The sequence below is a fragment of the Sphingopyxis sp. P8 genome, from assembly GCF_020622175.1.
GTDB classification, from domain to species: Bacteria; Pseudomonadota; Alphaproteobacteria; order Sphingomonadales; family Sphingomonadaceae; genus Sphingopyxis; species Sphingopyxis jiangsuensis.
Genome location: NZ_JACNMK010000002.1, coordinates 1 through 113,281 on the forward strand (window position 1 = coordinate 1; position 113,281 = coordinate 113,281).

Below are 113,281 nucleotides of genomic sequence, written 5' to 3' on the forward strand. Positions count from 1 at the left end.
ATACCGGCCAGCGGCCCCTGAAAGCGCCGCAATCTAGGCCTGACAGAAGACCGCACTCGATCACCAGTTCAAAAGGTCAGAAACCCTCTTGCATCACGGGCGGCAACCACAGAAGTCCTGACCCTAGCTGCTCACTCCGCCCAAAGTTCGAGCAGATGCCGCGCAATCGCCAATGGCGGCGGCACCATGAAAGGTGCACCCATATCGCCCGCGAGGGCCGCGCGCACCTCGGCGCGATCGACCCACATCGCCGCCTCAATCTCGGTCGTGTCGAGCGTCAGCGCGGCATCCTCTGCCGTCGCACGGCAGCCGATCATCAGCGACGAGGGGAAGGGCCAGGGCTGGCTGGCGACATAGGTCACGTCGCGCACGCGGATTCCCGCCTCTTCCCATAGCTCGCGCGCTACCGCCTCCTCGATCGATTCGCCCGGCTCGAGAAATCCGGCGAGCGCAGAAAAGAAACCGGGAGGAAAGCCGGGTTGCCGCCCGACGAGCACGCGCCCGTCATGCTCGGCGAGCATAATCACCACCGGATCGACGCGCGGGAAATGTTCGGCGCCGCACGCGTCGCACCGCCGCCCCCAGCCGCCGCGAAACAGTGTCGAGGGGGCGCCACAAACGGCGCAGAAACGGTGCCGCGCATGCCAGTCGACAAGGCTGCGCGCGCCGCCGTAAAGCGCCAGTTCTTCGCCCGAGAGCAGCGGGATGAGCCGCATCACGGTGCGCGACCGCGCATCGATCCGGGTACCGGAAGGCGCTTCGCGCACGAAACGCGGCGTGCCGTCTTCGTCGATCCCGAGCAGCATCAGGGCATGCCCGTCCGCGGAATCGAGCGGCTCCCAAACCAGCCCGCCGCCCTCGCCAGCCGCAAAGTCGATACCGTCGAGCCGCAGGCATAGCGCGCGCGGGTGCGCGACCGCTGCGGAAAACGCGTCGGGATCGACGCGCACCTGGTCGGCGCGGTCGAGCCGGTTCCCCGTAAAGCCGAGCGGCCGCAACATCAGGCCATCACATCCTTGAAAAAGGCCGGACCGAAGCCGCTCTGGAACGGCAGCGCCTCGGCAGGCATATATTGGGCATAGCCGCCCGCGCGATAACCGCGCTTGCGATCGACGAAGCCGATCGTTCCGGCAGCGCCGCCCCATCCGAAAATGCCTTCACCCGTCGGCGAGCTGGCGAGCGAAACACGCCCACCCGCGCCAAAGCCTTCGCCGGCGACAAAGCTGCCCCTTGTGTCGGCGCCTTCGGGGAGCAGGTTCGACATCGCGAGCCGGGCGGTTTCGGGTGACATGATGCGTACGCCGCCGGTCGCGCCTTCGCCAAGGAGCATCGCGAGGAATCGGTCGTAATCGCGCGCGCTCGACACCAGTCCGCCCCCGCCATAGGGCATCGGCGGCGGGTCGAGGTAGATCGAGCTTCGGGCCGGATCGATCGGCAGCAGCACACCGCCGAGCGGCGCATAGTTGGTCGTCAACCGGCCGACATCCGCTTCGGCGACGCGAAATCCCGTGCTTTTCATGCCGAGCGGATCGAATATCCGTTGCTTCAGAAAGGCATCGAACGGCTGACCCGATGCAACCTCGATGACCCGTCCCATCAGGTCGAGCCCGATCGAATAGCTCCAACGGGTTCCAGGCTCATAGACAAGCGGCAGGGTCGCGAGCCGGTCGGCAAAGGCCGTCAGGCTCGGCGCGGGCGTTATCGGCGGAAAGCCCGGAATCGGGAGCCGACTCACCTGCCCCCCGACTAGCCCCGCCTTGTTATAGGCGTCGCGCAGCGGTCCCTTCTGGATGATATTATAGCCCAGCCCCGCCGTGTGGGTGAGGAGGTGGCGCACCGTGATCAGCGTCTTCGCCGGCCGGAGATCGGCAAGCGATCCGTCGGGCGTATTCTGCACCTTCATGTTGGCGAACGCGGGCAAAAGATCGGCGATCGGCTGGTCGAGCCGCAACTTGCCTTCGTCGACCAGCAGCATTGCGGCGATTCCGGTGATGGGCTTGGTCATCGAATAGAGGCGCCACACCGTATCCGGGCCTACCGGCGTGGCCGAGTCCATCGCCTGCGTCCCCGCGCCAAAGAAGGTCGCGGCCTCCTGCCCCTTGCCGATAGCGGCGAGCGTCCCGGCAAGCTCGCGCCGGGCGACGAACCCATTGATGAAAGTGTGCGTCGCGGGATAGGCAGCCGCATCGGAACGCCAGGCAAGCGCAACGCCCGGAAGCATCGCCGCGCCGCCGCCGAACACCAATCCTCCCAACAGCGCGCGGCGCGAAACCATCATGTTCATCCATCACTCTCCCGCATTCGGTCGACCAGCTTGCGATAGAGCGTCGGCAGTCCTGCCGCGTCAAGCTCCGCAATCGGCCACCATTCGCCTTCCGCTGCGGCATCGGGGCTTTCGCGCGCGACAAGTTTCAGCGTCAGGTCGAAATGGGTGAAGCTGTGGCGCACTTCGGCAATAGCCGACTCGCGCGGCGGGGCGTCGGTCCATTCGCTCCCCGGCAAGGCGCGCATCCCGCCGAGCATTGCGCGCGGGGCACGACGCTCGAGCCAGACGTTATCGTCCGACCGTATCCAGTGAGCGACACCATGACGGTGCGGCTTGGCTTTTCTGGGAGGCTTGACCGGCAGGCGTACCGCATCGCTGGTTCCTCGCACCCGGCAATCGTCGGCAATCGGGCAATGCGCGCAATCGGGTGCCCGCGGCGTGCAAATGCGGGCACCGAGATCCATCAGCGCCTGAGCGAAATCGCCCGGCCGCGCCGCAGGAACAAACGGAGCGAGCGCCGCGCGGATTGCGCGCTTCGCTGCCGGAAGCGGCACCTCGATGCGCCGGTGGCGCGCGACTACCCGCTCAATGTTGGCATCGACGACCACGGCAGGGCGACCGAAGGCGATAGCAGCGACAGCGGCAGCGGTATAATCGCCAATTCCCGGCAGCGCGCGCAGCCCGGCCTCGTCATCGGGAAAGTGCCCGCCGTGATCGGCGACGACAGCGCGCGCGCAGGCGAGCAAGTTGCGCGCGCGGGCATAATAGCCGAGCCCCGCCCACGCTGCCATGACGTCGGCATCATCCGCCGCGGCAAGGTCGGCGAGCGTCGGCCAGAGCGCGGTGAAACCCGTAAAATATCCGGTGACGGCGGCAACGGTCGTCTGTTGCAGCATGATTTCGGCAAGCCACACGCGATAGGGGTCGGGCACGGCGCGGCTCCCCGGCGGGACGCGCCACGGCAGCGTGCGCGCCTCGCGGTCGTACCAGTCGAGCAGGCGGTTCGCGAAATCACCCGTAGCGGCGGTAGTTGTTGTGGATGGCTGGACGCTCACCCCCCGCCTATGGCATGGCGGCAGCCATGGCGAAAGACGCGGGCAAGGACAAAACGGTCGGAAAGGCCAAGGGAACGACGAAGGCCGGAAAGCCCGCCGCGCGTGCCTATGAGCGTCCGCGCGGCGGCGCCGCGCGCGCGATTTCGGACCTCGTCCCCGAAATCGGCCGCACTGCTTTTCGCAAATTCGGTTTCATCCAGAGCTCGGTCGTCAGCCGCTGGCGCGAAATCGTCGGCGACCGGCTGGCCGACGTCACCCAGCCCGCGATGATCCGCTTTCCCGCCGGGCAAAAGGCGGGCGGCACGCTGCACCTGACGATCAGCGGCGCGCACGCTCCGATGCTCCAGCATGTCGCGCCCGACATCATCGCCGTGGTCAACCGCTTCTTCGGCTATGCCGCGATTGCGCAGGTGCGGATGACGCATGGCGAGGTCGCCCCCGCGGCGCCTGTGCGCGAGCCTGCCATTCTCAAACCGGTCCCCGCCGAACTCGGCGACAGCCTGCGCGACATCGGCGATCCCGAACTGCGCACTGTGCTCGAGCGCATGGCCGCAGGTCTGGCGTCGACACCCAAACTGCCCAAAATTGGTTGAAAGGTTAGTGAATCGATGACCGCCAGAACGCACCGTATTGCGCGTCGCGCGGCACTCGCGCTTTTTTCCGGCGGCGCTCTCGCCCTCCTCACCGCCGTCACCCCTGCCAAGCCGCTAAACTGGTCGGCGACCGTATCGGTGAGCCCGATCGGCGCGCATATCGTCGGAAACCCCGCCGCGAAGGTACGGCTGGTCGAATATCTAAGCTATACATGCGGCACCTGCGGCGAATTCGAACGCGCCGGAGGCGCGCCGCTCAAGGCACAATATGTCGACCCCGGACTCGTTGCGGTCGAGTATCGCAACTTTGTGCGCGACCCGGTCGACATGACTGCCGCGCTGCTCGGGCGGTGCGGCGGCCCGAAGGCGTTTGCCGGCAATCACCGCGCCATCCTCGCCGCGCAACCCGATTGGCTCGCAAAAGTCCAGAAGGCGACTGATGCGCAGGTACAGAGCTGGTATCAAGGCAGCGTCAGCGCGCGAGCGCGCAAGATATCGGCCGACACCGGTCTGCGCGCGCTGATCGCGGCGCGCGGATTGAGCCCCGCGCAAATCGACGCCTGCCTCGACAGTGAAGTGGCGCAGGCCGAACTCGCCGGAATGACCAATGTCGGCCGAAACGCCGACCATGTCCACGGAACGCCTACCTTTTTCATTAACGGGCGCGAAGCGGGGGTGGTCGACTGGCCAAGCCTCAAAACGCGGCTCGACGCCGCGCTCAATGGCTCCTAAAAGCTCAATCAAAGACAACTTCCGGAGAAATACCGACCATGACCCCTTCGCTGCGCATCGCCCTGCTGTCCTCGCTCGGTGCCCTCGCCCTCGCCGGTTGCGGCGACAGCAAGACCGATCCCGCCAAGGAGCAGGACGTCATCGCCAAGATCGCAGCGCCCGAGGGCAAGAGCTGGTCCGAGGTCGTGAGCTTCGACGCTGATGGCAGCGCTGTCATGGGCAACCCCGAAGCGCCGATCAAGATTCAGGAATATGGCGCCTTCACCTGCGGCCACTGCGCCAGTTTCGCCCAGGAATCGCACGAGGAATTGAAGCGCGATTTCATCGACACCGGCCGCGTGTCGTTCAAGCTGACGCCTTTCATGCTCCATCCGATCGACGCGGTCGCGGGCGCGATCGTCAAATGCGCGGGACCCGAGCGCTATTTCCCGCTCGCCGATGCGACCTTCCTCGAACATGAGAATTTCATCGCCGGCGCACAGGCCGCGCCGGCGCAGCAGATCGAGAGCGCGATGGGGTTGCCCCCCGCGGAGCGGTTCAACGCAATGGCAGCAGCATGGAAGATCGACCAATTCTATCAGGCGCGCGGCGTTCCCGCGGACACGGTGAAGCAGTGTCTCGCCAACGTCGAAAATGTGACCGCGATCGAAAAGGGCACGAACGACGGCCAGAAAAAATATAATATCACCGGAACGCCGACCTTCATCATCAACGGGCAGGTCGCCGAAGGCATCACGACGTGGGGCCCGATGCGCGACCGGCTGCGCACGATGGGCGCGCGCTGATCAGAAATTACCGCCAATCCGGCCGTTCAACCCCCCTTGCGACTCCCCAGCCCGCGCGGCATGACGGAGCCAAGGGGGATTTGTGACGCAAAGGTTGCACGGCCTGCGATTCGGTAATCGGCACGAGGTGGCTTCGTGCAGATAAAGCGGCTGCGCCTCACCGGTTTCAAAAGTTTCGTCGAACCCACCGAACTGCGCATCGAGCCCGGACTGACCGGCGTCGTCGGGCCGAACGGCTGCGGCAAGTCGAACCTGCTCGAAGCGATCCGCTGGGTGATGGGCGAATCGTCGCCCAAATCGATGCGCGGCGGCGGGATGGAAGATGTCATCTTCGCGGGCACCTCGACGCGGCCCGCGCGCGATTTTGCCGAAGTCGCGATTCATTGCGACACCGAAGGCGCGGTCGTCGCAGGGCTTGCCGATGCGAGCGACGGGCATGAGCTGGAAATCATCCGCCGCATCGAACGCGGCGCGGGCAGCGCCTATCGCGCCAATGGCCGCGACGTCCGCGCCAAGGATGTCGCGCTGATCTTTGCCGACGCCGCGACCGGCGCGCACAGCCCCGCACTCGTCAGCCAGGGCAAGATCGCGAACGTCATCGCCGCCAAACCCGCCGACCGCCGCGCGATGCTGGAGGAGGCAGCGGGGATCGCCGGACTTCACGTCCGCCGTAAGGACGCCGAGCAAAAGCTGCGCGCGACCGAAACCAATTTGAACCGCCTGTCCGAAATCGTCGCCGACATGGAGGTGCGCGCCAACGCGCTGCGCCGCCAGGCGCGCGCCGCCGAACGCTATAAGCGGCTGTCGGACGAAATTCGCGTCGCCGAAGGGCGGTTGATCTATGCGCGCTGGCGCGATGCCGCCGCCGCGGCAGACCAGGCGCGGCGCGATGCCGATGCGGCGGAAGCGGCCGTCAAGGCTGCGCAGGCCGAGCTCGAAACCATTACCGCCGCGCAAACCGCTGTTGCCACACGCGTCGCCGAGGCACGCCGCGAGGCACAGGCGCAGCGCGATGCGCTTGCCGAAGCGAGCGCGGCGCAGGCACGACTCCAGGGCGAAGAGCGCGCCGCGCGGCAGCGGCTCGACGATCTCGCTGCGCAACAAGAGCGGCTTGCCGCCGACCGCGAGCGCGAGGGGGGCCTTGCGCGCGAGGCGCACGCCGCACTGACCGCGCTCGATGCCGAGGGGCGCACGCTCGCAAAGGAAGTTGCGAACCAAACGACGGGCAAGGCGGCGCTGGTCGAAGCCGACCAAGCCGCGCAGGCGCGGCTACGCGATGCCGAGGTCGCGCTCGCGCAGGCGCGCGCCAAGGCGGCGAGCGAAGCCGCCGACCGCCGCATCGCCGTGTCGGCGCGCGACAGCGCAGCCACAGCGCTACGACGGCTCGAAGAGGACAAGCGCCGCGTCGACGCCGAGGTCGCGGTGCTTGGCGACAGCGATGCGCTCGCAGCGCGGCTCGACGAGAGCCGGACCGCCGCCGCCGCATCGGAACAGGCGATCGCAGACGCCGAGCGCGCGCTCGACGAGGCTGAGGCCGACCGCACGGCCTGTGCGGCCGACGCCGGCGAAATCGAAGCCGCGCTCGCCGAAGCGCGCGCGGCGCTCGCCTCGCTCGACGGCGAAGCGGCGACGCTTGAGCGCGCACTCGCGGCGGCGCGCAGCGACGCGAACCGTATCCTCGACCAGATCCGCGTCGCGCCCGGTTACGAGACCGCGCTCGCGGCGGCGCTGGGCGACGATCTCGATGCGGGAACCGAACGCGATGCGGCGCGCAGTTGGCTCGGCGCTGAGCGCGCCGATGGCGAACCTGCGCTCCCCGCCGGGACCGAGGCACTCGCCGCGCACGTCACCGCACCGCCGACGCTTGCGCGCCGCCTCGCACAGGTTGCGGTGGCCGATAAAGACAGTGGCCAACCGCTTGCTGTGGGGCAGCGGCTTGTCACGGCCGACGGCATGATGCGGCGCTGGGACGGCTTCGTCTCGCGCGGCGATGGCGCGACCGCGAGCGAGCGGCTGATGCGCCAGAACCGCCTCGACGCGCTCGCCGCACAGCGCCCGCAGGTCGAGCTGGGAGTGCAGGAACTGCGCGACCGCCGCGACCGGACTGCGGTGCGCCTCGCCGGGCTGGTCGAGGCCGTGGCAGCCGCGCGCAAGCGGCTCGCGCAGGCCGACGAGGAACGCCGCGCCGCGCTGCGCGCTGCCGATCAGGCGCAAGCCGCGCTCGACCGTCACCGCGATGCGGCGGCGCTGTTCGACCGGCGGATTGGCGAACTATCGGCGGCGCTGGACGAGGCGAAGGCAGCGCTCGCCACGCAAGAGGCAGCGCTTGCCGCGCTCCCCGACGACAGCCTCGCGCGCGCCGCGCTCGACGCAGAGGAGCGCGCCGCCGACCGCGCGCGCGCCGACGCGGCGAACGCACGCGATGCGCTCGCAGCGCATGAACGCACGGTCAGCACACTGAGCGAGCGGCAAGCTGTCGTCGCCGCCGAGATCAAGAGCTGGAAGGCGCGGGCGGGCGAGGCGGCGCGGCGTGTCACCGACATGGACAAACGCGCCGACGCACTGGGCGCGGAGGCTGCGAAGCTTGCCGATATCCCCGGCCAGCTCGCACAGCAACGCGCTGAAGCCGAAGCCCGGCAGGCGACGCTGCGCGAGCAGCTTGCCGAGGTCGAGGCGCAGGAGCGCACCGCCGAAGCCGCGCTGCGCGAGGCCGAAACAGCGCTGTCGGCGATCCGCGAGCGCGTCGCCACCGCGCGCGAGGCGCGCGCGGGCGCCGTCGCGCGCTCCGAAAATGCCGAGATGCGGCGGATCGAAATGGGGCGCCTGTCGGGCGAGCGCTTCGAATGCCCGCCGCCCCTGCTTCCGCAAAAAGCAGGGTTCGACAGCGCGTCCGTCGGCGATGCCGCCGCCGAATCGGCCGCGCACGATCGGCTGATTGCAGACCGCGAGCGGTTGGGTCCGGTCAATCTGGTTGCCGCCGACGAGCTTGCCGAGCTCGATACCGAGCGCGAAAAGAGCGCCGCCGAGATCGAGGAGCTGCAACAGGCGGTCAATCGGCTGCGCGGATCGATCGGCAACCTCAACCGCGAGGGCCGCGTCCGCCTGCTCGCCGCCTTCGAAGCGGTGAACGGACATTTCCAGCGCCTGTTCACAACCTTGTTCAACGGCGGCCAGGCACATCTCGAGCTTGTCGATTCGGACGACCCGCTCGAGGCGGGCCTCGAAATCATGGCGCAGCCGCCGGGCAAGCGGCTCGGCACGCTCACCTTGCTGTCGGGCGGCGAACAGGCGCTGACTGCGGTCGCGCTGATATTCGGCCTGTTCCTCACCAACCCCGCCCCGATCTGCGTCCTCGACGAGGTCGACGCACCGCTCGACGACGCGAATATCGAGCGTTTCTGCGATCTGCTCGACCGGATGACGCGCGAAACGAAAACGCGCTATCTGATCGTGACGCACAATGCGGTGACGATGGCGCGGATGCACCGTCTGTTCGGGGTAACGATGATCGAGCGCGGCGTCAGCCGTCTCGTCTCGGTCGATCTGGGCAGCGCCGAGGAATTGCTCGCCGCCGAATAGGCCTCAGGGCGCGCTGCCAACCACGAGCATCGCCGCGAAGACGAGCAACCCCGCAAAGCGGTTGCTGCGGAACTTGGCGAGCGCGTCCTCCCCGCTTTTCGGGTCGAGCGTCACCACCTGCCCCGCAAAATGGAGTGTCGCGGGGACGAGCGCGACGAAGACGAGCGGGTCGGGCCGGACCGACCACAGCGCCCCCGCCCAGCAACCTATCGCCGTCGCATAGCACAGCGCGACGCCGCCGCGGACCCGTCCGCCAAGCGCGCGCGCGCTCGATTTGACGCCGACGAGCATGTCGTCCTCGATATCCTGCAGCGCATAGATGGTATCATATCCGATCACCCAGGCGATGCAGCCCGCATAGAGCAACGGCAGCGCAAGCCCCTGCGCGCCGCCGACCGCGACCCAGCCGACGAGCGCGCCCCAGCTGAACACAAGCCCGAGCCACGCCTGCGGCCACCAGGTGATCCGCTTCATGAACGGATAGGCGGCGACGAGAATCAGGCTCGCGAGGGCGACGATCTGCGCCTTGAGCGGGAGCTGCAGAAGCACGACGAGTCCGACGAGTGCCAATATCGCCGTCCAGATGGCGGCAGCGCGCACCGACACGGCGCCGCTCGCGACCGGCCGCGACGCCGTTCGCGCGACTTTCGCATCAAGATTGCGATCGACGATATCATTATAGACGCACCCCGCGCCGCGCATTGCGATTGCGCCGACGAGCATCCACAGGAGTAGCGGCCAATACGGACGTGCACCGCCCGCAAGCGCGATCCCGAAGGCGCAGGGCCAGAAAAGCAGCCACCAGCCGATCGGACGGTCGAACCGCGCGAGCAGCGCATAGGGACGAAGCGCGGCGGGAAGGAGCGCGACAAGTCCCTTGAGCTGGCTGTCGGGAGGATGGGCTGCAGTCATCGGCCTGCGGGCGATAGCAGCAGCCGTGCCTGCAATAAATGGTCGATTCGCCGATCGGTTCGATCAGTCGCAGGTCGACGGCGTCACGCCGTTGGACGGATATATCTGCGACAAGTCGCGCCCTTCGCGAATATTGAACGCAGCGGTCGACCGGATTGTCCGCGGCCCCATCCAGCTTCCATAGGCAAGCGGCTTGTACTGATAGACGATTTCGACGAACATCACGGCCGATCCCAATGGCGCGGTCACTTCGCGGGAAGGCGGACCCATTCCGGGAAAATCGGTTCCGGTCTCTCCGTCGCCCTCCTTGCCAAATGAGGACTCGACGCCCAGATTGCCGTAGCAACGCTGCCAGTGGATCCACTGGCCACCGTCGCTGTTGCGTTCGAGGCTCGACAGGATGATGCGCCCGCGCGCACCAAGATCGAGACCGCTGCCTTGCTGTTCGGCACCCGTGAAAACTTCATTCACGTCGACTTCGCGGACGCGCGGCAACGACAGGTTGCTGCCGACGGCGATACGCGATGCGTTGTCGGCCGCGCTCAGGCCGATCTGGCTGATCCGCGTATGCGAAAGCGTGAGCCACGCCATTTCCATCCCACCGATCCCCAGAAGGACGAGCAGCGGGATGCAGAATGCCATTTCGATCATGACGGTCGCGCGCCGGTCGCGAAGCAGCCGCACGCGGCGCATGGCGCGAGCCGCCGCGATGCGGCAGCGGCGAGACGAAAGTTTCATCATTTGCATATGACCTCGCTTGTCGACGAGTCGGCGGCATAAGGCTGGTTGCGAAGGACGGTCGACGACGTCAGCGTCATCTCCTGCGGCTGGCCAAGCATGTTCCACACCGGCAATACCCGGTCGAAGGTCATCGACACGCGATAGAGCACGACGTCGTCGGCGCCACCGTTGCCGCTGGCACCGCGGTCGGCTTCCCAGCTGCCGGAGCTGTTCAGATCCTCGAAGCATTCGCCCGGATCCCAGACGCCATTGCCATTATTGTCGCTCAGCGGCTCAGGCTTGCCGACATCGCTGAAACTTTCATAGGCAAGGCGTTCAAATTCGACGTCGGCGTGACCGAAAACCTCGAGCACCCGCGCCTCGACGCGCGCGTCGAGCGCCGTCTGGTCGTCGGCATAGCTTTCGAGCGTCGACAGGCGTGCTGCCTGACTGACAGCCCCCTGGAGCACCTGCTTGGCATAGAGCTGCCAGCAATAGTCGAAGACGCCCATCAGGAGCAGCAGGAACACCGGTGCCGTCAGGGCGAACTCGATCAACGCGGTCCCGCGCTTGTTGCGGCGAAGGCGGCGGATGAAAGACAGGCGCCGGGTCATTGCGACAGCCTCAACTTGGAAATTTCGCGCGCAATTGCCTGGAAGTTATCGTTGAGCTGTTGGGCATTATTGGCCTGATATGCCTTGCCCGGGGTCGCGCAATTTTGGAGCCTTGTGGTCAACGAGGTCCCGAAGCTGACGACCCAGACAGTGATATTCTTTGCCTTTGCGCGCTCGCAAAGCTGGCTGAAGCGGTTGTTGTGGCGATTGACGGCATCGCTGTCGCTTGTGGCGCCGATGCGCGCGATGACCTGTTCGAGCCCCTGATGCGAATAGTTGGACCGCGGCGTATTCATGTCGCCGTCGGTCATATAGAGAATGTGGCGCGCGATAGGACGGTTGTTGGGCGCCGTGGCGTTTTCGCTGGCGAAAAGCCCTGTCGGCGAGATCATCCGTGCACCCCAGACCATCCCCGAATCATGATAGGTATAGCCGTGCGCCTTCAACTGCCCGATATAGTCGACGAACACTGACCGGTCGGCCGCTTTGAGCGGCGTGAGCTTCATGACCGGCACGGGGCAGGCCCCAAGGTCACCCTTGACCGCCTTGTCCTCGAAACTGTCGACATGGCTCGTGCTGCTCGATGTCGTCGTCGCCGATGAACTTCGGCTGTAGGCAAAATCGGGCAGAAACAGCTTCCATTTGGTCGCGTCGTCTGACGTCGGGACCATGTCGATATCCATGTCATAGGCGCTGCTCGGCGCCGTTGTCGAAGAATTGAAGGCTGTCGTTTGCCGCTCCATCACGCAGCCGTCCCAATTGGCTGTAACATCAACGCCCTTGGTCCCCGTGTCGAGCGTCAGCGCTCCTCCGGACTTGACCGCAGAAACATCGACATCGACCCGGTTCTGGTAGGTGAAGTATGAGAACACCATCACGGGCGGCTCTTTGAGCGTTCCCGGCGTTGAGCGCACATACTCCATCGTCCGCGACTGCAACTGGCATTTGTTGCTTGCCCAATTGTACCGATATTGTTTGTACCGATAGGCTTGGTTTTCGTCGAAGTTCGTAATGCGATTCTGCTCGCCGTCGATATATTGTCCGGTCTGCGTCGACGTCGCGGACCCCGAAGGTGAGGCCGGATCGTCGGGTGGAGGCGTGAGCGCGGAACAGGCTGCGCTGTTGTTCGCATAGCTTTTCCCGCCCTCGTTCGACCATCCGGTAATCGCGCTTACGGGGCCATTTGCAGGGGAGCCATAGGTGGTCGTCCCGCCATTATAGCCGGGAGTGAATGTGGGGACGCGCGACGGAATTGTAACCTTGTCCGACAACCAGCTGGGGTCAGCCGAGTAAAGGACCGATCCGACGTTGACCGTAGCGCTGTAGGGAACAACGCCGAATCGCAGGCGGCCGTCACCGAGCTCAGCCGTGGTCAGCGTGTCAAAAAAGTCGATCGACGCTTCTTTCAGCGCCTCGAGCCGCGAAACCGAGTCGCCCGAATTGACCGTGTCCATCGACCCCGTCACGTCGAGCACGAGCATGACGTCGGCATTCGAGATTTCGAGCTTGGCGGCGCAATTGGCCGTCAGGTCGAAATTTTCGAAACCAAATACATGCATCATCGACGTCGGAAGACGGGCGGTCGCCGTTCCGACGACGTCGGAGGTTCCTTGCGGCTGCGATTCAAAGGTCACGCCCTCGCTGCCATAGACGCTCGCGGGATAGTTGAAGTCGAACATCTTGGCCGCTTCGGCCTTGGCGTCTTCGGTATAGGTCGATGCGCCCATGTAGCGGCGACCCGCGAGCACACCCGCGTCGCAAGCCTGTTGCAGGCGCAATTGCGCCATATAGGCGCGGCCGATGTCGATGCCCGATCCGACGATGCCGACCACAGGTACGATAGCCGCCGCAGTCAGCATCATGGCGTTGCCGCCCGAATCGCGAACCAGTTTCGCTGTCCCTTGCCGCAAGCGGCTGATCCAGGTCCCTCGCATGGTCTAACACCCCTCTTGGGCCAGACGCGCGCCCCACTAGATGCGTGACTGGTATCCGGCACGTAGGGAGAAACTGCTTACCAAAATGCTAATCGGCGAGCGCGAGAACCGCGCAAATCCGCGATTCTGCTTCGATTTGGGACAAGGCCGATCAGTCCATAGCGGTTGATGCACAAAATAGCGCAAGCTGCTATCGGACCTCCATGCCCGCCACTCCCGCATGGCCGCCCGCCAGCACACCCCGCCTGTTCATGGATTCGCCGTTGGCGCCTATGGCCACGCCGGTCGTCGAAGGGGCCGCGGCCCATTATCTGCTGAACGTCATGCGGATGAAGCCGGGCGATCCCATATTGCTGTTCGACAATCGCAGCGGCGAATGGCTCGGTACTGTCGCCGAAGCCGCAAAACGCGCGCTTACTATCCGGATCGAACGGCAGGTGCGCGCAATCGAAGCCGTCCCTGACCTGTGGCTCTGCTTCGCCCCGGTCAAGAAGGCGCGGCTCGACTGGATTATCGAAAAGGCAACCGAGCTCGGCGTCGCACGCCTGCAACCCGTGGTTACCGAACGCACGATCGTCGAGCGGGTCAAGCGCGAACGGATCGCGGCGCAGATTGTCGAGGCCTGCGAACAATGCGGCCGCACAGCCCTTCCCGAACTTGCCGATCCGGTAAAGCTTCCCGCGCTCCTGAAGCACTGGCCTGCCGATCGCGCACTGCTTTTCGCCGACGAGGCAGGCGGGGTCGCGATCGCCGACCTCGACGCACCAGCCCCCGCCGCGATTCTGACCGGGCCGGAGGGTGGCTTCACCGACCGCGAGCGCGACGCCCTGCTGTCGACTGCCGCCACCCGCCGATTGTCGCTGGGCCCGCGGACCCTGCGCGCCGAAACCGCTGCGATTGCGGCGATAAGCCTGTGGATGGCACAGTACGGCGACTGGAACGGAGCCCCCGAGCCGCTTCGTTAGCATGAAACAGGCATGTTCGCGCGAAAGCGCGCTCATGATAGGTCGGGCTAGGGCGATGTCGGTTGCGCGGGGGCGAGCGGTGCCGGCAAAAGTCCCCCCCTGGGGCGGGGCCTTTGCAGGCGACACCCTTTTCGCAGCCACCGCGCCGCTGGCCCCGACACCCGCGATGGCGATCGCCTTCACCGTCACCGTCAACCGATCACCAACGGCCCCGATTGAATTTTATACCGAACCGTCTAAATGCGCGAAATGAGCACGCGCACCGTTTCGGACAGCAACGATCCTATCATCGAGAATCGCGACCAGCTCGCGGCCCCCATGGCAAAGGGCGAAAAGCCCCGCGAACAATGGCGCATCGGCACCGAGCATGAAAAATTCGTCTATCGGGTCAGCGATCACCGCGCGCCCGGCTATGACGAGCCCGGCGGCATCCACGATCTGTTGATGGCGCTTACCCGCTTCGGCTGGGAGCCGGTAGTCGAGGGCGGCAAGGTCATCGCACTGTCGGGCAGCGACGGCACGGTCAGCCTCGAACCGGCGGGCCAGCTCGAACTGTCGGGGGCACCGCTCGAAAATCTCCACCAGACCTGCGCCGAAACCGGTCGCCATCTGAAGCAGGTGAAAGAAGTTGGCGCCGAGCTTGGCCTCGGCTTCCTCGGGCTCGGCATGTGGCCCGACAAGGCGCGCGCCGACCTGCCGATCATGCCCAAGGGGCGCTACAAGATCATGCTCGCCCATATGCCGCGCGTCGGCAGTCTTGGACTCGACATGATGCTGCGCACCTGCACTATCCAGACCAACCTCGACTATGCAAGCGAGGCGGACATGGCGCAGAAATTTCGCGTCAGCCTGGCCCTGCAGCCGCTCGCGACCGCGCTCTTTGCCTCCTCGCCCTTCACCGAGGGCAAACCCAACGGATTCATGTCGTATCGCAGCCACATCTGGACCGACACCGACCCTGCCCGCACCGGGATGCTCCCCTTCGTGTTCGAGGAAGGCTTCGGCTATGACCGCTATGTCGACTATATGCTCGACGTGCCGATGTATTTCGTCTTCCGCGACGGCAAATATATCGATGCTGCGGGGCAAAGTTTTCGCGATTTCCTGAAGGGCGAGCTTCCCGCGCTGCCCGGCGAGCTGCCGCGACAATCCGACTGGACCGATCATCTGTCGACGGCGTTCCCCGAGGTGCGGCTCAAAAGCTTCCTCGAAATGCGCGGCGCCGATGGGGGACCGTGGAACCGCATTTGCGCGCTTCCCGCGCTGTGGGTGGGCTTGCTCTACGATCAGGGCGCACTCGATGCCGCGTGGGATCTGGTCAAGGGGTGGAGCATCGAGGAACAGCAGGCACTGCGCGACGCGGTCCCGCGCGAGGGACTATGCGCCCCCGCGCCGGGTGGCGGAACGCTGGGCGATCTCGCCCACCGCGTACTCGACATCGCCGCCGCCGGCCTTGCCGCGCGCGGCGAGGTCAACTCGATGGGCGATAATGAGGTCGGCTTCCTCGAGCCGCTTCGCCGGATTGCCAAGACGGGCAATTCGCCCGCGCACGACCTGCTCGATCGCTTCGACGGCGAATGGGCGGGCGATCTATCGCGCATCTACGACGAGCTCAGCTTCTGACGGGCGTAACCATTCGCCAAAGTGCAGCAATTTCGCAACACTGTTGACATGAATGTCGACCGGGAACGCGCGAGCGGTTGACGCTGCCCGTTTCGGCGGCCACGCATTGCGCGTTTTTTTACCTCTCCCACCGTCCCATCTTTGTCAGGAAGCTTGCCATGCGCCACTTTCCTTCCGCTATCGCTATATCCGTCGCCCTCGCCTCTGCCGGCTGGGTAGCCCCTGCCGTCGCGCAGGACGCACCTGCCGTTGATCAGGGCGGGCTTGGCGAGATCATCGTCACCGCGCAGCGCCGTGAGGAAAATCTGCAGGACGTGCCGATTTCGATCACGACCGTGTCGGGCGACAAGCTCGACGCGATCGGGGCCGGCGGACAGGATGTGCGCGCGCTTTCGGCCCGCGTCCCCAGCCTCGTCGTCGAATCCTCGTTTGGCCGCACTTTCCCGCGCTTTTACATCCGCGGGCTCGGCAACACCGATTTCGACTTCAACGCATCGCAGCCAGTCAGCCTCGTCTATGACGATGTTGTCCTCGAAAACCCGATCCTGAAAGGCTTTCCGGTGTTCGACGTCGACCGCGTCGAAGTGCTGCGCGGGCCGCAGGGCACCCTCTTCGGCCGCAACACGCCGGCAGGGATCGTGAAGTTCGACTCGGCCAAGCCGACCGACTATCTCAGCGGCTACGGCCGCGTCTCCTATGGTCGATTCAACGCGGTCAACGCGCAGGGCGCGGTCAGCGGCCCGCTCGGCGACAAGGTCGATGTCCGCCTGTCGGCGCTCTATCAGCGTCAGGACGATTATGTCGACAATGTGCTCCCCGGTGGCACCCAGGAAAACGCGCTTGAGGGCTTCGACGAATTTGCGCTCCGTTTTCAGGGGCTCGTCAAGCCGACCGACAATCTCGACATCTTGCTGACGGGCCAGCTTCGCCGCCTCAACGGCACTGCGCGCGTGTTCCGCGCCAATGTCTTCACGCGGGGCGAAAAGGGGCTCAACGAAAATTTCGATCGCTTCCGCGTATCAACCGACGGCCAGAACGAACAGCGCGTGCGCACCGGCAACGCCTCGGCACGCATCACATGGGATCTCGGCCCCGTTTCGCTGATCTCGGTCTCCAGCCTGTGGAAGGGCCACGCCACCTCAGTCGGCGACGTCGACGGCGGCTTTGGCGCCAACTTCCTGCCACCGAACCTCTATGGTCCCGGCGAAATCCCCTTCACTGCCGAGACGCGCGACAGCGTTCCGCACCTGTCGCAATTCACGCAGGAGATCCGGATCGCGAGCAACGGCAACACGCCGGTGAGCTATCAGGCCGGCTTCTTCTATTTCGACGAAGACCTCGACATCGTCAGTGAAAATTATTCGACGCTCGGCGATCCGCTCAATGCGCCCGGCGGCGTCAACATTGTCGTCAGCCAGATGCAGCGCAGCAAGGCCTATGGCCTGTTCGGCTCGCTGACTTGGCAGGCGACCGATCAGCTCAGCATCACCGGCGGCATCCGCTACAATGACGACAAGCGGCGGTACGAGGTCGTGCGCAGCCACGATTCGCAATTCCCGGTCTTCCTGCAGAATCCGCTCGGGACGGTGAACCGCCGCGTCAGCGACAACAATGTGACGTGGGACGCGAATGTTACCTATGCAGCGACCGACGACATCAACCTTTATGCGCGCGTCGCGCGCGGCTATCGCGCGCCGAGCATCCAGGGTCGCATCCTCTTCCCGCCCGCGACCGCTACGCCGCTCGAATCGGGCGTGACGATCGGCGATTCGGAAACGATCACCTCCTATGAAGCCGGGCTCAAGTCGACGCTGCTCGACGGCCGCGCGCGCTTCAACCTGTCGGGCTTTCTCTATGACCTCAACGATGCGCAGCTCACCGCAGTCGGCGGCGGGGTCAATGCGAACCGCCTGATCAACGCGAAGAATGTCCGCGGCTATGGCATCGAGGCCGACCTCGAACTTGCTCCCGTAGACGGCATGCTGCTGACGGCGGGGCTCAGCTACAACCATACCGAGATTCGCGATCCGAACCTGACCACCGCCGCATGTGGTGCGACGCGCGTCGACACCTTCCCCAATGTGTCGCTGTGCACGATCCTCGACCCGATCGTCACGCCCGCCGCGCCTTTCGCGCCTGCGATCGTCAACATCGACGGCAACAGCCTGCCGCAGGCGCCGCGCTGGATCGCGAACTGGACCGCCAAATATGGCGTGCCGATGGGCGACGGCGAGCTCTATGTCTTCACCGACTGGTCCTATCGTTCGAAGATCAACTTCTTCCTCTACGAATCGGTCGAGTTTCAGGACGGCCACCAGCTCGAGGGCGGCGTACGCGTCGGGTACAAGACCGACAGCTTCGACGTTGCGGCCTTTGTCCGCAACCTGACGAACGATAAGTCTGCGGTCGGGGCGATCGACTTCAACAACCTGACCGGCTTCGTCAACGAGCCCCGTATCTGGGGCGTCGAGGCGGGCTTCAAATTCTGATGATCTGATTGTCGGGCGGGCGCTCGCGGGCGCCCGCCTGCATCAGGCGACCGGTCCGACGCGAGGATCGGGTTTCAGCGTTACCAGCGGGCGTGAACGGCCCGACAGCCGCGCGACGAGGCGCGGCAGCGGCGCGTGCTTCTGCGCCCAGTTCCAATAGGCGACATAGGCGGGATCGGCGAGGAGATGCTTCTCCTCTGTCTTTGCGCGCCAATAATAGACGCCCGAGACGCAGCCGAGCAGGATCACGTTGCGCGCCGCCTCGACCCAGCCGCCCGCGGTGACGAGAAAGGGCAGCGACCCGATCCACCAGGTCAGATTCTTGGACACATAGGCAGGGTGGCGCGTGAGGGCATAAGGCCCGTGCGTGATGATCCCGCGATGCGTGAGGTTCGAAAAGCGGATGCCGAAGGCCATCGTCGCCCAGCTATAGACTGCGGTCAGCGCGGCGAGGACGACCGCCCACACCATGAGCAGCGTCTCGTGCCCCGCCAGCCAATGCCCCCAATCGGCACCGCTTACCTGATAGTCAAGCGGCCCACCGTTCATCAGGATGAAGGGCGGATAGCAGACGAGCGCCGCGACCCACGCCATGCCATAGGGATTGGCGGTGCGGATGTGCGAATCGAGCGGCTTCAGCGTCAAGATATAGCCGACCGTCGCGATGTGGACGTCGACGAGATAGAGGAGGTTGATCGTCCAGATCCCCGTCAGATAGGGGTTGGCGAGCACCTCGGTCATAGGCACCGTGACCAGCGCCGAAAAATTGCCGGGCACGATCGACAACATGAAGGCCGTGAAAAAGCCCTTCACCGCCCATGCACGCAGATGGTGGCCGATCGCGCGAGTATCGACCGGCTGTCCAGGCGCGATCAGCCAGCGCCCAAAGGCGTAGCAGCCGTCGCGCGGCTCGATCGCGCGGCGGTCGAGCCACAGCATATAGGGCACCGAAACGAGCAGCAGCCACGGAGCGGCGTACGTCAGAAGGTCCATCGCAAAGGCGTAATTGCCCGTCCAATAATAGCGCATCGTCGCATAGATGAGCGCGATGAGCCCCCAAGTCGCCCAGAGTCCGGCCAATTTCGTGAGACTGATGTCGAGCGTTTCGCGCCACGGTCGTCGCCGCGACCAGTCGATTCCGGTCGACGGGTTGCGGTGCACCTTGTCGACGAAAACCGACCACAGCACCATCGGGATACCGCAAGCCAGCACGCTCGCAAGCGCCGACGCGGGACCGCTGAGCGGGCCGCGGTCTGCCCAGTCGACGCCGAACACTGCGGCAACCTGAGGCGCATAGCGGGCAAGCAACAAATAGGTGAACAGACCGGCAAGCCCCGCAAAACCGACTCCGGCGCTCACCGCCGACTGCGGACGGCGCGCGGGCAGTTCGGCCGAATCGGCGTCGGCCGAAGGGGCAAGAGTGGTGATCTGGTTCACCGCGCCGACCTAGCCAAAAATGGTAAGCAAGCCGTCAATGATGTTCGGCGATTCGCGGCTATTGTCACTTCGAATGTCAGTATTTTTTCCGGTTTGACACCGTTCACCCCATCACGGTTTCGATTCGCCGCGAGTCGGGGGTCAAAGATTCGCCTGCCGCGATTTGGGCTGTTAGGTCGCTGTCCTGTCGGGGCGGAGGGCTCCATCAAAAAATAAGACGGGGTCGTAGCTTGTCTTCGAAATCGACGGGTCTGCGCCAGTGGCGCCAGCGCTTTTCCGCGCTATTTCAGGACCATGAAATATTTGTTCGTACGCGGGGGCACGTTCGTTTTCTGCGTGTCAGTGCGCTTTGGCAGAAACGCGTCGCGTTGATCGGCGGCCTTGTGCTGGTGGCATGGGCCGGCATTACCGCTGCCGTGTTCATCAACCAGCTGCTCACCGCGAACGAGCGTGCAGAGGTTGCGGCGCAGCAGGCCGCTGCCGCCGCCTCGGAAGCACGCATCGCCCAATATCGCGACCGGGTGGGCGAAATTGCCGCCGACCTTGACGAGCGCCAGGCGCAGCTCGAGGATTGGCAACGCAGTTATTTCGGCGCCGACGCCGTGCCGGGCGAGGCTGGCGAGGCGGCTCCGCAAGCCGATGCCGCGCAACCCGCGGTCGAAACGAGCGCGATCGATCCGCGCCTGCCCCCCGAAGCCCAGATTCTCGCGCGCATCGCGGCGCGGCAGGAAGCGCTGTCGGCGCGTTTGCTCGCGGCGGTAAACGAGCGCGCGGCCAAGGCCGAAACCGCCGTCGCGGCGCTCGGCCTCGACCCCAAGACGCTTGTTCGCAACGCCGCGAGCGGTCGCGGTGGTCCGTTCATTCCGGTGCGCGACCGCGACGCGCGCGGAAAGGCGCTCGGCCCGGCATTTGCCGCGCTCGAAGGCGCGCTGTTTCGCATGGAAGTGCTTGAACGCACGCTCGTCGCCGCCCCGTCGGGCAATCCGGCAAATGTGCTGATGATGTCGTCGGGCTTCGGACATCGCCGTGACCCCTTCACCGGCGCGAGCGCGATGCACGCCGGACTCGATTTCCGCGGCCCCGTCGGCACGCCGATCCTCGCCGCCGCCCCCGGCCGCGTCAGCTTCGTCGGCCGCAAGGCCGGCTATGGCAATGTGATCGAGGTCGATCACGGCCAGGGCATGATGACCCGCTACGCCCACTTGTCGGGTTTCACGACCAAGGTCGGGACGCAGGTCACCGCGGGCCAGCAGATCGCCAAAATGGGCTCGACCGGCCGTTCGACCGGCAGCCACTTGCATTTCGAAGTCCGTCTTAACGGCGTCGCGGTCAATCCGCGCCGCTTTCTGGAGGCCAAAGCCGATGTTCTCGAAGTCAAAAACGACGCCCGACAACGTGTCGGCGCCCTCGCAGCCCACCGCGGTGCCCGCTAAGATGGCGACCGGCGCGCGTCACACGACATTTTCGATTCTGGGGTCGGACGTCGTCGTTACCGGCAATGTCGCCGCGAGCGTCGACCTGCACGTCGACGGCAAGATCGAAGGCGACCTTAAGTGCGCCAATCTGGTGCAGGGCGAATCGAGCGAGATCAAGGGCGCGGTCGTCGCCGACACCGCGAAGGTCGCCGGACTGATCGACGGGTCGATCGAAGCGAAGACGCTGATCGTCCATGCCACCGCGCGCATCACCGGCGACGTGACGTACGAGAATATCACCATCGAAAATGGCGGCAAGGTCGACGGCAAGCTCAGCCACCGCCGCGCCGGCGCCGCGGGCTTCGCCAAATCGCCGCCACCGCTTGAGGTTGTGGAGAACAAGTCGGCGACGCTCGGGGCTTGAGGGCGCTGTAAGCCGGCAATTCGCTCCATCGGTCATCCCCGCGAAAGCGGGGGGCCCGGAGCGAGCTTGAGTTGACCCCGCCGCGGCTTCCCGCTTTGGCGGGAATGCAGGAGCGCTTTATCTGCGCGACGAGGCGATGGGCTCGGTGGGACAGGCGGTGCCGCCCGCGCGGCTCAAGGCGACAGGGAACCAATCCGACGCCGCACGTCCGCATATTCTGTCGGTTTAGAGCAAGCGCCTATTCGGCTTCGTCGACGGCGGGCTTGCCGATCTCCGTGACGAGCAGCTTGTCGATCTTGCGCCCGTCCATATCGACGATCTCGAACTTCCAGCCGCGGTCGACGAAGCTTTCGCCTTCCTTGGGCAAATGCTTGAGGATCGCGAGCGCGTGGCCTGCGGCGGTCGCATAGTCGCGGTCATCGTCGAGTTCGATCCCCAGCCGGTCGGCCATCTGGTCGGCGGGCATCGACCCCGCGATGAGCAGGCTGCCATCGTCGCGCTCGACCACAAATGGTTCGCTGCCGATGTCCTGATCCGACGCAAACTCGCCCGCGATCGCCGACAACAGGTCGGCGGGGGTCACAATGCCTTCGAAATGGCCATATTCGTCGTGGACGAGCAGCATCGGCACATCGGCGGCGCGCAGATTTTCGAGCGCGTCCATCGCGTCGACCTGGTCGTGGATGATCTTTGCGGGGCGGGTCAGCCGGTCCAGGTCGATCGATTCGCTGCGGAACAGCGCAGTCGCAATGTCGCGCGCCTGTACGACACCGACAATATCGTCGACCGAGCCGCGCGCGACCGGAAGCCGCGTGTGCGGGCTGGCGAGCAATTTGGCGCGCACCGCGTCGGCGTCGGCACCGACATCGATCCAGTCGACTTCGGTGCGCGGCGTCATCACCTCGCGCACCGGGCGGTCGGCGAGGCGCACGACGCCCGAAATGATCGCGCGCTCGCTTTCCTCGATCACCCCCGATTTCGACGCTTCGGCGACGATCAGGTGAAGCTCTTCGGCGGTCACGCGATCTTCCGATTCGCGGTTGAGGCGCAGCAGCCGAAAGACGAGCGCCGAACTGTTGTCGAGCAGCCAGACGAGCGGCGCCGCGATGCGCGACAGCCATTGCATCGGGAGCGCCATGACAATCGCGATACGTTCGGGCGCGCGCAGCGCGAACTGCTTGGGAACCAGCTCGCCCGCGATCAGCGAGAAATAGGTGGTGATGACGATGACGGTGGCAAACCCTGCGGTCAGCGCAGTGTCGGGATCGAGCCCGAACCAGCGTTCCAGCCGCTCGCCAACCGGCCCACCCAGGCTCGCGCCCGAATAGGCGCCCGCGAGAATGCCGATCAAGGTAATCCCGACCTGCACCGTCGAGAGGAAGCGTCCCGGATCCGCCCCAAGCTCACGCGCGATCCGCGCACCGCTGCTGCCGCGTTTTTCCGCCGCCTGCAGCCGCGGCCCGCGCGCCGACACGATCGCGAGTTCGGACATGGCGAACAGGCCGTTGAGGAGGATCAGCACCGCGATGATCGCGACGTCGGACCAGGGAAAAGGGGTCATCGGGCGGCCCGTCGGCGTTTCGGCGCCCGGCCCCTGTCAGCTTCGGTCATCGCGCTCCTATAGGCGAAGTCGACCGCGATGCAAAACCACCAATCGACAGCGCCCGTCAGCCAAGGTTCAGCCTTGTTTTGGAACCAGTTGCCCGCGCAGTATGTTATCGGATTGTCATGACGCGGGTGCAGGACCGATCCCGCCGTCAGAAAAGGGAGCGACAAGATGAAAAGCAGTATGATCAAGCTCACGATGATTGCCGCAGCCAGCGGCCTGACGCTCGCCGGTTGCGTCACCGATCCCGAAACCGGGCAAAAGCGCATTTCCAACACCGCGATCGGCGGTATCGGCGGCGCACTGGGCGGCTATCTGCTCGGCGACCTGATCGGCGGGCGCAGCGACCGGACCGAAAAGATCGTCGGCGCGGGCATCGGCGCAGTCGCGGGTGCGGGCGTCGGCTATTATATGGACCAGCAGGAAAAGAAGCTGCGCGAACGCACGGCAGGCACCGGCATCGACGTCGATCGTCAGGGCGACGAGCTTGTCCTGAACATGCCGGGCGACGTCACCTTCGATTACAACAGCGCGGTCGTGAAGGGCCAGTTCCGCGGCGCGCTCGACAATGTTGCCTCGACCCTCGCCGAATTCCCCAGCACCTATATCGACGTCTATGGCCACACCGATTCGACCGGCAGCGACGCCTATAACCAGGGATTGTCCGAACGCCGCGCGGCATCGGTCGCCGACTATCTGGCGGGCCGCGGCATCCAGCGCGCGCGCATGGCGACGATCGGCTATGGCGAAACCCAGCTCAAATGCACGCCCGAGCGGACCGAGGCCGATTATCAGTGCAACCGCCGCGTCGAAATCCGCATCGCGCCGGTGACGCAGAACGACGTCAACGCCGCCCGATAATCAAAAAGCAAATCCCTCCCCTTCAGGGGGAGGGTGGTGAGACCTGGCAGCTGGCTGCCTCGTCGCAGCGGGTGGGGGCCATCGGCCTTGCATAAGGCCGATGGCCCCGACCCCCAACCCCTCCCCCGAGGGGAGGGGCTTGATGGTCACCCCAGACTCGGAAAACTTGCCTTCAACCCGTCGATCACGAATTGCGCGGCGAGCGCGGCGAGCAAGACGCCGAGCAGCCGCGTAATCACCGCCTCGCCCTTGTTGCCGATCAGCCGCATCAGCGGTCCGGCAGCGAGCAGCGCAGCGAGCGTCAGCAGGAGGACGAGCAGGAGCGCGCCGAAGATCACCATCGATGCTTCGATCCCGCTGTTCTGGGCGACGAGAAGCATCACCGATGCAATCGACCCCGGCCCCGCGAGCATCGGCATCGCCATCGGAAAGACCGAGACGTCCTCGATCTCTGGCGTCGCGATGACCTTTTCGGCACGTTGCTCGCGGCGTTCGGTCCGCTTTTCGAAGACCATGTCGATCGCGATGATGAACAGCATGATGCCGCCCGCGATACGGAAACTGTCGAGGTCGATGTGAAGGAAGGCGAGCAGCGCCTCGCCGAACATCGCGAAAAAGATCAGGATGGCGCCCGCGATCAAGGTCGCGCGAATCGCCATCGACCGTCGCTGCGCCGCGCTCGCGCCGCTCGTCAGGCTGGCATAGATGGGCGCGCAGCCCGGCGGGTCGATCACGACGAAGAGCGTGACGAAGGCCGAGATGAAAAGGTCGATCACGGCTGCTTCGGCGCCGCCACATTATCGTCGATGACCGTTTCCATTGCGCTGCCGGTCCATAGCCGCACCGTCACGCGCCGCGCCATGTCGGCGGAAACGGTCGAGGTCCAGCTGAGCGTCTGGTCGGGCGACAGGCCGACCGCCATGTCGGCGCCTTCGCCCGCGGTCGTAATCGCTGCGTCGGAGCGCGAGCCGCACACCGCCTGCTTCGTCTCGATGAACTCGGGCGCCGGACGCGGACTTGCCAGCGTGTCGCCATGGTCGAGCACCCAGCGCGTCTCGCCACTCTTCGGATCGCGCAGCCAGACGGTCGTGAAATAGCCGTTCGCCGGACCCTTCTGCCACGCCCCCGTCGTCGCCGCGGCATTGCCGTCGCAGCTGACGTAAACGGCGTGCGGCTGCCATTTGACCGCCTCGGCGGGGTCCTTTTGCGTCTTGAGCCAGTCGCGCGCCCGGACGCGCTGCGGCACGAACATCGCGGCATCGGGGTGCGAGGTTTCGCGGAACGCCGTCCATTGCCCCTTTTCCTGCGCGAGCCGCGCAAAGGCGAGTTCGGCGGCGACGAAGCCGCTCGGATTGGCGGCAAGCGGGCGGCGGTAGAGGTCGCCTTGCGGCGCGCATCCCGCAAGCAGAGCGAACGCCGTCGTCGCCAGAGCCCATCGACGCATCACAAACCCTCCGGATCGGCAAGCCCCGCGCGGCGATGCGCGGCGACGAGCGTGTTGCGGAGCAGGCAGGCGATGGTCATCGGCCCGACACCGCCGGGGACCGGCGTGATCGCGTCGGCCACGACCGACACCTCTGCATAATCGACATCGCCGACAAGCCGTCCCTTCGCTTCGCCCGCCGCGGGCGGCAGGCGGTTGATGCCGACGTCGATCACGACGGCGCCCGGCTTGATCCAGTCGCCCTTGACCATTTCGGCGCGCCCGACCGCCGCGACCACAATGTCGGCGCGGCGCACGCGTTCCGGAAGATCGCGCGTCCGGCTGTGCGCCATCGTCACCGTGCAATTGGCGCCGAGCAGAAGCTGCGCCATCGGCTTGCCGACGAGGATCGAGCGGCCAACGACGATCGCCTCCTTGCCCGAGAGGTCGCCGAGCCGGTCCTCGAGCAGCAGCAGGCAGCCATAGGGGGTGCAGGGCACCATGCCGGGAATCCCCAGCGCGAGCCGCCCGGCGCTCACCGGCGTCAGGCCGTCGACATCCTTGTCGGGGTCGATCGTCGCGACCGCGCGCTGCTCGTCGAGATGAGCGGGGAGCGGCAGTTGCAGCAGGATACCGTCGACGGCATCGTCGGCGTTGAGCGTCGCGAGCAGCGCCTCGACCGCGTCCTGCGTCGCGCTGGCTGGCAGGCGATGCTCGAAGCTCGCCATGCCGGCGGCGAGCGTCGCCTTGCCCTTCGACCCGACATAGACCGCGCTCGCCGGATCGTCGCCGACAAGCACGACCGCCAGCCCCGGGACGCGCCCGGTCGCGGCGCGAAAGGCGGGGACGGCCTCGGCGATCCGCGCGCGCAGCCCCGCGGCAAAGGCCTTGCCGTCGATCACGTGCGCGGCAGTCGCGACGTCACCCGCCATCGTCAGGCGAGCCCCGCCTGCATGCCAAGCTGGTAGAGGTAGTTCATCACCGGCCCCTGCAGGATGATGAGCAGGATCAGCACGACCATCGGCGTCAGGTCGATGCCGCCGAAATCGGGCATGATCCGCCGGAAGGGACGATAGAGCGGCTCGGTAATCCGGTCGAGCACGTGCCAGAGCTGGCCGACGAAATCATTGTGGGTGTTGATGACATTGAAGGCGATCAGCCACGACATCACCGCCTGGACGATGATGATCCACCAAAGGATGTTGAGCAGAATCGCCAGGATCTGGAGGAACATGAGATACAAGGATGGTCTCCGGCCGAATGGTCGATAGCCCGCTTCTTAGCGGTGAATGAGCGTGCCCGCACCCCTTGCGGTGAAAATTTCGAGCAGCATCGCGTGCGGGATGCGCCCGTCGAGGATGACCGCGGCGTCGACCCCGGCGTCGACGGCGGCGACGCAGGTGTCGACCTTGGGTATCATGCCGCCGGTGATCGTGCCGTCGCCCTTGAGCGCATCGACACCCGCGCGGTCGAGATCGGTGAGCAGCGCGCCGCCCTTGTCGAGCACGCCCGCGACATCGGTGAGCAGGAAGAATCGCCGCGCGCCCAAGGCGCCAGCTATCGCGCCCGCCATCGTGTCGGCGTTGATATTATAGGTCGCGCCATCGGCGCCGAGCGCGACGGGCGCGACGACGGGGATGAAATTGTCGTTCGCCAGATTCTTGAGGATCGTCGGGTCGACCGCGACAGGCTCGCCAACAAAACCCAGGTCGACGTGGCGCTCGATCCCCGAATTGGGGTCGGCCTCGGTGCGCTTGACCTTTTCAGCGAGGACGAGGTTGGCATCCTTGCCCGAAATGCCGACCGCACGGCCGCCGAGCCCCGCGATCCAGCCGACGATTTCCTTGTTGATCTTGCCGGCGAGCACCATTTCGGCGACCTCCGCGGTCGGGGCGTCGGTAACGCGCAGCCCGCCGACGAAGGTCGATTCGATCCCGAGCTGTTTGAGCATCGCGCCGATCTGCGGCCCGCCGCCATGGACGACGACGGGATTGATGCCGACGGCCTTCAAAAGCACGACATCCTCGGCAAAGTCGCGCTGCGCCTCGGGGTCGCCCATAGCGTGGCCGCCATATTTGATCACGAAAGTCTCGCCGGCGTAGCGCTGCAGATAGGGCAGCGCCTCGACGAGCGTTTCGGCCTTGGCGAGCAGGTCGGGCATTTTCGAAGGATCGGTCACGGTCATCATCCGGGGTTCCTGGTGTCAAGGCTGCGGCCGAGGGCGACAAGGCCGGTAATCACGAACGGAATCACCGTGATCGACAGCGCGACCTTTGCCAGCATCTGTCCGCCCATCAGGTTGGCGATCGGGAAGACGCCGTAAAAGGCGATCGTCACGAACAGCAGCGTGTCGACGATCTGGCTGAGCGCGCTCGCAATCGCACCGCGGATCGCGAGCCAGGTCGAGGTTCCGGCACTGTCGGTGCGGCCGCGAAGCTTGGAGAAGATCGTGACGTTGAGGAATTGCGACGTACCATAGGCGACGATCCCGGCGGCCATCAGACGCGGGCTTTGGCCGAGTATCATGTCGAACGAGGCCAGCCTTTCGGGCTGCATCTCTGGGGAAGCCGGAAGCGCGAGCACGAGCGCGGTCAGCAGGATCGACAGGATGAGCGGGACGAACCCCCAGAGCACGATGCGGTTCGCGGTCGGCTGGCCGTGGAGTTCGGACACGCTGCTCGACAGCGCAACGAGCATCAGGAAGGGAAAGATTCCTGCCTCGACCGCGAGCCAGTCGCCGAGCGCGACCTGCTTGTTGCCAAGCACGCCCGCAAGCACGACCATCCCGCCATAGACGATCGCAAACAGGAAGAGCGAAGGAGAAAGCGTGCGCGGCAGCGCCGCCGAAGTGGTGTCGGTCATGCCGCCCGATAGTCGCTTTTTCGAGCGCTGGAAAGATGCGGGGTCAATCGGGCGGGTTGTGCCGCGCCAGGAAGCTTTCGATCGCGGCAAGCAGCGTCGACCGGTCGGCCTCGCGCGAAAAATAATGGTCCGCGAGCGGGATGGACACGAACTCGACAGCTTTGCCTTGCCGGCGCATCGCAGCGTACATTTTTTCCGACTGGATATGGTCGACGGTGACGTCTTTCTTGCCGTGAACGAGCAGAAGCGGCGTCTTGATCCGGTCGATGGCGTTGATCGGCGACACCGCGGCAAAATCGGGCGTCATCTTCTGCCACTGGCTGCGATAGAGGCGTTCGCGCATATGTCCGCCGAAATCATTGACCTCGCGCCGCAGATTGGCGACCCCGGCGATCGAGATGGCGCAGCGATACTGGTCGGGATCCTTGGCGATTCCCCACATCGCCGCATAGCCGCCATAGGATGCGCCGACGATGCACACGCGCCTGGCGTCCGCGAGCCCTTCCTTGACGGCCCAGCGCACCCCGTCGCTGATGTCGTCCTGCATCGCAAAGCCCATCTGCCCCTGCCCCGCCAGCTCAAAAGCCGTACCGTAGCCGGTCGAACCACGAAAATTGGGCTGCAGGACGCCATAGCCACGCTCGGCAAGGAACTGCACCCAATAATCATAAGCGAGTTCGTCATGGGCCCACGGGCCACCGTGCGGCATGACGATGAACGGCAGGTCTGCTGCCTCGCGGCGGCGGGGAAGCGTCAATACCGCCTCGATTTCCAGCCCGTCGCGTGCCCGGTAACGTATCATTTTCGACCGCGACAGACGCTTGGTCCCGATCGCTTCATTGACTTCGGCAAGCGGCGTCAATTGTCTTGCCGCGGCGTCGTACAGAAACAGCAGCCCCGGATTGTCGGCTGTTCCGAAATGCACCAGCATTTTCTTGAGGTCGAAGCTGTAGCTGATAATCCGCACCTTCGACGCGGGCGAAGCCGCCTCTAACCACGCCTGATGGCTCGCCATCTCCTCGTCGATCCAGTGCGTCGGCCGGTCGCGGTCACTGGTGCGAACGCCAAGCAGCCTCATCCTGTCGGGCGACAAGACCACGCCTTCGACATTGGCGTCGGCCGCAGCATAGACAGTCCGGATATCGGCACCCGTCGCCAGATCGACCTCGATCAGCGCCGCGCGGCCATTTTCCGCCTCTCTGATGACATGGCCGCGATCGCTGCGCGGGCCAAAGAAATAAGGGATCGTCAACCCCTCGTCATCGCGAAGCCGGGCGCGCTCGATCGCCTTGAACCCGCCTTCGCCGCCCGCGCGGTAGAGCAGCGCCGTCTTGGTCGAATCGTCGTGATAATTGATCCCGTAACGGACATTGCCGAAATTGTCCGCGCCCCAGTGGACCACGCTCGAGCGCCCGCGCTCGACGACGCGCTTCTTGCCCGTCGCGACGTCGACGCGATAGACGGTCGGCCAGAAATCGGGTGTATTGCTATAAACCGAGTTCTGGCCGGCAGCCAGAATCTCCGTGCTGCCGTCCGACGGCACCCAAAGCACGTCGGCGCCATTCTGTCCGTTCAGCTCCCAAAGAAGCTTCGTCAGTTTCCCGGTCTTGCGGCCAAGGCCGACGAGCCGCGAAATATACCAATTCTCCCCCTCGACGGGACGCAACGCGTAGGTCGACAGGATGATGTCGTCGTTGCCGACCCATTGCAGCCAGCCGATCTCGGTCTGGTCGGGGACCTGGACCGTCACATTCTTGCTGATGTCGTCGGAGAGCGGAACGATGACGATGCGCTGCTCGCCCCCGACAGCGAACAATCCCGCCAAATGCGTGCCGTCCGGCGAAAGCGTAGCCTTTTCGACAAAGGGCAGTCGCGCGAACGCAGCGACCGGTAATGGACCGGCATCGGACCGCGCCGCCGGTGTCGCGGTCGCAGTGGAATCATTTTCGGCATCATGAGCCGACGCCAAGGCCGGACCAGCCAATAACGACAGCGCAATCAACAAACGCAGCATGGCACCCCCAAAGCGCCGACTTTCCATAGAATATTTGTCTTGCCTAGCCCTCTTGCTCCGTCGCCAAACACGTTTAGACAGGCGCATTATCTTTGCGGGGGACGCACGAAAATATGGAACGCCTGATCGGTTTGCTCGGCATCGTCGCATTGCTCGCGATCGCCGTGGCTTTTTCGTCGAACCGGCGCTGGATCCGCCTGCGCGTCGTCGTTCCCGCCTTTCTGTTACAAGCCGGATTCGCGCTGCTCGTCCTCGGAACGCCATGGGGGCGCAATGTCATCCAGGCGATGTCGAACGGCGTAACCAACCTGCTCGGCTATGCCAAGGCGGGCACCGATTTCATCTTCGGGCCGCTCGCTTCGCCCGAAATGGGCGCGAACAGCTTTGCGATCGCGGCGCTGCCGGTGATCATCTTCTTCGCCTCGCTCATCTCTATCCTCTATTATCTCGGCATCATGCAGCTGGTGATCAAATGGGTCGGCGGCGCGATCCAGAAGATTACGGGGATCACCAAGGTCGAAAGCCTGGGCGCGGCGGCGAATATCTTTGTCGGCCAGTCCGAAAGCCCGCTCGTCATCCGCCCCTATCTCGCCGGCCTCACGCCCTCGCAGCTTTTCACGATCATGAGCGTCGGCATGGCGGGCGTCGCGGGGACGATCCTGGGCGCCTATGCCAGCATGATCGGCGCGCACCTGCTGCCCTATCTGCTCGCCGCGAGTTTCATGTCGGCGCCGGGCGGCATCCTGATGGCCAAGATCATGATGCCCGACGATCCCAAGGACCTCGGCGTCGAGCCCGTGATCATGCCCGAGGCAAGCCATGACGAGGAAAAACCCGCGAACATCATCATGGCCGCGGCGCAAGGCGCGCAGACCGGCGTCAAGCTGGCGGTGGCGGTCGGCGCGATGGTGCTCGCCTTCGTCGCGCTCGTCGCGCTCGCCAACGGTCTGCTCGCGGGGGTCGGCAGTTGGTTCGGCTATCCCGACCTGTCGTTCCAGGCCGTGATCGGGGCGATCTTCCGCCCCGTCATGTGGCTGATGGGCGTGCCGTGGGAAGAAAGCGCAATTGTCGGCGGGCTTTTCGGGACCAAGGTGGTGCTCAACGAATTTGTCGCCTTCATCGACCTGGGGCAGGTCCAGCAGGGACTTTCGCCCGCGGGAATTGCTATCGCGACCTTCGCGCTGTGCGGCTTCGCCAACTTCAGCTCGATCGCGATCCAGATGGCCGTGACCGGGGGCCTCGCACCGAACCAGCGGCCGATGATCGCGAAGCTGGGGCTGAAGGCGCTGCTGGCGGGCAGCATGTCGAACCTGATGTCGGCTGCGCTCGCGGGATTGATGCTGGGGCTTGTCTAGGGTCGGGCCCCAGGGTCAGGACACTAGGGGCGAGCGGGCGCCTTGCACCGGCGTTCGAGCCCCACCCCTTTCAGGAAACCGCGCCGAACCGTCCCGGCATAGACTGCGACGGCATAGCGCTTGCGCTCGGCATTGGCACCGGTGATCTCGCCAATCAGGCCGCCGAAGGGAATGAACGAACCCGCCACCGTGCCCGCGACACGGCCCGCCGTTTGCTCGCGCTTTTTCGCGCGGCTTTTTTCGACCTGGGCGTTGACGTCAGGACCGAGGACGGCGTCGAGTTCCTCGATCTCGCGAATGATCGCCGAACAACGCGCCAGCCCGTCGAGCGAATAGGGATCGTCCTGAATGGCGAGCAGCTTGGGCGGCACTTCCTTGCCGTCGAAGGGCTCGGTCACCGAATTGGCGGTGTCCTTGATAACCGGGTCTTCGGGTGCGCCTTGTTGCGCGGCGGCCGGAAGGGCCAGCGCAAACGCTGCGATGCAACCGCTGAAGGCAATCAAGATGCGCATGGCCGGTCTCCGTGGCTGGAGATATGATCTTACGCCTCACAGTCCGCGATACAAGGGTGGCGCGTCACCGCGTCGGAACGGGCGCCTCGCCGGTCCAGTCGTAAAAGCCGCGCCCGGCCTTTCGGCCGACCCAGCCCGCCTCGACATATTGGACAAGCAGCGGCGCGGGGCGGAATTTGGGGTCGCCGGTGCCGCTGTGCAGAACCCGGATGATTTCGAGGCAGGTGTCGAGCCCGATGAAGTCGGCAAGCGTCAGCGGCCCCATCGGATGATTGAGACCGAGGCGGCAGCCGGTGTCGATATCCTGCATCGTCGCGACGCCTTCACCCAGCGCGAATACCGCTTCGTTGATCATCGGCATCAGCACGCGGTTGACGATGAAGCCCGGCGCGTCGTTCGCATGGACGATCTCCTTGCCGAGCCCGCGCCCGAACGCCTCGACCGCGGCGAGCGTTTCGTCGCTCGTCGCGAGGCCGCGGATCAGCTCGATGAGCCCCATCACCGGGACGGGGTTGAAGAAATGCACCCCGATGAAGCGCGCCGCATGGGGCGCTGCCTGCGCGAGGCGGGTGATGGGAATCGAGCTGGTGTTCGAGGCGAGTATCGCGCTGTCCGACAGATGCTGCCCGACACTCGCAAAGATCGCGCGCTTGACTTCCTCGCGCTCGGTCGCCGCCTCGATGACGAGGCCGGCAGGGGCAAAGGCGGCATGGTCGGCCACCGGCGTGATGCGCGCGAGCAGCGCCTCGGCGGCCGCCCCGGTCATTTTTTCCTTTGCGACGAGGCGGTCCAGCGCCTTGGCGATCCCCGCCTTGCCCGCTTCGGCGCGCGCAAGGTCGATGTCGGAGAGCAGCACGTCATGTCCGGCGCCCGCCGATACCTGCGCAATCCCCGCGCCCATTTGCCCCGCACCGATGACGCCGACGATCATTTTGCCCTCCGGAAATATATGCCCATCCACGTCATCCCGGCGCAGGCCGCGATGACGAAACGAAAGGCTGCCCTAGGTGATCGTTCGCCCTCGTCAAGGGGCCGAACGGAACTCGGTCGCCTCGGCAAGGATCAGCGCGAAGGCGGGATCGACATCGTCCCAGCTCGCAAGCGGCGTCCAGCCGCCCGCGCGGAGCAGCAGGCTGGCGTCGCGCGGACCGTATTTGTGGCTGTTCTCGCTGTGAATCGTTTCGTCCTTCGCCATCGCATAGCGGCGCCCGTCGACGCCGAATTCGACGTCGCAATCGGCGACAAGGTGCATTTCGATCCGCGCATGGACGTCATTCCAGACCGCGCGGTGCGAGAAATTCTCGACCGGGATGTCGCCGCCCAGCTCGCGGTTGATGCGTTCGAGCAGATTGAGGTTGAACGCCGCGGTGACCCCGGCCGGGTCGTCATAGGCGCGTTCGAGCAATGCGACATCCTTGATGCGGTCGACCCCGATCAGCATCAGCGCGCCGTCGCCAAGCGTAGCGCGCCAGTTGCGCAGCAGGTCGACCGCGGTGCGCGCGACCATATTGCCGATCGTGCTGCCGGGAAAGAAGCCGAGCTTGGGCAGCGGACAAATCTCGCGCGGCAGTTCGACGCGCTGGGTGAAATCGGCCTCGACCGCATAGACGGGGAGACCGGGGAAGCGGGACGCGAGCCCGGCCGCGCTGTCGCGCAGGAAATCGCCCGAAATGTCGACGGGAACATAGGCCGAGGGCGCAATGGCTTCGAGCAGCAGCGGCGTCTTGGTCGAGCTGCCCGAGCCGAGTTCGACGACGGCACGCCCCGCACCGATCGCCTCGGCAAGTTCGGCCGCGTGGCGGCGCAGCAATTCGGTCTCGCTGCGCGTCGGATAATATTCGGGAAGCGCGGTGATATCCTCGAACAGCGCCGAGCCGGTGGTGTCGTAGAACCAGCGCGCGGGGATCGCCTTTGGCCGTTGCGACAGGCCCGCATGCACGTCGGCGCGAAAGGCGACGTCGACCCCTGCATCGTCGGCCGATACCTGGCGGAGATTGCGCACGACGCCCATGTCACAGATCCTTTGCGAGCCGCAGGCCGGTGAACTGCCAGCGCTGGTGAGGGTAGAAGAAGTTGCGATAGGTCGCGCGCATATGGCCGCGCGGGGTCGCGCAGCTGCCGCCGCGGAGCACGAACTGGCCGCTCATGAACTTGCCATTATATTCGCCGACCGCGCCCGGCGCGGCGCGAAAGCCCGGAAAGGGGCGATAGGCGCTGCCCGTCCATTCCCACACGCTGCCGAACATTTGTTGCAGCCCGGTGTCGCCCGCAGCCGCAGCCGGTTGCACTGGCGCGGCGTCGTCGAGTTGGTCACCGTCCAGCGGGTCGAGTGCCGCCGCCGCGGCTTCCCATTCAAATTCGGTCGGCAGCCGCGCGCCCGCCCAGCTTGCGAAGGCATCGGCCTCGAAAAAGCTGATATGCGTCGCCGGCGCCGCGGGATCGATGTCGCGCCAGCCCGACAGCGTGAAATACTGGCCGTCGCGCCAATAGGCGGGGGCATCGACCGCTTCGGACTGCACCCACGCCCAGCCGTCGCTGAGCCAGAGCGACGGCGTTTCATAGCCGCCGTCGTCGATGAACTGCTGCCACTCGCCGTTGGTCACGGGGCGGCTCGCGAGCGCGTGCGGCGTCAGAAGCGCCTCGTGGCGCGGGCCTTCGCAGTCGAAGGCAAAGCCGTCGCCGCCATGGCCGAGGGAGATGACGCCTGCCTCGCCCTCGATCCATTTCATGGCGGAAAACTGCGTAACTTCACACGCAATCGGCGTTTCCCCCATCGCCGGACCGAGCGGATTTTGCGCGAAGAGATGCTTGATGTCGGCGAGCAGCAATTCCTGATGCTGCTGTTCGTGGTGGATACCGAGCTCGACGAGCGCGAGCGCCGCGGGTGACAGGCCCGGAAGCGCGCGGCCCAGCGCCGCATCGACATGCGCGCGCCATTCGCGCACCGCGTCGAGCGACGGGCGCGTCAAAAGCCCGCGGTGCGGGCGCGCGTGGCGCGGCCCCTCGGCCTCATAATAGCTGTTGAAGAGATAGGGAAAGCGCTCGTCGAAGAGGCGATAGCCCGCGACATGATCGCGAAGGACAAAGGTTTCGAAAAACCATGTCGTGTGCGCGAGGTGCCATTTGGCGGGCGAGGCGTCGTCCATCGACTGCGCGCTCGCATCGGCGTCGGACAAGGGCGCCACGAGGTTGAGCGACAGCCGCCGCGTCGTGGCAAGCCGCCGCGCCAACGCCCCGTATTCGAGCGCTGTTCGGGACTTTGCATCGGTCTTGCTGGCCATGGTCGAATAATCCCCCGAGGAGCGATTCGGTTTCGTTACGCGGCCCGACTATGGTTACACGGCATTCCGATGTCTAGAACAAACAAAGAACATTTAGCGCGTCGCGCCGGGCTTCCACAAAATGTCGCCGCTTCCTGCGGCGTTGACGTGCCGCGCCATCACGAAAAGATGGTCGGACAGGCGGTTGAGATAGGTGAGCGCAGCCGGGTTGAGCGTGCGACTTTCGGCAGCGGCGACCGCGGCGCGTTCGGCACGCCGGGCGGCCGCGCGCGCGACATGCAGCCGCGCCGCAGCCTCGCTTCCGCCCGGCAGGATAAAGCTTTTGAGCGGTTCGAGCGCGCCGTTCATCGCGTCGATCTCCTCTTCGAGCCGCGCGATCTGGCTGTCGACGATCCGCAGCGCCATGTCGTGCGGACCGAAGCCCAGCACGGGATCGGGCGGCGTTGCAAGATCGGCGCCGAGGTCGAACATCTCGTTCTGGATACGCACCAGCTTCGCGTGATGCCCGCCGTCGGACGTCAGCGCGGCGGCGGCAAGGCCGATCAGGCTGTTCGCTTCGTCGACGTCGCCGATTGCCGCCATCAACGCCGCCGATTTGGCGATGCGCGACCCGTCGGCGAGCCCGGTCGTCCCGTCGTCGCCGGTGCGCGTGTATATCTTGTTGAGCTTGACCACGCGGTCGCTTGGCTCAGCTGCTCGCGGCTGTAACGCCGATGATGACGAGCAGGATGATCGTGATCGCCTGCCATTTGACGCGCGCCATCATCATGCGATTTTGCGCGACCTGATTTTCGTGGACGGTGCCGTCCATCGCGGCGCGATGCCCCTGTGCGAAATGGAAGAGTCCGCGCGCGAGCGCGAAGAGGACGAGGCCGGCCGCGACAACGACCGCGAGGACGAGCAGGATTTGCATGCCCCCTATCTAGGGCATTTGCAGCGAATATCCAGTGGGAAGCCGTGCGGCGAGAATATCGGCGGCGAGCGCGATGCCGTCGGCGCCGCCGTCGCGCAGCGATGCGAGCGATGCCGCCGCGTCGCGCTTGGCGAGCCTTTTGCCGTCGGGACCGATAATCAAGCCATGGTGACGATAGACAGGCGTCGGAAGCCCGAACAGCGCCTGGAGCAGCCGGTGGACGTCGGTCGAGGCGACAAGGTCGGCGCCGCGGACGACATGCGTGACGCCCATTGCGGCATCGTCGAGCGTGCTCGCGAGGTGATAGCTCGCGGGCGCGTCCTTGCGCGCGAGGACGATATCGCCGTGCGCGCACGGATCGGCGCGGCGCATCCCCTGCCCCTCCTCTTCCCAAGCAAGGTCGCCCGCGACCGCTGCGGCATGCGCCATGTCGAGCCGCCAGCAATGCGGCTCGTCGGCGAGGCGCAGTTCGCGCGCGTGCGCGCCGAGCATCCGGCAGGTGCCGGGATAGACAGCCCCGGCGGGGCCATGCGGCGCCGCGACGCTCGCGGCGATGTCGGCGCGCGTGCAGAAACAGGGGTAAACGAGCCGGCGCGCGCGCAAATCGTCGAGCGCCGCGGCATAATCGCCGAGCTGCGCCGATTGGCGCAGCGGCGCCCCGTCCCAGTCGATCCCGAGCCAGGCGAGGTCGCGCAGCCCCGCCTCGACATATTCCTCGCGCGAGCGCGCGCCGTCGATGTCATCGATGCGGAGGCGGAAAATCCCGCCCGCACGGCGCGCCGCATCATGCGCGATCAGCGCGCTATAGGCGTGGCCCAAATGCAGCTCACCGGTCGGGCTGGGCGCGAAACGCGTCAGCATGAGTCGCCGCCCGACTCCAGATACTGTGGCATCAACGCCACAATCATTCCATATGTTGAGGCAGATGCCCCCTTGACGCGCGAGTCAGATACGTCATGTAATGATGCTGTCACTCGGGAACGGCAGTGGCGCGCCATCCCGCGCAGCATAGGGGGCAGCGTCCAAAAGCCATGTTCCATCCCGATCTCGCCCGGCATCCCGATTCCTGTCCGGCCCTCGTTCTCAACGCCGACTATACGCCGCTCAGCTATTATCCCTTGAGCCTGTGGCCGTGGCAGACGGCGGTCAAGGCGGTTTTCCTCGACCGCGTCACCATCGTCGAAAATTACGAGCGCGAAATCCATTCGCCGACGCGCACGATGCCGATCCCCAGCGTGATCGCGCTGCGCCAATATGTGAAGCCGTCGCAGCATCCGGCGTTCACGCGCTTCAACCTGTTCCTGCGCGACCGTTTCGCGTGCCAATATTGCGGGTCGGGCAGGGACCTGACCTTCGACCATGTCGTCCCGCGCCGCCTCGGCGGCCGCACGACGTGGGAAAATGTCACCACCGCCTGCGCGCCGTGCAACCTCAAGAAAGGCGGGCGCACCCCGGCGCAGGCGCATATGCCGATCTATCGCCAGCCGTGGCGCCCGACGAGCTGGCAGCTGCAGGACAATGGCCGCGCCTTTCCGCCGGGTTACCTCCACGAAAGCTGGATCGACTGGCTCTATTGGGATGTCGAACTGGAGGGGTAGCAGGCCGCGCGATATAATGGACCAAAGCGCGATGCCGGCGCATAATCGAGGCCGTGAGAAAGCCGCCAGGCGCGCACAAAAGCTGCGCGCATAGCTATGCGCCGCTTGACCCTGTGCCTTCGCAGGTGCAGCAAAGACGCATTATGGGCCCACCTATCCAGATTTCGCAGAATCCCGACATTCGTTATCTCGGGCGAATCCTCGGCGACGTCATTCGCGCCTATGGCGGCGACAAGCTGTTCCGTCAGACCGAATATATCCGTTCGTCGAGCGTCGACCGGCATCGCGGCATCGCGGGGGCCGAGGCGATCGACCCGGGGCTCGATGCACTCAGCCTCGACGACACCATCGCTTTCGTCCGCGGCTTCATGCTTTTTTCGATGCTCGCCAATCTTGCCGAGGACCGGCAGGGCGTCGCTGCCGAGCCCGAGGCGACCGTCGCCGCCGCGCTCGACAAGCTGAAGGCCGACGGGATCGACAGCGAAGCGGTCGCCGCGCTGCTCGGCGCCGGGTTGATCGCGCCGGTGCTCACCGCGCATCCGACCGAGGTGCGCCGCAAGTCGATGCTCGACCACAAGAACCGTATTGCCGAGCTGATGCGGATGCGCGACGCAGGCGCCGACGAGACGCCCGAAGGCGATGTGATCGAGGATGCGATCCGGCGGCAGGTCGTGCTGTTGTGGCAGACGCGCCCGCTGCGCACCGAAAAATTGTTCGTCGCCGACGAGATCGACAATGCGCTGACCTATTTGCGCGACGTCTTCCTGCCGGTCGTGCCGAAGCTTTATGCGCGCTGGGAAAAGGAGCTGGGGCAGCGCCCCGCGAGCTTCCTGCGCGTCGGAAGCTGGATCGGCGGCGACCGCGACGGCAATCCCTTTGTCACCGCCGAGACACTGAAGCTCGCGACGAGCCGCAATGCCGCAGCGGTGATCGGCCATTATATCGACGCGGTCCACGCGCTCGGCGCCGAGCTGTCGGTATCGGCGAGCCTCGCGCCCGTCCCCGACGCGGTGATCGCGCTCGCCGAAGCGAGCGGCGACACTGCGCCGAGCCGCAGCGACGAGCCCTATCGGCGTGCGATTTCGGGCATCTACGCGCGGCTGTGCGCGACCTATTCCGCGATCGTCGGCAAGGCGCCGCCGCGGCCGTCGGCGCTCGCGGGCGATGCCTATGCCGCGCCGGGCGATTTCCGCCGCGACCTCGTCACCATCGCGAACGGCCTGTCGGCGAGCGGCGAAGGCCAGCTCGGCGGCATCGGCGCACTCGGGCGGCTTATCCGTGCGGTCGAGGTCTTCGGATTCCACCTCGCGACGCTCGACATGCGGCAGAACAGCGCGGTCCACGAACGCGTGCTCGCCGAACTGCTCAAGGTCGCGGGGGTGTGCGACGATTATCTGGCGCTGGACGAAGCGGCGCGCGTCGCGCTGCTCACCGCCGAGCTGCAGAGCGACCGGCCGCTCGCCGCGCAATGGCACGAATGGAGCGAGGAGACCGCGGGCGAACTCGCGATCGTCCACGCCGCCGCCGAAGTACGCGCGCGGCTGGGCCAGGATGCGATCTGCCAGTGGATCATCTCGATGGCGCAGGATCTGTCCGACCTGCTCGAGGTGCATGTCCTCGCACGCGAAGGCGGGCTGTGGCGGAGCGGCACCGACGCCGGCGCGGGCAACCTGATGGTCGTGCCCTTGTTCGAGACGATCGACGATTTGAGCCGCGCGCCCGACATCATGCGCCGCTATTTCGCGATGCCCGAGGTCGGCCCGCAGGTCGGGGTGCGCGGGCATCAGGAAGTGATGATCGGCTATTCCGATTCGAACAAGGACGGCGGCTATTTCACCTCGACCTGGGGGCTGCATCAGGCGTCGCAGGCGCTGACCCCGGTGTTCGAGGAAGCCGACACCGCGATGCAGCTTTTCCACGGCCGCGGCGGCGCGGTCGGGCGCGGCGGCGGCAGCGCCTTTGCCGCGATCCGCGCGCAGCCCGCGGGCACGGTGCAGGGACGCATCCGCATCACCGAACAGGGCGAGGTTATCGCCGCCAAATATGGCACCGTCGACAGCGCCGCGACAAACCTGGAGGCGATGGTGTCGGCGAGCCTGCTCGCGAGCCTCGAGCCCGAGAGTCTTGGCGGCGATGCGAGCGAGACCTTTACGGCCGCGATGGACGCTTTGTCGGACACCGCCTTTGCCGCCTATCGCGACCTTGTTTATGGCACCCCGGCGTTCAAGGATTTCTTCCGCGCGATGACGCCGATCGCCGAGATCGCGACGCTCAAGATCGGATCGCGCCCGTCGAGCCGCAAGAAGAGCACGGCAATCGAGGATCTGCGCGCTATCCCCTGGGTGTTCAGCTGGGCGCAGGCGCGCACGATGCTGCCCGGCTGGTACGGCACGGGCGAGGCGTTCGCGGCGTTCGACGATCAGGCGCTGCTTGCCGACATGGCGCAAAGCTCGCCCTTCTTTGCCGCGCTGCTCGGAAACATGGAGATGGTGCTCGCCAAGTCCGACATGGGTATCGCGGCGCGCTATGCCGAGCTCGCGGGCGAGGTCGACGGACATGATGCGATCTTCGCGCGCATCCGCGACGGCTGGCACCGCGCGCACGACGGGCTGCTCAAGATCACCGGCCAGTCGCGGCTGCTCGAAAAGAACCCGGCGCTCGAAGCGTCGATCCGGCTACGACTTCCCTATATCGAACCGCTCAACCTTTTGCAGATCGAGCTGATGAAGCGTCACCGCGCGGGCGAAACCGACCCGCGCATCGCCGAGGGCATCCAGCTGACGATCAACGCGATCGCGACGGCGCTGCGGAACAGCGGGTAGAGAATTCCTCTTCCGTCATCCCGGCGAAGGTGTGTGGGCGCTCCGGCTATTTCGAGATGATCCGCACCTCGCCCTTTGACGCCGCGCCGTCGGGGCGGAAGTCGATGGTGAAGGCGTCGCCATCCTCGTCGGTGCCCGACAGGCTGTTGCCGCTGCGCGTCACGGTCTTGCCCTTTTTGGCGAATTCGGCGGCCATCCAGTCGGCCGCGACCGCAGGCGTCGCCGGCGAGGTGAAGCCGAGCGTCACCGTCGCCTTTGCACCGTCCTTCCGGTCGCGGGCGTTGACGTCGACCTTGGTCACCTTGCTGTCGGGGTAGAGCGAAACGCCGTCGATATCGAAATCGCCCTCGACATCGAGGTCGACGAAATCGGGTATATCGATGTTGATCGCAACCTTGTCGCCGCCGATGCGAACCTTGCCGCCGTCCTTGCCCGAGGTGATCTCGACATTGCCGCCATCGCCGCCCGCGTTGATAGAGACGTCGGGGATGTCGCCCTTTGCTTCGGATTTCTCCTCCTGCCCGCACGCGGCGAGGAGGAGCGTCGGGACAATCAGATAGGCGAAACGCATGACGGGTCTCCTTGGTGAGTTAGTTAAATAATACACCAAGGAGCGAGGGAGTCAATTGCGCCGCACACCGTCATTGCGAACCCGGCAACGCCGGGTGAAGCAATCTACAGCGGGCAGCGCGACAATCGGTTGGCTGGAGATTGCTTCGCTTCGCTCGCAATGACGTGATCGCCTCAGGCGTCTATGCTCGTCCGCACATCGCCATGCACGAGTCCGCCGTCGACGGTGATCGTGTCGCCGACGACGTAATCGCCCGCCTTTGACGCGAGGAAGATGGCCGCGCCGGCCATGTCCTCGGGCACACCGATGCGCTTCGTCGGGATCGCTTTCGCGACCGCATCGCCATGGTCGCGCGCGGCCTTATTCATGTCCGACTGGAAGGCGCCGGGGGCGATGGCGGTGACGAGGATATGATCCTGCACGAGCCGCGCCGCCATGCGCTTGGTCAGATAGAGGATCGCCGCCTTCGACGCATGATAGCTGTACGTCTCCCACGGATTGAGGCGCATGCCGTCGATCGAACCGATGTTGATGACCTTTGCCGGACGATCGTGGGTACCGCCCGCCTTGAGCAATCCGTGGAGCGCCTGCGTCAGGAAGAAGGGCGATTTGACATTGATGTCCATCACCTTGTCCCAGCCCGCTTCGGGAAAGCCCTCGAACGGCTCGCCCCAGGCCGCGCCGGCGTTGTTGACGAGGATGTCGAGGCGTTCCTCGCGCGCTTCGAGTTCCTTGGCGAGCGCGCGGCAGCCTTCGACGGTCGACAGATCGACGGGCAGGCCTATGACCTTGCCCGGATAGCGCGTTTCGAAATCCGCGACGGCTTCCTCAATCTGCGCGGTCTTGCGCGCCGAGATGTAAACGCGCGCAGCGCCCGCGGCGAGATAACCCTCGACGATCATCTTGCCGATCCCGCGCGAGCCGCCGGTGACGAGTGCGATGCGGCCGTCGAGGCCGAACATGTCCTGGAGGTTCATTGTGGCTTCTCCTCTGTAGCCCCTTCCCTTCAGGGGAGGGGTTGGGGCGGGGCTTCGCGGGGTTGCGCAGACTTCGATGCCTACCCCGCTGCGACTAGGGAACAAGTTCCCAAGTCTCACTGCCCCTCCCCTGAAGGGGAAGGGCTTTCGGTCGCTCAGTAGCCGTTCATCCGCGCGACCTGGTCGATGTGATAATGCACGTCGCCCATATATTCGGCGAGCGCGCGGTCGCGTTTCATATAGAGGCCGATGTCATATTCGTCGGTCATGCCGATGCCGCCGTGCATCTGGACGCCCTCGCGGACGGCAAGGTTCGCGGCGCGACCGGCCTTGGCCTTGGCGACCGAGACCATCAGCCTTGCGCCCTCGCTGCCCTCGTCGAGCAGTTGCTGCGCCTTCATGACGGTCGCGCGCGCGACTTCCATCTCGCCATAAAGATGCGCGGCGCGGTGCTGGAGGCCCTGGAACTCGCCGATCAGCTTGCCGAACTGCTTGCGCTCCTTGAGGTAGGTGACGGTCATGTCCATCGCGCCCTGCCCGACGCCCACCATTTCGGCGGCGGCGCCGGTGCGCGTCGCGGCGAGCAAGGCGTCGAGGATGTCGCCGCCCGCATCGACCTCGCCGATGACCGCGTCGGCATCGACTTCGACGCCGTCGAGGGTGACGTGGCTCGCGAGGCTGGAGTCGACGAGGCGGCGCGGGTCGGCGGTCATGCCCTTGGCATCCTTGGGCACCGCGAACAGCGTGATGCCGCCGTCGGTCTTCGCCGCGACGATGCTCATGTCGGCGACATGGCCGTGGAGGACGAAGCTCTTCTTGCCGTTGAGGCGGAAGCCGTTGCCGCTGCGCGTCGCGGTCGTCGCGATGCGGTCGGGACGGTGCTTGGCGCCCTCGTCGATCGCGAGCGCAACGATCGCCTCGCCGCCCGCAATCGCGGGAAGCCAGCGGCCCGCCTGCGTGCCGCCTGCCTTGGCGAGCGCGGCGACTGCGCCGACGCTGGTCGAAAGGAAGGGCGAGGGGGTGAGGTTGCGGCCGATTTCCTCGAGCACGATACCCGCCTCCAAATGCCCCATGCCGAGGCCGCCATGCTCCTCGGGAACGAGCATGCCCGGCAGGCCCATTTCGGTGAACTGCGCCCAGAGGTCGCGCGAGAAGCCGGTGGCGTCGGAACTGTCGCGGAGCTTGCGAAGGTGCGACACCGGTGCCTGTTCGGCCACGAAAGGCGCAACGCTGTCCTTGAGCATCGCCTGGTCGTCATTGTGATAGAGCGGCATGTCTTGTCTCCTAAGCCCCTCCCCTTCAGGGGAGGGGTTGGGGTGGGGGCTGTCGATGTAGCGCAAGGCCGATGGACCCCACCCGCTGCGACTAGGGAGCAAGCCCCCCAGTCTCGCTGCCCTCCCCTGAAGGAGAGGGCTTGATTCCTTCTACGCCCCCGGCAGGTCGAGGATACGCTTGGCGATGACGTTGAGCATGACCTCGCTCGTCCCGCCCTCGATCGAATTGGCCTTGGTGCGCAGCCAGGACCGCGCACGCGCGCCGCCCTTGCTTTCGTCGCTGTCCCATTCGAGCGCATCGGCGCCGCCGCCTGCCATGACGAGTTCGTGGCGGCGCTTGTTGAGCTCGGTCCCCACATATTTCATCATGTTCGAACTGGCGGGATGCGCGCGGCCGGTTTTCCACATGTCCATGAAGCGCTCGCCCATCGCGCGATAGGCGAAGACGTCGGTGTCGAACGCCGCCATTTCGGCGCGCAGGATCGGGTCGTCGAGTTCGCCATTGGCGTTAAGCCCGAGCGATTTGGCGAACAGCGCGCCGACGCTGATCATGTCGCCGCCCGCGCCGCCGCCCGAGATCATCTCGCGCTCGTGGCCGAGCAGATATTTGGCGACGTCCCAGCCGCGATTGACCTCGCCGACGAACTGGTCCTTCGGCACCTTCACATCGTCGAAGAAGGTTTCGCAGAACGGGCTGTTGCCCGAAATCAGCAGGATCGGCTTGGTCGACACGCCTTCGCTTTCCATGTCGAAAAGCATGAAGGTGATGCCCTGATATTTGTTCGTCTTGTCGGTGCGGACGAGGCAGAAGATCCAGTCGGCCTTGTCGGCATAGCTCGTCCAGATTTTCGAGCCGTTGACGACCCAATGGTCGCCCCCCACTGGATCGGAAACTTCTTCGCCAAAGGTCTGCAGGGAGACGAGGTCGCTCCCCGCGCCGGGCTCCGAATAGCCTTGGCACCAGCGGATTTCGCCGCGCGCAATCTGGCCCAGATAATGGACCTTCTGTTCCTCGGTGCCGAATTTGAGGAGCGCGGGGCCGAGCATCCAGATGCCGAAGCTTTGCAGCGGCGGACGCGCCTTGATCCGCGCCATTTCCTGTTTGAATACCTTCGTCTGTTCGGGGGTGAGCCCCGCGCCGCCATAGGCCGTCGGCCAGTCGGGGACGGTATAGCCCTTTTCGACGCAGCGCTCGAGCCACTGCTTTTGCGCCGCGTTCTTGAACTCGAACTTGCGTCCGCCCCAGCAGATGTCATCCTCGTCGCGAACCGGTTCGCGCATTTCGGGGGGGCAATTGGCTTCCAGCCAGGCGCGCACTTCGGCGCGGAAAGCGTCAAGATCGCTCATCGCAAAGGCTCCTCTTCCTTTCGCCAGACTAAGGCGTCACCGCCACTTTACGCAAGCGTCAACTTGGCCCGAGTCGCGGCCGTTACGGCGCCGTAACGTCAATTCGCGGGGCGTTGACGCGCCCCGCTTCGCCCCTAAGCTAGGTGGCAAAAGAAAACGGGAGAGCAGGTCCATGCGATTCGCAGGCAAGGTCGCCGTCGTCACCGGCGCGGCATCGGGTATCGGCAAGGCCGCGGTGCTGAAGCTCGCGGGCGAAGGCGCGCATGTCTTCGCCGCCGACATCGACGAAGCGGGTGGCCGTGCGCTCGCCGAAACGTCGAACGGCAAGATCGAGTTCGTCCGCTGCGACGTCATGGTCCCCTCGGACATCGAGGCGCTGATGAACGCCGCCGCGGCGAAGGCGGGCGGGATCGATATCGTCTTCAACAATGCCGCCGCGGGCGGCGACCGCGCGCCGATCGACGAAATCACGCCCGAGGGCTGGGATGCGACGATGAACCTCGTGCTCAAGTCGGTGGCGATGGGCATCCGCTATGCGAGCCCGCACATGAAGGGGCGCAAGGGCGCAGCAATCATCAACACGGCGAGCGTTGCGGCGCTCGGCGCCGGCTATTCGCCGACCGCCTATGCAGTGGCAAAAGCGGGCGTACTCCACCTGACCAAGGTCGCCGCGACCGATCTTGCTCAATATGGTATCCGCGTGAACGCGATCTGCCCCGGCTTCATCAACACCAATATCTTTACTGCATCGCTCGACGTGCCCGGCGCGATGAAGGACCAGGCCGATGCGGTGATCGCCGAGATGAGCGCGAACGCGCAGCCGGTCGCGCGCGGCGGCCAGCCCGACGATATCGCCAACGCCGTCGCCTATCTAGCGAGCGAGGAATCCTCCTTCATGACCGGTACGCACATGCTCGTCGACGGCGGGCTGACGATCGGCCAGCGCCATGCGTGGGACAAGGAAACGCCGGGCATGTTCGACGCGCTGATCGCGATGGAGGAAGCGGCGAAGGCCGGGGCGCCCGCGTGAACGCCGCCGCGCCGCGCGTCCCCGTTGCCGAGCGCCTGCCGGTGCGGCTGAAGGTGATGCACGGGCTCGGCAGCCTTGCCTATGGCGTCAAGGAGAATGGCTTTTCGACCTTCCTCCTGCTGTTCTACAATCAGGTGATCGGGCTCGACGCGAGCCTTGTCGGCGCGGCGATCATGGTCGCACTGATTTTCGACGCCTTTGTCGATCCCGTCATCGGCGAACTCACCGACCGGACGCGCAGCCGCTGGGGCCGGCGCCTGCCGTGGCTCTATGCCGCACCGCTGCCGCTCGCCATCGCGTGGATGCTGCTGTGGAGCCCGCCCGAAATGAGCGACGCGGCAACCGTCGCCTGGCTCATCGCGCTGGCGATCGTCGTGCGCACGCTCGTGTCGATGTGCGAGGTGCCGTCGGTCGCGATCGTCCCCGAACTCACCGCCGATTATGACGAGCGCACGCTGGTGATGCGCTATCGCTTCCTGTTCGGATGGGGCGGCGGGCTGGTCATCCTCATCCTTGCCTACGGCGTCTTTTTCGGCGGCGAGAAGGGGCTCGTCGATCCGGCGGGCTATTTCCCTTATGCGCTCACCGGCGCGCTGATCATGCTTGGTGCGGTGGTGCTGTCGGCGCTCGGCCAGCACAAGCGTATCGCGGTGTCGAACCGCGATCAGGTCGTGCCGAAGGCCAGCCTGTCGCACATTGTCCGCGACATGCGCGCGACCTTGTCGAACCGCGCCTTTCTGTGGCTGGTGTTCGCGGCGCTGTTCGGCTTCGTCAATCAGGGCGTGACCTTTTCGCTGACCAACTATCTGCTCGGCTTCTTCTGGCAGCTCGATCAGGGCGAACTCGTCGCTTATGTGCTGCTGCTGTTCGGGACGATGATCGCAGCCTTCCTGCTCGTCGCGCCTCTCGCGGCGCGGCTGGGCAAGCGCGACGCGGCGATCCTTGCGGGTGCGATAGCGCTGACGCTGAACAGCGGCCTTTACCTCTCCTATATCCAAGGCATCTTTCCCGGCCTGCCCGGCAAGCCGAGCATCGCCGCGATGTTCGCCTTTGTCTTTTTCGGGAACACATTTTCGATCATCCTGATGATCCTGTCGTCGTCGATGATGGCCGATGTCGTCGAGGCGTCGCAGAGCGAGACCGGGCGACGCTCCGAAGGGCTGTTCTTTGCCGGATATTTCTTCATGCAGAAATGCGCGACGGGGATCGGCATCGGGGTCGCGGGGTTGATCCTCTCGCTCGCCGGTTTTCCGGCGGCGGCGCGGCCGGGCGAAGTCGGCGACGCTGTGCTCGATAATCTGGCGCTCGGCTATATGCTCGCGACCCTGCTGATCGGTGTCACCGGGCTGCTCGTGATGCGGCGTTTCCCGATTTCGCGCGCCGACCACGAGGCGCGGATCGCGCTGCTCGACGATGCTGCGCGCGCCGAACCCGACGCGACCGCCGCGCATCCGTAACGGAAAATGTCGGCGCCGAACGGCCTGGCGTTATTTTCGGGCGGCAGGGGTTGGCAAAGGGGGGCGAATCGGTCCAAAAGCTTACGTGAACGTAAAGGGAAAGGAAGCGACGATGGATTTCGACCTCACCGAACGGCAGAAGCATTGGCAGGGCCGTGTGCGCGAATTCATCGAGCGCAAGGTTCGCCCCGCGGTGCCGACCTATTATGAACAGGATGCCCAGGGCGACCGCTGGAAGGTGATCCAGGTCGTCGAGGATCTGAAGGCCGAAGCGAAGGCGGCGGGCATCTGGAATCTGTTCATGCCGCCGCGCAGCGCCGCGCACCACCATGTCGACGAGACGTTCGAGTTCGAGGGCCCGGGTCTCACCAACCTCGAATATGCGCTGTGCGCAGAGGAAATGGGGCGCATCGGCTTTGCGAGCGAAGTGTTCAACTGCTCGGCGCCCGACACCGGCAATATGGAAGTGTTCCACCGCTATGGCACGCGCGCGCAGAAGGACAAATATCTGAAGCCGCTGATGGAGGGCGAGATCCGCTCGGCCTTCCTGATGACCGAGCCGCAGGTCGCCTCGTCCGACGCGACCAATATCGAGACGCGGATCGAGCGCGACGGCGACGATTATGTCATCAACGGCACCAAATGGTGGTCGTCGGGCGCGGGCGATCCGCGCTGCAAGGTCGCGATCGTGATGGGCAAGACCGATTTCGGCGCCAAGCGCCACCAGCAGCAGTCGATGCTGGTCGTGCCGCTCGACGCGCCGGGGATTACCATCAAGCGCCACCTGCCCGTCTTTGGTTATGACGACGCGCCGCACGGCCATATGGAAATCGAACTCAAGGACGTGCGCGTCAATGCCGAGGAAGCAATGCTGCTCGGCGAAGGGCGCGGGTTCGAGATCGCCCAAGGCCGCCTCGGCCCGGGCCGCATCCACCATTGCATGCGCACGATCGGCGTCGCCGAAGAGGCGCTCGCGAAAATGTGCAAGCGGCTGCAATCGCGCGTCGCCTTTGGCAAGACGATCGCCGAACACAGCATCTGGGAACAGCGCATCGCGCGTGCGCGCATCGACATCGAGATGACGCGCCTGCTCTGCCTGAAGGCCGCCGACATGATGGACAGGATCGGCAACAAGGCCGCCGCCGCCGAAATCGCGGCGATCAAGGTGCAGGCGCCCAATATGGCGCTGCAAATCATCGACGATGCGATCCAGGCGCATGGCGCGGGTGGCGTCAGCGAGGATTTCGGCCTCGCCAAGGCCTATGCCCACCAGCGCACGCTGCGCATCGCCGACGGCCCCGACGAGGTCCACGCGCGCGCGATCGCCCGCATCGAATTTGCGAAGCATTCGCCCGCGGCCGACCCCGGTTTCTCGTCGGGCGACATCGGGGTTTCGCGGTAAGATCGCAGATTGACGCAGAAATATCGTCATTGCGAGCCCGGCTTTCGCCGGGGTCGCAATGACGGGAATGGTTAAGCGGGTTTAGCTCCGCGCAAATGGGAAAGGTTGCAGTTCCACATGACCAAAGCCGCAATCCTGATCGAACCCGGCAAGCCGCTGTCGGTCGAAGACATTGTCGTCGACAAGCCCGGCCCGCACGAGGTCCGCATCCGCACCGCCGCCTGCGGCCTCTGTCATTCGGACCTGCATTTCATCGACGGCGCCTACCCCCACCCCCTGCCCGCGATCCCCGGCCATGAGGCGGCAGGGATAGTCGAGGCAGTGGGAAGCGAGGTGCGGACGGTGAAGCCCGGCGACGCCGTCGTCACCTGCCTGTCCGCCTTTTGTGGGCACTGCGAATTTTGCGTCACCGGGCGCATGTCGCTGTGCATGGGCGGCGACACGCGGCGTCCCGCAGGCGCGAGCCCGCGCATCACGCGGCCCGACGGATCGCCGGTCAATCAGATGCTCAACCTGTCGGCCTTTGCCGAGGTGATGCTCGTCCACGAACATGCCTGCGTCGCGATCGACCCCGACATGCCGCTCGACCGCGCGGCGGTGATCGGCTGCGCGGTGACGACGGGCGCGGGAACGATCTTCAACGCGTGCAAGGTGACGCCGGGCGAGACCGTCGCGGTCGTCGGCTGCGGTGGTGTCGGCCTCGCGACGATCAACGCCGCAAAGATCGCGGGCGCGGGGCGGATCATCGCCGCCGACCCGGTTCCCGAAAAGCGCGAACTCGCCAGAAAGCTGGGCGCGACCGACGTGGTCGATGCCCTCGCCGACGATGCCGCGAAGCAGATCGTGGAACTCACCAAAGGCGGCGTTGACCACGCCATCGAAGCCGTTGGCCGCCCCGCCTCGGCCAGCCTCGCGGTTGCCTCGCTGCGCCGCGGCGGCACCGCGACGATCCTCGGCATGATGCCGCTCACCGAAAGGGTCGGCCTGAGCGCGATGGACCTGCTTTCCGGCAAGAAATTGCAGGGTGCGATCATGGGCGGCAACCGCTTCCCTGTCGACATCCCGCGGCTCGTCGATTTCTACCTGCGCGGGCTGCTCGACCTCGACAGCATCGTCGCCGAGACGATCCCGCTCGAGAAGATCAACGAGGGCTTCGACAAGATGAAGAAAGGCGACGCCGCACGGTCGGTGATCGTGTTCGACCAGTGAGCGGGCTGGCGCGGCAACATTCCTCCCCGTCGAAGATGGGGAGGGGGACCGGCCGCAGGCCGGTGGAGGGGCGGCGAGCGCAGCTCGCCGACTTCGTCGGCGGCCCCTCCACCATGCTTCGCATGGTCCCCCTCCCCACGCTTCGCGCAGGGAGGATCATATGACGCTCGACGCCCAAAAGGCTTTTAGCGGCACCGTCGCGCCAGAGGGTGCCGACCGCCTCGACGAGGCGAAGCTGACCGCGTGGATGGAAGCCAATGTCGAGGGCTTCAAAGGCCCGTTGACGCAGCGCAAGTTCGCGGGCGGCCAGTCGAATCCGACGTACAAGATTTCGGCTCCGTCGGGCGATTATGTGCTCCGCCGCAAGCCATTCGGCAAGTTGCTCCCCTCGGCGCATGCCGTCGACCGCGAATATAAGGTGCAGGCGGGGCTCCATAGGATGGGCTTTCCCGTCGCGCGCCAATATGGGCTGTGCACCGACGAGGATGTCGTCGGCAGCTGGTTCTATGTGATGGCCATGGTCGACGGACACACCATCTGGGACGGTGCGATGCCGAGCTCGACCCCCGAAAACCGCCGCGCCACCTATGAGGCGATGATCGACACGCTCGCCGCGCTCCACAATGTCGACGTCGAGGCGGCGGGCCTTGCCGACTATGGCAAGCCCGGCAATTATTTCGGGCGCCAGGTCGAACGCTGGACCAAACAATATAAGCTCGCCGAAACCGAAACGATGGACGAGATGGAACAGCTCATCGCGTTCCTGCCCGCCAGCTTGCCCGAACAGACGCGCACCAGCGTCGTCCACGGCGACTATCGCATCGACAATATGATCTTTGCGCACGACCGGCCGGAGGTGGTCGCGGTGCTCGACTGGGAGCTGTCGACATTGGGCGATCCGCTCGCCGATTTCACCTATGTCGCAATGGCATGGGTGACCGAAAATGGAGGGCGGTCGGGGGTGATGGACGTCGACCGCGCGAGCCTCGGCATTCCTGAACTTGACGAAATGGTCGAGCGCTATTGCGCGGCGACGGGACGCGACGGCGTTCCCGACATGAACTGGTATTTCGCCTATAATTTCTTCCGCCTCGCGGGGATCATCCAGGGCATCAAGAAGCGGGTGATCGACGGCACCGCCTCGTCGCAGCATGCGAAGGACATGTCCGAACGCGTCCGCCCGCTCGCCGAGCGGGCTTGGGAATTTGCACGAAAGGCAGGAGCATGAGCCTGTTCGACATGCGCGGCGAAGTCGCGCTGATCACCGGGTCGTCGCGCGGCATCGGCAAGGCGACCGCCGAGGCGATGGCCGAGCAGGGCGCGAAGGTCGTGATTTCGAGCCGCAAGCAGGAAGCGTGCGATGCGACCGCGGCAGAGTTCAACGCGCGCTTTGGCGAAGGCACGGCGATTGCGGTCGCCGCGAACATCTCGTCGAAAGATGCCCTACAGAATCTGGTGAACGAAACGCGCGCCGCCTTCGGCAAGATCACCGCGCTGGTCTGCAACGCCGCGTCCAATCCCTATTATGGCCCCGGCCTCGGCATCGCCGACGAGCAGTTTCGCAAGATCATGGACAATAATATCCTGTCCAACCACTGGCTGATTTCGATGGTCGCGCCCGAAATGCTCGAACGCGGCGCGGGGTCGATCACGATCGTCAGCTCGATCGGCGGGCTCAAGGGATCGCCGATCATCGGTGCCTATTGCATTTCCAAGGCCGCCGACATGCAGATGGCGCGCAATTATTCGGTCGAATTCGGCCCGCAGGGTGTGCGCGTCAATTGCATCGCGCCGGGCTTGATCCGCACCGACATGGCGCGCGCCCTGTGGGAGAATCCGGAAAATCTGAAGCGGTCGACCGCCGCCTCGACGCTCAAGCGCATCGGCGAGCCGCACGAGATCGCGGGCGCCGCGGTCTTCCTTGCCAGCAAGGCGGGCGCATTCACCACCGGCCAGACCATCGTGTGCGATGGCGGGGCGACAATTTCGGGAGGCGCATGATGGGCGCATTGGACGGCAAGATCGCGATCATCACCGGCGCCGGTTCGGGAATCGGCCGCGCGAGCGCGCTGCGCTTCGCCGCCGAGGGTGCGAAGCTCGTGCTCGGCGACAAGACGGCGGCGGTGCATGAAACGGCGCAGGCGGTGACGGAGGCTGGCGGGACGGTCGTGGCGCTCGAAATCGATGCGGGCGTCGAGGCCGATGTCGCCAAGCTCGTGGCGACCGCCAGGGACAGCTATGGCGGGCTCGACATCGCCTTTGCCAACGCCGGGATCATCGGCGACATGGGCGGGATTTTCGAATTCGATCCCGCCGCCTGGGCCGAGACTTTGCGCGTCAACCTGATCGGCCCCGCGCTGATGGTGAAGCATGCCGGGAAAGCGATGGTCGATCAGGGGCGTGGCGGCGCGATCGTGCTGACCGCGAGCGTTGCGGGGCTCAACTCGGGCGCCGGCCCCGCGGCCTATTCGGCGTCGAAGGCGGGCGTCGTCAATCTCGCCAAGACCGCCGCACAGCAGCTCACCACCAGCGGCGTGCGCGTCAACGCCATCTGTCCCGGACTGACCGAAACGGGGATGACCAAACCGACGTTCGATTATGCCAAGGACAAGGGCGTCACGCACAAGCTGGGCCAATTGAACCCGCTCAAGCGCGCGGCGCAGCCCGAGGAGCTCGCCAATGTCGCGCTTTTCCTCGCGAGCGACCAGGCAAGCTATGTCAACGGGCAAGCGATCGCGGTTGACGGCGGGCTGTCGAGCTCGCACCCCGTGACGCGGCAACTGCTTGGCCAGACGTCGCATTGACAGGAGTATCATGACCCAAGGCTTCGACCCCGCGCGGCTCGACCGCATCCCGGCTTTCCTCGCCGCCAAATATGTCGACTCCGGCCGCCTGCCACACGCCGCGACCTTGGTATCGCGGCGCGGCGAGATCGCGCATCTGTCGTGCATCGGCGACGCGCGGCCGGGCGCGGCGCTGAAGGAGGATGCGATTTTCCGTATCGCCAGCATGACCAAGCCAATCACCAGCATCGCCTTCATGATGCTACTCGAAGAAGGCAAGGTGGCGTTGTCGGACCCGCTGGTCAAATTTTGCCCCGAATTCAAGAACACCGGGGTTTTCGTCGCGGGGGGCGGCAATATCCCCTTTGTCACGCGCCCGCCCGCAGCGCCGATCCGCATGCTCGACCTGCTGCGCCACACGTCGGGGCTGACCTATGGCTTTCAGGAGCGCACCCCGGTCGACGCCGCCTATCGCAAGGCGCGGATCGACGATTTCGACGCCCATTATACGATGGACAGTTTCATCGCGGAGCTCGCGAAATTTCCGCTCCAGTTCGACCCGGGCGCGCACTGGAATTACTCGATGGCGACCGACGTGCTCGGCGCGGTGATCGAGCGGATCGAGGGCAAGCCCTTTGCCGACGTGCTCCACGAGCGCATCTTTGCGCCGCTCGGCATGGTCGACACGGGGTTTCAGGTTCCCGCCGAACAGCAGCATCGGCTGACCGATTGCTATGCTTTCGACCCCAAGGAAAAGAAGCAGCTGTTCGATAGCAGCGACCGAAGTCGCTGGGCAAAGTCACGCAGCTTTCATTCGGGTGGCGGCGGGCTCGTCTCGACGCTCCACGACTATCACCGCTTCTGCCTGATGCTGCTTCGCGGGGGCAAGCTGGGAGATACCAGGATCATCGGCCGCAAGACGCTCGACCTGATGACCGCGAACCATCTGCCGGGCGGCGGCGACCTGACGCAGCACAGCGTCGGCGTCTTTTCCGAGGACGAAAATGCCGGCATCGGTTTCGGGCTCGGCTTTGCGACGACGATCGACCCCGCGCGCGCGGGCCTGCCCGCGTCGGTCGGCGATTTTTATTGGGGCGGCATGTTCTCGACCGGTTTCTTCGTCGATCCGGTCGAGGAGATCTGCATGGTCTTCATGACGCAGCTGATGCCCTCTTCCACCTATCCCGTGCGGCGCGAGGTCAAGACCCTCGTCCACGCCGCGCTCGATGACTGAAATGACAACCCCTCTCTCCGCTCGTGTCGAGCGAAGTCGAGACACCGCCAGGGTGTGTGCCAACGATAGGCATATCGACGTCGCTCGACGCGAACGGGGTCAAGACCAAGGAGCCTGAAATGTCCGACGAAACCCCCGTGTCCGTCACGATGGAGAAGGACGGCGACATCGCCGTCATCATCGTCAACAATCCGCCCGTCAACGCGCTGAGCTGGCACGTCCGCCAAGGGCTGGAAGATAATATCAAGGCGGCGATCGCCGACGACGGCGTGAAAGCGATCGTCCTGCGCTGCGACGGCGGCACCTTTATCGCGGGCGCCGACATCAGCGAGTTTGGCAAACCGCCGCGCGGTCCCGATTTCAACGCGGTGCTCAACAGCATCGAAGCGGCGCCGAAGCCGGTGGTCGCGGCGATCCACGGCACCGCGCTCGGCGGCGGGCTGGAGACGGCGCTCGTCTGCCACTATCGCGTCGCAGTGCCCTCGGCGAAGCTCGGCGTTCCCGAGGTCAAACTCGGCTTGCTCCCCGGTGCGGGCGGTACGCAGCGCCTGCCGCGCGTCGTCGGTGTTGAGGCGGCCGCCGAAATGACCTCGACCGGCAACCCTGTCCCCGCCCCCAAGGCGAAGGAGATGGGTCTCGTCGACGAACTCGCGGGCGAGGACAGCCTTGCCGCCGACGCGATCGCTTTTGCCCGCGCCAAGATCGCCGACGGCCCCCGCCCGACGCGCGAGCGTGCGGTGTTCGGCGATGTGGGCGCGATCGAGGAGCTCAAGAAAAAGAACGCCCGGCGCTGGCGCGGGTTCGAGGCGCCCTACGCCAACCTCGCCTGCGTCGAGGCGGCAACGCGCCTGCCTTTTGACGAGGGCCTCGCCTATGAGCGCGAGCAGTTCATGAAGCTGATGTTCGGCAGCCAGTCGGCGGCGCAGCGCCACATCTTCTTCGCCGAACGCCAGGCAGCGAAGATCGACGGCCTGCCCAAGGACACCAAGCTGCGCGACGTCAAAAAGGTCGGCATTATCGGCGCCGGGACGATGGGCGGCGGCATCATGATGAACTTCCTGCAAAAGGGCATCCCCTGCACCATCGTCGAGATGCAGCAGGAAGCGCTCGACCGCGGGCTGGGCGTGGTGCGCAAAAATTATGACGCCAGCGCCGCCAAGGGCCGTTTCAAGCCCGAACAGGTCGATCAGATGATGGGGCTTATCACCCCGACGCTCAACCTTGAGGATCTCGCCGACTGCGATCTGATCATTGAGGCGGTCTATGAGAATATGGACGTCAAGAAGGAGATTTTCGCCAAGCTCGACAAGATTGCGAAGCCCGGCGCGATCCTCGCGTCGAACACATCCTATCTCGACATCGACGAAATCGCGACCGCGACGAGCCGCCCCGGCGACGTGCTCGGCATGCACTTTTTCTCGCCCGCCAATGTGATGAAGCTGCTCGAGGTCGTGCGCGGCGACAAGACCGCGCCCGACGCGCTCGCGACCGCGATGGCGATCGGCAAGAAGATCGGCAAGGTCGCGGTGGTCGCGGGCGTGTGCGACGGCTTTATCGGCAACCGCATGCTCAAACCCCGCCAGCTGGAAGCGATGAAGCTGCTGATGGAAGGCGCCACCCCGGCGCAGGTCGACAAGGTGCATGTCGAATTCGGCATGCCGATGGGCCCGTTCCAGATGAGCGACCTTGCCGGCGTCGACATCGGCTGGCACCGCGACCCCAATCGCATCGAAAGCATCCGCGACGCGCTGTGCGCCGAGGGCCGTTGGGGCCAGAAGAAACAGGCGGGCTTTTACGATTATGACGAGAAGCGCCAGCCGTCGGAAAGCGCGCGCGTAGCCGAGATCATCGAGGAGTTCCGCAGCAAGGCAGGCGTCGAGAAGCGCGAGATTACCGATCAGGAAATCATCGAGCGCACGCTCTATCCGATGGTCAACGAAGGCGCGCTGATCCTGGCAGAAGGCAAGGCACAGCGCGCAAGCGACATCGATGTCGTGTGGATCTATGGCTATGGCTGGCCCGTCTATCGCGGCGGCCCGATGTTCTGGGCAGGGCTCGAAGGCACCGACAAGATCGTCGCGGCGCTGGAAAAGCACGGCTTCGAGGTCGCGCCGCTGCTGAAGGAAAAGGCGGAAGCGAAATCGGGCTTCTAAAAGCCCCGATGCGCTGACATGAAAGGCCGCCTGATCCCGGTGGGGCAGGCGGCCTTTTATTTGTCATCCGATGATCGTTATCCCGGACTTGATCCGGGGCCCCACTTCTTCGAGGCCGGGGCAATGGACCCCGGGTCAAGCCCGGAGTGACGAACGGAGGGGCGGGCCTTATCCCTGCAGGGTCTTGATGATCGCAGAAAAGTCGCGCCCTTCCTTGTCGGATTCGACAAAGGCTTCATAAAGGTCGCGCGCGCGGCTGCCCATCGGCACATCGGCGTCGACGCTCGCCGCGGCTTCCATCGCGAGGCGCAAATCCTTGAGCATAAGCGCGGCGGCGAAGCCGCCTTTATAATCGTTGTCGGCAGGCGTCGTCGGCCCGACACCCGGAAGCGGCGCATAGCTTGTAAGCGACCAGCATTGCCCCGACGACACGCTGGCGATGTCGAAGAATTTCTGCGGATTGAGCCCGAGCTTCTGCGCGAGCGCGAGCGTTTCGCAAGTCGCAATCATCGAGGCGCCAAGCAGCATATTGTTGCAGATTTTCGCCGCCTGCCCCGCGCCCGCATCGCCCGCATGGATCACCGCCTTGCCCATCTTCGCGAGGATCGGCTCGGCGCGTGCAAAGCCCTCTTCGGTGCCGCCGACCATGAAGGTCAGCGTCCCCGCGTTGGCGGCGGCGATTCCGCCCGACACCGGCGCGTCGACCGCGACGAGGCCCTTGGCGGTTGCGGCTTCGATGTTCGAGCGTGCGGTCGCTACGTCGATCGTCGAGCAGTCGAGGAGCAGCGTGCCCGGCCCGGCGTTGGGATAGACATCGCCTTCATAGACGCCTGCGACATGTTTGCCCGCAGGCAGCATTGTGACGACGGCTTCGGCGCCGGTCACCGCTTCGGCGGCGGAGGCGGCGCGGGTGCAGCCCGCCTCGACCGCGCGGGCCAGCGCCTCTTCGCTGAGGTCGAAAGCTCGGACCTCATGCCCCGCGTTCGCGAGATTTGCGGCCATGCCCCCGCCCATGTTGCCGAGTCCGATAAATGCGATTCTCATGTTCACTCCAATCAGACGAATAAGATCACAAGACCAAGAAAGATCATGACAAGTCCGAATATCAGCATCAGGACCGGTTGTGCGTAGGCCATGCCACGGTCCCAGCGGTTGCGCGGCAGTGGATCGGCATCGGCCAGCTTCAGAATCGCTGCTTCGACAATGTTTATGCGTTCTTCCCGGCGATGCCTCCAACCGGAAACGCCGAGCCACACGAATAGCAGCCCGACGAATAGCAACCCAACGCCTTTGAGGATTATCGACCCTTCCACACGCCCTCGCGTTTCTCGATAAACGCCGCCATGCCCTCGGCCTTGTCCTCGGTCGCGGCGAGGATCTGGAACAGGCGGCGTTCGTAGATCAGCCCCTGGTCGAGCGTCGTTTCGAAAGCGGCGTTGACCATGTCCTTGTTCACCATCGCGGCCATCGGCGGCATCGACGCGATCGTCGTCGCGGTCTTCACCGCTTCGTCGACCAGCGCCGCATGTTCGACGACGCGCGCGACGAGGCCCGAGCGTTCGGCCTCTTCGGCGTCCATCATCCGGCCGGTGAGACACATTTCCATCGCCTTCGCCTTGCCGACCGCGCGCGTCAGCCGCTGCGATCCGCCCATGCCCGGCGCGACGCCGAGCTTGATTTCGGGCTGGCCGAATTTGGCCTTGTCGCTGGCGATGATGAAGTCGGCCATCATCGCAAGCTCGCAGCCGCCGCCGAGCGCAAAGCCGTTCACCGCCGCGATCCACGGCTTGCGCACCTTCTTCACAAAGTCGCTCGTCCATTTCGAGAAAAAATCCTCGAGATAGAAATCGGCCGCAGGCTTGTCGGCCATTTCCTTGATGTCGGCGCCGGCGGCGAAGGCCTTGTCGCCCGATCCGGTGAGCACCGCGCAGCGCTGGCTGTCGTCGGCCTCGAACGCGGCGAAGGCGGTGATCAGCTCGTCGAGCACCTGGCTGTTGAGCGCGTTGAGCGCCTGCGTGCGGTTGAGCGTGACGAGCGTCACCGCGCCGCGCTGCTCGACGAGGAGGGTTTCATAGGTCATTCGTATATCTCCATGATCGTCATGCCGGACTTGATCCGGTATCCATTCCGACGCCGCGTGAATGGACCCCGGATCCAGTCCGGGGTGACGAAGTTAAATGAGCGGGGTCCATTTCTCGTTTTCGGGCAGCGGCGCAAAAATCGCGTCGATCCAGTCTTCGGTGACGGTCTCGGGCGTGGCCGGATCCCATTTCGGGCTGTTGTCCTTGTCGACGATCAGCGCGCGCACGCCTTCGAGGAAATCGTGCATCGCGACGACGCGCGCGCCGATCGCATATTCCTGCGCCATTTCGGCGGCGAAGTCGGGCATCGCCGCGCCTTCCTTGAGCTGCCGCAATGCAACCTTGCACGTCTGCGGCGATTTGGTGCCGAGCGTGTCGCGTTCCTTCTCTGCCCACTCCGAGCCGTCGGCTTCGAGCGCGGCGAGAATGTCCTCATATCGGTCGCTCGCGAACAGGCGGTTGATCTTGTCGAGATGGTCCATCACCGCCGCGTGCGGCGCGGTCGCCGACAGTTCGCCCAAAATGCCGCCGATGCGGTCGGGATGCGCGGCGATGCGCGCCTTTGCCTCGGCGAGTTTTTCGGACGGCAGGTAGTGCGTCGCAAGGCCGAGCGCCAGACACTCGGCCCCGTCGAGCCGCGCACCGGTGAGCGCGAGATACTGACCAACGCGCCCTTCGAGCCGCGGCAGATACCAGCCGCCGCCGACATCGGGGAACAGGCCGATCCCCGTTTCGGGCATGGCGAAGCGTGTATGTTCGGTCGCGACGCGATATTTCGCCGGCTGCGAAATGCCCACGCCGCCGCCCATGGTGATGCCGTCCATGAAGGCGACGACGGGCTTGGCATAGGTGAAGAGCAGGTGGTTGAGCCGATATTCGGTGTGGAAGAAGGCGCGCGCCTCCGTGCCGTCCTTCGCGCCGCTTTCCGCGAGCATGCGAATGTCGCCGCCTGCGCAGAAGCCACGGCCTTCGCTATGTTCGATGATGACCGCTTCGATAGCCTCGTCGGTCCGCCATGCGACGAGCGCGTCGATCATCGCCTTGCACATCGCGAGGTTGAGCGCGTGAATCGCGCGCGGACGATTGAGCGCAATACGGCCAATGCGGCCGTCGGTCGAGATCAGAACATCTTCGGTCATTGGCGCAGCAGGTCCCTTCCGACGATCATCCGCATCACCTGGTTCGTTCCTTCGAGGATCGAATGGACGCGCAGGTCGCGCCAGAAACGCTCGATCGGATAATCGCGCAGATAGCCGTAGCCGCCGAACAACTGGAGCGCGTCATTGACGATCTTGCTGCCGCTGTCGGTCGCGAGCCGCTTCGCCATCGCCGAAAAGCGCGTCTTGTCGGGCGCGTTCGCGCTGACCTTGGCCGCGGCGAGATAGAGCAGCGCGCGGGCGGCTTCGAGCTCGGTCGCCATGTCGGCGAGCATGAACTGGGTGTTCTGGAAATCGGCAATCGGCTGGCCGAACTGCTGGCGATCCTTCACATAGGCAAGCGCCTCGTCGAGGCAGCGCTGCGCCCCGCCGAGCGAGCAAGCGCCGATATTGAGACGGCCGCCGTCGAGCCCCGCCATCGCAAAACGGAAGCCGTCGCCTTCGGCGCCGACGCGGTTCTCGACGGGCACATGCACGTTGTCGAACATCACCTGCGCGGTCGGCGAGGCATTCCAGCCGAGCTTGCGCTCCTTGGCGCCGAAGCTGACACCGGGCATGTCCTTTTCGATGACGAGGCACGAAATCCCCTTCGGCCCCGGTTGCCCTGTCCGCACCATCGTCACATAGATATCGTTGACTCCAGCGCCCGAGATGAACTGCTTGGTGCCATTGACGACATAATGGTCGCCTTCGAGCTTCGCGGTCGTCTTGAGCGCCGCGGCGTCGGAACCCGAGCCCGGCTCGGTGAGGCAATAGCTCGCCATCTGGTCCATCGTGACGAGCGAAGGCAGGAATTTCGCCTTCACCGCATCGCCGCCGAAGCGGTCGATCATCCAGCTCGCCATATTATGGATCGAGATGAAGGCGCTCGTCGCGGGGCAGCCATAGGACATTGCCTCCATGATCAGCGCGGCTTCGAGCCGGCCAAGCCCGATGCCGCCCGATTCCTCGCTGACATAGATGGAAGCAAAGCCGAGCTCGGCCGCCGCCTTGATCGTGTCGCGCGGGAAATGCGCCTTTTCGTCCCATTCAGCGGCATGCGGCGTGATCGCATCGGCGGTGAACTTGCGCGCCATATCCTGAATGGCGAGCTGGTCGTCGGTGAGCTGGAACTGATCGGTCATGCGGTCTTCTCTAAAATGGCCTCGGCCTCGATTTCGACTTTCCATTCGGGGCGCAGCAGTCCCGCGACGACGACCATCGTCGCTGCGGGCCGCAAGTTCCCGAACATCGCGCCATGCGCGCGGCCGACGAGGTCGGCGTCGGCCGCGTCGGTAATATACATGCGGGTACGCACGACGTCGGCGGGCGAGCCGCCGAGCGTTGCAAGCGCATTGGCGATGATCTCCAGACAGCGCGCCGCCTGCACCCCCGCGTCACCGACGGTCGACGAGCCGTCGGGCTCGATCGGCGCGGTGCCCGCGACCTCGCCGACACGAACCGCGCGGCTAAAGCCGTAGAGCGGTTCGAACGGCGAAGCCGACGCGAGACGATTGCGCTCCAATGTCGGTGCGGCGCCGTCAGCCACAGCTGACCTGCGTGACCTTTGACGCGTCGTCGTACATGATGTTCAGCCGGTCTTCGCGGTAATCCATCGTCATCGCCGAGCGCGGCGGACCCCAGCGCAGGGTGCGCGCGCCGCTGGCCCTGAGCGCCGCGGCACCGAGTTCGGCCGATACCGATTGCCCGACATAGCTTTGCACGGCATCGGCATTGCAGACCATGTCGGCGGGGGGCGGTGGCCCCATATCGCCGCCGCCGCCATAAGCCCCCGCGCAAGCGGTGAGCGGCAGTACTGCGGCAATTGCGATCCAGCGAATATCCATCCCTCTATCTCCCTTTCTTCCGAGTCTGCCGCTCAGGCGGCGCAGCGGGTATAGCGCAGCGCTTCGCCCGTCGCACCCTCGCCATGGTCGCGGCGCACAAGCGTCCGCCCGCCATCGCGAAGGTCGAGTTCGACGCGCTGCCGCCACGTCTCGCCCTCTCCGCTGAAACTGTAATCAGCGACAAGACGGTCCGCCGCGCTTTCGCGAATGCGCGCGAGTTCGCCGTGCGATTCATAGAAGCGCAGACTGGCGGCATCGATCGTGAGTGCGGTGAGGTCGGTGCCCTTGCGCGCCGTGCAGTGCGCGACATCGAGCGCCCAGCGTCCACGGATCGCGCGCGGGATCGCATTCGCGCCCCCGACATCGGCGCCGCTGCCTTCCGCCGGCTTTTCGGTCGGGGCAGGCGCGGCCGGTTCCGGCGCCTCTACAGGCTCCGGACGCTCGGCCTTTTGCAGCGGGCCGAAATCTGCTGTCGCCTCGGGACCCGACTCCTCATCCTTGCCGCTGCTGCACGCCGCGAGCAGCAGCACAGCCAGAGGTGTTATCCATCGCTTCATCGTCCTTCTCCTTCGGCAGGAGAAATGGTCGAGCGCCGCACAGGGTTGCCCCGTCAGCCCATCGTCGGGATGACGAAGGCGTTGCCGCCATCGGGCGAGCCGTCGGGCCAGCGCGCGGTGATCGTCTTGACCTTGGTCCAGAATTTGACGCCTTCCATGCCGTGCTGGTTGGTGTCGCCGAACGCCGAGCGCTTCCAGCCACCGAAGGTGTGATAGGCGACGGGGACCGGGATCGGCACGTTGATGCCGACCATGCCGACATTGACCCGCGCGGCAAATTCGCGCGCGGCATGGCCGTTGCGGGTGAAGATGGCGACGCCATTGCCGTACTGATGCTTCGAGGGCAGTTCGAGCGCGGTTTCGAAATCGGGCGCGCGGACAATCTGCAGCACGGGCCCGAATATTTCCTCCTTGTAGCTTTCCATATCGGGGGTGACGTGGTCGAACAGCGTCGGGCCGACGAAGAAGCCGTCCTCATGCCCCTGAAGCGTGAAGCCGCGTCCATCGATGACCAGCTCGGCGCCCTCGTCGGCGCATTTCTGGATCCAGCCTTCGACCTTCTGCTTGTGCGCCGCCGTGACCACGGGGCCGTAATGCGCCTCGGCATCGGTCGACACGCCGACGCGCAGCGCCTCGATCGCGGGGACGAGCTTTTCGCGCAGGCGCGTCGCCGTATCCTCACCGACCGGAACGACGACAGGGAGCGCCATGCAGCGTTCGCCCGCCGAGCCGAAGGCGGCGCCGGTGAGGTCGTTCACCACCTGGTCGAGGTCGGCGTCGGGCATGACGATACCGTGATTCTTCGCGCCGCCCATCGCCTGGACACGCTTGCCGTTCGAAACGCCGCGGTTGTAGACATAATGGGCGATGTCCGACGATCCGACGAAGCTGATCGCGCCGATGTCGGGATGGTCGAGGATCGCATCGACCATCTCCTTGTCGCCGTGCACGGTCTGGAAAATCCCCTCGGGCATCCCGGCTTCGAGGAAGAGTTCGGAGAGACGCACGGGAACCGACGGGTCGCGTTCGCTGGGCTTCAGGATGAAGGCGTTGCCGACTGCGGTCGCGACGCCGCCCATCCATAGCGGGATCATCGCGGGGAAGTTGAACGGGGTGATGCCCGCGCCGATGCCGACCGGCTGGCGCATCGAATAGACGTCGATGCCGGGGCCGGCGCCCTGCGTATATTCGCCCTTCAGCACATGCGGGATGCCGCAACAGAATTCGATGACCTCCAGCCCGCGTTGAATGTCGCCCTTCGAATCAGCAATCACCTTGCCATGTTCGGCCGAGAGCATTTCGGCGAGCTGGTTCATGTTCGCTTCGACGAGGCGCTTGAATTCGAACATCACGCGCGCGCGGCGCTGCGGGTTGGTGGCGGCCCAGGCGGGCTGCGCCTTTTTTGCCGCCGCGACGGCGCGGTCGAGGAGCGCGCGGTCGCCGAGCGCGACCTCGGCCTGCACTCCGCCATTGTTGGGGTCGAAGATCGTGCCTTTGCGCGCGCCCCCGAGTCCCCCGGCGCCGCCGGCAATATGGTGGTCGATCTGTCGCATGGCCTCTGGTCTCCCTTATCTGGTTGCAGTCGAATGAGACCAACAGAGAATGAATTGCAAGGGATAGACTTGCAGTCCGAACCTGCATAATTGCAGCTCATGGATTGGGACGGGCTGCAATATTTCCTGATGGTCGCGCGCCACGGCACGCTCGCGCGCGCGGCGCAGGCGCTGCACGTCGACCCGACGACGGTCAGCCGCCGCGTCGGCGCGCTCGAAAAGGCGCTCGACCAGACCTTGTTCGAGCGCGTGCCCGCGGGCTTCACCCTGACCGCTGCCGGGCGCGCGCTTGTCCCGCACGCCGAGGCGATGGCGGCGGCGGCGGCGCGTGTCCACGCCGGCGAAGGCCGCGCGGCGCTGTCGGGGCAGCTTCGCATCAGCGTCTCCGAAGGTTTTGGCAACAGCTTCATCGCACCGCGACTCGGCGCCTTTGCGGCGGCGCATCCCGAACTCGAGATTGACCTCGTCGCCTCGTCGGGCTTCCTCAATCCTTCGCGGCGTGAGGCCGACATGGCGATCCTGCTCGCGCGGCCGCGCAAGGGACCGCTGATCACGCGCAAACTCGCCGACTACAGCCTTGGCCTTTACGCCCCTGCGGAACGGCAGGACTGGACGGAAGCCGTCGAAGCCGCGCCGTTGTCGCGCGCCGCCATTCCGGTGATCGGCTATATCCCCGACATTCTCTATGCGCCCGAACTCGATTATCTGGGCGAGATCGAGCCCGGACTGCGCGCGACCATCCGCTCCTCGTCGATCCTCGCGCAGCGGCGGATGATCGCGGGCGGCTCCGGCGTCGGCGTGCTGCCCTGCTTCCTCGCCGAAGGGGATCCAGCGCTGATGCGCGTACGGCGCGCACAGACAATCGCGCGCAGCTTCTGGCTCGCGCTCCATCGCGATGTCGCGCAGCAGCCGCGGATCCGGGCCTTCATCGACTGGCTGGATAGCGAGGTGAAAGAGGCGCGGGGCTTGCTGGCGCCATCCTAGCCGTCATCCCGGCGAAGGACGGGATGACGCCGGAGCGTCATACCTCGACGATGCGATCCCGGCCTTCGCCTGGAGGGGATTAGACGTTGGGTTCGGGGCGCCAGTCCGACGCGATCAGCCCGCCCTTGCCGAACAGCCGTTCCATTGCGTCGGGGGCCGCCGCCGCGTCGCGCAGCTTGTCCGCGAGCGGATCGTCGATCGGATGGTCACTCCGCAGGAAGGCGATCCACGCCGCGACCGCAGCCCCCAGCGAAGCGCAGCGCTGCCCGCGCCTCTGGTGCCACGCCAGCGTCTCGAGCCAGCGCTGCGGGATCTTCTGGCTGCCGTCCATCGCGATCTGGATCAACCGGTGGTCGAGTGCGGGATTGGCGAAGCGACCCATCAGCGCCTCGGCATAGGCGGAAAGGTCCTGCCCCGGCGCGGCGTCGATCGTGGGGGCCGCCTCTTCGCGCATCAGCCGTTCGATCAGGGGGTGGATGCCCGGGTCGGCGACCGCCTGATGGACATAGAGGTGACCACGACCGAGCCCGATATAGGCGAGCGCCGAATGCGCGCCGTTGAGCATCCTCAGCTTTGCCGTTTCATAGGGCGCAACGTCGGCGACGAGCTCGGCGCCGACATCCTCCCAGCGCGGGCGCGGGCCGGCAAAATCATCCTCGATCACCCACTGGCTGAAAGCTTCGGTGACCACCGCACCCTCGTCGCGCGCACCAAGCACCGCTTTGACCGCAGTGCGGTCGGCGTCGGTGGTCGCGGGGACGATGCGATCGATCATCGTCGCTGGGCAGCGGCATTCGCGGTCGAACCAGTCAAGAAGGTCCGGCTGCGCGGCGGCAAGATAGTCGCGCATCAGCGCGCGCAGCACCGCGCCATTATTCGCAAGATTGTCGCAGCTGAGCAGCGTCAGACCGGGGAGCCCCGCCGCGCGGCGCGCCGCGAGTCCCGCGCCGACAAAGCGATAAAGGCTCGATGCCCCGCGCGCCGCCGCGAGGTCGAGCGAACCGTCGGCTGCGCGCAAATAGCCCTTCTCGGTAACGGTGAAGCTGACAATATGCGTCGCGGGCGAAGCGATCGCGTCGATGACATCTTGCGCCGCTTCGCCCGCGACGAGCACCCGCTGCACGGCACCGATGAGACGCAGGTCGGTTCCGGCTGCGCTGCGGGTGCTGACGGTGTAGAGGCCGTCCTGCGGATTAAGCTGCGCCGCGACATCGCCCGAGCGTAACGACACGCCGGTGATCCCCCAGTCGCCGTCCCCTGCGCCCATCGCATCGTCGGTGTAGACCGCCTGATGCGCGCGGTGGAATGCGCCGATGCCGATATGGACGATACCCGCCGCCTGCGCGCTGCGGTCATAATCCGGCGTCCGCACCGACGCCGGGATCGGGGTCTTCGCCGACAGCCTCACAGCCTATAAGCCGCCTTGGCGAGATTATAACTGAGGTCGACCGCGAGTTCCGCCGCCTCCCATTCCTCCAGCCGATGTTCGGCGACGAGCTGCGCAAGGAAGCCGCAGTCGATACGCCGCGCGACGTCGTGCCGCGCCGGGATCGACAGGAAGGCGCGCGTGTCGTCGTTGAAGCCGACGGTGTTGTAGAAGCCCGCGGTCTCGGTCACATGGCTGCGGAAGCGCCGCATCCCTTCGGGGCTGTCGTGGAACCACCAGGCGGGGCCGAGCTTCAGCGCCGGATAATGGCCCGCGAGCGGCGCAAGTTCGCGCGCATAGCTCGTCTCGTCGAGCGTGAATAGGATGATCGTCAGCCGCGCTTCATTGCCATAGCGAGCGAGCAGCGGGCGCAGCGCGTGGACATAGTCGGTCGCGGTGGGGATGTCGGCGCCCTTGTCGCGGCCATAGCGGTCGAACAGCCATAGGTTATGGTTGCGGAAGCTGCCCGGATGAATCTGCATGACGAGCCCGTCGTCGAGGCTCATTCCGGCCATCACCGTGAGCATATGCGCGCGGAACAGCTCGGCATCGGCGGGCGACACATCCGCCCCGGTGACGCGCGCGAACAGCGCCTCGGCCTCTGCATCCGACAGGTCGGCGGTCGCGGCGGTCGGATGGCCGTGGTCGGTCGATGTCGCACCCATTTCTGCGAAAAAGGCGCGGCGGTTGCGGTGCGCGGCGAGGTAACCGGCATAAGAAAAGGCGTCTTCGCCCGACAGGTCCGAAAGCCTCCCGAGATTTTCGCGGAACGCTTCGAATTCGGGATCGACCACCGGATCGGGGCGATAGGCGGTGATGACGCGCCCACCCCATTCACCGCTGGCGTTCGCGTCTTTGACGACCTGATGATGCTCGAGCGTGTCGATGGGGCTTTCGGTCGTTGCGATCACTTCGATCCGAAAGCGGTCGAAGAGTGCGCGCGGGCGAAAGGCATCGGTCGCGAGCGCTTCGGTGATGCGGTCGTAGTAAAGGTCGGCGGTGGCAGCCTCGAACTGGACGTCGATACCAAAGGCTTCGGCGAAGACCCAGTCCATCCACATTCGTGTCGGGGTGCCGCGAAACAGATGATAATTTTGCGCGAACAGCCGCCAGCTTTCGCGGGGGTCGGCCGCACGGTTGCGAATCCCCAGCGCGTCGAGCGACACGCCCTGCGAATAGAGCATCCGAAAAACATAATGATCGGGGTGCAGCAGCAGTTCGGCGGCGTTGCCGAAATTGGCGTTGGTCGCGAACCATGCCGGATCGGTGTGCCCATGCGGGCTGACGATCGGCAGGTCCGCGACATCGGCGTATAGACGACGCGCAATGTCGCGCTGCCCCGCATCGGACGGAAAGAGGCGGTCGGGATGCAGGGTCAGCGGACGCGTCATTATTTGCTCAATTGCCTTCGACACTCACCGGCGCAAGGCGCGGGCTGAGAAGGTGGATCGCCAGCACGGCGAGGAAATAAACGGTCGTGCAGGCCGCAAAGATCAACGTGTAATTGCCGTCGGTCGCGTCGAGGACAAGCCCTGTCGACTTGGCCATGATCATGCCGCCGACGCCGCCCATGAAACCGCCGAGGCCGATGACCGACCCGACCGCTTTCTTGGGGAACATGTCCGGCGGGATCGAAAGGATGTTCGACGAAAAGGACTGATGCCCCGCAAGCGCAATGCCGATGAGCACGACCGCGATCCACATATTGTCGAGCCCGGTGACGAACAGCAGCGGAAGCACGCAGCAGCCCGAGAGCAGCATCGTGATCTTGCGCGCGAAATTGACGCTGTGTCCCTTCTGGATCAGCTTTGACGACATCCAGCCGCCCGCGATGCTGCCGACGTCGGAAAGCAAATACATGATGATCATCGGGAGCAGCACGATCTTGAGGTCGACGTCATAGGTCGTGCTGAAATATTTGGGCAACCAGAAGAGCATCAGAAACCAGACCGGGTCGGTCAGGAACTTGCCGATCGCAAAGGCCCAGGCTTCGCGCTTGCGGACGATGCGACTCCAGCCGATGCGCTCGATCTTTTCGGGCGGGTCATGCTCGATCCACGCGAGTTCGGCGTCGCTCACCTTCCCGCTTTCGCGCGGATTGCTGTAGAGCCAGAGCCAGAGCAGCAGCAGCGCGATGCCGAAAAGACCGGTGTAGATAAAGGTTTCGCGCCAGTCGAAACCGAGCACGACCATGAAGAGCGCGATCGTCGGCGCGGTCAGGATGACGCCGATCGTCGTCGCGCTGTTGACCCAGCCGATCGCATAGGCGCGTTCCTTTTGCGGAAACCATTCGCTCGATGCGCGGACGACCGACGGGAAATGCCCCGCTTCACCGACGCCGAGGATGACGCGCGCCGCCATGAAGGAGACGACCGACGAGGCAAAGCCATGCGCGACATGGCCTATCGTCCAGATCGAGATTGCAATGGCATAGCCGATTTTCGGGCCGAAACGGTCGATCAGCCAGCCCATGATGAGGAAGCCGAAGGCATAGGCAGCCTGAAAGGCGGTGACGATGTTGCCATAGTCATTCTCGCTCCAGCCCATCTCTTCGCCGAGGACGGGCGCGAGCAGGCCCAGCATCGTGCGGTCGATATAATTGACCGTCGTCGCGACGAAAAGCAGCGCGATGATCAGCCACCGGTATCGTCCCGCGCGGGGAACGGGCTGCGCCGCTCCGGCTGCGATTGCCTCTGCCATTTTCCTCTCCCGTTTGTTCTTAGATGCTCCTTATGGAGCAGTTGACGCGGATGTCATGATTGAACACCGCATGGGCCGTCTGGCCCGCCTTCACCTCGTGGATTCCAGTAATCGCGCCCGCCGAAACCCAGGTCCCCGGCGGAATCGCGATGCCGCGCGCACGCAGGGTACGGATCAGGAAAAGCGCCGAACCGAACGGTCCGTCGAGCATGGCTTCCATCGTCGCAGCGCCGACGCATTGGCCGTCGACGAACATTTCGACGGGCATCCGTATCAGTTCGGCGTCGCGCCAACCGGGAATGGCGGGGCCGAGAATCAGCCCCTTGTTGTTGCCATAATCCGACGCAGTCACCGCCGGACCGTGAAGATTGATTTCAGGAAAGGGCGAACTCGCGATTTCGATCCCCGTCCGCACCTGCGCGATGCAATCTTTGACCGAATCGATGTCGTAATCGCGCGCGCCCACCTCACCGAAGCACAGCAGCACTTCGGCTTCAGCCGCGGCGAAACCGGGCGAATAGACGGGCATAGAGGGCGCCGAGCCCGCGCTGCCGTCGAAAATTTCATCGTCGAAAATCGGGCCGGTCAGGCGATTCTCGCCAAAGCGCTCGACCAGCGCATCGGGAATCCGACCGACCTTCCAGCCGCCGATGCGGCGCCCGTCGAGCGCGATCGCCGCATCCTGGATCGCATAGGCCTCGGCCATCGTCTGCGGCATCGGCCCCGGATACAAGGTAAGCGGTGTCTTTAGTGCACGCGCGTCGATCAGCGCGCCCGCGATTTTGTCGATTTCCAAGGTCTCTGCCATGTTTGTCATTTCCCTCTACCGAAAAAGTCTTTAAGAGACACCGGTGTCAAACGCAAGTGAATAGCGGACGTCCGAAGCGATTGATCGCCCATTCAGGTGGACGGGCGTATATCCGGGCTTGCGGTGAACCAGCCAAAGCAAGTCCGCATCGGTCCGAGCTGCGAGCCATGATATGAAGAAAGCCGTCCACATCGTTTCGACCGATAATGTCGCCACCGCGGTTGGCGACCTCGGCGCGGACGAAGACATCATCGTTGATGGAGTCCCGGTGCGGCTCGCTACGCCGATTGGGCGCGGTCATAAATTTGCGGTCGCGCCGATTGCGCAGGGGGCAGCCGTCGTCAAATTCGGCTTTCCGATCGGAATAGCAAGCGCCGCCATCGCCGCGGGCGAGCATGTCCACAGCCACAATCTTGTGACTGCTCTCGACGGCAGCGACGCCTTTCGCTTTCAAGGTGCCGACGCGCCGTGTCGCGAGCATAGCCCGGCGATCGCCGCCCAGGGATTTCAGGGCTATCTGCGCGCCGACGGACGCGTCGGGACACGCAACGAGATATGGATCATTCCGACGGTCGGCTGCGTCGGCAACCTCGCCGCGCGCGTTGCGCGAATTGCCGGCGCACGCCATGCCGGACGCGTCGACGGCGTGCATGCCTTCAAGCATCCCTTCGGCTGCTCGCAACTCGGCGACGACCTCGGCCATACGCGCGCGCTGCTCGCGGCGCTCGCGCAGCATCCCAACGCAGGCGGCGTGCTGATCGTCGGGCTGGGGTGCGAGAGCAACCAGCTCGGCGCGCTGCTCGACCTGATCCCAATGGAGCGCCGCGCACATATCCGCACGCTCTCGGCACAGGCGGTCGAGGATGACGAGGCGGCGTGCCTCGCGCTCGTTGACGAGCTGGTGGCGGCGTGCGCCGATACGCCGCGCAGCGAACGCCCGCTCTCCGACCTCGTGCTCGGGGTCAAATGCGGCGGGTCGGACGGCTTGTCGGGGCTGACCGCAAACCCCCTCGTCGGGCGCATGGCCGATGCCGTCGCCGCTGCAGGCGGCAAGGTGCTGCTGACCGAAATTCCGGAAATCTTTGGCGCCGAGCAGATTTTGATGGATCGCGCAGCGTCGCGAGCGGTGTTCGACGATGCAGTCGCACTGGTGCGCGATTTCAAGGACTATTTCATCCGTAACGGCGAGCCGGTGAGCGAAAATCCGTCGCCGGGAAATATCGCGGGCGGCATCACGACGCTCGAGGAAAAGTCGCTGGGCGCGGTGCAGAAAGGCGGCAGGGTGCCACTCGTCGACGTTCAGCGTTACGGCGGCGTGGCGACGCGGCCAGGACTGACTTTGCTCGAAGCGCCGGGGAACGACGCCGTATCGTCGACCGCGCTCACCGCCGCGGGGGCCACGATCATCCTCTTCACCACCGGACGCGGCACCCCGCTCGGCTTTCCCGCCCCCACGCTCAAGATCGCGTCGAACAGCGCGCTTGCCGAGCGCAAGCAGGGCTGGATCGATTTCGATGCCGGCCAGGTGCTCGACGCCGGTTTCGATGCGGCGTCGAACACGCTGCTGAACCTGATAAGCGCCACGGCATCGGGCGCCCCCAGTTGCGCCGAGCGCAACGAGGAACGCGACATCGCGATCTGGAAATCGGGCGTTACGCTTTAGTCCAGCGCCTCGAAGCGGAAATTGCGAAAACGCGCCTCGCCCGCTCCCGCCGAATAGAGCCCCGGACGCAGCATCAGGAAACCGCCGCGGACATTATGGTGGTATCCCGACACCTCCATCCCGCGGTCGAAGCGTTGCCATGTCTTGCCGCCGTCGCCGCTCGTGTCATAGGTCACGATGTGCCGGTCGTTGGTGACGCGCATCCGCATCCGCCGGCCGTGCGGGTTGGCGGGACGCGCGCGCTCGATGCCATATTGATGCGTGACGAAACGCTCGCCATCAAAGCCGAGCCCGCAATAGAGCTTGTCGTCATAGAAGAGGATCAGCCCCGCGGTGCCGCCGGGCGCAATTTCGATGTCGCACTCGAAACGATAGGCCTGGTCGCCCGCGATGAGCAGCAGCGGCGACGAATCGACTGGCGCCTTGCCGCGCGCCTTCAGGACGAGCGCGCCTTCTTCGACCTGCGCGCGGGCGGCCTCGTCGGGCGCCGGGCGGAAAAAATTCCATTTCGCGCCAAGCGCAAGCGTCGAAAAATCGTCCGACAGCGCCATGCCGTGCGGCCCCGCGACCGTCCCGTCGCGCGGTTTCGCGATCGGCTGCGACAGGTCCCCGCCCTTCATCCGGAACCAGCCGTCGGGGGTCCATTCGATGGGGTCGAGCAGCGCCTGCCGCCCGAGCGTCCAATAGCCGTTTTCATAGCCGTGATAGACGCTCCACCAGTCGCCCGCGGGCCCCTCCACCAAAGTCGCATGGCCGCGCGACCACCATTTTTCGGATATGGAGGTCGTGCGAACGAGCGGATTATGCAGGCAATTTTCCCAAGGGCCGTGGATCGACTTCGACCGCGCGGCGATGACCATATGCCCCGTGGGCGGCCCGGCGGTCCCGCCGACCGCGGTGATCATGTAGAAATAGTCGCCGTGGCGGGTAATCTTTGGTCCCTCGGGCGCGAATCCCTCGACGACCCAATCGGACGGATAGCGCCACGGATCATAAACATGTTCGGGTTCACCGATGCGCGACAGGCCGTCGTCGGAGAGGCGCACGCGGTCGCCGCCCGACAGGAACAGCCAGCGCGACCCATCCTCGCCGACCGCATGGCCGGGATCGATATGGTTGGGAAGGTTGAGGTCGACGGGGTCGCTCCACGGCCCCTCGATCCGGTCGGCCCAGATCACCCAGCTGGTGTTCGGTCCTTTGGTCGGGATGTAGAGATAATAACGCCCCCGGTGCTTGCAAAGCTCGGGCGCCCAGACCGCACCGATATTGCGCGTGAGCGCCGGACCGACGGGGCGCCAATTCACCAGATCGCGCGAGTGCCAGATGACCAGTCCCGGATAGGAATCGAAGGTCGAGAAGGTCATATAATAGTCGTCGCCATCCTTGAGGATCGACGGATCGGGATGGTCGCCGGCCATGATCGGATTGAGGAAGCGCCCGTCGCCAAGGTCGGCCTTGCGCTGCCCATCGAAGCCGCGCGCCCAGGCAGGAGCGGGGCCAGCGGGGTCGCTTGCGGTCGACACCGAACCGCCCGGCGCCATTGCGAGCGCGGTGCCCGCCCCTCCAACGCCCGCGGCAAACAGGCCGCCGCCCGCCAGTTTCAGAACATCGCGTCGATCGGTCACCGTCGTTCCTTCTCGCAAAAGAAAGGCCCGGCCCTCGCGGACGAAGACCGGGCCTTTCCTGGGACTATCGTCAAACTCAGATCTTGAAGCGCGCTCCGAACAGGAAGGTGCGCCCATAATGGTTGTTCTCGTAGTTCCGGTTCGCTTCGAGGTCGGTGAAGCGATAGCGGTAGTCGTCGGTCAGGTTCGTGCCCTCGATCGACAGTTCGATATTGTCGGTCAGCTGGTAGCGGATCGACGCGTCGACGTTGAACGAGCTGCCATAGCCTTCGAAGACATTGTTGTTGCCGCTCGTGCTGTCGTTGAACGCGCTACGCCATGCGGCCGAGGTTCGGACGGAGAATTTGCCATCGTCATAATAGATGGTCGCATTCCACGCCCGCTTCGCGAGGCCGAGCAGCGGCTGCGTATAGGTGCCGTTGGGCTGCGCCTCGAGCCGGTTTGTGACCGGGTTATAGGCGAGCGGCCCAGCGATGCTGTAATCGACGTCGCTCTTCACGAACGTCGCGTTGCCGAGCACGCCGAAATGGCGCAGCGAGTCCGAGAAGACCGAGAAGGGCAGTTGCAGCGAGAATTCCACGCCCTTCAGATTCGCACCCGGACCGTTGCCCGTCGTGCGGAATTCGAACTGACGGTTGGGGTCGGCGCCAACGACGACGGCCGTGTGCGCGGGCGTTCCCGGCGTCAGCAAGGATGTCGGAAGGCCGCTCGACGCATAGGTACCCTGCAGCGAGGTCGAGATCGGGAAGCTCTCCACATCCTTTGCGAACAACGCCACCGAAGCCAGCGCGCCCGGCGCGAAATACCATTCGGCCGCGAGGTCGAATGTCGTTGCGCGATAGGGTTCGAGGAACGGGTTGCCCGACGTGATGCGGAAGTTGAACTGGTCGACCGCACCGCCCGGAGTCAGACTGCCGAGCGTCGGCCGCGTGATGACCTTTGCGATTGCGCCGCGCAGAATCACGTTCTCCGTCGGGTGCAGGTTGATATTGAACGACGGGAGCCAGTCGTCATAGGTCCGGTCGACCGTCACGAACGTCCCGCTGGTGAAGCCCGACGAGCTCTGATCGGTCTTCACATAGCGCACACCGGCATTGCCCGTCATCCGCATGCCGAGAATGTCGGTTTCGAATTCGGTCATGAACCAGCCGCCATAGGTCTTTTCGGTGACCTCGCGCTGTTCGCCCTGCTGAAGGACGGCCGGGCGGTTGTAGAGGTCGATGAGCGCCGTACCCGCGGCAAGATCGGGGACGATCCAAGCGTTGGTGTTGCCCGACGGCTGTCCCGCCTTGCCGAGCTGGAACAGCTCGGCGATGTCGGCCGTGACCGGCAGGCCGCTGGTGCCGGGAGCGCAGGGGAATGCTGCGCAATAGGTGCTGTCGCGGCGGAAGCCGACCGTTTCGAAATCGAACTGGCGATAAAAGCCGCCGCCGAGCAGCTGGAAGCTGTCGGAGACGTCGAGTTCGAAATCGCCGGCAAAAGTCTTGAACTTGTTGGTCAGAAAGGACGGACGATCGCGGAACTCAGCGAGCACGAACGAACCCGGATTTTCGATCCCCGCACCAAAGGTCAGCAGCGGGAACTTCATATCGCTATAGTCGTAGCGATAGCCGGTCGCATCGGTGTCGTCGAACGCGAGCGTCGTTTCGACGGGGATGTCGGCGTCCGAGCGCGAGAAGCCGCCGAGCAGCTTCACGCGGAACGTGTCGCTCAAGGCCTGCTCGATACGGCCCGACAACTGATAGAATTCGGTCTCGCTCTCGCGCGAATAACGCTCGGTGCGGACATAGACATTGTCGAGATCGGCCGAGATCAGATTATTGTTGGCGTCGATGACATAGTTGGAGACGTCGATGTTGCGCTCGTTGCTGCGCAGAAGCACTTCGCCCCAATATTCGTCGCGCGTTTCCTTGAACTTCGAATAAAGCCCGTCGATCGAGATTTTCGTGTTCTCCGACGGCTCGAACTGGATCGACGCGGTCGCACCAAGGCGTTCGCGGTCGTGCGCGACGAGGCCATAGCGCGGGATGCGCGGGTGGAAGGCTTCGGCGACGTCGATGCAGGCCTGCGACGGGTTGGCGACGAAATTCGAGCCCGACATGCAGGTCACGCCGTTGACGCTGCGGAACGGCGCCTGCGCCCAGCGGACGCTGTTGTTGCCGAGCTCGTGCGTCGTGTAGTCGGACCAGGCGACCGATGCCGAAACCCCGAAAGTGCGGTCGACATTCGTCCAGGCGATCAGCCCCGCGACACGCGGATCAACGTCCTTCGTCAGATCGTTGTAACGCGCCTGCGCCGATGCAACGACGGTCAAGCCTTCCTTGCCGCCGAGCGGGTTGCCCGTGTTGAGATCGACGACTGCGCCGAGCGAGCCTTCGTCGAGCGATGCCGATGCCGTCTTGTGAACAACGAGCGAAGTGAAAAGCTCGGACGCAAAGACGTTGAAATCGAACGCGCGGTCACGGTTCGCCGAGGCGCCGTCGGTCGAGGTCGCGATTGTTTCCATGCCATTGAGGCGAACGCGCGTAAATTGCGCGCCAAGACCGCGAACGGTGATCGCGCGGCCTTCGCCCGCGTCACGCTGGATCGAGATGCCGGGAATACGCTGCAGCGATTCGGCGAGGTTCTGGTCAGGGAATTTGGCGATGTCTTCGGCGACGATCACATCGATCGCTGCGGTCGAGTTGCGCTTCTGATCGAGCGCCTTGTCGAGCGATGCGCGGAAACCGGTGACGACAATCTCGTCCTCTCCCGCGGGTGCATCATCGATCGCATTCTGCGCCCATGCCGGCGACACCGCCATAGCGGCAAGCGACGCGCCGCATGCAAGCCGGGTCAATATACGCGTGCCTCGCGCCGTGTGATTAGACATTATCATCCTCCCTTATCGCCCCGCGCCCTTGCCCATGCAAGAAATGACACCGGTTACTTTGCCAATCGCAAACGAATCGAACGATTCGTCCTGTTCATATTTTCCGAAGAGTGACGTCGGCGGCCTGCATCGTGCGGCCAGCCGGGGCAATCGCTCTCCCACCGACAATTTTCTCGTTGACCGATTGGGGTAACCGGTGTCAGAAAGATCGCGGATTGTCACACACTTGTCAATACCCAAAGAAAAAGGATGGACAGGATGCTCAAAAAACCTTGGCTGGCCGCGCTTTTCCTCGCGTGCGTTGTGCCCTCTGGCGCAGCCCAGGCAGCCGCAGCCGATGTCGCCGCGACAGCCTTCCCCGGCGCGGTCGGCCCCGCCGCCGCCACTCCCGGCGGACGCGGCGGGCAGATCATCCGGGTGACGACGCTCGCGCCCGACGGCCCGGGATCGCTCAAGGCCGCGATCGATACGCCCGGACCGCGCATCGTGGTGTTCGAGGTTGGCGGCGTCATCGACATGGGCCGCGAATCACTCGAGATCAAACATCCCTATCTGACGATCGCCGGACAGACTGCACCCGGACCCGGCATCACACTGATCCGCACCGGCATCGACGTCAGAACGCACGATGTCATCCTGCGCCACCTGCGCGTCTATACCGGGGTCGATGGTCAGCCGAAGCGCAGCGGGTGGGAGGCCGACGCCTTTTCGACGGTCGCCGCGCACAATGTCATCGTCGACCATTGCACCTTCCTGTGGGCGATCGACGAAAATATGTCGGCGTCGGGCCCGCGCTTTACCGGCAAGACTGTCGATGAATGGCGCAAGGGCACGAGCCACAACATCACTTTTTCGAACAACCTTGCCGCCGAAGGTCTCGCCGATGCGAGCCATCCGAAGGGCGAGCACAGCAAGGGATCGCTGATCCACGACAATGCGACGGGCATCGTCTTTTACCGCAACGTCTGGGCGCATAATGTCGAGCGCAACCCGCTGATCAAGGGCGGCGGCCAGGCGCTGATGATCAACAACCTCATCTACAACCCGCAGCACCGCGCGGTGCAGTACAACCTGATGAATCTCGAATGGGTCGGGCACGACTATGTGACGGGGCAGATCACCGCGGTCGGCAATGTGATGCGCGGTGGCAACGACACCGACGAGGGGCTGCCCTTCCTGATGCTCGGCGGCGATGGCGACCTCGAATATTATGGCAAGGACAATCTCCACGTTGATCGCCACGGCAAGCCGCTGCCCGAGTTTGGACGCTACGGAGAAACCGAGGCAAAGCTGATCCGCGCCAAGGCGCCGCTCGCGCCAACCACGGGCTATCGCATCCTGCCGTCGCGCGCGGTCGAAACCTCGGTGCTCGCAACCGCCGGCGCGCGGCCTTGGGCACGCGACCCTGAAGAGATCCGCGTGTTGTTCTTCGTCGCCGAGGGGCGCGGCGAGGTGATCGACGACGAGCGCGAAGTCAGCGCCTATCCTGAGGTCAAGGAGCCGGTCCGCGCGCCCTTCGTCGAGGCCGAATGGGACCTCGCGACGATGGAACCGAAATCGGGACGCTATCCGGCGCAGACCGCACCGCTGCCGCAGGAACATCTGTCGGCGCGCGACCGCGCCTCGCGCGGGCAGGCGCAATGAGCGCGCTCGCCGCCCTGCTGCTCGGCGCTGCGGGCGCCCCGGCGATGGTGGTGATCGACGAAGGCGAAACGGTGCGGCAAGAGGCCCCGCCGCACGGCGCGATCGGCATGTCGACCGCATGGCGAATCAGCGACCATGTGCCGGCGCCGCGCAGCTTCGAATTTCGCAAGCGTGCGCTGCACGTCGGCGCGGCGATCGGCATCCACCCGATTTCGCACGACGAAATCTATTATGTCGTGTCGGGAACCGGCATCGTCCACTCCGACGGCGAGGAGGCCGAACTGAAAGGCGGGATGGCGGCGTGGCTCTACAAGGGCGCCAATGTCGGCATTCGCCAGACCGGAAGCGAGCCGCTGGTGCTGATCATCGCCTATCCGAACGAAAAGCCTGCGCCATGACGGTCGGGCGCCGCGCGCTGCTCGCGGGCAGCCTTGCCCTGCCTTTCGCCAGCGCCGCGGCGCGCGAGGCCTGGACCCGGCCTGCCGGGCTCACGCCCGATGCGAGCATCGCCCTATGGCCCGACGGGCATCTGACGCCGCCCGCGGGGCTTGTCGAACGGACCGTCCAGCGCAGCGACGACCCGCAAGCAAGCGACCGCATGCTCGAGCATATCACGCGCCCGCGGCTCGACATTTTCCGCCCGGCAAAGCCCAATGGCGCGGCGGTCATCCTCGCGCCGGGCGGCGGCTATCGCTATGTCGTTGTCGACAAGGAAGGATATGAGCTTGCCCGCTGGCTGACCGCGCGCGGGGTCACGGTTTACGTTCTTTTCTATCGACTGCCCGGCGATGGCTGGGCGAACGGATCCGACGTCCCGCTCGCCGACGCGCAGCGCGCGGTGCGGCTGGTGCGCAGCCGCGCACAAACCGACGGGATCGACCCGGCGCGCGTCGCCTTCGGCGGCTTTTCGGCGGGCGGCCATGTCGCGACGAGCCTGCTCACCCGGTTCGATGCGGCGGTTTATGAGGCGGCGGACGCCGCCGACGGTCTTTCCGCGCGCCCCGATACGCTCGCCGCCATCTATCCGGTCGTGTCGATGGATGCGGAGGTCGCGCACCCCGGAAGCCGCGAGAAGCTACTCGGCCCCGCGCCCGATGCCGCGCGCACGCGCCTTTATTCGCCCGACCGCAATGCGCGCGCCGACCAGCCGCCGCTGTGGTTGCTCCACGCCGAGGACGACAGCGTGGTGAAGATCGAGAACAGCCTGCGATTGCATCAGGCAACGCGCGCGGTCGGCGCATCGGTCGAGGCGCACTGGTTTGCGCGCGGCGAACATGGCTTTGGCCTGATGAAGACCGCGGGGCTACCGGTCGCCACCTGGCCCGAATTGCTGTGGAACTGGTTGGGGTCGCAGGGGGTCGTCTAAGCCTTGTCATTGCGATCCCGGCGAAAGCCGGGGGGAGCAATCTCCAGTTATCGATCTCGCACAAGGCCGATGGCTGGAGATTGCTTCGTCGCCGTCGGCTCCTCGCAATGACGGCCTTTTACGTTCCCGGCTGGATATAGGGCACGCGCGCGAACAATTCGCGCTCCCAGCGGCGCGGGTCGCTTTCGACGCGGCTGACCGTATCGAAGATCATCGTCGCTCGCCGGTCCAGCTCATAGGCGGGCCAGCCCGGATCGCCCGTATGCGCGAAACGGACAAAGGCGTCCATCATCCGGTCGCTCATCGCCCGCTGCGCGGGGCTCGCATCGGGGGTGGTCCCGAAAGCGAAACCGATATCGTCGGTGTGCTTCGCATCCTCGAAATCGAGCTGATAGACGAAAGCGGGCACGCCAGCCTGGGCCCGCGCCTCGGCCTCCTCGACCTGCCCGCGCCAGCTTCGCGCGGCGGTGACGATGCGGTGAAAGAGCTCGGGCGGCGGCGAATCGGGATAGCGCGCCCGAAATTGCTTCACCACCCAATCGGGATGAATGTCGATGCGCATCTCGGGCGCGATCCGCGCGGCGAGATTGGCATAGTCCAGCCCCGCGAGCTGCTTCCCGTCGGGGGCATAGAAGGCGCGCGTTTCCAGCACCGTATTGCCGAGCAGCATCGGGATGGCGCGCGACTGCGGCGCGGCGTCGGGCCAGAAGGGGTGGCGCATGAGGTGCTTCATATCGAGCACCGGGCCCATATAGACGCCCCCACCGAGCACCGGATCGGTGGCGTCGAGCGCGTCGACGAGCGCCTCGACGGGAGCCGTCGCGGGATCGACGCCCGCGCCCAGCCTTGCAAGGAAGGCCTCGGCGCGCTTCGCTGCGTTGAGCGGCCCCGACGCCGTCACCTGCTGCCCGCTCATCGTGATCGCCTTGTGGAACAGCCCTTCGGCGGCAGGCATCGCCATCAGGGTCGCGATTTTCGCGCCGCCGCCCGACTGACCGAACACGGTGACATTGGCCGGATCGCCGCCATAGGCCGCGATATTGCGCTGCACCCATTGGAGCGCGGCGATCAGGTCAAGCTGCCCGGCATTGCCGCTGTCGGGGAAACGGCCGGGCAAATAGAGATAACCCAGCGCGTTCAGCCGGTGGTTGACCGTGACGACGACGACATCGCCGCGCGCCGCGAGCGCCGCACCGTCGTTGATCGGATCGGTCACGCTGCCGGCCGAATAGGCGCCGCCGTGGAAATAGACCATGACGGGACGCCTGGCGCGTGCCTCGGTCGATGGCGTCCAGATGTTGAGGAAAAGACAGTCTTCCGACTGCGGCTGATACCGGCCCCCGCGCTGCGGGCAGGCGGGACCGAAGGCGCCGAGCGCCTTGCGGTTGTCGAGCAGCGCGACCGGCGCCGCAAAGCGTTCGGCGGTTGCGTAGCGAATGCCCTTGAACGCCGCGACCCGCGGCGCCGTGCGCGCGAACAGCGGCGGGGCAAACGCGGCCACGGCCCCCGCCGCGAGCAGCGCGCGGCGCGTCGGCCTAGCGCCGGACATCGAGCCCGCCGCCGTGAAAGGCGTCGATATCGCCCTGTCCGAAGCGGCTCGCATCGCCGGGAAGCGAATGTTTGAGGCAGGTGAGCGCAAGCCCGCTTTTCGCCATCGTCTCGGCATCGCCGCCCGCAAGATGCGCGTGGAGCACGCCCGCGGCAAAGGCGTCGCCCGCGCCGATGCGGTCGACGATGCCGGTGACATCGATCTCGCCCGTCTGGTGCGCGCTGTCCCTCAGGTCGACGCGTGCCGCGATGCGGTGATGGTCGGCGGTCACCGTATGACGCGCGGTCGAAGCGATGAGCCGCAGCGACGGGAAAGCGGCAAAGCCCGCCTCCGCCGCCTCGCGCCGCCGGTCCTCGCCGTCGCCGCTGAATTCCTGGCCCAGCACGAGCGACAGGTCGCGGTGGTTGCCGAACAATATGTCGGCGCTGCCGATGAGTTCGGACAGGATGGCGCGCGGGTCGCTGTCCCACGCCTCCCACAGCATCGCGCGGTAATTGCCGTCGAAGCTGACCGGCACGCCCAGACGCTTCGCCGCGCGTGCCGCCGCCAGCGCCGCATCGGCCGAGCGCGGCCCGAGCGCCGGGGTGATCCCCGACAGGTGCAGCAGCCCTGCGCCGGAGAGCAGTGTTTCCCAGTCATAATCCCCGGCCCCGCTCGCCGCGAAGCTCGACCCTGCGCGGTCATAGACGATTTCGGAGGAACGAAGGCCGGCGCCAACGCTGAGGAAATAGAGCCCCATGCGCCCCGGGCCAGTAGTGACGGCGGTGCAATCGACGCCTGCGCCGCGCACCGCCGCCGCTGCTCCGCGACCCAGAGCATTGGAAGGAACCTTGCCGACCATCGCGCAGTCATGGCCGAGATGCGCGAGGCCGATCGCGACATTTGCCTCGGCCCCGCCAACATGCAGGTCGAGCGCGGGCGACTGCATCAGCAATTCATTGCCGGGCGCGGTCAAGCGGATCAGCAATTCGCCGAAAAAGACCAGCCTGCCCATCCCAACTCCCGTTTGCCGACGCGGTCGGCCCTTTATTGTTCTGCTGTAGCGCCGAGCCGGTCGATGCTAGCGCGCGAGCCAACCGCCGTCGACCGCGAGGATATGGCCCTGCACATAATCGGACGCCTTCGACGCGAGGAAGACCGCCGCGCCGCCGATGTCGGCAGGGTCGCCCCAGCGCCCCGCCGGGATACGCTCCATGATCTGGCGGTTGCGCGTTTCGTCGGCTTGCAGCGCGGCAGTGTTGTTCGTCGCGATATAACCCGGCGCGATCGCGTTGACCTGAATGCCCTTCGCCGCCCATTCGTTGGCGAGCAGCTTGGTCAGGCCGCCGACGCCCGACTTCGACGCCGTATAGCTCGGCACGCGGATGCCGCCCTGAAAGGTTAGCATCGAGGCGATGTTGATGATCTTGCCGCTTCCCCGCGAAATCATGTGGCGCCCGACCGACTGGCAAAGGAAGAAAAGCGTCTTGAGATTGGTGTCCATCACCGCATCCCAATCTTCCTCGGTGAAATCGACCGCGTCGGCGCGGCGGATGATGCCGGCATTGTTGACGAGGATGTCGATGCGCCCGAATTCGGCGATTACCGCGTCGACGAGCGGCTGCACCGCCGCGACGCCCGACAAGTCGGCCTTGAAATTCTCCGCCTTGCGGCCGAGCGCGCGGACCTTGTCCACCGTCTCGGTCGCGGGCGAACGGCCCGCGGCGGCGACATCGGCCCCCGCCCCTGCAAGCGCGAGCGCGATGCCCTGACCGATGCCGGTGTTGGCGCCGGTGACGAGCGCGACGCGGCCCGTGAGATCGAAGGGAATCGTCATATCAGGCGAGCGCCGCCTCCGCCGACACGCTCTTCAGATAGTCGCTGATCGCTTCGTCCTGCGAATTGGCGTAGAAATAGTCGGCGAAGCGCTCGCCCGCGATCGCGGCGCGAAGCAGGTCCTGATCGACATTCTTGAGCACGGTCAGCATGTCGTTGCACGATGCGGCCTTCAGGTCCTTCAGGATGCCGCGGTTCTTGCGCATGATTTCAGCGCGCTCTTTCGGATAGCCAAGGCCCGATTCGCCGTCGAACAACTTGCGATAGCAATCCTGCAGGTTGAGCTCGGCGGCCCAGCCGAAACCCTTGGCATAGGGCATCGAAATCGCGTTGCCGTCGTTGATCTGGGCAAAGAGGAAGGCGTCGGTCGGATCGATCACGAGGCCGCAGAAGACGCCGGGCATCGAATTGCAGGCGAGCATCGATCCCATGCCGGTGCCGCAGCCGGTGACGACGAAGTCCGCCGCCTTCGAATTGAGCAGGATGCCTGTGAGCAGGCCGTTCATCACATAGGTCAGCGATGCGCTGTCCTCGGCCGAATACATGCCATAGTTGAACACTTCATGGCCCAGCGGTTCGGCGACCGCGGTCAGGGCTTCGTGGATGACGCTGTTCTTGGCGGCCTGGCTGTTCTCGGTGATCAGCGCAATTTTCATGATCCGGTTCCTTTGATGGGTTTTGCGGCAAATTAGTCATTTTGGTAACCGGTGTCAATGATCTTGGTCGCCCTGATGCGGCGCGCGGCCCCCGACACCGGTATCAAATATCGCCGGACAGGGAATGGTCGCGGTTGATTTCGCCGCGCCGAGCGCCCATCACAGGCGCAACAGGGGCTTGGACACAATAATCCTGGCCTCAAAAAGGGAAGATGCGTTTATGGCGGCACAGGGCAAGGGGCCGGGGGGCAAACAGCCGACAATCAACGATGTGGCGGCGCTCGCGGGAGTGTCGAAAAAGACTGTCAGCCGCGTCATCAACCGGTCCGAGTTTCTGACCGAAAAGACGCGCCGCGCGGTCGAGCAGGCGATCGAGCAATTGGGCTTCGTTCCCAATCCGCAGGCGCGCGCGCTCGCCTTTCGCCGCAACTTCCTGATCGCACTGCTCCACGACAATCCGAATGCGCAGACCGTGCTCAATTTTCAGCAGGGCGTGCTCGACGCGATCAAGGACAGCGATCTTGCGCTGCTCGTTCGCCCGGTCGATCGCGGGTCGGACAAGATGCTCGACGATGTCCGCGTCTTCCTCGAAAAGCAGCGGCCGATCGGCGCAATGCTGTTGCCGCCGATTTCGGAGAATGACGATCTCGCCGCGCTCTGCGAAAGTCTGGGCGTCCGCTATGTCCGCGTCGGTTCGGCGCTGCTCGACGATGCGCGCCATTGCGTGTCGTCGAACGACCGCGAAGTCGTGGCCGAAGCGGTGCGCGGGCTGATCGCGCGCGGACACCGCCGCATCGGTTTCGTGCGCGGTCCTGCGGGCTTCCGCTCGGCCGCCGAGCGCGAAAAGGGGTTCATGGAGGCGCTGGCCGAGGCGGGGCTCGAACTTCCCGACGCCTATCATGCGCGCGGCAATTATCGTTATGCCTCGGGGATCGAGGCGGGCGAAGCGCTGCTCGCACTCGCGTCGCCGCCGACCGCCATTTTCTGCTCGAACGACGAAATGGCCGCCGGGGTGATGGGCATCGCGCACGGCAAGGGCATTGCGGTGCCCGGCCAATTATCGATCATCGGTTTCGACGACAGCCCGACCGCGACGCATATCTGGCCCGCACTGACGACGGTGCGCTGGCCGATCCGCGAAATGGGATCGCGCGCGGCACGCACGCTGGTGCCCGATTTCCTCGGTTCCGGCGCAAAGGTCGCGAGTGACGAAAGCCCGGTGTTGCCGTCGATTCTCGTCGAACGCCAGTCGGTCGCGGCTGCTCCAGCCGACGCCTGAGGCAGCGGCCGGTAAAGCTGCGCCGCAGCATCTTCGTTTCTCCTGACTCCGCTTGACAAGCGGCGCCCTTGGCGCGCTAATAGAACATATCAGGAACAAATGATGCGCGAGTCGTCCCCTTCTCTCGCCGGGCTGCGGAAACGTGTCGCCCGGCTGGCCGCCAGCGGCGGTCCCGCGAGCCTCCCGGCCGAAGCCCGGCTGACGAGCGGCCATGCGGGATTCGACGCCGCGCTCGGGGGCGGGCTGGCAAAAGGCAAGACGCATGAATTTTTTGCCGCCGACGCGCTCGATGCGACGAGCGCCGCGGCCTTCGCCGCGCTGCTCGCGCTGCGAAGCGACGCGCACGCACCGCTCATCTGGCTGCGCACTGCCGACGCCGCGCGCCGCATCGGGCACATCTATGCGCCGGGGATCGCCGAGCTTGGCGGCAGCCCCGACCGGCTGCTGATCGTCGAGGTTCGCGATGCCAAGATGCTGCTCGCCTGCGCGAACGATGTCGCGCGCTGCACCGGATCGGCGGCGGTCATCGTCGAAAGCTGGGGGCGCTTCCCGCTGCTCGACCTGACCGCAGGACGGCGCCTCGCGCTCGGCGCACGCGATGCGGGTACCACTTTGTTGATGCTGCGCCTCAATGCCCTTCCCGCACCGAGCATCGCCGAAACGCGCTGGAGCGTCGCCGCCGCGCCATCGCGCGCGCTCGCGGCCGATGCCCCCGGCGCGCCCGCCTTCGACCTCGAACTCTTGCGCTGGCGCGCCGGCCCTGCGGGCGGACGCTGGCGACTGGACTGGAAACATGACGAACATGCCTTCGGGGAGCCGGCGCTATCTCGCGCTGTTCTTCCCCTACCTGCCCGCCGAGCGGCTCGTCCGCACGGCGCCGCAGCCGCCTGACGCTCCGCTCGTCTTTGTCGAGAAGATACGCGGCGCGCTGCGCATCGCGCACATCGACGCAGCCGCGCAGGCAGCCGGGCTGGCTGTCGGCATGCCGCTCGCCGACGCGCGCGCGCGCGTTCCCGAACTGCTCACCGTCGCCCACGACCCGATTGCCGATCATGCCTGGCTCGACCGGCTCGCATTAGGCTGCAACCGCTACACGCCGCTCGTCGCGCTCGATGCCCCCGACGGGCTGATCCTCGACATTGCAGGGGCTGAACATCTTTTCGGGGACGAAGCCGGTCTCGTCGCCGATGCCGAGATGCGGCTGGCGCGGCTCGGCATGAGCGTGCGCCACGCCTTCGGCCCGACCGCCGACGCGGCGCGCGCGCTCGCGCGCTACCAGACGCGCCCGGCGCCTGACGAAGCGGCGGCGGTTCGCCGCCTGCCCGTCGCCGCGCTCGAACTCGCCCCCGAAGCGACGACCGCGCTCGTCCGCGCGGGACTGAAAAGCATCGGCGACCTTGCCGGTCGCCCGATGGCGAATATCGCAGCGCGCTTCGGAGGCGATGCGACGATGGCGCTCCGGCGCATCCTCGGCGACGCGCCGAGCCCGCTCGATCCGCGCATCGCCTTACCCCCGACCGCGGTCGAGCGCCGCTTCGCCGAGCCGCTCGGCAGCACCGCGCATGCGACCAAGGTCCTCGCCGAGCTTGCGGCCGAAGCCATTGAAGAGCTCGGCGAGCGCGGGAAGGGCGGACGGCATTTCCGCGCGACCTTCTTTCGCAGCGACGGCCTTGCGCGCAGCATCGATGTCGAGACGGGCCATCCGACGCGCGACGCGGGGCTGGTGATGCGCCTCTTTGCCGAGCGGATGGACAGCCTGACCGACCCGCTCGATCCCGGCTTCGGTTTCGACATGATCCGCCTTGCCGTCCCGCGCCTCGACCCGCTCGGCGCGACGCAATTGAAGCTCGAGGGGGGCGAAGTGCGCAAGTCGATCGAGGACGGGGCGATGAACGAGCTGGTCGACCGGATGACGACGCGGCTGGGACGCAGGCGCGTGCAGCGACTGCGCGCCGAGGATACGCATATCCCCGAGCAGGCGCAGCTCGCGCTCCCCGCGATCACCGCGCCGCCACCGATGCCCTGGCCCGCGCCCCAGCCCGGCGAACCGCCGGCGCGCCCCTTCCACCTCTTTGACCCGCCGCAACCGATCGAGGTGATCGCCGAAGTCCCCGACGGCCCGCCGCACCGTTTCCGCTGGCGCCGTGCGATGCACGCGGTGCGCCGTTACGAAGGCCCCGAGCGCATCGCCGCCGAATGGTGGCGCCGCCGCGACAATGCGGGCCTGACGCGCGACTATTACCGCGTCGAGGACGCGCAGGGCCGCCGCTTCTGGCTCTTCCGTCACGGCCTTTATGACGAGAAGCCCGACCCGCGCTGGTATATCCACGGGCTGTTCGCATGAGCGGGGAAGACGCCCCCCTTTTTGCCGAGCTGGTCGCGGCGACCAACTACAGCTTTCTGCGCGGCGCCTCGCACCCTGCCGACATGGTGGCACAGGCGATGGCGCTCGGCATGGCAGGCATCGGCATCGCCGACCGCAACAGCGTCGCGGGGGTGGTGCGCGCCTTGATCGGGTTGCGTAAGTTGCGCGAGAAGGCCGCCGAAAGCGGGATCGAGCTACCGCCCTTCAAACTCGTCGTCGGCGCGCGGCTGGTGTTCGACGACGGCACCCCCGACATCATCGCCTATCCGGCGACGCGGCGCGGCTGGGGTCGGCTGACGCGCATGCTGACCCTCGGCAACCGCCGGACGACCAAGGGCAATTGCGTGATGAAGCTCAAGAATCTGCTCGTCCATTGCGAGGATTTGTTGCTCGTCGCGATGGCCGGCGCGGCGGACGAAGCGGTCCTGCACCGCCTCGCCGCCGCCGCGCCGGGGGCGCTTTGGCTTGGCGCAACGATGCCGCGAAGCGGAAGCGACCGCCGACGCCTCGCCGGGCTGCAAGCGCTGGCGGACCGGGTCGGCATTCCGCTGCTCGCGACCAACGATGCGCTCTATGCGACGCGCGCGCAGCGCCCGCTGCACGATGTCGTCACCTGCATCCGCGAAGGCACCAATCTGGGCGATGCAGGGCGTCTGCTCCGCGCCAATGGCGAGCGTCATTTGAAATCGCCGCAGGAAATGCGGCGCCTGTTCCGCGACCATCCCGAAGCGGTCGATGAAAGCCTGAAAATCCTCGACCGCATCTCCTTCGCGCTCACCGATCTTGCCTATGAATATCCGCACGAGCCGGTTCCCGCGGGCTGGGACCCGCAGGGCTGGCTCGAACATATGGTGATGGAGGCGGCAAAGAAGCTGCATCCGGACGGATTGCCGCAGCGCTGGCGCGAGGTGCTCGACGAGGAACTGACGCTCATCCGCAAATGCAATTTCGCCTGCTATTTCCTGACCGTCCACGACATCGTCAATTTCGCGCGAACGCAAGACCCGCCCATCCTCTGCCAGGGGCGCGGCTCGGCCGCCAATTCGCTCGTCTGCTACCTGCTCGAAATCACCTCGATCGACCCGGTCGCGAACAATCTGCTGTTCACGCGCTTCCTGTCCGAACAGCGGCGCGAGCCGCCCGATATCGACGTCGATTTCGAGCATGAGCGGCGCGAGGAGGTGATGCAATATATCTATCGCCGCTACACACGGCGGCGCGCGGGAATCGCCGCGACGGTGATCCATTACCGGCCGCGCAGCGCGGTGCGCGAGGTCGGCAAGGCGCTCGGCTTCAGCGAGGATGTGACCGCGCGACTCGCCGACACGAGCTGGGGAAGCTGGGGCAGCGAGATGCCGATCGAGCGTTTCGTCGAAGCGGGGCTGGACCCCGCGCAGCATGACATTGCGCGGCTGCAATGGATCGTCAGCCAATTGCTGACCTTCCCCCGCCACCTGTCGCAGCATGTCGGCGGCTACGTTCTGACCGAAGACCGGCTCGACGAGACGGTACCGATCCACAATGCCGCGATGGAAAACCGGACCTTCATCGAATGGAACAAGGACGATATCGACGCGCTGAAACTGATGAAGGTCGATGTCCTCGCGCTCGGAATGCTGACCTGCATCCGCAAATGTTTCGACCTGATGCGCCTGCACAATCTGGGCGATCACGATCTGAAATCGGTCCCGCCGGAAGATCCGGCCGTTTACGACATGCTGTGCGAAGGCGACAGCATCGGCGTGTTCCAGGTCGAAAGCCGCGCGCAGATCAACATGCTGCCGCGCCTCAGACCGCGCGAATTTTATGACCTTGTGATTCAGGTCGCGATCGTCCGTCCCGGGCCGATCGAAGGGGACATGGTTCATCCCTATCTCCGCCGCCGCAACAAGGAGGAAGAGGCTGAACTCCCCTTACGTTCGGGAGGCGGAGCCAATGAGCTGGAAGATATTCTCGGCAAGACATTCGGGGTGCCGCTGTTTCAGGAACAGGCGATGAAACTTGCCATTACGGCAGCGGGCTTTTCTCCCGATGAAGCGAATGGGCTTCGACGAGCGATGGCAACTTTTCGGAACGTCGGGACAATCCCCGAATATCAAGACAAGATGATCGAAGGGATGGTCGGGCGGGGCTATGAGCGCGCTTTCGCCGAACGTTGCTACAATCAAATCAAGGGGTTCGGCAGCTATGGTTTTCCCGAAAGCCATGCCCAGTCCTTTGCCAAGCTCGTCTATGTTTCCTCGTGGCTGAAATGCCATCACTCCGCGGTCTTCACCTGCGGCTTGCTCAATTCGCAGCCGATGGGCTTCTATGCCCCCGCCCAGCTTGTCCGCGACGTGCGCGAGCATGGCGTCGAGGTGCGCGCGGTCGATGTCAATTTCAGCATATGGGACAACAGCCTCGAGCGGCGCGAGGACGGTCGCCTCGCGCTGCGGCTCGGCTTTCGGCAGATCGACGGCTTTCGCGAGGCGTGGGCCGACGCGATCGTGCTTGCGCGCACGACAAACTTTGCCTCGGTCGAGGAACTTGCGCGGCGCGCCGACCTGCCGTCGCGTGCGCTGCGTCTGCTCGCCGATGCCGATGCGTGCCGGTCGATGGGGCTCGACCGCCGCCCCGCGCTCTGGGACGCGCGGCGCGTGCGGCAAGGCGTGCTGCCGCTGTTCGGTGCGGCGGGGGCGGACGAGCTGGGGGCCGAGGAGGATGCGGCGCTGCCGCCGACGCCAGCGGTCGAGCAGGTGCTCACCGACTATCAGACGACGCGGCTGTCGTTGAAGGGACATCCGATGACGTTTCTGCGGCGCGATTTCAAACGCGAAGGCGTGCTGAGCGCCGCCGAAGTCGCGGCAGCGAAAAACGGCTCGATCGTCCGCACCGCGGGCGTCGTGCTGATCCGCCAGCGGCCGGGCAAAGGCAATGCGATCTTCATCACGATCGAGGACGAGGGCGGGATCGTCAACATCCTCTTATGGGCGCGCCATTTCGAACGCTATCGCCGCGCCGTAATGGCGTCGCGGCTGATGCTCGCCGAGGGCGAGGTGCAGCGGAGCAAGGAGGGCGTCATCCACCTGATGGCGTCGCGGATCGTCGACCGTACCGCGATGCTCGACGCGCTCGGCAGCGACCGCCGCTTCGACCCCGACCTTTGCCGCGCCGACGAGGTCAAGCACCCGCAACCGCCGCGCGGACGTTCGGAAGGCGAATATGCGCAGCGCCACGGCCACCCCCGCAACGTCCGCATCCTGCCCAAGTCGCGGGATTTTCATTGAGGGTTTGTTTTCCGGCTTACGCAGGAGGCTGCTCCAGCCAGCCCCCCCGCAAAAAGAAGACGCCCCGGCTGCGGGGGCCGGGGCGTCGGATCAGGCTATTAAAGGGACCAACCAATATAGCCCCAATTTTATACCCTGCGCTTAGCGGAGCAGGTTCATCACGCCCTGCTGGCTCTGGTTCGCCTGGGCAAGCATCGCGGTCGAGGCCTGCGACAGGATGCCGGCCGCAGCAAGCTTCGTCGATTCAGCCGAGAAATCGGCGTCTTCGATGCGCGACTTCGATTCCGACAGATTGGTGACAGTCGACGTCAAATTGTCGACAGCCGCATCGAGACGGCTCTGCTGGGCACCGAGGTTGGCGCGCTGCGTCGCAACCGTCTGGATCGCCGTGTCGAGCGTGGCAAGCGCGCCCGAAGCGCCGCCGGCGGTCGAAATGTCGAGCGCGTTGACGCCGAGTGCCGTCGCCTGGAGGTCGGCGATGGCGATGTTCACGACCTGGCCCGAACCGGTTCCGGTCTGGATGTCGAAGCCCGCGGCAACGCTGCCGTTGAGCAGGACGTTGCCGTTGAACGTCGTGCGGGTCGCAATGTCGCCGATCTGGGCGATCAGCGCGGTAACTTCGGTCTGCATCGCAGCACGGTCGGTCGTGCCGTTCGTGCCGTTGGCCGACTGCACAGCCAGTTCACGCATACGGACGAGAATGTCCGAAATGCCGCTCATCGCGCCTTCGGCGGTCTGCGCAAGCGAGATGCCGTCGTTGGCGTTGCGGATGGCCTGGTTCAAGCCACGGACCGTTGCGTCCATGCGGGTGGCGATGGCGAGGCCGGCAGCGTCGTCCTTCGCGCTGTTGATGCGCTTGCCGCTCGACAGGCGTTCCATCGCCTGCGACTGCATTTGACTCGCCACGCGCGAGCTGTTCTGGGCGCGGAGCGCGCTCACATTGGTGTTGATGACAGTCATGTTGTTCCTTTCCGGCCCAGAGGCCATTCCCGTGATGTGATGGGCTCGGCGAGCTTCACGCAGCCAGTAACGGCGGGCGGCGACGCGGTTTAAGCACCGGGCGTCAAAAAAACGCCGAAAGCGCTCCACGCGCGCCATGTTACCGATATAAGTATATGTTTTTCCGATGTTTATAATGTTGGCATGACCTTTGCATTCCTGTTTGGCGTGCGGCGCATGGCCGCGCAAAGGACGGATGAAAGCCAATGAGCACGATCGATACGAGCCGACTGATGCAGATGCGCAGTTCGATCCTCAATCAGAACCAGGCGCTGCAACGCGCCGCGGGTCGCGGCGGCGTGGGCGGCGCAGAAGGCGCAGAAGGCACGGCCGATTTCGGAGCGGCGATTTCCTCCGCGCTCCAGCAGGTCAACGCCCAGCAGACCAAGGCAAGCGAGCTTAGCGAAGCCTATGAGCGCGGCGACACGCACGACATCGTCAGCGTGATGATCGAGCGCCAGAAAGCATCGCTCGGTTTCGAAACGACGCTGCAAGTCCGCAACAAGCTTTTGTCCGCCTATCGCGACATCATGAACATGCCGGTGTAATCCATGGCCGAAACCCAAGCCCTCAGCCCGATCGATCCTTCGGCCGCGAACCGCCTGCCTGCCCCCGCGCTTGGCGACCGCTTCGCGCCGTTCGCCCAGTTCGCCCGTCAGCCGGCGGTCCAGCGCGCGCTGCCCGCCATCGCCACCTCGACCGCAATCGGCATCGCGGCGCTCGCCTGGTTCATGACGCAGTCGGCGCCGCAGACCCAGCTGTTTGCAGGGCTCGAGGACAGCGACAAGGCCGCCGTCGCCGACGCGCTGCAGGGCGCCGGAATTGCGCACAGCATCGACCCCGCCACCGGCGCGCTGACCGTCGATGCCGACAAGCTCCACCAGGCACGCATCGCGCTGGCCGGTCAGGGCCTTCCCAAGGCGCAGCCGAGCGGCGACAGCCTGATCGCGGCGCTGCCGATGGGTTCGAGCCGCGCGATCGAGGGCGAAACGCTGCGCTCGGCGCGCGAGGCCGATCTCTCGCGCACGATCGAAACGATCGACGCCGTCAGAAATGCCCGCGTCCACATCGCCGCCGCCGAACCGAGCCTGTTCGTCCGCGAGGACAAGCCGGCGACCGCGTCGGTCATGCTCACGCTGATGAACGGCCGCAGCCTGTCCGACGGTCAGGTGCAGGCCATCCGCTTTCTTGTCGCCTCGTCGGTGCCGGGAATGAATGCCGATCAGGTGTCGGTGATCGATCAGCGCGGCGCCTTGCTCTCCGACACCGCGACGAGCAGCGACATGAAGGCGTTCCAGCTCCAGACGCAAGTCGAGGACCGCTTCCGCCGCGCGCTCGACACCTTGCTCGGCCCGATGCTCGGCGCCGGCAATTATACGGTCGAGGTCCACGCCGACGTCGACATGTCCGAAAGCCAGGCGACGCGCGAAAGCTTCCCCGAGAACGATCGCGCGCTGCGCAGCGAGGAAATTTCGCGCCAGATCAGCGGTCAGGGCACCCCGCCCGCGGTCGGAATTCCCGGTGCGCTCGCAAACCAGCCGCCGCAGGCAACCACGATCGCCGCCGCCGCGCCGGAACCGGCCGCGGCCGGGGTCGCGACCGAGACGCAAAGCAATGAGAATTCGGCGCGCGCCTATGAAGTCGGCCGCGAGATTTCGGTCACCCACCAGCCGCAGGGCCGGCTTCGCCGTGTTTCGGTCGCAGTCGCGCTCAATCAGGGCAAGAAGGCGCTGACGCAAGCCGACATGACCAAGATCGACGGGCTGGTGAAAGGCGCGATCGGTTTCGATGCCGCACGCGGCGACATGGTCGCGATCAGCCAACGCCCCTTTGTGAAGATCGAAGAGGAAGCCCCCGCCATCTATGACGAACCCTGGTTCATGCCGGTCGTCACGCAGGCGGGCGCGATCCTCGCCGCCCTGCTAGCCTTCCTGTTCATCGGTCGCCCGCTGATCCGCGCTGCCAAGAACCGCGCGGCCGAACGTGCCGAGCGCAACGCCGAACTTGAAGAATCGCTTCTCGCCGCGACCGAGGCGCGCCCCGCGCTCGGGTCCGATGCCGCAAACGGAGCGATCACGCTCGAGATGATCGAAGCCGCGCCAAGCTATGAGGACCGGGCCAATCTGGTGCGCGCCTTCGTCCGCCAGGATTCGGCGCGCGCCGCGCTTGTCGTCCGCCAGCTGATGCAGGAGGGTGCCCGTGGCTGACGCCGTCGACAACGCCCCGCCGCCCGTCCACATCAAGCCGCCGATCGACGGCTCGGCCGCCGCAGCCATCCTGCTGATGCTGCTCGACGAAAGCGAAGCGGCGACGATCCTGAAGCATCTTGATCCCGAAGAGGTGCGCAGCCTTGCCAAGTCGATGTTCGACACGGCCAATGCCAGCGAGCATCAGATCGGTCAGGCCCTCGACCAGTTCGTGCTCAGCAGCCGCAATGTCAGCGCGCTCGCCATTGGAGCCGACACGCGCATCCGCACGGTGATCAACCAGGCGGTCGGCAATGTCCGCGCCGACAATATCCTCGCCGCCGTCGCGCCGCAGTCGAGCGCTGCGTCGCTCGAAATGCTGCGCTGGATGGACGTCGATGCGATCAGCGCGCTGCTCGAAAGCGAGCATCCGCAGGTCGGCGCGCTGATCCTGTCGGTCCTCGTCCCCGATATCGCCGCGCGCGCCATCGAAACGCTCGACGAGGTGAAGCAGGCCGACCTGGTGCTGCGCGCCGCGCAGCTGACGTCGGTTCCGGCAGCCGCGATCGAAGATCTGGAGGCGGTGCTCAGCAGCGCCAATGCCGATGGCCAGCGCGTCGCCAAGCAGGCGATCGGCGGCCCGAGCGATGTCGCCAAGATCATGAAGATGATGCCGAAGCAATTGTCCGAACGCACGATCCGCGCGCTCAAAAAGCACGACAAGGCGCTCGCCCAGATCATCGAGGAAGAGATGTTCATCTTCGAAAATCTGCGCGATCTCGACAAGAAGAGCCTCGGCACCGTGCTGCGCGCCGTCGATGCGGCGCAGCTCGCGATCGCCCTCAAGGGCACCGAGGAAGATATGGTCGACCTCTGCCTGTCGACGATGTCGCAGCGCGCGTCCGAAACGATCCGCGACGAAATGGCCGAAATGACGATGGTCAAGCGCGTCGATGTCGATGAAGCGCAAAAGGCGATCATGCAGATCGTCCGCCAGATGGCCGCGTCGGGCGAGATCATGATCGCGGGGGCCGGCGATGATTATATCTGATCGCGCCTCCGAAGCCGGATATTCGACGGTGACGCTTGCCGACGCGATGGCGCGGACCGGCGGATTTCGTCCGCTCCATTTCGCACGCCCCGTCGGCGAAGCGCCGCCCATGCCGATCGAGCCGGACATCGACGAAGGCGGCGATCCCTTCGCGCGTGGCCTGGCCGAAGGGCAACGCATCGCCGAAGCCGCCTTTTCGGTCGAACGCCACCAGCTGCTCGCATTGCTCGCCAGCGCCGAAGCGCTGCAGGACGAGCCGAGCGAAGAGCTCGCGCAGCTGATCGCCGAAACGGTCGAACGGCTGGTCCGCCAGATCGTCGAAACGGCGCCGATCGATGCCGCGTGGCTCAAGGAACAGGCCGACGTCGCCGCCGCGCTGGTTGCAGACGCCGACAAGGCGCGCACCTTGTGGGTCCACCCCGAGGACGCCGCGCTGCTCGTCGATTGCGCCCTCTCGCTGCCGGTGCAGGTCGACCCTGCGATGATGCGCGGAACGGTACGGATCGAAACCTCCGCAGGCTGGATCGAACATGGCCGCGCCGTCTATCTCGGCGAATTGCGCGCGGCGCTCGGCAGCGAAGGAATGGGCGCATGACCCGCCGCCTTGCCATGACCGCCCAGCAACTGCTCGGCCCCATCGAACTGACGCACGCCTCGCCGCGACGGATCGGCACGCTCGTCGCGCACGAAGGCATCATGCTCGAAGTGTCGGGCTTTCCGCAGCCGCTCGGCAGCAATGTCCGGATCAAGTCGGCCGACAATGACTATGTTTATGGCGAGGTCGTCGGCTTTCGCGGTCACCGCAGCCTTGTCCTGCCCTTCGACACCAACAAGCCGCTCGTCACCGGTGCGCCGGTCGAGCCGCACGGCGCGAGCAGCATGGTCGCGGTCGGCAAGGCGCTGCTCGGACGGATCATCGACGCGCAGGGAAATCCGCTCGACGGGCGCCCGCCGGTCAAGTCGCAGTTCCAATGGCCGCTCGCCGGCCGCAAGGTCAATCCGCTGCGCCGCGGCCGTGTGACAAAGCCGCTCAATATGGGCGTGCGCGCGATCAACGGCCTGCTCACCGTCGGCGAGGGCCAGCGCGTCGCGATCATCGCGGGCTCGGGCGTCGGCAAGTCGGTACTGATGGGCCAGATGATCGCCGGAACCGAATGCGATGTCATCGTCGTCGGGCTGATCGGCGAGCGCAGCCGCGAAGTAAGCGATTTCGTCGAAACCAAGCTGCCGCCCGCCGTCCGCAAGAAATCGGTCGTCGTCGCGGTGCCTGCCGACCATCCACCGCTGCTGCGGCTGCGCGCCGCGATGCGTGCGACCGCCATCGCCGAAGCCTTCCGCCAGGAAGGCAAGAAGGTGCTGCTGCTGATCGACAGCCTGACGCGCGTCGCGCATGCGCAGCGCGAAATAGGGCTGACGCTGGGCGAGCCGCCGACGATGAAGGGCTATCCGCCGTCGGTCTTCGCGCTCATTCCTTCGCTCGTCGAGCGCGCGGGCAACGACAATGCCACCGGCGGGTCGATCACCGCGCTATATACCGTGCTCGCCGATGGCGGCGACATCGACGACCCCGTCGTCGACAGCGCGCGCGCGATTGTCGACGGCCATATCATCCTCTCGCGCCAGCTTGCCGAACAGGGCGTCTATCCCGCGATCGACGTCGCGCGCTCGCTTTCGCGCACGATGGCCGATTCGGTCGATCCCGAGCATGCCGCCGCCGCCGCGAACTTTCGTCGACTCTGGTCGGCCTATGAAGAGAACCGCGACCTCATGCTGATGGGTGCCTATGTCGCAGGGGGCGATCCCGTCCTCGACACTGCCATCGCGCGCCACGCCGACCAGCTCGCATTCGTGACCCAGCCCGCCGGGGCGCAGGTCGATTTCGCAACCTCCCGCCAATCGCTTATCGAAGGATATTCCGCATGAACGCCCGCACCGCACGCCGCAAACGCATCATCCGCGTGCGATCCGTCGAACATCAGATGGCGGAAGCCAATTTTGCGCGCGCCAACGGCGAGCTTGCGAACCTCGTCGAGCTGGGCAAGCGGCTCGAAGCGCTGCGTGTCGACCTGGCGGTTGCAAAAGGCGCCGTCGCCGGTCGCGCGCTCAACTCGGTCGGCGAGCTCGGGATGCGGCTCGACCTTGCGCAGGAGAATCTCAGCGCGCCGCTCCACAGCGCGAGCGAGCGCCGCGACCAGATGGGGGCGCTCGCCCAGTCGGCGATGATCAAGGAAGAATCGGCGGTTCGCCTTTACGAACGCAGCCGCAAGTCGGCCGAAGCCGAGCATGAACGACGCAATGACGCCAACCGCCCACACCGCCGCCGCGCGATGAGCCTGCGCCTGATCGACGGGGGCGCAGCATGATGGCGAATTCCAACCCGCTTTCGGGACAGCGGCCGGGTGCGCAGGGAATTGCCGCGCTCCTCGGCGGCGCCTTTCCTGTCGCGGCAGGCGGCGAAGCGCAGGGCGGCTTCGACCGCCTTCTCGCGGCGTTGCCCGTCGCGGGCCTTCCCGCCAATGGCGCATCCGCTCTGCCAGCGGCTCTGCCTACCGCGCTTGCGGCCGCGCCCGTTTCGGCTCCGGCTGGCGAACCCCAGTTCGAGGGCTCGGCCCCGGCAATCGTCGATATCGAAGTCGACTTCGATCGGGGTGCCGACGAGGTCGGCGTTCCCGCGGCCCCCTTACCGGATGGCACGCCTGCGCCCGCCATTGCACCCAGCGCTACCGCGACAAAGGCGGTCGAAAACCTGCTGAAGGCCCATGCCGGCAAGGCAACGAAAAACGCGACCGGCATCGACGCCGACGGCACGGTCGCGAAGGGCGAACAGCTTGCAGGCGACGCGGTGTCGCCGACGGACGGCGAGGCAATCGAAACGCCCCCCGTCGCTTCCGCTCCCGATGTCGATGCGGAAGCCGCGCCGGACAGGACAGGCGTGCCCGTCACGATTGCAGCAACGACCAATGGCGCGACCAAGGCGGACGAAGCAGTCCCCGCAAAAACGAAGAATGTCGCGACGAACGGCACGCAGCTGCCAGCGCCCGCCGGTGCGCGCACGCCGGCGAATGGTGCCACGGCCGACGAAGCGCGTGCTGCCAACCGCCAGAATGCCACGCCGGTGCTTCCTGCGAGCGCCAAGGCTGCCGATCATGCATCGCCGATGTCCGCCGTGTTGGCGGCCGCCAGCGACCGCAGCCGCCCCGCGCCGCAAGTCAACGACGCCCCGTCGATGGCCGTGCTGCTGCACCGTCCCGAAGCGGCGCCCGTTCCAGGCGCGCCGAACAATGTCGCCGCCGGCCCCGTCGCCGACCGCATCCTCGACATGACGAGCGACGATGTCTGGATCGAGCAGCTCGCGCGCGACATCGTCGCGACCAAGTCGGACGAAGGCGACATCAGCTTTCGCCTGATGCCGCGCCACCTCGGCCGCCTTGACGTCGCGATGCGGATGGAGGGCGACGGGGTATCGCTCAAGCTCGAAACCCAGCATGAAGCCACCGCGACCATCGTAACCGCCGCGCAAGGCCGGCTGGTCGAAGACCTGCGCCAGCAGGGCGTTCGCGTGACCGGCGCCGATGTCACTTGCACTCATGGCGACGCCGGACGCCAGTCGCAGCAGGGACAGGGCCGCGCCGCGACCGCCGATCCCGCCCATCTAATTGAAACCGCCACCGATCGCGCCGAAGCGCGCGACGACAAGCGCGCCGCGGACCGCCGCGGACGCTTTGCCTGAACCGGAAGGACCCGATCATGAGCAAGGAAAAGACCGAAGTCGCACCCAAGAAGGGCGGGAAAATGAAAAAGCTGCTGGTCATCGGCCTCGGCGCCATCGTCCTGATCGGCGCGGGTGCGGGTGCGGGCGTCTATTTCGGCGCGCTATCGGCGCATGAAGCCAAGCCCGAGGATCATTTCCCGAAGCTCGTCCTGCGCAGCACCAAGGCCGAAGAACCCGCCGCCGCAAGCGACGACAAGGACGTGCCGCTGAAGGTCGGAACGGTGTCGGTGCCCAACGACCGCTTCAAGGTCGATCCGCGCAAATATGAAATCACCTATTACCCGATGGGCGACAGCTTCACGACGAATCTGGCCGACGGATCGGGTTTTCTGCAGATCGGAATCAGCCTTTCGACATTTTATGACGGCAAGGTCATCAACAATATCAAACGACAGGCTGTGCCGATCCGTTCGGTTGTGCTTATGGTGCTCGCCGAACAGGACCCGGCGCTTCTCGCCACATCGCAAGGAAAGCAACGGCTGCAGCGTCAGCTGACCGCCGCGATCAACGATGTGCTGCGCGAGAAGGAGGGATTTGGGGGTATCGACAATGTCTATTTCACGAACCTGGTGATCCAGTGACGACCGACACAAAATCCCTGAAGGCGGTCAAAGCTGGCGCGCCGAAGGCAGCCGGTACGGCCGAAAGTGACGCCAAGGCGTCGCTGCTGCTGCGCCGTGCCGAGGGCAATTATGCCTTTCCGGCGCTCGACGCGGTGGCGACGCAATTCGCACGCAGCCTGCGCGACCTTGTGCGTGCGCTCGGCGCGCCGAGCGTGCAGGTCGAGCGCGCGGGCACCGACCAGGTGGAATTTTCGGACTGGAGCAAGGATGCGACGCCGGCGATCTTCTGGCGCTATCACGCGCCGCCGCTGAAAGGCCCTGTCCTGCTCGCCATGGCGCGCCCGACGATCCTGCAACTCGTCGACATATTCTATGGCGGCAAGGGCAAACTCGCGGCCGAACGCGAGGAATTGACCGATGCCGAGGAGCGCTTTGCGGCACGGCTCGGCCGCGACATGGGGTTGCAACTAGCCGCAGCGTGGCGCGACAAGCTGTTTCTCGAGCCCGAACTCGACTGCGTCACCGGTAACCCCGCCAAGCTGGCGGCGGTCCGCGGCGACGACGAAATGATCGTCCAGCGCTTCACGCTGCGCGGCGCCCCCTTCGACAATCGCACGATCACCTGCGCCTATCCGCTCGCGGCGCTGCGCGGTATCGCGGGCGCCGAGCCCGTCCCGACCACGCCCGAAAGCGCGGTCGATCCTATATGGAGCGCAACGCTGAACCGCGCATTGCGCGGCGTGCGCCTGCCGGTACGATCGGTGCTTGCCCGCCCGGAAATCAGCCTCGTCAAGCTGCTCGCACTCGAAGTCGGTGACATCATCCCGCTCTCGATGCCGCGCAACGTACCGGTGACCGTCGCCGGGCGCCGTTTCGCCACCGGCAGCATCGGCGAGGCGAATGGCAACGCCGCCATCATGATCGACCATATCGAAGAAGGACCGGACCATGACTGACATGAGTGAAGCCCCCGCGGCGGTCCGCCGCGATCGCCGCGACAACAAGGATATTGCCGCGTCCCCCAATTTCGACCTGCTCGCCGGCGTTTCGCTGCGCGTATCGGTCGAGGTCGGATCGACGTCGATGACGCTCGCGGAACTGCTCGCGCTCGGCGAGGGCAGCGTCGTCGAGCTCGATCGCGCGGCGACCGACCTGCTCGACATCTATGCCAATGGCACGCTGATCGCGAAGGGCGAGATCGTCAGCGTTGACGGCCGCTATGGCATTCAGGTTGCCGAAGTCGTCGCGCCCGATCGCGGCTTCGCCGGGCTCGAGCGGAGGGGTTGATGCTCGAATATTTCCTGCGCCTCCTGATCCTGCTGCCGCTCGTCGGCGCGCTCGCATGGGGCAGCCTGTGGCTGTGGAAGCGAGTCCAGATGGGCGTGCCGCTGGGCGGCGCCACCAAGCAGGGACGCCCGGTCGAGATGATCGGCGTGCTGCCGCTCGGTCCGGGATCCAAGCTCGCGGTCGTCGAATTTGCGGGGCAGCAGATTCTGCTCGCGGTGTCGCGCAACGGCATCACGCGCCTCGCCGACAATAGCGAGGGCGACTTCCATGTCGATTGACGTCAAGACGGCGATCCGCGGCACCGCGATCGTCGGCGCCGCCGCGCTGCTGCTCGCGGCGCCCGCTGCCTATGCACAGACGGCCGACGGCCTCAATCGCGCGGTCGCCGACATCGGTGGCGACGGTCGGCCGCTGAGCCTGTCGCTCCAGATCCTCGTCCTGATGAGCCTGTTGACGGTGCTGCCGTCGCTGCTCCTCATGATGACGAGCTTCACGCGTATCATCATCGTGCTCTCGATCCTGCGCCACGCGCTCGGGCTGCAACAGACGCCGCCGAACCAGGTTCTCGTCGGGCTCAGCCTGTTCCTGTCGCTGTTCATCATGCAGCCGGTGATCAGCGAGGTGAACCGCGTCGCGATCGAACCCTATGGTCAGGAACAGATCGAAATCGGCGAAGCGGTGACGCGGTCGGGCGATGCGCTCCACGGCTTCATGATGAAACAGACGCGCAAGACCGACCTGATGATGTTCGCCAAGATCGCCAAGGCGCCAAGCTATGCCAATCCCGCCGACGTGCCCTTTTCGATCCTGCTTCCGGCGTTCGTGACGAGCGAACTCAAGACCGCATTCCAGATCGGCTTTCTGATATTCCTGCCTTTCCTTGTCATCGACCTGATCGTCGCGTCGGCGCTGATGTCGCTCGGCATGATGATGCTGTCGCCGACGATTATCTCGATGCCCTTCAAGCTGCTGCTCTTCGTCCTCGTCGACGGCTGGGCGCTGACGATGGGGTCGCTCGCCTCCTCCTTTATAGGATAGCGCGATGGAAGCGGATTATTTCATAGGCGTTGCGCAGCAATCGCTGTGGATCCTGGCTCTCGCAACCGCGCCAATCCTGCTCCCCGTACTGGCGATCGGCGTGCTGCTCGGCATGGTGCAGGCAGCGACTTCGATCAACGAACAGACGTTGACCTTCATTCCGAAGCTGATCGTCGCGGCGATTTGCCTCGCGATTTTCGGTGGCAGCATCCTCGTGCTGCTCACCGATTTCACGCGCGATCTTTACGCGCAAATCCCGGGGCTGGTGCGCTAGAAGCCTTATGGTTCCTGCCGATATCCCCAATGTCGAGGCAATGCTCCAGTTGTGGATGCTGGGGATGATCCGGCCGGGCGCTGCCTTTCTGGCCGCGCCCGTCTTCGGTGCGGCCAATGTGCCGATCCAGCTGCGGCTGGTGATCGCGCTCGCTGTAGGAGTGCCAGCGGTCGCCGCGGCGGGCCTGACCCTGCCGCCCGAGGGGATCGTGTCTTTCCCCGGCCTCGTGCTGATCCTGGGCGAAGTCGTGATCGGGCTCGGCATCGGCTTCGTCCTCCAGATGGGGCTCGCCGCGGCCTTGCTGGCGGGCGAGACGATCAGCAATGCGATGGGGCTCGGCTTCGCATCGATGGTCGATCCGCTGAGCGGGACCGCAAGTTCGGCTATCGGGCAATTTCTTTCGATGCTCGCGACGGCGCTTTTCCTCGCGGCCGACGGACATCTGCTGCTGATCGGCATCATCGTCGACAGCTATTCGGCGCTGCCCCCCGGTGCGGCTTTCCCGTCGTTCGGCGCAATCGAAGGCATTTTGCGCTTTGCGAGCCTGATGTTCGTCGCGGGGCTTTCGATTGCCCTCCCCGTCGGCTTCGTCCTGATCCTCGTCCAGATCATCATGGGCGTCATCGGCCGTTCGGCCCCCGCGCTCAACCTGTTCGCGGTCGGCATCCCCGCGACGCTGCTCGCGGGCGTTGTCCTGCTCGGCATCGCGACGCCGGTGATGGCCGAAGCGATCGCGCGCATCCTGTCCGACGCGGTCGACACTGCCCGCCTGCTCGCCGGAGGCTGAGGCATGGCGAGTCAGCCCGACAAGGACCAGAAAACCGAACAGCCAACGCCCAAGAAACGCGCCGATTCGGCGCGCGAGGGCGACGTGCTGATGTCGCGCGAACTCGCCACCGCGCTGATGATGCTGGCGGCAGCGGGGTGGATCGTTGCGGCGGGGGGCTGGTTCGTCGAATCGGCGAGCAATCTGGTCCGCCGCGGGCTCACGCTGTCGGCTGCCGACATCACCCATTTCGCGCCCGGAGAGGCGCTGTTCCGCAACGGCGTCGACATATTGCTGCCGCTCGCAAGCCTGTTCGCGCTAGCCGTCGGTGCCGCGTTTGCAGGCCCCGCGCTGCTCGGCTCGTTCGGCTGGCGAAGCAAGGCGCTCGCATTCAAAGGCAACCGCATCAACCCGCTCAACGGCCTCAAGCGCATGTTCGGGCTGCAGGGCGCGACCGAGCTGGGCAAGGCGCTCGCCAAGGTGCTGCTGCTCGGCACCATCGGCTATTGGCTCGTCGCGCAAAGCCTGCCCGCGATCATGACGATGGCGTCGACCGACCTTGGCGGGGCCGTCGGGCAAGCCGGGAAAGCGGTCGGCCACGCGATGCTCGCGATGGCGGGCGGGCTCGTCGTCATCGCACTCGTCGACGTGCCGGTGCAGATGTTCCAGCGCAACAAGCGGCTGATGATGAGCAAGCAGGAAATAAAGGAAGAGATGCGCCAGACCGACGGCGCGCCCGAACTCAAGCAGGCGCAGCGCCAGCGCCAGCACGAGATTTTGAGCGGGTCGGCGCGCAAGGCGGTGTCCGACGCGACGGTCATCCTCACCAACCCGACGCATTTCTCGGTCGCGCTGCGCTATCGCCCCGGAGTCGATGCGGCGCCCGTTGTCGTCGCGCGCGGGCGCGGCGATGTCGCCCTGTCGATCCGCGAGCTTGCGCGCGGCGCCAACGTTCCGATCCTCGAATATCCGCAGCTGACGCGCGCGATCTATTTCACTGCGCGTGCCGGACGCACGATTCCCGAGGAATTGTTCGTCGCGGTCGCCACCGTCCTCGCCTTTGTCTTCCAGCTCGAACGCGCCGCTGCCGAGGGCCAGATGCCGCCGCCGGTCGATATTCCGCCGACCCACCGGTTTGACCCTGAAGGCCGCCGACAAAACTGACAATTTCGGCTTAATCCGGCGTGTGCGCGGCCGTTAAAGGGTTCGAAGGACATTTGCCATGGTCACGTCTATCGCCAACAGCCTCGGCTTCGGGTCGGGGATCGACATCAAACAGCTCGTCACCGACCTGTCGAACGCGTCGCGCGAGCCAAAGGTCACGCGCATCGCCAGCCTCGCGCAGCAGAACCAGGCACGGATCAGCGCGGTGGCGCAAGCGCGCGCCGACCTTGACGGTTTTGCCAATTCGCTCGAGCAGATGGTGTCCGACGGCGTCCTGCGCAGCACGCCCAGCGTGTCCGACGAGAGCGTCCTGTCCGTAACCGCGCGTTCCGGGCTGCAGGCCGACAGCTTTGCGGCGTCGATCGTCGTCAACAGCCTCGCCCGCGCCCAGACGGCCTATTCGGCTGTCGTTGCCGACCGGAGCGCCGCGATCGGCACGGGCAGCATGACGTTGACGATCGGGGGTGCGAGCCACACCATCACGATCGATGCGTCCAACGACAGTCTCGATGGACTGGCCACCGCAATCAACGGCAGCGGCAGCGGCGTCACGGCCTCTATCGTCGCGGATGAAGGTGGGCATCGCTTGATCCTGAAGGGTCCGACGGGTGCTGCCAACAGCTTCACCCTGACGGCGGACGCCGGCGCCGATCCGGGTCTTTCGAACTTCGCCTATGGAACGGGCGGCGTGATGACGCTCGGGCAATCGGCGGCCAATGCCGAATTCACACTCGACGGCGTCGCATTCAGCCGCGCGTCCAACACCATCGACGATGTCATACCGGGAATGTCGCTGTCGCTCAAAAAGGCGTCCCCCGGCCAGACCGTCGACATCGGCGCGACGCGGCCGCTCGACATGATCCGCCAGACGGTCACCGATTTTGTGGCGGTGTTCAACCAGCTCAAGAAGAGCGTGAAGGCGGCCGCCTCCATGTCGGGGTCCACAAACTCGCTCCGGCAGCTCGAGCGCGATCTCAACGGGCTCGTCAATACCGTCCTGACCAGCGAAAGCGGCATTTCGAAACTGTCCGACATCGGCATTTCGACGACCAAGGAAGGGCTGCTCGCAGTCGATAGCGCCAAGCTCGACGCGGCGCTCGAAACCAATGCGGGTGCGGTCGAAGCCTTGTTCAATCCAAGACGCGATGCGACACACGATGCGACGACGGATCCCGGCATCGCCGGCATTCTCGATGCACTGCGCGATCAGGCAGTCGGAACCGACGGGGTCCTCGACCGTGTTTCCAAGTCGCTTGAAGCGCGCAAGGAAGAGCTGCTCGACAAGCTCGAAAAGGTCGAGGAGCGCGAGGATGCGTATCGTACGCGGCTCGAGAAGAAATATAGCTCGCTCGATGCGCGCCTCGCCGCCTTCAAGGCAACCCAATCCTATCTCGAACAACAGATCGAGATGTGGAACAACCAATATAGTCGCTGAGGAACGGGTTCGTGGCCGCTACCGCTTCGACCGTCCGCGCGACGGGGCTCTATCGTCGTATGCAGCAGGAAAGCCGCGTTGCCGCGGCCGACCCCGTCGAGCTTGTCACGATCCTGTACGACGAACTGGAGACTGCCGTCGGCGTCCTTGCCGCGATGGTCCGACAAGGACAGCGTGTATCGGCGACCGAGCCGGCACACCGTGCACGCGCCATCCTCATCGGACTCGACACCGGGCTCGACCGCGATGCGGGCGGCGACGTCGCGACCGCGCTGTCGCGCGTCTATCGCAGCATGCGGCGCAAGCTCGACGATGCGGTGGCCGCGAACAGCGAGGCCGATCTGTCCGAACTTCTCGACGGCATCAAGACCATCAGCGCCGCCTGGCGACAGCTCCGCTAATTGCGACCGGAACCCGCGCACCCGTCCGGAACTAAGGGAAAGCCCGGCCGCCCGGGTGGGGATGGGCGACCGGGCCGGGTAAGGAGGCGGACCAGAGCCTCCCCATTCAGCATTTTCTGAAACTTGTTGCGTCGTCAGGCGGCCTGTTGCTGGACCCCATATTTGCGCATTTTCTCGATGAGCGTCGTGCGCTTGAGCGTCAGCAGGCGCGCCGCTTCGGAAATGATGCCGTCGGCCATGTCGAGCGCGACGTGGATCTGTTCGAGTTCGATCGTTTCGATCTCGCGCTTCAGGTCGATCGGGCGGCCGGGCGCCGGCGTCTTGGGAAAGAGCGCCGCATTGCCGGGAACGTCGATTTCGATCGCAGTGTCCGGTGATGGGGCGGGGCTGCTGGAGATAGCGCGCCACGCAGCCGGTGCTGCGGTGGGGTTCAGGAGCATGGCGACATCGTCGGCACCGAGCGTCTCACCGCCGTGCAGCACGCTGGCGCGCTCGACGAAATTGCGCAGCTCGCGAATGTTGCCCGGCCAGCCATGATGCATGAGCGTCGCAAGCGCGGCGTTGTCATAGCGGCATTTGACATCTGCAGGCATCTTGCGCTGGAAATGCCGGATCAGCGCCGGAATGTCTTCGGCGCGGCTCGCGAGGCTCGGCACCTGCAGGACAACGACGCCGAGGCGGAAGAACAAGTCTTCGCGGAATCGGCCTTCGCCGATCGCTTCGTCGAGATTCTGGTGTGTCGCCGAAATGATGCGAACATCGACGGCGCGCGGTTCGCTGCTTCCGACGCGAACGATGGTGCGATCCTCTAGCACGCGGAGCAGCTTGACCTGCATGTCGAAGCGCATGTCGCCGATTTCGTCGAGGAAGAGCGTACCGCCTTCGCTCGCTTCGAAATGGCCGATGCGGCGGGCATGGGCGCCGGTAAAGCTGCCCTTTTCATGCCCGAAAAGTTCGGATTCGATGAGGTCGCCGGGGATGGCGCCGCAGTTGATCGCGGTGAACGCCTTGCCCGATCGCATGCCTTCGTCATGGATGGCGCGCGCGACGAGTTCCTTGCCCGACCCCGAAGGGCCGCACAGCATTACCGAAGCATTCGAGCGGGCCACACGGCGGATCATTTCGCGCAGATGCTGCGCCGCGGGGCTTGCCCCGATAATCAAAGTTTCAAGAGCAGCCTGGTCGCTGTCGAATTGCCCCACCACGGTCATTTTCACCTCCACCGCGCGCGCCGAAATCCGGCGCCTTTCCGATGGCCATGAAATTGACGAAAATGGTAAACAAATGATTATCCGGAATGGCATCTGCCTGCCAAAACAGGAAAATAATTCGATATTGGCACCGATAATGTCGATTGTTTGTCGTTGGCGGCCCTTTTTGCCGCCAGATTGAATTCAACCTCCTTCGCCGCTGCGCCAGCCGAGCGTGATCGCGATGCGGCGATTGCGGGGGTCGAGGACATCGGTGGGCACATAGGGTTCGCGATCGGCGACGCCTTCGATTCGGGCGAAACGACCCGCGGCGACGCCGCGGAAGGCGAAATATTGGCGCGTCACCTCGGCACGCTCGACCGACAGCCGCCAATTGTTGGTTCCCGCGCCGGCCGACCAGGGCGCTGCGTCGGTGTGACCGCGGATCAAAAGCTGGTTGGGCAGGTCGGTCAGCAATCCGGCGATCTCGCCGAAAAGCCGCGCGCCCTGCGGGGTGAGCTGGCTCGACCCCATGGCGAACATCGAGAAATCGGCATCGTCGATGACGTCGATGCGCAGCCCTTCGGCGGTTTCGGTGAAGCGGAGGTTGCGCGCCAGCATGCGCAGTTCGGCCTTTTGCTGGACGCGTTCACGGAGCGATTTGGCGACCTGCTGGAACTTCTGCCGTTCGCGTTCACGCCCCGATGCCTCTTTCGGTCCGCCGACCACGTCGCGCGGGATGGTGAGCGAGCGCGACCCCGTCTGCGCGGCGCGGTGCGGATATTGGTCGGCCGACACGATCGAATCGCCGCCGAACACACCATCGCCCCCGGCAGTCTCCTGCTTCGATGGAACCAGCGTCGGCGCGAAATAGTCGGCGAGCGCCTTGCGCTGCTTCTCGGTCGTCGCGCCGAGTAGCCACATCAAAAGGAAAAAGGCCATCATCGCGGTGACGAAGTCGGCATAGGCGACCTTCCACGCACCACCGTGGTGGCCCGCGTGACCGGCCTCGACCACCTTTTTGACGATGATCGGGCGCGGGGGCGTGTTGGGACGTGCAGCCATCAGCGGCCCCGCATCCCGTCGAACACTTCGGCGAAGCTCGGCTGGTTGGCGTGATCGACGCCCGAGCGCGCGGCCTCGATGACCAGCGGCTGCGGATGCCCGTGCAGCGACGCGATGATGAGCTGTTTCACCGTATGATAGATGGCGGCGTCGCTTTCGATCACCGTCCGTGCGCGCGTCGCGAACGGACCCACGAACCCATAAGCGAGCAACACGCCAAGGAACGTCCCCACGAGCGCCGAACCGATCATCCCGCCGAGCACCTCGGGCGGCTTGTCGATCGAGCCCATCGTCTTGACGACGCCGAGCACCGCCGCGACGATCCCGAGCGCGGGCAGTGCATCCGCCAGGCTCTGCAAGCCGTCAGCCGGTTTGATCGCGTGGTGGTGGTGGCTCTTGACCGCATTGTCCATCACCTCTTCGACCGCGTGCGGGTCGAGCGTCCCCGACGACACGACGACAAGGCGCAACGTATCGCAGATCAAATGGATGAGCGTGTCGTCCTTGAGCAGCTTGGGATATTGCTGAAAGATCGGCGAGTTTCCCGGATCCTCGATATGCGGCTCGACCGCGACCGGACCCTCGGTCCGCATCATCTTCATCAATGTCGAGACGAGCAGGATGCAATCGAGATAGTCGGCCTTCTGATAGGTCGCACCCTTGAACACCTTGCCCATGCCGCCGGCCAGCGCCTTTAGATCCCGGCCCGAATTGCCGATGATGAGCGATCCGAGTGCCGCGCCGCCGATGATGAGCATTTCGTGCGGAAGCGCGGCCATCACCGGCGCCAGATTGCCCCCTGCAAGCGCGAATCCTCCGAATACCAGCAGGATCAGTACGAAAATGCCGATAGCGGGAAACATGCAGCACAAACTCCATCCGGACCGTCGCGGGTCCGGCAAAAAGGGACGTTATGGTGATTAACGGCAGCGGGCGCCGCAGATTGAGGGCGGTCAGTTCAAAATATCGAACAAGGTCTGCCGGTTGATCTTGGCAAAGGCCGCCTGCGCGGCCCCAAGCGTGAGATCCTGCGCGCTCAGCAGCGCGATCGCGAGCGACAGGTCGGTGCTTTCACTGTCCGAGCGTTCTTCGGTCAGCGTAATGTCGCGGCTCTTGAGCGCGTCGCCGATGCGATCGAGCCGCCCGCCCGAAAGACCGATGGCGGCGTTGCGGTCGGCGACATGACCGATGGCGGTCGCCAGCGCGTCGAGCGATGCGCCCATTCCGGGCTTGTCGCCCGCGGCGACCGCGGTCGCGGCATCGCGCACCCAGGTTGCGATGCTGTTGCCACCGACGACGAAAGTGTCGGCGGCCGAAGGGACGGGGGCAAAGCTGACGTCCGAATCGAAGCGCATGACGCGCGCGGCGCCCGTCGAAAAGAGCGGGTCGCCGTTCGAATCCCGCGTCGCTGCAAGGGCATCGAGTTCATCGGCAATCGCGACAAGTTCGGCCGCCATGACGGCGCGGTCGGCGGGATTGGTCGAATCGCTCGACGCGGCGAGCGCAAGCTCCTTGGCCCGGATCAGCAGGTCCGACGCCGACACGAGGACATTGTCGGCCTGCGACACCAGTGCCTGCGCCGAGGTGATATTGGCGTTCCAGCTTTCCAGGCTGGCCTGCGCCTTGCCGATCGTCGCGATACGCCGAGCGGCCACCGGATCGTCGGACATGCGCTGCAGGCGCTTGCCGCTCGAAATCTGGACCTGCGTGCGTTCGATCTGCTCGGCGAGCTTTTGGTGGCGCGCGATTTCGCGCGTCATGCGATTGCCAACGGCGTTAATCATCCTGAGACCCCCTTAGATCGAGCTGAGCAGCGTCTGCATCGTTTCGCGCGCGACCTGAATGGTCCGCGCGGCCGCCGAATAGGCCTGCTGAAAGCGCAGCAGGTCGGCCGCCTCGCGGTCGAGGTCGACCTCGCTGACGGAATCGCGCGCCGCGGCCGCGGCGTCGGCACGCGTCGCCGCCGCCGCATCCTGCGCGCGCGCCGAGGCGGTGGCCTGCGCCTGCGAAGCAAGATGGCCCGACCAGCGCGCTTCGGGATCGCCCGCGCCGCGCATCGCGCCGATCGCCAGCATATTGCCGTTGCTGCCCGACGCATTCGCCGCGGCGACCTGGCCGGTCGTCAGCGGTGCGGCGGTGAGGTCGGCCGCGCCCGTTCCGGTGAACAGCGGCGCGCCCGGATTGCCGTTCGCGTCGGTTCCGGCCTGATGCGCGGCATTGAGCTGCGCGGCAAAATCATTCGCGAAGGTGTCGAGCGCCGCGCGCTGGTCGGCGACATGGTTCGCGGCCTCCGACAGACCGGCAAGCGATCCGGTGGTCATCGCGAGCGGCGCGCCGCCGATGCTGAAGCCGAGCCGTCCGTCCGCCGCCGTCGTCACCGCAATCGGGGTGACGGTCCCGCCGCCGACGAGCAGTTCGCCCGAGCCGGTAACCCGCAAAGTCGCCGCGCCGCGGTCGTCGAAGGTCGCGGTGACACCGGCCTGTGCCGACAATTGATCGATCAACCGGTCGCGCTCGTCGAGCAGGCTCGCCTCGTTCGTCGAGCCCGGCCGCGCCTTGCGAAGCCCGATATTGATCTGTTCGAGCGCGTCCAAATTGGTGTTGAAGCGGTCGACCTCGGTCGTTGCCGCCCCGGAAATCCCGTCCGCCATGCCGGAAAGCTGGCCCGAGGCCGAACGGAACCCCGACGCGACATCGTCGACCGAATCGAGGAATTGCGCGCGCAGCGTCGCATTCGACGGGTCGGCGGTGAGCAGGTCGGCGGTCGTAAAGAGCTTGGTCAGCCCCGACGAAATTCCGTTATTGTCGTTGCTGAGCGCGCCTTCGACCTTTTCGAGCCAGCCGAGCCGCGTCGACGCGCGCTCCGCATCGCTCGACGAAATGCGCGAATCGGCGATCAGCCATGCGTCGACCGACCGGTCGATTCCGCGAATATCGACGCCGCCGGGGCGCACGCTGCCGCGATAAAAGACCGAGTTTCCACCGCCGACCGCCTCCATCAGGTCAAGCCGGCGCCGCGCATAGCCCGGCGTCTGGGCGTTGGCGATATTGTCGCCGACGGTCGCCATCGCGCGCGAATAGGCGCGCAGGCCGCTATAGCCGATGCCGAGCAGGTCGGTCACTGGATGCCTCCCCCGCCTGCGCCGAGCTGGCTGCGAAACTGGCGCTCGACCATGTCGGCGATGCCGAACTGGCGCATCGCGGCGATGCTGTCGGCGGTTTTCGCGTCGGCCATTTCGCGGAAATTGTCGGTCGCGCTCGATCCGAAAATATCCTCGCCGAGTTTTGCCTGGCGCATCGACGCCATCAACTGGCGCAGAATCACCGCCTCGAAGGCTTCGGCCGCCTTGCGAAGGCCGCCGTCGCCGCCCCCGGCCGCAGCCGGAGCGGGGGTCGAACCGATAGGGGAAATGGGCGTCGTCATATGATCACCAGTTCCGCTGTGAGCGCGCCGGCCTGGCTCAGCGCCTCGAGGATGGCGACAAGGTCGCCGGGGGGAACGCCCATGCGATTGATCGCATCGACGAGTTCGGAAAGCGATGCCGTCGGATTCACCATCATCACCGGGCGATATTCCTCTTCGACGCTGATCTCGCTCGACGGCTCGATCGCGGTCTGCCCGCGGCTGAAAGGTGCTGGCTGCACCACCGTCGGCGATTCCTTGATCGAGACGGTCAGCTTGCCCTGCGTCACCGCCGCGGTCCCGACGCGGACCGCGCCGTTGATGACGACCGTTCCGGTGCGCGCATTGACAATGACTTTTGCAGGCGGTTCGGCGCGGTTTACCGTCAGATTCTCGATCTGCGACATCAGCCGCATGCGTTCGTCGCCGTTTCCGGCGGTGCGAATGGCGATGCTCGCGCCGTCGATCATCGAAGCGCTACCCGGGATTGCGGCGTTGATCGCGTCGGTGACGCGCTTGGCGTTGGTTGCGTCGAACTGGTGAAGGTTGAAGGTCAGCCAGTCGCTCGTGGCAAAGCCGGTGTCGACCGCGCGCTCGACCGTCGCACCGCCGGCGATGCGCCCGCTCGATGGCACGTTGACCGTGAGTTTCGATCCGTCGGCAGCGCCGACGCCGAGGCCGCCGATGACGAGATTGCCCTGCACCATCGCATAGATCTGGCCGTCGGCGCCATAAAGCGGCGCAAGGACGAGCGTGCCGCCGCGCAGGCTTTTCGCCTTGCCGATCGCCGACACGGTGACGTCGAGCCGCTGGCCCGGCTTGGCGAAAGGCGGAAGCTCTGCCGTAATCATCACCGCCGCGGCATTCTTGAGCGCGGGATTGACTCCCGGCGGCAAGGTCAAGCCAAAGCGCGACACCGCACCCTTCATCCCCAACGTCGAATAGTCGAGGCTGTCGTCGCCCGTGCCCGCAAGCCCGACGACGATGCCATAGCCGGTAAGCTGGTTCGCGCGCAGGCCCTGGAACTGGCCCATATCCTTGATCCGCTCGGCGGATGCGGGTGCGGCAAAGCCGAGGCTGGCGAGCAGCAGGGCCAGGAGTGCGAAGAGGGCGGGACGTTTGGTCACGGTCATATCCTCGTCAGAAGGGGCTGATGATCGAGAAGAAGCGCTGCAGCCAGCCCTGCTTGCTCGCGCGGGCGATCTCGCCCTTGCCGGTGTAGCGAATGTTGGCATTGGCGACGCGCGTCGACAGGACGCGATTGTCGGGGCCGATATCGATCGCGCGAACGATGCCCGAAATCTGGACGCGCTCGTCGCCGCGGTTGAGCGTCAGCAGCTTCTCGCCTTTCACCAGCATCGTGCCGTTCGGATAGACTTCGGCGATCGTCACGCTGACCTCGCCCGAGAGGGCGTTCGATTGCGACGCGCTGCCCTTGCCGGCGAATTGTTGCCCACCGCCCATCGCGATGTCGCTCGGGTCGAACAGCGACAGCGGCCCGGTCGACGGCGGTGTCAGGCCGACGCTGCCGTCGCGCTGCGTGCCCGCCGCCGTGCTTTTGGTCGCGGCGGTGCGCTCGACAAGCTGGATCGTGATGATGTCGCCGACCTGCCCCGCGCGCCCGCCCGAAGTGAGCGGAACATAGCCGCTCTGGAATATCGAGCCATTGGCGGGCGGCGCCGGCGGCGGAGCCGGCAGCGAGACCGCAAAGGCGTCGGGCGGCAGCTTGTCCTTCGCGAGCGCCGAAAGCGGCGCGCACGCAAGGGCGAGCAGCAGCAGGTTACATGGTCTGTGCAGCATTTTTCATCATCTCGTCGGTGGCCGAGATCATCTTGGAATTGACCTCGTAAGCACGCTGCGTCTCGATCATGTCGACGAGTTCCTCGACGACATTGACGTTCGATCCTTCGAGCATTCCGCCGCGCAGAAATCCGCGGCCTTCCTCGCCCGCGGCGCCGACCTGCGGCGCACCGGAGGCGGCGGTTTCGACAAGCAGATTGTTGCCGACCGCCTGCAGCCCCGCGGGGTTGGCGAAGCGCGCCAGTTCGAGCCGCCCGAGCTCGACGACATCGGCCTGCCCCGGAACGCTCGCCGAAACGGTTCCGTCCGCGCCGATCGTGACGCCGGTGGCATCCTCTGGAACCTGGATCTGCGGCTGGACCGGCTTGCCGTCCGACGTCACGATCGTGCCGTCGGGCGCGCGACCGAAATTGCCCGCGCGGGTATAGCCGATGCGCCCGTCGGGCATTTCGACCTGGAAATAGCCGGGACCGTCGATCGCGACGTCGAGGCCGTTGCCCGTCGTCGAGAAATTGCCCTGCGTATCGATGCGCGCGGTCCCCGACAGCGCGACGCCGGTGCCGAGGTTGAGCCCGGTGGCGTAACGATTGTCGGCGGCCGACGGCGCGCCGGGCGCGGTCATCATCTGATAGCTCAACGTCTCGAAGCTGGCGCGGTCGCGCTTGAAGCCCGTCGTGTTGACGTTGGCGAGGTTGTTCGCGATCACCTGCATCCGGAAGCCCTGGGCATCCAGACCGGTTCGTGCGACGTGCAAGGCACCGAAGCTCATCTCATATTCTCCTTATCGGGGCAGCTGCATCAAATTGGCGGTCGCGCTGTCCATGTCGCGCGCGTCGCCGATCATCTTGAGCTGGGTATCCCAGCTCCGGCTCGCCTCGATCATCTCGACGAGCGCGGTGGTGGCCGACACATTCGATCCCTCGATCGAGCGAGTTATCACCCGCGCCTCGGGGTCGTCGGGCAGAATGCCGCCGCCCTTCACGCGGAACAGGCCGTCGAGTCCCTTGACGATGTCCGACCCGGCGGGGGTTGCCAGCCGCAGCCGGTCGACCTCCTGCGGATTTTCGGGATCGCCGCCGGCGGGGACGACCCACACGCGGCCCTCGGCATCGATGCTGATCCGGTCGGCCGGCGGGATCGTGACCGGCCCCTGTCCGCCCTGAACGGGGCGGCCGTCGCCGGTCGTGAGGAGTCCGCTCGACGAGAGCTGCAGGTCGCCGCGCCGCGTATAGGCTTCCTCGCCATTCACCGCCTGCACGACGAGCATTGCATCGCCCGCCATCGCAACGTCGAGGTCGCGCCCCGTCGCCGTGACCGTTCCGGCGCGCATGTCGGCGCCGATCACCTCTTCGGATGCCATCGCGCGCGTTCCGTGACCGCCGCCGTCGAGCCACAGCGTCTGCGCCTCCGCCATGTCGGCGCGAAAGCCGGGCGTCTGCGCATTCGCCAGATTGTTGGCGATTGCCGT

Annotated in this window: 105 protein-coding genes (1 of these 105 cut by a window edge); 48 read left to right on the forward strand and 57 right to left on the reverse strand. The window is 65.5% G+C overall.

What is annotated here, in order from left to right; all coding sequences use genetic code 11:
* Window positions 1–131: 131 nt before the first annotated feature.
* Genes nudC through H7692_RS08440 form a run of 3 tightly spaced genes read right to left on the reverse strand, consistent with a single transcriptional unit; the run spans window position 132 to window position 3,321 of the window.
* Complete coding sequence (gene nudC, locus H7692_RS08430; protein WP_201928698.1) at window positions 132–1,001, reverse strand: NAD(+) diphosphatase; 870 nt, start codon at window positions 999–1,001, stop codon at window positions 132–134.
* Window positions 1,001–2,284, reverse strand: a complete 1,284-nt coding sequence (locus H7692_RS08435) for a serine hydrolase domain-containing protein (protein WP_201928697.1) — start codon at window positions 2,282–2,284, stop codon at window positions 1,001–1,003. Before H7692_RS08435 ends, nudC begins: the two co-directional genes overlap by 1 nt.
* Window positions 2,281–3,321 carry an A/G-specific adenine glycosylase gene (locus H7692_RS08440; RefSeq protein ID WP_201928696.1) on the reverse strand — a complete coding sequence of 347 codons (1,041 nt, stop codon included), beginning with the start codon at window positions 3,319–3,321 and terminating at the stop codon, window positions 2,281–2,283. Before H7692_RS08440 ends, H7692_RS08435 begins: the two co-directional genes overlap by 4 nt.
* Window positions 3,322–3,335: 14 nt before the next feature.
* Here H7692_RS08440 and H7692_RS08445 point away from each other — a divergent pair, with 14 nt between their 5' ends.
* From H7692_RS08445 to smc, 4 genes are all read left to right on the forward strand, one after another.
* Window positions 3,336–3,914 (forward strand): DUF721 domain-containing protein, encoded by a 579-nt coding sequence (locus H7692_RS08445; RefSeq protein ID WP_390881122.1) that lies wholly within the window; start codon window positions 3,336–3,338, stop codon window positions 3,912–3,914.
* A 15-nt stretch (window positions 3,915–3,929) separates the two neighbouring features.
* A complete protein-coding gene (locus H7692_RS08450) occupies window positions 3,930–4,646 on the forward strand; it encodes a DsbA family protein (RefSeq protein WP_201928695.1) in 717 nt (238 codons plus the stop codon).
* Between the two features lie 38 nt (window positions 4,647–4,684).
* Entirely contained in the window at window positions 4,685–5,431 is a 747-nt protein-coding gene (locus H7692_RS08455) for a thioredoxin domain-containing protein (protein WP_222136436.1), read from the forward strand.
* A 135-nt stretch (window positions 5,432–5,566) separates the two neighbouring features.
* Window positions 5,567–9,010, forward strand: a complete 3,444-nt coding sequence (gene smc / locus H7692_RS08460) for a chromosome segregation protein SMC (protein ID WP_222136439.1) — start codon at window positions 5,567–5,569, stop codon at window positions 9,008–9,010.
* Between the two features lie 3 nt (window positions 9,011–9,013).
* Here the strand turns inward: smc and ubiA are convergent, their stop codons facing one another.
* The 4 genes from ubiA to H7692_RS08480 form a co-directional block, all read right to left on the reverse strand.
* Window positions 9,014–9,922, reverse strand: coding sequence for a 4-hydroxybenzoate octaprenyltransferase (gene ubiA, locus H7692_RS08465; protein WP_201928692.1), 909 nt, complete (start codon window positions 9,920–9,922; stop codon window positions 9,014–9,016).
* A 63-nt stretch (window positions 9,923–9,985) separates the two neighbouring features.
* Window positions 9,986–10,663, reverse strand: a complete 678-nt coding sequence (locus tag H7692_RS08470) for a TadE/TadG family type IV pilus assembly protein (protein WP_227340054.1) — start codon at window positions 10,661–10,663, stop codon at window positions 9,986–9,988.
* Complete coding sequence (locus tag H7692_RS08475; protein ID WP_222136441.1) at window positions 10,660–11,256, reverse strand: TadE/TadG family type IV pilus assembly protein; 597 nt, start codon at window positions 11,254–11,256, stop codon at window positions 10,660–10,662. Before H7692_RS08475 ends, H7692_RS08470 begins: the two co-directional genes overlap by 4 nt.
* Entirely contained in the window at window positions 11,253–13,118 is a 1,866-nt protein-coding gene (locus H7692_RS08480; RefSeq protein WP_261312258.1) for a VWA domain-containing protein, read from the reverse strand. Before H7692_RS08480 ends, H7692_RS08475 begins: the two co-directional genes overlap by 4 nt.
* A gap of 275 nt (window positions 13,119–13,393) precedes the next feature.
* Between H7692_RS08480 and H7692_RS08485 the strand changes: the two genes are divergently transcribed.
* The 3 genes from H7692_RS08485 to H7692_RS08495 all read left to right on the forward strand — a co-directional run bounded on the left by H7692_RS08485 (window position 13,394) and on the right by H7692_RS08495 (window position 18,267).
* Window positions 13,394–14,155, forward strand: coding sequence for a 16S rRNA (uracil(1498)-N(3))-methyltransferase (locus H7692_RS08485; RefSeq protein ID WP_222136445.1), 762 nt, complete (start codon window positions 13,394–13,396; stop codon window positions 14,153–14,155).
* A gap of 249 nt (window positions 14,156–14,404) precedes the next feature.
* Window positions 14,405–15,778: a glutamate--cysteine ligase gene (locus H7692_RS08490; RefSeq protein ID WP_222136447.1), complete on the forward strand. Its 1,374-nt coding sequence runs from the start codon at window positions 14,405–14,407 to the stop codon at window positions 15,776–15,778.
* 158 nt (window positions 15,779–15,936) lie between these two features.
* On the forward strand, window positions 15,937–18,267 hold the full coding sequence (locus tag H7692_RS08495) for a TonB-dependent receptor (protein ID WP_227340055.1): 2,331 nt from the start codon (window positions 15,937–15,939) through the stop codon (window positions 18,265–18,267).
* Window positions 18,268–18,309: 42 nt separating this feature from the next.
* Here H7692_RS08495 and H7692_RS08500 read toward each other — a convergent pair whose 3' ends face one another.
* Window positions 18,310–19,695 carry a methyltransferase family protein gene (locus tag H7692_RS08500; protein ID WP_201928772.1) on the reverse strand — a complete coding sequence of 462 codons (1,386 nt, stop codon included), beginning with the start codon at window positions 19,693–19,695 and terminating at the stop codon, window positions 18,310–18,312.
* Between the two features lie 377 nt (window positions 19,696–20,072).
* Between H7692_RS08500 and H7692_RS08505 the strand changes: the two genes are divergently transcribed.
* Both H7692_RS08505 and H7692_RS08510 read left to right on the forward strand, forming a co-directional pair.
* Window positions 20,073–21,137, forward strand: coding sequence for a M23 family metallopeptidase (locus H7692_RS08505; protein WP_227340056.1), 1,065 nt, complete (start codon window positions 20,073–20,075; stop codon window positions 21,135–21,137).
* A 1-nt stretch (window position 21,138) separates the two neighbouring features.
* A complete protein-coding gene (locus H7692_RS08510; RefSeq protein WP_201928686.1) occupies window positions 21,139–21,543 on the forward strand; it encodes a bactofilin family protein in 405 nt (134 codons plus the stop codon).
* A 238-nt stretch (window positions 21,544–21,781) separates the two neighbouring features.
* Here the strand turns inward: H7692_RS08510 and H7692_RS08515 are convergent, their stop codons facing one another.
* A complete protein-coding gene (locus H7692_RS08515) occupies window positions 21,782–23,104 on the reverse strand; it encodes a hemolysin family protein (protein ID WP_222136451.1) in 1,323 nt (440 codons plus the stop codon).
* 216 nt (window positions 23,105–23,320) lie between these two features.
* Between H7692_RS08515 and H7692_RS08520 the strand changes: the two genes are divergently transcribed.
* Window positions 23,321–24,010, forward strand: a complete 690-nt coding sequence (locus tag H7692_RS08520) for an OmpA family protein (protein WP_314817358.1) — start codon at window positions 23,321–23,323, stop codon at window positions 24,008–24,010.
* A gap of 146 nt (window positions 24,011–24,156) precedes the next feature.
* On the opposite strand, the gene H7692_RS08525 is transcribed toward H7692_RS08520, so the two are convergent.
* The 7 genes from H7692_RS08525 to H7692_RS08555 are packed head-to-tail and all read right to left on the reverse strand — an operon-like array spanning window position 24,157 to window position 30,264.
* The gene (locus H7692_RS08525; RefSeq protein ID WP_201928684.1) at window positions 24,157–24,786 is read right to left on the reverse strand and encodes a MarC family protein; all 630 of its coding nucleotides are present in this window, start codon (window positions 24,784–24,786) and stop codon (window positions 24,157–24,159) included.
* On the reverse strand, window positions 24,783–25,454 hold the full coding sequence (locus H7692_RS08530) for a hypothetical protein (protein ID WP_222136452.1): 672 nt from the start codon (window positions 25,452–25,454) through the stop codon (window positions 24,783–24,785). Before H7692_RS08530 ends, H7692_RS08525 begins: the two co-directional genes overlap by 4 nt.
* Window positions 25,454–26,365 carry a bifunctional methylenetetrahydrofolate dehydrogenase/methenyltetrahydrofolate cyclohydrolase FolD gene (gene folD / locus H7692_RS08535; RefSeq protein ID WP_222136454.1) on the reverse strand — a complete coding sequence of 304 codons (912 nt, stop codon included), beginning with the start codon at window positions 26,363–26,365 and terminating at the stop codon, window positions 25,454–25,456. Before folD ends, H7692_RS08530 begins: the two co-directional genes overlap by 1 nt.
* Window positions 26,366–26,367: 2 nt before the next feature.
* Window positions 26,368–26,667, reverse strand: a complete 300-nt coding sequence (locus H7692_RS08540) for a YggT family protein (protein WP_201928681.1) — start codon at window positions 26,665–26,667, stop codon at window positions 26,368–26,370.
* Window positions 26,668–26,712: 45 nt separating this feature from the next.
* Window positions 26,713–27,621 (reverse strand): acetylglutamate kinase, encoded by a 909-nt coding sequence (argB, locus tag H7692_RS08545; protein WP_201928680.1) that lies wholly within the window; start codon window positions 27,619–27,621, stop codon window positions 26,713–26,715.
* The gene (locus tag H7692_RS08550) at window positions 27,618–28,295 is read right to left on the reverse strand and encodes a queuosine precursor transporter (protein ID WP_201928679.1); all 678 of its coding nucleotides are present in this window, start codon (window positions 28,293–28,295) and stop codon (window positions 27,618–27,620) included. Before H7692_RS08550 ends, argB begins: the two co-directional genes overlap by 4 nt.
* Window positions 28,296–28,338: 43 nt before the next feature.
* On the reverse strand, window positions 28,339–30,264 hold the full coding sequence (locus H7692_RS08555) for an alpha/beta hydrolase family protein (RefSeq protein ID WP_222136456.1): 1,926 nt from the start codon (window positions 30,262–30,264) through the stop codon (window positions 28,339–28,341).
* A gap of 158 nt (window positions 30,265–30,422) precedes the next feature.
* On the opposite strand from H7692_RS08555, the gene H7692_RS08560 reads away from it, so the two are divergent.
* Entirely contained in the window at window positions 30,423–31,664 is a 1,242-nt protein-coding gene (locus H7692_RS08560; RefSeq protein ID WP_201928677.1) for a NupC/NupG family nucleoside CNT transporter, read from the forward strand.
* A gap of 23 nt (window positions 31,665–31,687) precedes the next feature.
* Here H7692_RS08560 and H7692_RS08565 read toward each other — a convergent pair whose 3' ends face one another.
* The 7 genes from H7692_RS08565 to gluQRS form a co-directional block, all read right to left on the reverse strand.
* A complete protein-coding gene (locus tag H7692_RS08565) occupies window positions 31,688–32,176 on the reverse strand; it encodes a hypothetical protein (RefSeq protein WP_222136458.1) in 489 nt (162 codons plus the stop codon).
* Between the two features lie 64 nt (window positions 32,177–32,240).
* The gene (locus H7692_RS08570; RefSeq protein ID WP_222136460.1) at window positions 32,241–33,107 is read right to left on the reverse strand and encodes a 3-hydroxyacyl-CoA dehydrogenase NAD-binding domain-containing protein; all 867 of its coding nucleotides are present in this window, start codon (window positions 33,105–33,107) and stop codon (window positions 32,241–32,243) included.
* 93 nt (window positions 33,108–33,200) lie between these two features.
* Window positions 33,201–34,187, reverse strand: a complete 987-nt coding sequence (gene egtD, locus H7692_RS08575) for an L-histidine N(alpha)-methyltransferase (protein WP_227340057.1) — start codon at window positions 34,185–34,187, stop codon at window positions 33,201–33,203.
* Between the two features lies 1 nt (window position 34,188).
* On the reverse strand, window positions 34,189–35,457 hold the full coding sequence (gene egtB / locus H7692_RS08580; RefSeq protein WP_227340058.1) for an ergothioneine biosynthesis protein EgtB: 1,269 nt from the start codon (window positions 35,455–35,457) through the stop codon (window positions 34,189–34,191).
* A 93-nt stretch (window positions 35,458–35,550) separates the two neighbouring features.
* Window positions 35,551–36,132 (reverse strand): cob(I)yrinic acid a,c-diamide adenosyltransferase, encoded by a 582-nt coding sequence (locus H7692_RS08585; protein ID WP_227340059.1) that lies wholly within the window; start codon window positions 36,130–36,132, stop codon window positions 35,551–35,553.
* A 13-nt stretch (window positions 36,133–36,145) separates the two neighbouring features.
* The gene (locus tag H7692_RS08590) at window positions 36,146–36,370 is read right to left on the reverse strand and encodes an HIG1 domain-containing protein (protein ID WP_201928671.1); all 225 of its coding nucleotides are present in this window, start codon (window positions 36,368–36,370) and stop codon (window positions 36,146–36,148) included.
* Window positions 36,371–36,379: 9 nt separating this feature from the next.
* The gene (gene gluQRS / locus H7692_RS08595; RefSeq protein WP_227340060.1) at window positions 36,380–37,231 is read right to left on the reverse strand and encodes a tRNA glutamyl-Q(34) synthetase GluQRS; all 852 of its coding nucleotides are present in this window, start codon (window positions 37,229–37,231) and stop codon (window positions 36,380–36,382) included.
* A 170-nt stretch (window positions 37,232–37,401) separates the two neighbouring features.
* Here gluQRS and H7692_RS08600 point away from each other — a divergent pair, with 170 nt between their 5' ends.
* Window positions 37,402–37,968, forward strand: coding sequence for an HNH endonuclease (locus H7692_RS08600; RefSeq protein WP_201928669.1), 567 nt, complete (start codon window positions 37,402–37,404; stop codon window positions 37,966–37,968).
* A 143-nt stretch (window positions 37,969–38,111) separates the two neighbouring features.
* Window positions 38,112–40,790 (forward strand): phosphoenolpyruvate carboxylase, encoded by a 2,679-nt coding sequence (gene ppc / locus H7692_RS08605; RefSeq protein ID WP_222136470.1) that lies wholly within the window; start codon window positions 38,112–38,114, stop codon window positions 40,788–40,790.
* 46 nt (window positions 40,791–40,836) lie between these two features.
* On the opposite strand, the gene H7692_RS08610 is transcribed toward ppc, so the two are convergent.
* From H7692_RS08610 to H7692_RS08625, 4 genes are all read right to left on the reverse strand, one after another.
* Complete coding sequence (locus H7692_RS08610) at window positions 40,837–41,361, reverse strand: hypothetical protein (RefSeq protein ID WP_201928667.1); 525 nt, start codon at window positions 41,359–41,361, stop codon at window positions 40,837–40,839.
* Between the two features lie 173 nt (window positions 41,362–41,534).
* Window positions 41,535–42,338, reverse strand: a complete 804-nt coding sequence (locus tag H7692_RS08615; protein WP_222136472.1) for an SDR family oxidoreductase — start codon at window positions 42,336–42,338, stop codon at window positions 41,535–41,537.
* A gap of 155 nt (window positions 42,339–42,493) precedes the next feature.
* Window positions 42,494–43,612, reverse strand: a complete 1,119-nt coding sequence (locus tag H7692_RS08620) for an acyl-CoA dehydrogenase family protein (protein WP_201928665.1) — start codon at window positions 43,610–43,612, stop codon at window positions 42,494–42,496.
* 150 nt (window positions 43,613–43,762) lie between these two features.
* The gene (locus H7692_RS08625) at window positions 43,763–44,959 is read right to left on the reverse strand and encodes an acyl-CoA dehydrogenase family protein (protein ID WP_222136473.1); all 1,197 of its coding nucleotides are present in this window, start codon (window positions 44,957–44,959) and stop codon (window positions 43,763–43,765) included.
* A gap of 172 nt (window positions 44,960–45,131) precedes the next feature.
* Here H7692_RS08625 and H7692_RS08630 point away from each other — a divergent pair, with 172 nt between their 5' ends.
* From H7692_RS08630 to H7692_RS08670, 9 genes are all read left to right on the forward strand, one after another.
* Window positions 45,132–45,989, forward strand: coding sequence for an SDR family NAD(P)-dependent oxidoreductase (locus tag H7692_RS08630; RefSeq protein ID WP_222136475.1), 858 nt, complete (start codon window positions 45,132–45,134; stop codon window positions 45,987–45,989).
* Window positions 45,986–47,446: an MFS transporter gene (locus H7692_RS08635; RefSeq protein WP_201928662.1), complete on the forward strand. Its 1,461-nt coding sequence runs from the start codon at window positions 45,986–45,988 to the stop codon at window positions 47,444–47,446. The genes H7692_RS08630 and H7692_RS08635 overlap by 4 nt, the downstream gene beginning before the upstream one ends.
* Window positions 47,447–47,558: 112 nt before the next feature.
* The gene (locus H7692_RS08640) at window positions 47,559–48,848 is read left to right on the forward strand and encodes an acyl-CoA dehydrogenase family protein (protein WP_222136477.1); all 1,290 of its coding nucleotides are present in this window, start codon (window positions 47,559–47,561) and stop codon (window positions 48,846–48,848) included.
* A 117-nt stretch (window positions 48,849–48,965) separates the two neighbouring features.
* Window positions 48,966–50,057, forward strand: coding sequence for a Zn-dependent alcohol dehydrogenase (locus H7692_RS08645; protein ID WP_201928661.1), 1,092 nt, complete (start codon window positions 48,966–48,968; stop codon window positions 50,055–50,057).
* A gap of 160 nt (window positions 50,058–50,217) precedes the next feature.
* Complete coding sequence (locus tag H7692_RS08650; RefSeq protein WP_222136480.1) at window positions 50,218–51,285, forward strand: phosphotransferase family protein; 1,068 nt, start codon at window positions 50,218–50,220, stop codon at window positions 51,283–51,285.
* Window positions 51,282–52,058, forward strand: a complete 777-nt coding sequence (locus H7692_RS08655; RefSeq protein WP_222136482.1) for an SDR family NAD(P)-dependent oxidoreductase — start codon at window positions 51,282–51,284, stop codon at window positions 52,056–52,058. Before H7692_RS08650 ends, H7692_RS08655 begins: the two co-directional genes overlap by 4 nt.
* Window positions 52,058–52,861 carry an SDR family NAD(P)-dependent oxidoreductase gene (locus tag H7692_RS08660; protein ID WP_222137326.1) on the forward strand — a complete coding sequence of 268 codons (804 nt, stop codon included), beginning with the start codon at window positions 52,058–52,060 and terminating at the stop codon, window positions 52,859–52,861. Before H7692_RS08655 ends, H7692_RS08660 begins: the two co-directional genes overlap by 1 nt.
* 10 nt (window positions 52,862–52,871) lie before the next feature.
* Complete coding sequence (locus H7692_RS08665; protein WP_222136484.1) at window positions 52,872–54,074, forward strand: serine hydrolase domain-containing protein; 1,203 nt, start codon at window positions 52,872–52,874, stop codon at window positions 54,072–54,074.
* Window positions 54,075–54,193: 119 nt separating this feature from the next.
* Complete coding sequence (locus tag H7692_RS08670) at window positions 54,194–56,227, forward strand: 3-hydroxyacyl-CoA dehydrogenase NAD-binding domain-containing protein (protein WP_222136486.1); 2,034 nt, start codon at window positions 54,194–54,196, stop codon at window positions 56,225–56,227.
* 168 nt (window positions 56,228–56,395) lie between these two features.
* Here the strand turns inward: H7692_RS08670 and mmsB are convergent, their stop codons facing one another.
* The 9 genes from mmsB to H7692_RS08715 form a co-directional block, all read right to left on the reverse strand.
* Window positions 56,396–57,271, reverse strand: a complete 876-nt coding sequence (mmsB, locus tag H7692_RS08675) for a 3-hydroxyisobutyrate dehydrogenase (protein ID WP_201928656.1) — start codon at window positions 57,269–57,271, stop codon at window positions 56,396–56,398.
* An 11-nt stretch (window positions 57,272–57,282) separates the two neighbouring features.
* Window positions 57,283–57,483 (reverse strand): hypothetical protein, encoded by a 201-nt coding sequence (locus H7692_RS08680; protein WP_222136488.1) that lies wholly within the window; start codon window positions 57,481–57,483, stop codon window positions 57,283–57,285.
* 41 nt (window positions 57,484–57,524) lie between these two features.
* Entirely contained in the window at window positions 57,525–58,307 is a 783-nt protein-coding gene (locus H7692_RS08685) for an enoyl-CoA hydratase-related protein (protein WP_227340061.1), read from the reverse strand.
* 93 nt (window positions 58,308–58,400) lie between these two features.
* Window positions 58,401–59,447, reverse strand: a complete 1,047-nt coding sequence (locus H7692_RS08690; RefSeq protein WP_222136492.1) for an enoyl-CoA hydratase/isomerase family protein — start codon at window positions 59,445–59,447, stop codon at window positions 58,401–58,403.
* The gene (locus tag H7692_RS08695) at window positions 59,444–60,589 is read right to left on the reverse strand and encodes an acyl-CoA dehydrogenase family protein (protein WP_222136494.1); all 1,146 of its coding nucleotides are present in this window, start codon (window positions 60,587–60,589) and stop codon (window positions 59,444–59,446) included. Before H7692_RS08695 ends, H7692_RS08690 begins: the two co-directional genes overlap by 4 nt.
* Window positions 60,586–60,993 carry a RidA family protein gene (locus tag H7692_RS08700; RefSeq protein WP_413541442.1) on the reverse strand — a complete coding sequence of 136 codons (408 nt, stop codon included), beginning with the start codon at window positions 60,991–60,993 and terminating at the stop codon, window positions 60,586–60,588. The genes H7692_RS08695 and H7692_RS08700 overlap by 4 nt, the downstream gene beginning before the upstream one ends.
* Window positions 60,986–61,291, reverse strand: coding sequence for an I78 family peptidase inhibitor (locus H7692_RS08705; protein ID WP_201928651.1), 306 nt, complete (start codon window positions 61,289–61,291; stop codon window positions 60,986–60,988). Before H7692_RS08705 ends, H7692_RS08700 begins: the two co-directional genes overlap by 8 nt.
* Window positions 61,292–61,323: 32 nt before the next feature.
* Window positions 61,324–61,848, reverse strand: a complete 525-nt coding sequence (locus tag H7692_RS08710) for a hypothetical protein (protein WP_222136496.1) — start codon at window positions 61,846–61,848, stop codon at window positions 61,324–61,326.
* A 53-nt stretch (window positions 61,849–61,901) separates the two neighbouring features.
* Window positions 61,902–63,401: a CoA-acylating methylmalonate-semialdehyde dehydrogenase gene (locus H7692_RS08715; RefSeq protein WP_222136498.1), complete on the reverse strand. Its 1,500-nt coding sequence runs from the start codon at window positions 63,399–63,401 to the stop codon at window positions 61,902–61,904.
* A gap of 99 nt (window positions 63,402–63,500) precedes the next feature.
* Between H7692_RS08715 and H7692_RS08720 the strand changes: the two genes are divergently transcribed.
* The gene (locus H7692_RS08720; RefSeq protein WP_222137328.1) at window positions 63,501–64,385 is read left to right on the forward strand and encodes a LysR family transcriptional regulator; all 885 of its coding nucleotides are present in this window, start codon (window positions 63,501–63,503) and stop codon (window positions 64,383–64,385) included.
* Between the two features lie 79 nt (window positions 64,386–64,464).
* On the opposite strand, the gene H7692_RS08725 is transcribed toward H7692_RS08720, so the two are convergent.
* Genes H7692_RS08725 through H7692_RS08740 form a run of 4 tightly spaced genes read right to left on the reverse strand, consistent with a single transcriptional unit; the run spans window position 64,465 to window position 69,319 of the window.
* Complete coding sequence (locus tag H7692_RS08725; protein WP_227340062.1) at window positions 64,465–65,793, reverse strand: mannitol dehydrogenase family protein; 1,329 nt, start codon at window positions 65,791–65,793, stop codon at window positions 64,465–64,467.
* Window positions 65,790–67,202, reverse strand: a complete 1,413-nt coding sequence (gene uxaC / locus H7692_RS08730; RefSeq protein ID WP_227340063.1) for a glucuronate isomerase — start codon at window positions 67,200–67,202, stop codon at window positions 65,790–65,792. Before uxaC ends, H7692_RS08725 begins: the two co-directional genes overlap by 4 nt.
* A gap of 7 nt (window positions 67,203–67,209) precedes the next feature.
* Window positions 67,210–68,511, reverse strand: coding sequence for an MFS transporter (locus H7692_RS08735; RefSeq protein WP_201928647.1), 1,302 nt, complete (start codon window positions 68,509–68,511; stop codon window positions 67,210–67,212).
* A 19-nt stretch (window positions 68,512–68,530) separates the two neighbouring features.
* A complete protein-coding gene (locus H7692_RS08740; protein WP_201928646.1) occupies window positions 68,531–69,319 on the reverse strand; it encodes a 2-keto-4-pentenoate hydratase in 789 nt (262 codons plus the stop codon).
* A 172-nt stretch (window positions 69,320–69,491) separates the two neighbouring features.
* Here H7692_RS08740 and H7692_RS08745 point away from each other — a divergent pair, with 172 nt between their 5' ends.
* On the forward strand, window positions 69,492–70,982 hold the full coding sequence (locus H7692_RS08745; RefSeq protein ID WP_222136503.1) for a UxaA family hydrolase: 1,491 nt from the start codon (window positions 69,492–69,494) through the stop codon (window positions 70,980–70,982).
* Here H7692_RS08745 and H7692_RS08750 read toward each other — a convergent pair.
* Entirely contained in the window at window positions 70,979–72,523 is a 1,545-nt protein-coding gene (locus H7692_RS08750; protein WP_227340455.1) for a family 43 glycosylhydrolase, read from the reverse strand. The genes H7692_RS08745 and H7692_RS08750 overlap by 4 nt on opposite strands.
* A 160-nt stretch (window positions 72,524–72,683) precedes the next feature.
* The gene (locus H7692_RS08755) at window positions 72,684–75,479 is read right to left on the reverse strand and encodes a TonB-dependent receptor (RefSeq protein ID WP_201928644.1); all 2,796 of its coding nucleotides are present in this window, start codon (window positions 75,477–75,479) and stop codon (window positions 72,684–72,686) included.
* Window positions 75,480–75,737: 258 nt separating this feature from the next.
* On the opposite strand from H7692_RS08755, the gene H7692_RS08760 reads away from it, so the two are divergent.
* Genes H7692_RS08760 through H7692_RS08770 form a run of 3 tightly spaced genes read left to right on the forward strand, consistent with a single transcriptional unit; the run spans window position 75,738 to window position 78,489 of the window.
* On the forward strand, window positions 75,738–77,123 hold the full coding sequence (locus H7692_RS08760) for a polysaccharide lyase family 1 protein (RefSeq protein WP_227340064.1): 1,386 nt from the start codon (window positions 75,738–75,740) through the stop codon (window positions 77,121–77,123).
* Window positions 77,120–77,521 (forward strand): cupin domain-containing protein, encoded by a 402-nt coding sequence (locus tag H7692_RS08765; protein ID WP_227340065.1) that lies wholly within the window; start codon window positions 77,120–77,122, stop codon window positions 77,519–77,521. Before H7692_RS08760 ends, H7692_RS08765 begins: the two co-directional genes overlap by 4 nt.
* On the forward strand, window positions 77,518–78,489 hold the full coding sequence (locus tag H7692_RS08770) for an alpha/beta hydrolase (RefSeq protein ID WP_227340066.1): 972 nt from the start codon (window positions 77,518–77,520) through the stop codon (window positions 78,487–78,489). The genes H7692_RS08765 and H7692_RS08770 overlap by 4 nt, the downstream gene beginning before the upstream one ends.
* A gap of 118 nt (window positions 78,490–78,607) precedes the next feature.
* On the opposite strand, the gene H7692_RS08775 is transcribed toward H7692_RS08770, so the two are convergent.
* From H7692_RS08775 to H7692_RS08790, 4 genes are all read right to left on the reverse strand, one after another.
* A complete protein-coding gene (locus H7692_RS08775) occupies window positions 78,608–80,038 on the reverse strand; it encodes a carboxylesterase/lipase family protein (protein ID WP_227340067.1) in 1,431 nt (476 codons plus the stop codon).
* Window positions 80,025–81,032, reverse strand: coding sequence for a sugar kinase (locus H7692_RS08780; protein WP_227340068.1), 1,008 nt, complete (start codon window positions 81,030–81,032; stop codon window positions 80,025–80,027). The genes H7692_RS08775 and H7692_RS08780 overlap by 14 nt, the downstream gene beginning before the upstream one ends.
* Before the next feature lie 66 nt (window positions 81,033–81,098).
* Window positions 81,099–81,854 carry a 2-dehydro-3-deoxy-D-gluconate 5-dehydrogenase KduD gene (gene kduD / locus H7692_RS08785; protein ID WP_227340069.1) on the reverse strand — a complete coding sequence of 252 codons (756 nt, stop codon included), beginning with the start codon at window positions 81,852–81,854 and terminating at the stop codon, window positions 81,099–81,101.
* A 1-nt stretch (window position 81,855) separates the two neighbouring features.
* Entirely contained in the window at window positions 81,856–82,509 is a 654-nt protein-coding gene (locus tag H7692_RS08790) for an RpiB/LacA/LacB family sugar-phosphate isomerase (protein WP_222136515.1), read from the reverse strand.
* 220 nt (window positions 82,510–82,729) lie between these two features.
* Between H7692_RS08790 and H7692_RS08795 the strand changes: the two genes are divergently transcribed.
* From H7692_RS08795 to H7692_RS08810, 4 genes are all read left to right on the forward strand, one after another.
* Window positions 82,730–83,788, forward strand: coding sequence for a LacI family DNA-binding transcriptional regulator (locus tag H7692_RS08795; protein ID WP_222136517.1), 1,059 nt, complete (start codon window positions 82,730–82,732; stop codon window positions 83,786–83,788).
* A gap of 102 nt (window positions 83,789–83,890) precedes the next feature.
* Entirely contained in the window at window positions 83,891–84,679 is a 789-nt protein-coding gene (locus H7692_RS08800) for an ImuA family protein (RefSeq protein ID WP_222136519.1), read from the forward strand.
* Window positions 84,582–86,132, forward strand: a complete 1,551-nt coding sequence (locus H7692_RS08805) for a Y-family DNA polymerase (protein WP_222136521.1) — start codon at window positions 84,582–84,584, stop codon at window positions 86,130–86,132. Before H7692_RS08800 ends, H7692_RS08805 begins: the two co-directional genes overlap by 98 nt.
* On the forward strand, window positions 86,129–89,419 hold the full coding sequence (locus tag H7692_RS08810) for an error-prone DNA polymerase (protein ID WP_227340070.1): 3,291 nt from the start codon (window positions 86,129–86,131) through the stop codon (window positions 89,417–89,419). The genes H7692_RS08805 and H7692_RS08810 overlap by 4 nt, the downstream gene beginning before the upstream one ends.
* A gap of 141 nt (window positions 89,420–89,560) precedes the next feature.
* Here the strand turns inward: H7692_RS08810 and H7692_RS08815 are convergent, their stop codons facing one another.
* Window positions 89,561–90,379, reverse strand: a complete 819-nt coding sequence (locus H7692_RS08815) for a flagellin (RefSeq protein ID WP_201928632.1) — start codon at window positions 90,377–90,379, stop codon at window positions 89,561–89,563.
* Between the two features lie 245 nt (window positions 90,380–90,624).
* Here H7692_RS08815 and fliE point away from each other — a divergent pair, with 245 nt between their 5' ends.
* Genes fliE through fliS form a run of 17 tightly spaced genes read left to right on the forward strand, consistent with a single transcriptional unit; the run spans window position 90,625 to window position 104,355 of the window.
* Entirely contained in the window at window positions 90,625–90,966 is a 342-nt protein-coding gene (gene fliE, locus H7692_RS08820; protein WP_201928631.1) for a flagellar hook-basal body complex protein FliE, read from the forward strand.
* A gap of 3 nt (window positions 90,967–90,969) precedes the next feature.
* On the forward strand, window positions 90,970–92,625 hold the full coding sequence (gene fliF, locus H7692_RS08825) for a flagellar basal-body MS-ring/collar protein FliF (RefSeq protein WP_222136525.1): 1,656 nt from the start codon (window positions 90,970–90,972) through the stop codon (window positions 92,623–92,625).
* On the forward strand, window positions 92,618–93,655 hold the full coding sequence (locus H7692_RS15170; RefSeq protein WP_227340071.1) for a flagellar motor switch protein FliG: 1,038 nt from the start codon (window positions 92,618–92,620) through the stop codon (window positions 93,653–93,655). The genes fliF and H7692_RS15170 overlap by 8 nt, the downstream gene beginning before the upstream one ends.
* Window positions 93,642–94,250 (forward strand): FliH/SctL family protein, encoded by a 609-nt coding sequence (locus tag H7692_RS08835; protein ID WP_227340072.1) that lies wholly within the window; start codon window positions 93,642–93,644, stop codon window positions 94,248–94,250. The genes H7692_RS15170 and H7692_RS08835 overlap by 14 nt, the downstream gene beginning before the upstream one ends.
* Window positions 94,247–95,578 carry a FliI/YscN family ATPase gene (locus tag H7692_RS08840; protein WP_222136527.1) on the forward strand — a complete coding sequence of 444 codons (1,332 nt, stop codon included), beginning with the start codon at window positions 94,247–94,249 and terminating at the stop codon, window positions 95,576–95,578. Before H7692_RS08835 ends, H7692_RS08840 begins: the two co-directional genes overlap by 4 nt.
* A complete protein-coding gene (locus H7692_RS08845; protein ID WP_201928628.1) occupies window positions 95,575–96,018 on the forward strand; it encodes a hypothetical protein in 444 nt (147 codons plus the stop codon). Before H7692_RS08840 ends, H7692_RS08845 begins: the two co-directional genes overlap by 4 nt.
* Window positions 96,015–97,385 (forward strand): flagellar hook-length control protein FliK, encoded by a 1,371-nt coding sequence (locus tag H7692_RS08850; protein ID WP_227340073.1) that lies wholly within the window; start codon window positions 96,015–96,017, stop codon window positions 97,383–97,385. Before H7692_RS08845 ends, H7692_RS08850 begins: the two co-directional genes overlap by 4 nt.
* 17 nt (window positions 97,386–97,402) lie before the next feature.
* On the forward strand, window positions 97,403–98,008 hold the full coding sequence (gene fliL, locus H7692_RS08855) for a flagellar basal body-associated protein FliL (RefSeq protein ID WP_201928626.1): 606 nt from the start codon (window positions 97,403–97,405) through the stop codon (window positions 98,006–98,008).
* The gene (locus H7692_RS08860; protein WP_227340074.1) at window positions 98,005–98,946 is read left to right on the forward strand and encodes a flagellar motor switch protein FliM; all 942 of its coding nucleotides are present in this window, start codon (window positions 98,005–98,007) and stop codon (window positions 98,944–98,946) included. Before fliL ends, H7692_RS08860 begins: the two co-directional genes overlap by 4 nt.
* Complete coding sequence (gene fliN / locus H7692_RS08865; protein ID WP_201928624.1) at window positions 98,939–99,277, forward strand: flagellar motor switch protein FliN; 339 nt, start codon at window positions 98,939–98,941, stop codon at window positions 99,275–99,277. The genes H7692_RS08860 and fliN overlap by 8 nt, the downstream gene beginning before the upstream one ends.
* Window positions 99,277–99,555 carry a flagellar biosynthetic protein FliO gene (locus H7692_RS08870; RefSeq protein WP_201928623.1) on the forward strand — a complete coding sequence of 93 codons (279 nt, stop codon included), beginning with the start codon at window positions 99,277–99,279 and terminating at the stop codon, window positions 99,553–99,555. Before fliN ends, H7692_RS08870 begins: the two co-directional genes overlap by 1 nt.
* Window positions 99,545–100,315 (forward strand): flagellar type III secretion system pore protein FliP, encoded by a 771-nt coding sequence (gene fliP, locus H7692_RS08875; RefSeq protein ID WP_227340075.1) that lies wholly within the window; start codon window positions 99,545–99,547, stop codon window positions 100,313–100,315. The genes H7692_RS08870 and fliP overlap by 11 nt, the downstream gene beginning before the upstream one ends.
* A gap of 4 nt (window positions 100,316–100,319) precedes the next feature.
* Complete coding sequence (locus H7692_RS08880; protein WP_201928621.1) at window positions 100,320–100,589, forward strand: flagellar biosynthetic protein FliQ; 270 nt, start codon at window positions 100,320–100,322, stop codon at window positions 100,587–100,589.
* Between the two features lie 7 nt (window positions 100,590–100,596).
* A complete protein-coding gene (gene fliR / locus H7692_RS08885; RefSeq protein WP_201928620.1) occupies window positions 100,597–101,376 on the forward strand; it encodes a flagellar biosynthetic protein FliR in 780 nt (259 codons plus the stop codon).
* Window positions 101,377–101,379: 3 nt separating this feature from the next.
* Window positions 101,380–102,519: a flagellar type III secretion system protein FlhB gene (gene flhB, locus H7692_RS08890; RefSeq protein WP_201928619.1), complete on the forward strand. Its 1,140-nt coding sequence runs from the start codon at window positions 101,380–101,382 to the stop codon at window positions 102,517–102,519.
* A gap of 58 nt (window positions 102,520–102,577) precedes the next feature.
* Window positions 102,578–103,954 carry a flagellar filament capping protein FliD gene (gene fliD / locus H7692_RS08895; RefSeq protein WP_201928618.1) on the forward strand — a complete coding sequence of 459 codons (1,377 nt, stop codon included), beginning with the start codon at window positions 102,578–102,580 and terminating at the stop codon, window positions 103,952–103,954.
* 11 nt (window positions 103,955–103,965) lie between these two features.
* The gene (fliS, locus tag H7692_RS08900; protein ID WP_201928617.1) at window positions 103,966–104,355 is read left to right on the forward strand and encodes a flagellar export chaperone FliS; all 390 of its coding nucleotides are present in this window, start codon (window positions 103,966–103,968) and stop codon (window positions 104,353–104,355) included.
* A 134-nt stretch (window positions 104,356–104,489) separates the two neighbouring features.
* On the opposite strand, the gene H7692_RS08905 is transcribed toward fliS, so the two are convergent.
* The 10 genes from H7692_RS08905 to H7692_RS08950 all read right to left on the reverse strand — a co-directional run.
* Window positions 104,490–105,566, reverse strand: coding sequence for a sigma-54 interaction domain-containing protein (locus H7692_RS08905; RefSeq protein ID WP_201928616.1), 1,077 nt, complete (start codon window positions 105,564–105,566; stop codon window positions 104,490–104,492).
* A gap of 183 nt (window positions 105,567–105,749) precedes the next feature.
* A complete protein-coding gene (locus tag H7692_RS08910) occupies window positions 105,750–106,610 on the reverse strand; it encodes a flagellar motor protein MotB (protein ID WP_201928615.1) in 861 nt (286 codons plus the stop codon).
* Window positions 106,610–107,473, reverse strand: coding sequence for a flagellar motor stator protein MotA (motA, locus tag H7692_RS08915; protein WP_201928614.1), 864 nt, complete (start codon window positions 107,471–107,473; stop codon window positions 106,610–106,612). Before motA ends, H7692_RS08910 begins: the two co-directional genes overlap by 1 nt.
* A 90-nt stretch (window positions 107,474–107,563) precedes the next feature.
* Window positions 107,564–108,394 carry a flagellin-like protein gene (locus H7692_RS08920; RefSeq protein ID WP_222136535.1) on the reverse strand — a complete coding sequence of 277 codons (831 nt, stop codon included), beginning with the start codon at window positions 108,392–108,394 and terminating at the stop codon, window positions 107,564–107,566.
* A gap of 12 nt (window positions 108,395–108,406) precedes the next feature.
* The gene (gene flgK, locus H7692_RS08925; RefSeq protein ID WP_222136537.1) at window positions 108,407–109,732 is read right to left on the reverse strand and encodes a flagellar hook-associated protein FlgK; all 1,326 of its coding nucleotides are present in this window, start codon (window positions 109,730–109,732) and stop codon (window positions 108,407–108,409) included.
* Entirely contained in the window at window positions 109,729–110,034 is a 306-nt protein-coding gene (locus H7692_RS08930) for a rod-binding protein (protein ID WP_222136539.1), read from the reverse strand. Before H7692_RS08930 ends, flgK begins: the two co-directional genes overlap by 4 nt.
* Window positions 110,031–111,146 carry a flagellar basal body P-ring protein FlgI gene (locus H7692_RS08935; protein WP_201928610.1) on the reverse strand — a complete coding sequence of 372 codons (1,116 nt, stop codon included), beginning with the start codon at window positions 111,144–111,146 and terminating at the stop codon, window positions 110,031–110,033. Before H7692_RS08935 ends, H7692_RS08930 begins: the two co-directional genes overlap by 4 nt.
* 7 nt (window positions 111,147–111,153) lie before the next feature.
* Complete coding sequence (locus H7692_RS08940) at window positions 111,154–111,813, reverse strand: flagellar basal body L-ring protein FlgH (protein WP_222136541.1); 660 nt, start codon at window positions 111,811–111,813, stop codon at window positions 111,154–111,156.
* Complete coding sequence (gene flgG / locus H7692_RS08945; RefSeq protein ID WP_201928608.1) at window positions 111,794–112,582, reverse strand: flagellar basal-body rod protein FlgG; 789 nt, start codon at window positions 112,580–112,582, stop codon at window positions 111,794–111,796. Before flgG ends, H7692_RS08940 begins: the two co-directional genes overlap by 20 nt.
* A 12-nt stretch (window positions 112,583–112,594) precedes the next feature.
* Window positions 112,595–113,281, reverse strand: the 3' portion of a protein-coding gene (locus H7692_RS08950; RefSeq protein WP_222136543.1) for a flagellar basal body rod protein FlgF. It continues 57 nt past the right edge of the window; 687 of the gene's 744 nt are visible here — the last part of the coding sequence; its start codon lies off the right edge, out of view; it ends in the stop codon at window positions 112,595–112,597.

Excerpts from the sequence above, each read along its gene's own strand:
- nudC (WP_201928698.1), bottom strand. The coding sequence starts at position 1,001 with ATGTTGCGGCCGCTCGGCTTTACGGGGAACCGGCTCGACCGCGCCGAC.
- H7692_RS08435 (WP_201928697.1), bottom strand. The coding sequence starts at position 2,284 with ATGAACATGATGGTTTCGCGCCGCGCGCTGTTGGGAGGATTGGTGTTC.
- H7692_RS08445 (WP_390881122.1), top strand. The coding sequence starts at position 3,336 with ATGGCGGCAGCCATGGCGAAAGACGCGGGCAAGGACAAAACGGTCGGA.
- H7692_RS08450 (WP_201928695.1), top strand. The coding sequence starts at position 3,930 with ATGACCGCCAGAACGCACCGTATTGCGCGTCGCGCGGCACTCGCGCTT.
- H7692_RS08455 (WP_222136436.1), top strand. The coding sequence starts at position 4,685 with ATGACCCCTTCGCTGCGCATCGCCCTGCTGTCCTCGCTCGGTGCCCTC.
- ubiA (WP_201928692.1), bottom strand. The coding sequence starts at position 9,922 with ATGACTGCAGCCCATCCTCCCGACAGCCAGCTCAAGGGACTTGTCGCG.
- H7692_RS08470 (WP_227340054.1), bottom strand. The coding sequence starts at position 10,663 with ATGATGAAACTTTCGTCTCGCCGCTGCCGCATCGCGGCGGCTCGCGCC.
- H7692_RS08475 (WP_222136441.1), bottom strand. The coding sequence starts at position 11,256 with ATGACCCGGCGCCTGTCTTTCATCCGCCGCCTTCGCCGCAACAAGCGC.
- H7692_RS08480 (WP_261312258.1), bottom strand. The coding sequence starts at position 13,118 with ATGATGCTGACTGCGGCGGCTATCGTACCTGTGGTCGGCATCGTCGGA.
- H7692_RS08485 (WP_222136445.1), top strand. The coding sequence starts at position 13,394 with ATGCCCGCCACTCCCGCATGGCCGCCCGCCAGCACACCCCGCCTGTTC.
- H7692_RS08490 (WP_222136447.1), top strand. The coding sequence starts at position 14,405 with ATGAGCACGCGCACCGTTTCGGACAGCAACGATCCTATCATCGAGAAT.
- H7692_RS08495 (WP_227340055.1), top strand. The coding sequence starts at position 15,937 with ATGCGCCACTTTCCTTCCGCTATCGCTATATCCGTCGCCCTCGCCTCT.
- H7692_RS08510 (WP_201928686.1), top strand. The coding sequence starts at position 21,139 with ATGGCGACCGGCGCGCGTCACACGACATTTTCGATTCTGGGGTCGGAC.
- H7692_RS08515 (WP_222136451.1), bottom strand. The coding sequence starts at position 23,104 with ATGACCCCTTTTCCCTGGTCCGACGTCGCGATCATCGCGGTGCTGATC.
- H7692_RS08520 (WP_314817358.1), top strand. The coding sequence starts at position 23,321 with ATGAAAAGCAGTATGATCAAGCTCACGATGATTGCCGCAGCCAGCGGC.
- H7692_RS08530 (WP_222136452.1), bottom strand. The coding sequence starts at position 25,454 with ATGCGTCGATGGGCTCTGGCGACGACGGCGTTCGCTCTGCTTGCGGGA.
- folD (WP_222136454.1), bottom strand. The coding sequence starts at position 26,365 with ATGGCGGGTGACGTCGCGACTGCCGCGCACGTGATCGACGGCAAGGCC.
- H7692_RS08540 (WP_201928681.1), bottom strand. The coding sequence starts at position 26,667 with ATGTTCCTCCAGATCCTGGCGATTCTGCTCAACATCCTTTGGTGGATC.
- argB (WP_201928680.1), bottom strand. The coding sequence starts at position 27,621 with ATGATGACCGTGACCGATCCTTCGAAAATGCCCGACCTGCTCGCCAAG.
- H7692_RS08550 (WP_201928679.1), bottom strand. The coding sequence starts at position 28,295 with ATGACCGACACCACTTCGGCGGCGCTGCCGCGCACGCTTTCTCCTTCG.
- H7692_RS08560 (WP_201928677.1), top strand. The coding sequence starts at position 30,423 with ATGGAACGCCTGATCGGTTTGCTCGGCATCGTCGCATTGCTCGCGATC.
- H7692_RS08565 (WP_222136458.1), bottom strand. The coding sequence starts at position 32,176 with ATGCGCATCTTGATTGCCTTCAGCGGTTGCATCGCAGCGTTTGCGCTG.
- H7692_RS08570 (WP_222136460.1), bottom strand. The coding sequence starts at position 33,107 with ATGATCGTCGGCGTCATCGGTGCGGGGCAAATGGGCGCGGGGATTGCG.
- egtD (WP_227340057.1), bottom strand. The coding sequence starts at position 34,187 with ATGGGCGTCGTGCGCAATCTCCGCCAGGTATCGGCCGACGATGCAGGG.
- egtB (WP_227340058.1), bottom strand. The coding sequence starts at position 35,457 with ATGGCCAGCAAGACCGATGCAAAGTCCCGAACAGCGCTCGAATACGGG.
- H7692_RS08590 (WP_201928671.1), bottom strand. The coding sequence starts at position 36,370 with ATGCAAATCCTGCTCGTCCTCGCGGTCGTTGTCGCGGCCGGCCTCGTC.
- gluQRS (WP_227340060.1), bottom strand. The coding sequence starts at position 37,231 with ATGCTGACGCGTTTCGCGCCCAGCCCGACCGGTGAGCTGCATTTGGGC.
- H7692_RS08600 (WP_201928669.1), top strand. The coding sequence starts at position 37,402 with ATGTTCCATCCCGATCTCGCCCGGCATCCCGATTCCTGTCCGGCCCTC.
- ppc (WP_222136470.1), top strand. The coding sequence starts at position 38,112 with ATGGGCCCACCTATCCAGATTTCGCAGAATCCCGACATTCGTTATCTC.
- H7692_RS08610 (WP_201928667.1), bottom strand. The coding sequence starts at position 41,361 with ATGCGTTTCGCCTATCTGATTGTCCCGACGCTCCTCCTCGCCGCGTGC.
- H7692_RS08615 (WP_222136472.1), bottom strand. The coding sequence starts at position 42,338 with ATGAACCTCCAGGACATGTTCGGCCTCGACGGCCGCATCGCACTCGTC.
- H7692_RS08620 (WP_201928665.1), bottom strand. The coding sequence starts at position 43,612 with ATGCCGCTCTATCACAATGACGACCAGGCGATGCTCAAGGACAGCGTT.
- H7692_RS08625 (WP_222136473.1), bottom strand. The coding sequence starts at position 44,959 with ATGAGCGATCTTGACGCTTTCCGCGCCGAAGTGCGCGCCTGGCTGGAA.
- H7692_RS08630 (WP_222136475.1), top strand. The coding sequence starts at position 45,132 with ATGCGATTCGCAGGCAAGGTCGCCGTCGTCACCGGCGCGGCATCGGGT.
- H7692_RS08640 (WP_222136477.1), top strand. The coding sequence starts at position 47,559 with ATGGATTTCGACCTCACCGAACGGCAGAAGCATTGGCAGGGCCGTGTG.
- H7692_RS08645 (WP_201928661.1), top strand. The coding sequence starts at position 48,966 with ATGACCAAAGCCGCAATCCTGATCGAACCCGGCAAGCCGCTGTCGGTC.
- H7692_RS08650 (WP_222136480.1), top strand. The coding sequence starts at position 50,218 with ATGACGCTCGACGCCCAAAAGGCTTTTAGCGGCACCGTCGCGCCAGAG.
- H7692_RS08655 (WP_222136482.1), top strand. The coding sequence starts at position 51,282 with ATGAGCCTGTTCGACATGCGCGGCGAAGTCGCGCTGATCACCGGGTCG.
- H7692_RS08660 (WP_222137326.1), top strand. The coding sequence starts at position 52,058 with ATGGGCGCATTGGACGGCAAGATCGCGATCATCACCGGCGCCGGTTCG.
- H7692_RS08665 (WP_222136484.1), top strand. The coding sequence starts at position 52,872 with ATGACCCAAGGCTTCGACCCCGCGCGGCTCGACCGCATCCCGGCTTTC.
- H7692_RS08670 (WP_222136486.1), top strand. The coding sequence starts at position 54,194 with ATGTCCGACGAAACCCCCGTGTCCGTCACGATGGAGAAGGACGGCGAC.
- mmsB (WP_201928656.1), bottom strand. The coding sequence starts at position 57,271 with ATGAGAATCGCATTTATCGGACTCGGCAACATGGGCGGGGGCATGGCC.
- H7692_RS08685 (WP_227340061.1), bottom strand. The coding sequence starts at position 58,307 with ATGACCTATGAAACCCTCCTCGTCGAGCAGCGCGGCGCGGTGACGCTC.
- H7692_RS08690 (WP_222136492.1), bottom strand. The coding sequence starts at position 59,447 with ATGACCGAAGATGTTCTGATCTCGACCGACGGCCGCATTGGCCGTATT.
- H7692_RS08695 (WP_222136494.1), bottom strand. The coding sequence starts at position 60,589 with ATGACCGATCAGTTCCAGCTCACCGACGACCAGCTCGCCATTCAGGAT.
- H7692_RS08705 (WP_201928651.1), bottom strand. The coding sequence starts at position 61,291 with ATGGATATTCGCTGGATCGCAATTGCCGCAGTACTGCCGCTCACCGCT.
- H7692_RS08710 (WP_222136496.1), bottom strand. The coding sequence starts at position 61,848 with ATGAAGCGATGGATAACACCTCTGGCTGTGCTGCTGCTCGCGGCGTGC.
- H7692_RS08715 (WP_222136498.1), bottom strand. The coding sequence starts at position 63,401 with ATGCGACAGATCGACCACCATATTGCCGGCGGCGCCGGGGGACTCGGG.
- H7692_RS08720 (WP_222137328.1), top strand. The coding sequence starts at position 63,501 with ATGGATTGGGACGGGCTGCAATATTTCCTGATGGTCGCGCGCCACGGC.
- uxaC (WP_227340063.1), bottom strand. The coding sequence starts at position 67,202 with ATGACGCGTCCGCTGACCCTGCATCCCGACCGCCTCTTTCCGTCCGAT.
- H7692_RS08735 (WP_201928647.1), bottom strand. The coding sequence starts at position 68,511 with ATGGCAGAGGCAATCGCAGCCGGAGCGGCGCAGCCCGTTCCCCGCGCG.
- H7692_RS08740 (WP_201928646.1), bottom strand. The coding sequence starts at position 69,319 with ATGGCAGAGACCTTGGAAATCGACAAAATCGCGGGCGCGCTGATCGAC.
- H7692_RS08745 (WP_222136503.1), top strand. The coding sequence starts at position 69,492 with ATGAAGAAAGCCGTCCACATCGTTTCGACCGATAATGTCGCCACCGCG.
- H7692_RS08750 (WP_227340455.1), bottom strand. The coding sequence starts at position 72,523 with ATGGCGCCGGGCGGTTCGGTGTCGACCGCAAGCGACCCCGCTGGCCCC.
- H7692_RS08755 (WP_201928644.1), bottom strand. The coding sequence starts at position 75,479 with ATGTCTAATCACACGGCGCGAGGCACGCGTATATTGACCCGGCTTGCA.
- H7692_RS08760 (WP_227340064.1), top strand. The coding sequence starts at position 75,738 with ATGCTCAAAAAACCTTGGCTGGCCGCGCTTTTCCTCGCGTGCGTTGTG.
- H7692_RS08765 (WP_227340065.1), top strand. The coding sequence starts at position 77,120 with ATGAGCGCGCTCGCCGCCCTGCTGCTCGGCGCTGCGGGCGCCCCGGCG.
- H7692_RS08770 (WP_227340066.1), top strand. The coding sequence starts at position 77,518 with ATGACGGTCGGGCGCCGCGCGCTGCTCGCGGGCAGCCTTGCCCTGCCT.
- H7692_RS08775 (WP_227340067.1), bottom strand. The coding sequence starts at position 80,038 with ATGTCCGGCGCTAGGCCGACGCGCCGCGCGCTGCTCGCGGCGGGGGCC.
- H7692_RS08780 (WP_227340068.1), bottom strand. The coding sequence starts at position 81,032 with ATGGGCAGGCTGGTCTTTTTCGGCGAATTGCTGATCCGCTTGACCGCG.
- kduD (WP_227340069.1), bottom strand. The coding sequence starts at position 81,854 with ATGACGATTCCCTTCGATCTCACGGGCCGCGTCGCGCTCGTCACCGGC.
- H7692_RS08790 (WP_222136515.1), bottom strand. The coding sequence starts at position 82,509 with ATGAAAATTGCGCTGATCACCGAGAACAGCCAGGCCGCCAAGAACAGC.
- H7692_RS08795 (WP_222136517.1), top strand. The coding sequence starts at position 82,730 with ATGGCGGCACAGGGCAAGGGGCCGGGGGGCAAACAGCCGACAATCAAC.
- H7692_RS08800 (WP_222136519.1), top strand. The coding sequence starts at position 83,891 with ATGCGCGAGTCGTCCCCTTCTCTCGCCGGGCTGCGGAAACGTGTCGCC.
- H7692_RS08805 (WP_222136521.1), top strand. The coding sequence starts at position 84,582 with ATGACGAACATGCCTTCGGGGAGCCGGCGCTATCTCGCGCTGTTCTTC.
- H7692_RS08810 (WP_227340070.1), top strand. The coding sequence starts at position 86,129 with ATGAGCGGGGAAGACGCCCCCCTTTTTGCCGAGCTGGTCGCGGCGACC.
- H7692_RS08815 (WP_201928632.1), bottom strand. The coding sequence starts at position 90,379 with ATGACTGTCATCAACACCAATGTGAGCGCGCTCCGCGCCCAGAACAGC.
- fliE (WP_201928631.1), top strand. The coding sequence starts at position 90,625 with ATGAGCACGATCGATACGAGCCGACTGATGCAGATGCGCAGTTCGATC.
- fliF (WP_222136525.1), top strand. The coding sequence starts at position 90,970 with ATGGCCGAAACCCAAGCCCTCAGCCCGATCGATCCTTCGGCCGCGAAC.
- H7692_RS08835 (WP_227340072.1), top strand. The coding sequence starts at position 93,642 with ATGATTATATCTGATCGCGCCTCCGAAGCCGGATATTCGACGGTGACG.
- H7692_RS08840 (WP_222136527.1), top strand. The coding sequence starts at position 94,247 with ATGACCCGCCGCCTTGCCATGACCGCCCAGCAACTGCTCGGCCCCATC.
- H7692_RS08845 (WP_201928628.1), top strand. The coding sequence starts at position 95,575 with ATGAACGCCCGCACCGCACGCCGCAAACGCATCATCCGCGTGCGATCC.
- H7692_RS08850 (WP_227340073.1), top strand. The coding sequence starts at position 96,015 with ATGATGGCGAATTCCAACCCGCTTTCGGGACAGCGGCCGGGTGCGCAG.
- fliL (WP_201928626.1), top strand. The coding sequence starts at position 97,403 with ATGAGCAAGGAAAAGACCGAAGTCGCACCCAAGAAGGGCGGGAAAATG.
- fliN (WP_201928624.1), top strand. The coding sequence starts at position 98,939 with ATGACTGACATGAGTGAAGCCCCCGCGGCGGTCCGCCGCGATCGCCGC.
- H7692_RS08870 (WP_201928623.1), top strand. The coding sequence starts at position 99,277 with ATGCTCGAATATTTCCTGCGCCTCCTGATCCTGCTGCCGCTCGTCGGC.
- fliP (WP_227340075.1), top strand. The coding sequence starts at position 99,545 with ATGTCGATTGACGTCAAGACGGCGATCCGCGGCACCGCGATCGTCGGC.
- H7692_RS08880 (WP_201928621.1), top strand. The coding sequence starts at position 100,320 with ATGGAAGCGGATTATTTCATAGGCGTTGCGCAGCAATCGCTGTGGATC.
- fliR (WP_201928620.1), top strand. The coding sequence starts at position 100,597 with ATGGTTCCTGCCGATATCCCCAATGTCGAGGCAATGCTCCAGTTGTGG.
- flhB (WP_201928619.1), top strand. The coding sequence starts at position 101,380 with ATGGCGAGTCAGCCCGACAAGGACCAGAAAACCGAACAGCCAACGCCC.
- fliD (WP_201928618.1), top strand. The coding sequence starts at position 102,578 with ATGGTCACGTCTATCGCCAACAGCCTCGGCTTCGGGTCGGGGATCGAC.
- H7692_RS08905 (WP_201928616.1), bottom strand. The coding sequence starts at position 105,566 with ATGACCGTGGTGGGGCAATTCGACAGCGACCAGGCTGCTCTTGAAACT.
- H7692_RS08910 (WP_201928615.1), bottom strand. The coding sequence starts at position 106,610 with ATGGCTGCACGTCCCAACACGCCCCCGCGCCCGATCATCGTCAAAAAG.
- motA (WP_201928614.1), bottom strand. The coding sequence starts at position 107,473 with ATGTTTCCCGCTATCGGCATTTTCGTACTGATCCTGCTGGTATTCGGA.
- H7692_RS08920 (WP_222136535.1), bottom strand. The coding sequence starts at position 108,394 with ATGATTAACGCCGTTGGCAATCGCATGACGCGCGAAATCGCGCGCCAC.
- H7692_RS08930 (WP_222136539.1), bottom strand. The coding sequence starts at position 110,034 with ATGACGACGCCCATTTCCCCTATCGGTTCGACCCCCGCTCCGGCTGCG.
- H7692_RS08935 (WP_201928610.1), bottom strand. The coding sequence starts at position 111,146 with ATGACCGTGACCAAACGTCCCGCCCTCTTCGCACTCCTGGCCCTGCTG.
- H7692_RS08940 (WP_222136541.1), bottom strand. The coding sequence starts at position 111,813 with ATGCTGCACAGACCATGTAACCTGCTGCTGCTCGCCCTTGCGTGCGCG.
- flgG (WP_201928608.1), bottom strand. The coding sequence starts at position 112,582 with ATGAGCTTCGGTGCCTTGCACGTCGCACGAACCGGTCTGGATGCCCAG.